The following is a 115,343-nucleotide window of genomic DNA, read 5'->3' on the forward strand; positions in this document are numbered from 1 at the left end:
AACAGCGCCTTTACCCTGCCCTCCGGCTTGCTCAAGGCAAAATACACCTTTGGCGAAAACCGCGATCAATCGCTGACGTTCAGCTTGACCAACACCACATCCAGCGAACGCGATGTGCCTTACGACACGTTCGCCACGACAACGGATATGTTTGGCAATGTCGATCGCGACATCACATCACGCGCCGCCACGCTGACCTATAACTTTAACCCAGAAGGCAATAACCTCGTCGATCTGGATGTGCAGCTCAGCTATGCCGACCAGCAGATTGACCAGACCTATATTGCGGGCAGCTCATCGCTAGAAGGTACACCGCAGGAAGGGCAAGTGCTGGCACTGACAAACGCCGATCACCGGTACGAGACCACAAAACTGTCCTTCAAGAACACCAGCCTGTTTGACACCGGTAACGTAAGCCACGAATTGCGCACCGGGCTAGAGTTGATCCGCAAAAAGCGGCTTGATGCGAACTCGGCCACCGGTGGTGTGGATAACAGAATTGCCGTTTACGCCGTGGATGACATGCGCATTGGCAATGCTTGGACAATCACGCCAGCGCTGCGCTATGAAACCTCCGAAATCACGGGTTCCACAGCCCCCAATGACGGCGTCTATGACAATGACGCGCTAATGGGTGGCTTGTCCGTGCGCTATGCCTTTGACAACGGTTTCGCTGTGTTCGGTAGCGGGGCATACACTGAATCGCTTCCCATCCTTGATGACCTCAACAACGCGACCTTCATGGCCATGGCCGAGAAGTCCAAGACCTACGAACTGGGGGCATCCTATGATGGCGTAGATATGTTCCGCAGCGGCGACAGCTTTGCGATCAAGGCGAACCTATACAAGACCGAACTTTATGACGTGACTTCCTACACCACCGGTGTGGGACGCCCTGCGCCTAATCTGGCCAGCGTCGACACCGAAGGGCTCGAGCTTGAGGCATCCTATGCCATGGAAAGCGGTCTGTACCTTGATATGAACGCCAACATCACCGATGGCACACAAACGGCACCCGATGACACGGTATCAGACTGGAAGAACACAGCCGCGGATTCACTGCGCTTTACCGTGGGCAAAAAGTTCGGCGAAGAACTGGATGTAAGCTGGGAAGTGGTCGCCAACGCATCGACTGATGTAAGCGGCACCGAAACGCCCGGCTTTGGCATACACAACCTGCGCGCCACCTATATCCCTCAGCAAGGGGTGTTGAAGGATACGCAAATCCGCGTCGGTTTGGAAAACGTGTTTGATCGCGACTACACACCACATCTGTCGACCCGCTCTGCACCGGGCCGCAATCTCAAGCTGACGTTGTCGCGGACGTTCTAAGGACAAACGAGGATAAGACCGCGCTGCCTCGCGCGGTCTAACCTCTCTCGAATCTGCTGGGCTTGATTGGTGGCTTTAGCAGACGGCGGGGTGCCCATCCCCTCGGGTGGGTGCCCCGTTTTCACGTCAATCACCGCCAGACACCGCCCATCTACAACGGCGCGCCCTCTACATCCCGGGCAGCCAAAGCGCCAATTGCGGAAACAGGATCAATAACGCCACCAACAGCATCGAACAGCCCATATAGGGGAATGCCGACAGATAGATTTCGCGCATGGTCGTGTCTTTCGGTGCCACACCCTTCATCACGAACAGCAGCAATCCAAAAGGCGGCGTGGTAAAGCTGATCTCGAGCGCGAGCAGAATGATCAACCCGAACCAGATCGGATCAAACCCCAGGCTTGCGGCCAAAGGAAAGAAGATCGGCACGGTCAGCAGCATCATCGAAATCTGCTCCATGAACATACCCAGCAATAGCAGTACACCAAACATCACCAACAGCATCGCAACAGGTGCCAGATCAAACGACGTTGCCCAACGGATCAACCCCGACGACGCACCTGAAAAGGCCAGCAACTGGCTGAACGTCGCAGAGCCGAATACGATCAAATAGGCCATCAAAGTGACGCGCAATGCGCCGACGACGGATTTCTTCATCGCCTCCCACGTCAGACAGCGAAACAAAACGGCAAGGATCAACACGCCAAGCGCGCCAAATGCTGCTGCCTCGGACGGGGTGATCAGACCGCCGACCATGCCAATCACGATCAGCACCATGACCGACAGCATGGGCATCACATCCCCGAACAGCAGCCCCATCTTTTGGCCCCACGTCAGCGTTTCGACGTCATAGGCAGGTGCCGCCGAGGGGTCGATCTTGGTCTGGATGTAAATCGTCGCGATATAGAAGCTGGCCAAGATCAAACCGGGGATGATCCCCGCAATCAACAATGCACCCACGTCGATCCGCGCCAGTGTCGCCAGCAGCACCGCCAAAGCCGACGGCGGGATAATGATCGCCAGACCGCCCGTGCCAAGGATCGGCCCGATCGACATGTGTTTCTTGTAGCCGCGGGTTGTCATCTCGGGCACCATCAAGCTGCCCAGCAACGCCGTTGACCCCATCGATGATCCCGACAATGTCGAAAACGCCGTGCCGCCCAGAACGGTGACATAGGACAAACGGCCCGGCAGTTTCCCCAGCAACCGGTCGATTGCGTTGAACATCCGCGCCCCAAGGCCGGTGTGAAAGAATATCTCGCCCATCAGCAAAAACAGCGGGATCGGCACCAGCGCGTAATTCGTCAATCCGCCAAAGCCGTTGTTCAACAGCAGGGTAATGCCCTTGGCACCGCCCATGAAAAACCACGCACCGACGATGTTGGCCGCCAAAAAGGCCAATGCCACCGGCATGCCGATTGCCATCAAAACAAGGATCGAGCCCAGCAAAAGGGCCAGCGATTCAAACCATTCCATTATTCGTGTATCCCTGCTTCACCGGAATGCATCAGGTCATCGCCAAAAACAAAACGGGAAAATTCAATTGCCATCAGGCCAAAGCTGACCGGAAAGGCGATGGTAAGTATCCATTTCGGAAAATAATACGCGCGCACATCCAGATCGTTGCGGGTGATATTCCCAAGGAACAGTTCCGCCCCTTTCCACGCAAGGATCAACGACACCACCACACAAAGCGCGGCGACCAAGCGGCTGACGACCCTGCGAACCGCGGTGGGCAATGCCGCCGTGACCAGTTCGATATGCACATGCCCCTTTTCACGCACCAGCCAAGGCGCGCCCAGCATGGTCATGTAAAGGATCGCATACTCAGACGATGTGAACAGCCACGCAAAGGGCTGTAACCCGCTGTTGCGCATTACCACCGACATGATCACGGAAATCATCAGCCAAACCAGCATGACGCCCGCAATACCTGCCATGGCATACAGGAACCCCCGATATAACTTGCCGACCGTTTCCATACGCTGCCCCTTGTTCATAAAAATACGGCGCGCCGGAAATCCAGCGCGCCGTCTTGGGTTTTACTGTTTATAAAAAAGCTCAATCAGCTTGTCATAGTTACCATCACCCTGTGGACTGTCGGCCATCAGGCCTTTCATGCGGTCCCATGTGTTTTGCGTCGCAGCCGCCAGATAGGCATCGGCAGCTTCGCCTTCCAAGGTAACCACCTTCATCCCAGCCGCTTCCAGCTTGGCAAAGTCTTCGTCGCGTACGGCACCCAATTTCGCGGTGCTTTCGGCCTCATGCGCGATGGCGACATCTTGCACGATGGTACGCGCTTCCTCGGACAGGGAATTCCACTTTTCAAGGTTCACAATCGTGCCCAAGTCGGTCGAGAAAAAGCACGGCTCGATCCGGTAGTTCAGGAACTCGTTCCATTTCAGATCGATCAGTCCGATCTGCGTCCAACCGGTCGCATCCACCACACCACGCTCAAGCGCCGAATATACTTCGGTGGTGGGCAAATCGATGACCTGCGCGCCAAGATAGTCGGTGAAGAACGCATTATAAACCGCGTTACCGCGCAGTTTCAGACCCGACACGTCGAGGTTGCCACCGTCATCCAGCTTTGGCTCGTCGCGTGTCCAAAGGTTGTAGCACACACCGGAATCGAACCAGCCCAGATATTTAACGCCCATCTTTTCCTGATGGATCTGGTCGATCAGTTCGATACCGCCATTGGCGCGGGCCTCGGGGGCGGTCATGTTCGATGTGACCAGCGCGTCTTTTTCCGGCAATGCGCCAGCGTAAAAGCTGCCCGGTGTGTACACCATATCAACCACGCCATCGCGCACCGCGTCAGGCTGCTGGAACATGCCGATGGCTTCTGGCCCGCCGCGCACTTCGATCTGGACCACACCTTCGCCAGCCGCGTTCACCTTGTCGACGAACTCAAGAAACGACTTGGTATAGATCAGCGATTCAGGGAATGCGTGAACAGCCGTAATGGTTTCTTGGGCAAAAGCTGCCGATGTCAGCGCCGTGGTGGCAAGAATACCGCCAATAATTGTATGTTTCATAGTCTCGTTACTCCCAGTTGGCGGGGTTCCTTTGTGGACCCCTTTTGGTTTTTTTGTTTCCGGCCACTTCGCGGCACAAAAACGTCTTAAGGTGCGGGCAAAGCCCACGGGTGCGCGGCAAATCGTGCTGCGCGAAACTTGGTAATCTGGTCGCTATGCTGGGCCGTGAGATCGATATCATCCCAGCCGTTCACCAGCTTTTGCTGCCAGGCCGGATCCAGATCAAAGGACATCTTATGCCCGCCGATCACCGCCGTTCCGCTGATCAAATCAACTGTGGCAGGTGCATCGTCTTGGCCCATTTCACCAATCAGCATTTCGATTTCGTCTTCCGTCAGGCGCGCGGGCAGCAACCCGTTATTGACCGCGTTGCTGGCGAAAATATCGCCAAAACTTGGGGCAAAGACCGCTTTGATCCCGAAATCCACCAACGCATAAACAGCGGCCTCGCGGCTGGAGCCACTGCCAAAGTTACGGCGCGTGACCAGCACATCGGCGCGGTCGTGCCTGTTCAACACATGATCCGCCTGATCCTGCCGCGCGTCATGCAACAGAAACCGGCCATAGCCTTCGCTGCGCGGGGCCGACATGAACCGTGCCGCGATCAGCTGATCGGTATCAATATTAGCCTGCGGCAATGCCACGGCGCGGCCCGTTATTGTGGTCCAACCGCTCACGACCGTCCCTCCAACAGGGGGCGCACATCGGCGAGGTGACCAGAAACAGCCGCCGCTGCCACCATTGCGGGGCTCATCAGATGCGTGCGTGCGCCGCGCCCTTGGCGGCCTTTGAAATTCCGGTTCGTAGACGATGCACAACGTTTGCCCGCATCGACCCGATCCCCGTTCATCCCGACGCACATCGAACAACCCGAATCGGCCCATTCTAGTCCCGCATCGGTAAATATCTGCGCCAGCCCTTCGGCCTCGGCTTGTTTCTTGATCGCTGCCGATCCGGGCGACACCAAACCCGGGACCTTGGCCTTGCGCCCGGCCAGCACCTTGGCCGCCAAGCGTAAATCCTCGATCCGGCCATTGGTGCAGGACCCGATAAACACCTCATCCACCGCGACGTCCTGCAACCGCATCCCGGCACTCAGGCCCATATATTCCAGCGCCGCGCGGGCTTGGCCCTGCTTTGCCCCGCCAAGCTGATCGGGGTCGGGTACGTGGCCGGTAATGGGCAGCGCATCCTCGGGGGAAGTGCCCCAGGTCACAGTCGGCGCAACATCAGCCGCGTCAAAAGCCACCTCTTGATCAAAGATCGCTGCGGAGTCTGTTTTCAGCTTGGTCCAATCCTCAACCGCCTGATCCCACGCCGCCCCTTTGGGCGCAAAGTTACGACCTTTCAAATATTCAAAAGTCACCTGATCCGGCGCGACCAGCCCCAAACGGGCACCGCCTTCGATACTCAGGTTGCACAATGTCAGACGCCCCTCCATGCTCAGCGCCTCGACGGCGGATCCTGCATATTCAATCGCATGACCCCGCGCGCCATCGGCCCCCAATTGGGCGATCCAATGCAGCGCCATATCTTTGGCCGACACGCCAACGCCCAAGACCCCCTCAAAGGTAATGCGCATGGTTTTGGGGCGTTTTTGCCAGATGGTCTGCGTCGCAAGGATATGCGCCACCTCGGTTGCACCGACACCAAAGGCCAGCGCACCGAACGCACCATGGGTCGAGGTATGGCTATCACCGCAATTAATCAGCAAACCGGGCAAGGTTAGACCCTGTTCCGGCCCGATCACATGCACGATCCCTTGGCCCGGGTCCCGCAGATCGAACAGCCGAACACCATGCGCCTTTGCATTGCGGCCCAACGTGTCGATCATCCGCCGGATATCCGGTGCCACATCGCCCGCGCGCGTCGGCGCATAGTGGTCAACCACGCCGAACGTCAACTCGGGTGCCGCGACTTTCTTGCTGCGGCTGTCCAGTTTGGCAAAGGCGTGGTGCGATCCTTCGTGTACGAAATGCCGATCAACCCAAAGCAATGAAGTACCGTCTTCGCGCTGCATGATCTCATGCGCAGCCCAAAGTTTGGCCAACAAGGTTTGGGGCGTGGTCATTCTGCCGCCTCTTTACGGGCCGGCTTTATAACCGGCTCCCAATGGCGGGCCTTGCCGTCGCCAACCCGTGTCAAATCCATCTCAAGCTTGAACATATCGGGCCGGTAAAGCGCCGAAAGATACTCGACTCCGCGCCCCTCGGCATCTTTGACGACGCGATCCAGCGACAACAATGGCGCACCAATACTGACACCCAGTACCTCTGCCACATCCGGAGAGGCTAGCGTCGCACTGACCGTCTGATGCGCGGCGTCAACCTTGACGCCCGACCGTTCCAACAACCGAAACAGCGGTGTCGTCGCCAGTTCAGCCTCGGTATAGTTTTGCGCAATTTCCTCTGGTACCCATGTGGTCAGATGGGAAAACGGCTCCCCCTCGACCAGACGCAGGCGCACGGCGGCTTGCACGCGCGATTGCGCCGTTAATCCCAACGCCGTCGCCACCCCGCCCGGTGCAGCACCATAGCTGAACGACAACAAACGCGCTGTCGTGTTCTGGCCCATCTCGACCAGTTGCGGCATCAGCGCGTTAAAATCCGCGGCCATCGATGGAAACGCCTTTGGCGCACGCACCGTTGTGCCGGACCCCGCGCGCCGATCAATCAGGCCATCACCTTCCAAAGCGTCCAGCGCCCGGCGCACAGTGACACGCGACACATCCAGCGTCACCGCCAGCTTTTGCTCGCCGGGCAACACCGCGCCAGCGGCATAAATACCGCGCGTGATCTCTTCGTGAAGGTGCAGATAGACACGCCGCGCCTTGCCCCCCTCAGGAAGCCCCCTGCCCTTCAATGATGTGATTCCTTGCGCCATTGCGACCCCTTCAATTCACTCCAACCCTAGCGGCGGATTTTTCAAACGCAAGAAATCTATCTTATCAAACGCAAAATATTTGACCTATGCATATCAATTAATCTGTATTACAAAAAATACAGTTTGGCGAAGGAGACCCAATGCCCGTTATCGAACTTCATGTCATGCAAGGGTATAGCGACACCGATAAATCCCGCCTCTGCGAGGCCCTGACCCATGCCGTTCGAATCGTGGTCCCCGCCCCGCCCGAGGCGGTCACCGTAATGATTCACGAGCTAGACCCCGCCGGATATATGCGCGGCGGTCAGCATCGAACGCCCGCACCTGCACTGCCAGATCCAGTCACTGTCGTACGCGACTATCTGACCGCTATGGAAGCACGCAACATCGACAAAGCCGGTGCCATGCTAGGTGCAGGGTTCACCATGACTTTCCCCGGTACCGATCCCATGACCAAACTGGAACAGCTGATCGACTGGGCCGCGCCGCGCTATAAATTCGTCACCAAAACCTACGAAGGGTTTGACGCGCTGCAAACGCCGGGTGACGCTGCCGTGGTGTATTGCCGTGGCACATTGTCGGGCGAATGGCCCGATGGGACGCCCTTTGACAGCATCCGATTTATTGACCGCTTCGAATTAACCGATGGCCACCTCACAAGGCAGGACGTCTGGAACGACATTGCAGAGACAAAGGCAAACCCATGACCCAAGATATTGACCCGATCACCCTCGCGGTTCTGGCCGGACGGATGGAACAGATTGCAGACGAAATGGATGCAACCCTGTTTCGCGCGGCCTTTAACCCCATTATTGCCGAAGCACATGATGCTTCGCACGGCCTGTATCACGCAGTTTCCGGCGATACGTTGGTACAGGGCAAGTCAGGGCTGCCGATCTTTGTCGGGGTCATGTCCTTTGCCGTAAAGGCCGTGATCGACAAAGCCGCTGAAAACGGTGATCTGGAAGACGGCGATATCTATATCTTTAACGACGCCCATCTTGGCGGTACGCATCTCAGCGATATGCGCCTTGTTAGACCCTATTTTCACGACGGAAAGCTGTTTTGCTACCTCGCCTCTGTCGGCCATTGGCATGACGTGGGCGGCGCTGTGCCGGGCAACTATAACCCCGCCGCGACCGATGCATTTCAGGAGGCGTTTGTTCTGCCCCCTGTCCGTTTGGCCAAGGCGGGAACGATCCAAACCGACATCATCGATATCCTGATGCGCAACACCCGTCTGCCGCAGTCTGCGCAGGGCGACCTGAACGGCCAACTTGGCGCGCTTGATCTGGGTGTTAAACGGCTCAACGAACTGCTTTCCGAATATGGTGCCGACACCGTGCGCGCCGCGCTCGACGCGCTTGGCGACCGGGCCGAGGTTCTGATGCGATCAGAGCTGACGGACCTGCCCGATGGCCGTTGGGAGGCCGAGGATTTCCTCGATAACGACGGTATCACCGATACCCCCCTCAAGATCAAAGTCGCGCTCGAGATCAGCGGCGACACCATGACGCTGGATTTCGCAGGCACCGCCGATCGCTGCGCGGGGCCCGTGAATATCGCGCTGCCCACCGCCGTCGCGACCGCCTATGTCGCAATCAAACATATCTTTCCCAGCTTGCCGGCAAACGCCGGTGTGATGCGCCCGATTGATGTGAAGATCCCTGAGGGCTCGTTGCTCTCTGCCCCCTTCCCTGCCCCGGTTGGTGGTTATACAGAGACTATTTTGCGCATGATCGACGTGATTTTCGCTGCGGCATCAAACGCGGCACCCGACCGCGTGGTGGCCAACGCTTATGGCACGATCAACGCTCTTTCCATCTCGGGCAAGCGCGCGAACGGGCAACCTTGGGTGATGTTCAGCTTTTACGGCGGCGGCCATGGCGGATCGATTGAAACAGACGGCCTGAACCACGGCAACGCACCCATTTCCACCGCAACAATCCCCCCGATGGAGATCCTCGAGGCCGCATATCCTATCATGTTCAAACAATGGGCGCTGCGCCCCGACAGCGCGGGCGCAGGAACGCATCGCGGCGGCATGGGTGCCACCTACGAGATCGAAGTGCTTGAGGAATCCGCGACCGCCTTTCTGTTTGGCGAACGTGGCCGCTTTGCGCCCAAGGGGGCGGCGGGCGGCGGTGATGCGGCTATGAACGTGTTTGCCTATGAACAGGACGATGGCTGGCATAACCCGCCCATGGCCTCGAAAATGGTAGGAATCAAACTGCAACGCGGCCAATCCGTACGGCTCGATACTCCTGGCGGTGGTGGTTATGGCCCCGCTGCGGGCCGTGCCCCAGCCGATGTTGCGCGTGATGTCGCAGGCGGGTTGCTCACCGACACATACGCCACAGAAACCTACGGCCCCGCATGGAAAGAGATCTCGCTATGACCAGTACCAACCGCATGATCGGCGTCGATGTCGGCGGCACATTCACCGATATTTTCGTTCTGGACGAAGCGACCGGCATCGCCGAGGTCGCCAAAGTACCCACTTCGCGCCCCGATCAGTCTGGCGGGTTCCTCAGCGGGATCAGCCAGCGTGTTGATGATTTATCGACCGTTTCGGTCGTTGTTCACGGCACCACTGCAGGTACCAACGCCCTGCTCGAACGCAAAGGGGCTAAAATTGGGGTCATCACCACGATGGGCCTGCGCGACGTGCTGGAAATGCGCCGCCGTGACCGGCCTCGTACGTGGGGGCTGCGCGGTGATTTCACCCCCGTGGTGGACCGTGCCCTCCGCCTTGAGGTGCCAGAGCGTACTCTTGCTGATGGCACCATCAGGACGCCCGTTGATCTGGATGCCGTGCGTCAAGCTGCCCAGCAGTTGATCGACGACGGCTGCCTTGCCTGTGCGATCCTGTTTGCAAACAGCTATGCGAATGCCGAAAACGAGCGTCTCGCCGTCGAAGCCGTGCGCGAGATTTGGCCAAACGCGCATGTGTCCGCCTCCTCCGAGATTCTGCCAGAGATCCGCGAATTTGAACGGTTTTCCACCACGGCGCTAAATGCCTACCTCCAACCCGAGGTTTCAGGCTACTTGGCCCGGTTAGAGACTGCTTTAAAGGCCGGTGGCTTTGCCGGTGAATTCATGATCGTTCAGTCAAACGGTGGTGTCATGGATGTGGATACCGCAGCAAAACTTCCCGTACGCACCGCGCTATCTGGCCCTGCGGCGGGTGTGATCGCGGCGGGGTACATCGCACAAGCAGCCGGCTATCCCGATGTCATCACTGGCGACATGGGCGGCACGTCATTTGACGTCAGCCTGATCGCCAAAGGGCAGTCGATGCTGTCGCCGCAAACCTCAATCGACTTCGGTATGGTTGTCCGGTCACCGATGATCGAGATCACCACCATCGGTGCCGGTGGCGGCTCCATCGCATGGGTTGATAAGGGCGGTCTGCTGAACATTGGCCCCGAAAGCGCCGGATCAACCCCCGGTCCCGTCGCCTATGGCCAAGGCAATACGCGCCCAACCGTCACTGATGCCAACGTGGTTTTGGGCCGTATTGACCCCGACAACCCGATTGGCGGCAAGCTGGACCGTCTGGATGTCGAAGCAGCCAAGGCAGCTATTCTTGAACATGTCGGTAAACCCCTGAACCTTGATGCCCTTCAGGCCGCCGAGGCGATCCTGCGGGTTGCCAACAGCCGCATGGCCGGTGCGCTTCGATTAGTCTCTATTGAACGGGGTTTCGACCCTAAACGCTTTGCCTTTATGCCATTTGGCGGTGGCGGAGCGTTACATTCAGGTGCCATGATGAACGAGGTCGGGTTGGCCAGATCCATCGTGCCCCGCTATCCCGGCGTGACATCTGCGATGGGCTGCGTGATCGCGGATATGCGGCAGGATTTCGTGCAAACAATCAACGCGACGCTTTCGGGCATCGACTTGCCAAGCCTGACCGCCTTTATGCAAGCACATGTGGATAGCGGCCTTGCCACCCTCGATGCGTCCCGCACCCATTTTGAAGGGCGCGACACCGAGTTTACCCTTGATATGGCCTATCTCGGGCAGACGCATACTGTGTCGGTACCCCTGCCCGTCACGTTGACGAACGGAACGGTGACGCCGCCAACGGAACAAGACATCGCTGACGCGTTTGATTCCGCATACCGCGCGGCCTATGGCAGATTGCTTGAAAACGGCACAAGACGGGTCATCAATCTGCGTTCGGCTATAACAGGCCGGCGGCCCCGTTTTGATCTGGCCACCCTGGCCCCAAAAGGCGGCAGTGTTGATGCCGCGTTCAAAGGTGTGCGTCAGGTGCATTTTGGGGATAGCTGGTATGAAACAATGCTATACAATCGCTTGGAACTGCCCGTGGGGGCGGAAATCGCGGGTCCTGCCATTCTTGAACAGCCCGATACAACCGTGCTGATTGAACCCGGTCTGGTGGGCAAAGTTGACGCATACGGGAACACACTGATCGAAAGGGCCGCTGAATGACCCCCTCATCAACCGCTTTGTTGACCATTGACCTTCAAAACGACTTTTTGCACCCGGATGGTGCCTATGGCCGTGCGGGTCAGGGTGCCGATAGCATTCTTGCCCTGCCAGACCGCATCGCGCCCCTAAAACAGGCTCTAACCCACGCCGGAGGGACGTATATCTCGGCTCAGTTCACGCTGGTTCCCGGCAGGGATGACGCACCTTTGATCGCCGCACATCTGAAAAAGCTGCGTCCGTTTCTAACTAAGGGTGATTTCGCCCCGGGCAAGTTTGGCCATGCTTTGGTCGATACCCTCGCCCCCGCTGATTTTACCATCGAAAAGGTCGCCTATTCCGCCTTTTATCAAACCCGGCTTGAATACATCCTGCGGGCGATGAAGATTGATACGTTGATTATCGGCGGCATCGTCACAAATGGCGGCGTTGCCAGCACCGTGCGTGACGCCCATCTGCGCGATATTCATACGATCCTTTTATCCGACGGCTGCGCTGCATTTAACGAAGATGTACATGACGCAACGCTAAAATCGCTTGGTTCAGTGACTGAAATCATGACATGTGCCGGTGCCACCGAAATGATTGGAAATGCGACATGACCCTTCGCAAGCGGCTAACCGCCCCCGATATCCTGGTCGCTCCGGGTGTCTATGACGGGCTGACCGCAGCCCTCGCCACCGATGCGGGGTTCGAGGCGCTGTATCTGTCCGGCGCGGCCGTTGCCTATACCCGTTTGGGGCGGCCCGATATCGGGCTAAGCACCGCATCGGAAATGACCGATACGATGGCCCTGATTGCCGATCGAACAGATTTGCCGGTTATCATGGATGCAGACACCGGTTTCGGGAATGCCTTGAACGCCCGACGCACCATGCAAAGCTATGAGCGCGCCGGTGCATCTGCCCTGCAGGTCGAGGATCAAACATATCCCAAGAAATGCGGCCACCTTTCTGACAAGGCATTGATTAAAAAGGATGAAATGTGCGGAAAGATCGCAGCCATGGCAGATGCACGGCGACATGACACGCTGATCATCGCCCGCACTGACGCGATCGCCGTCGAAGGCTTTGATGCCGCGATTGACCGCGCGGGCAGCTATATTGATGCAGGTGCCGACGTGTTGTTTATCGAGGCCCCGCGCGACAGCTCAGAGCTGTCGAAGATCGCGGATACGTTCAAGGGGCGGGTGCCGCTGCTGGTCAATATGGTCGAAGGCGGCGCGACGCCCATATCGTCGGCAACGACCCTTCAAGAGATGGGTTTTGATATCGTTATCTTCCCCGGTGGCATTGTCCGCGCCTTGGCCAAAACAGCGCATGATTACTATGTCAGCCTGAGAAAAGCAGGCTCTAACAAGCCGTTTTCGGACAGAATGCATGATTTCGACAGCTTGAATGCGGCGATCGGCACACCCGAAATGCTGGCCATGGGAAAGAAATTCGATGGCAACACCTGACGTCGCAGCGCCACCGGACAGTTTTGAGCTAGAGGTTGAAACCCTTATCATCGGTGCGGGCGCATGCGGCTTGGTCGCAGCCCTCGCCGCGCACGAGGCCGGGCAAGACGTTCTGCTGATCGAGGCCGATGCAGTGCCGTCCGGGTCAACAGCGCTGAGCGCCGGCCTCATCCCGGCACCGGGGACCCGTTTTCAAAGCGACGCGCATATCCAAGACAATGCAGATCTTTTCGCGCAAGACATCCAAACCAAAGCGCATGGCGAAAATGATGCAGATCTAGTTCAGGTGATGGCCGATACCGCCGGGCCCGTGATTGAATGGCTTGCCGATACACACGCCCTGCCCTTTTCGCTGGTCACCGATTTTGATTACCCCGGTCACAGCCGCCGCCGTATGCATGGCCTGCCCTCACGCTCTGGCAGGGAATTGATTGATGCGTTGCGATCACGAGTCGAAGCACTGGATATCCCCCTGATCTGCGACAGACGCGCGACGCGGCTGTTTGCACAGGATGCACGGCTTGCCGGCGCGCAGCTAACGTTACCCGATGGCAGCACTGAAACGGTCGGCTGTGACCGTCTGATCCTTGCCTGTAACGGCTTTGGCGGCAATCGCGGGATGGTTTCGGAACATATGGCCGAGATCGACAATGCCGTTTGGTTTGGCCATGACGGCAACCGGGGCGAGGCAGTGCAGTGGGGTGACGCATTGGGGGCTAAAACGCGGCACCTAGGGGCCTATCAAGGTCACGGCAATGTTGCCCACCCGCATGGCATTTTGATCACCTGGGCCACCGTTACAGAGGGCGGCGTGCAGGTAAATGCCCACGGCAACCGTTTCTGGAACGAAGCCCAAGGGTATTCCGAGGCCGCACGGGCCGTATTGGCGCAGTCGGATGGCGTTGCGTGGGTCGTATTTGACGCGCGGATCGCCGACATTGCCCGCCAGTTCGAGGATTTCAAGAACGCCGAGAGCCAAGGTGCGGTGATCACCGGTGACACGTTCGAAACACTGGCAGCAAAGGCCGGACTGCCCGCAGATGCCGTGGTAAAAACGATGTCTGATATCCCCACGGATGGCCGTGACGCTTTTGGCCGCGTATGGGACACCCCTGCCCTCTCCCCGCCGTTCTGCGCGGTCAAGGTGACTGGCGCGCTGTTCCACACGCAGGGCGGCCTTGAGGTTGACCCTAGCACGGCAAAGGTGCGCAGGGCGGCGGGTGGTGCATTCGACAATCTATACGCCGCTGGTGGGGCCGCTTGCGGGGTCTCGGGCAAGGGCGACAGCGGCTATCTGTCTGGGAACGGCCTGCTGGCGGCCGTCACCTTGGGCTTCATCGCGGGGCGCGGTTAACCTTTTTCCAGCGTCTCGCGAATATCCTGCATGATCGCTTCGATCATGTCGGTCGACGTGCCTTTGCCGCTGATGCGGATAAGAAACCCCTTGTCGTCCAGCTCGCGCTTGAGAGTCACGCCCGTCGCTGTAACAAGCGTGTCTTTGCCCGGTTCTGTCGCAAATTTTTTTGACGATTGAAGGCGGCCGTTGTGCGGACGCAATTATGCTGCGAGCGCCCCAAACTGCTGGAATGCGGTGAGCCCGATGGCGTCGAGTTGCCCCTTTCGGATCATGTGTGCAGTCTCGATCCCAGCCAATGTTGCGTCGGCCGAGTGCAAGGCCTTGAAGCCAAGCATAGGGCGCGTGATCCGCTTTATGAAACGGTGATCCTGTTCCATGATGTTGTTAAGGTATTTGACTTGGAGGATCTTGATGGTGTTCCCTGAGTTCGTGAACTTCAGGATGACGTTGACACATTGCAGGCCTGCCAGGTTAGCGCCGCTCTTGTCGATGACGACCCGATCCGGCACACCATTGGTGCCAATTGCCCGCTTGAAATACCGCCGCGCTGCAGCCTTGTCGCGACGTTCAGAGAGCATGAAATCAAGGGTTTTTCCTGTCTTGTCGACGGCTCTGTAATAGTAGGTCCATTTTCCTTTAACCTTAATGTACGTTTCATCCATGCGCCAAGATACGGCAGTCGGCCGCTTTCGCGCTTGGGCAGTCGCGGCGATCAACGGCGCATACTTTACTACCCAACGGTGCAGGGTAGCATGGTCCACCTCGCCCCCGCGCTCGACCATGATTTCCTCCAGATCACGATAGGAAACAGCAGATCGCACATAGAAAAACACAGCGTATAGGATGACAGGTTTGGGATAGTGGCTGCCTTTGAACTTAATCGTCACGGTCTGATACCCGCCCGCCAATTCAAAAAGCGGCGTCTATCACAGCTTGGCGAGCAGGCCCATATTCCAAAAAGTTTGCGACAGAACCATCTAAAGAGTGTCGCCTAGTTTTTGGGCGCTCGGATGGCGGCAAGTCTCAACACTCGAAGAACTCCACCAAATACGGCATTTAATATTATAATTCAATTAGTTAGAGGAAATTCACGGCGATCTGCCCGCGGGTACGTCACCGCAATAGCGCTAACGGCGATATAGGCTCTAATTGGCAGGTTAGAGCCTATATCTGAGCTGGGCTGAAGTCGGCGCGGCACCCCACCCCGGTTACCCATGGGTAACCATCAAGGCGGGTTACCCATGGGTAACCGTCTGGTTACCGAATACGCGGCCCGCCCTTTAATGCTTCCTCAAAGGCGCGGACCGCTTCTTCAAGCTGCTTCTTGGGCATCGTCGCAAAGTCGACTTCGCTGACCAGCCGGACTTCTCCTTGGCGCGCGGTCACCTTGGTTTCGCCAACAAAAAACTCGAACTTCTGCTTTGGCTCTGACCGGGGTTGTGCCTTGCCGCCCGCCTTGTGCGACCCGTCAATGAATTCCTTCAGCGCCTCGTTTTGCGCCTCAGCAGACCCGCACCCTGCCAGACGTTCGCGCAGACTTTCCGCTTGATCTGGAGACTGTAAGGCACGTGCAGCATCGACGCCCAAATTGCGTGAAACGGCCTTGGGCCACTTCAGGCTGTCGCCAAGCGCGCTAAGCAAAAACACAAAGCTTTTGATGTAGGATCGTTTGGTTTTATGCAGCGCGCTATACAGCTGGCTGACCAGCTCCGCCGGATCCACCTCGGCCACGTTTTCATCTTTCGATGCGGTGATCGCGACCTGTGCCATCTCGGCAAAGGACAGGTCTTCGCGCACAACGTTTTCTTCAACCATGTCCACATAGCGCGAGATGCGATCATCGTTCCCGGATTCAATACGCGCGGTGATTGTGCTGAAACGATCATCTCTGGTCTCAGCGAAAAGCTGTGAAAGCGCAGTAAATCGGCGCCAGCCTTTTTTCAGCTGATAACGGCCGTTCGGCCCGACATAGACCTCAACCGGTTCACGCTGGCCACGTTCGCGAATCGAGGATTTCAGCTCTTCCATCTCGTCGGACTGGGCGACCTCCTCGAGGGCAAGCCTGTCGCGCGGCAGGTCATCGGTGAATATTTCGGCAAGGGGAATCTGGTACAGAACCCGCCCTTCCTCTTGGGCCTGACGGAATGTTTTTGCGTCATCGGCATTGCGGCGCCGCTGTTCAATCTTGGCCTCTGTCGCCTCTTGCAGGTTTTCGGCCACGTCACGCACAGCAGCCCCCATGGGACCTGGTTCGCGCGTCCGGCGCTTGACCGGGGCGGTTGGCTCAACAGGTGCAAATCCGAATTTGTTTTTACCACTCATTCTGCGGCCTCCTTACGCTTACCGTTCGCTTTCCAAGCTTCCAGGACAGTACCCAGAAATTCGTCATAAGCCCGATCAAAGCTTTGCCGCGCGCGCTTCCACGTTTCGCGGGTCATCTGGCGATAGTCCTGTTCATAGACCGACATCTGGAACCGCCCCGATTGTTCGACCGCGCGGGTCATTTCAATCGGGTGCGCACAGACATCCGCACCAAAGACGTTTTTGAACGCATCCATCATCGCGCTGTGCAGGGGGTTGTTGGTTTCAAATCGGGTCATCAACAAACGGATGTCCGAGAACTGTTTAGGAAGTGTGATACCAGCGTCCGCGGCAATGGCGGAAAACCCGTCAGAGATATCGGCCAACGCATCGCCCAACTGACCCAGATAGCTGGTCGTGCTGTCATATTCCCAATAGCCGGGGCCGGAGGGAATATAGAGAATGTCAGCCGCGAATGCCGCGTTCAACGATTGGTAGCCGATGGCGGGCGGGCAGTCGAAAATGATGATGTCATATTGGTCGTCCGGAAGTTCATCCAAGTAGCGTGCGACGCAGCCAAAAAAGCTCCAGGCTTTGTGGAGGGACCGGTACTGTGCGCTGGCAAATTCAACAAAGGCCGCGTTGGAGCAGGACGGGATAATGTCGATGGTTGGCCAGCAGGTTTTCTGGATGAAGTCCTGAAACCGTTGGGCACCGATAGATTGCACATCTTCGGGCAATTCGTCGGCAGAAGGGTAGGGGCAGTCGTCGGGGTCGTCATAGCCTTCCATGATGCGGTTGGCCTCGCGGCACAGATCGCGGCACATGATGCCCCAAACGGTGTTGCCTTCATTCACTTCGGTCAGACCCATGGAGTGCGTCAGGGTCGCCTGCGGGTCAAAGTCGACACACAACACGCGGTAGCCGTCTAGTGCTGCGGCATGGGCCAGATGTTGCGCCACAACGGTTTTGCCGACGCCCCCCTTGAAGTTGGATACCGCGACGCGCATCGCACGGCCACGGGGGCGATCGGGCAACAACTTGCGGCCCCTGAATTTGGCACGGCGGCGCAGCTCGTTGATTTCCTCAAGGCTGAACCAACGTTGGCGGCCGTCTTCTTCGGTCAGGCCTTGGGGCAGGGTAGGGTCCTCGGCCAGTTTCTTGCGCAGGGTGTCGGCGGGAACGTCGAACATGAACTGGCTAATTTCCCAAATCGAGAAGGGGCGCAATGTCTTGATCTCTCCGGGAGAGAAGGTCGCGCGGCGCACGGCAGCCTGTTGTTCCAAGCTGCGCTCGTTCATGTTAAGAAGATCGTTGTGGTCTCTCATTTTTTCTACTCGCGTTTTTAAGCCTCGTATTCCAGATAACGCGATTTGGGCAATTTGGCAAAACCTAATTTTGGAAATCACCGGGACTGCAAATAAGGGGATGTCGCATCAGCAGCTTATATTACAAAGGTCTGGGGGGATATGGTGACAGATATGGGCTGTCCACGTTGCTTTTGGTGACAGCGGAGCGCCGATAAGGTGACAACTAGATGTCCCCCTTAACCTATTAACCTTAATCTATTTAGATTAATTGGTAAGAGAACCTTAAATCCTGTATTTTCCAGTGGGTTGACAGAAGACGGGATTTAGCGCTTTCTAAATACAGAAATGGAATCGCCCGACAGAGGCGGCTATTGAGGCAAATATAGGTTTGGAAACGGGCGGGCAAAAGCGTGATAAACCCACAACGGCTTACGGGCCCTGAAGCGAGTGTTATCAAATACGATCTGTTGACGGCGCTAAGCGTCGCGGGATTGAACGGGACACCGACCTTGCAAATGTCATTGATGCGTTTGATCGCAGCAGTCACGGCAAGGTATAATTGGCGGATGGATGAACTGACGGTGGGCCAGCGCGATCTGGCGCGCATGTGGTCCGTCAACGAACGCACCGTCAAGCGCGAGATCAAGCGGCTGACCGATACAGAAATTCTGATTTGCAAACGACGTGGGGTGCGGGGCAGGGTGGCCGCTTATCGGTTGAACTATTCCCAGATTGCCAAGCTGTCAGAGCAATGCTGGCCGCTGGTTGGCCCCGACTTCGACGAACGCATGCGGGGCCGCTATCGCGAGGAAGCGCCGGTGAAGGTGGTGCAGTTGAGCGATTATTCCAAGCCAGCCGAGGATGAGTTGCCGCAGACCGGCCCCGGCACGTGGCAGCGCGCTATGTCGCGGCTTGCCCAGGATAATGCCGATCAGTTCAAGGCGTGGTTTTCACAACTGCAGTTTATTGACTTTACGGCGGGGGTTCTGACCCTGCAGACCCCAAGCAAGTTTGCACAGCGCTATATTGAGACCCATCTGACGCGGCCCTTGCTTGCTGCTGTCGAGGCAGAGTTGGGGCCGGTGACCCGGCTAGCGTTCGAAAGCTAGAGACGGGTTAGCGCAGCTCTCTGAAGTCGGAAAGGACGGTTTGGATGGCACAGGCAATATAAGGGTCACCGCCGATCTCTTGGCCCGGGTTCTTTTTGAGTTTCCGGATACTTAGGCTAGATCGGCGCGTGTCCTCGCACATATCGCTGTCGCTTTCATAGGCCATTTTCCAATCTTTAAAGGCGCGCTTGTCGACATCGCCTTCTGACATCAGGAATAACTTACGATGACGTTGGTCCTTTTTGATCCGGTTATAGCATGCCTCGACCTTGTCGCGGTCACCCTCCAGAATCTGGAAACACAGACGGTCATGATACACCAAAAGGCCGGTGATACCGTCGCGGGCATTATTCGCCTTTGACGCTGTCAAAAGATCTTTGATTTGCCGCGCATCCAGAGGGGTTGCTGTCGTGCTGAAGTAGATCATTTGATAAACCACTGTCTTTGATGTCCTTTTTGAAGGGGTAAAATGGGTGTGCGAATACGTGCGGATAAAATTTGAACTCAACGGCTAACGCCGCAGAAACCGAACGGGTTCCAAAAATAATATTTTCGTGAGCGGTTTATTTTGCGGGGTGCAAATTGGTGGGCAAAAAATGCCCCTTAGGGTGGGGCGGATAGCGCATAATTATATGGCGAAAAGCGCCGCCATGAAATAGGGTCGGGATATGAAACCCGCGCGCACCATTCTTGATCCTGCAATTGACAGTATACCTCGGATGCCGGCTTGGGTCACGTTGCAATCTGCACAAAGCACTGAAGATGTGGCGTTTTTGTCGGGCGCGGGGTTAAGCCATTTGCATTCTGTGTTGGCGTCTGCGGCGGTTCCCCGAGGGTTGTTGCACGCGCGTTTGGCGTTGCGTGCGGCCGAGGCAGGCATGGCGATATTCGGGCGGCCCGAACGTGCGGCAGACCTGCGCGACGCTGTGCATCTGCTAAGGTCAGGTGACCAACCCGGCCCTGCCGGAGAGGTTTATCAAATGTGGGATAAGGCTGCGGGGCAACCCGTGTCAGTCAGTGGATTGGGGGACGCGCTGCCAATGCACGAACCGGCGCAAATTGGTGCTTGGCTGGATGCGGGGCAGGGTGGGCCGGTCGTGCGGGCCGCATCGGTGATCGAGACGGTTTTGACACAAGCGCCACGTGCGGAAACCGCGGCGCTTATTTTGGCGGATGCGGCGTTGTCACAGGTATTGGGGTGGCGCGATTTGGTGCCGCTTTTGGGGTTTGGTTTAAAGCCCGGCGACCTGCGCAAAACCGGTGATGACCTGCGCGTGGCCTGCCACAAGGCGATTGTGTCGTCCTCGGGCGTAGCTGTGAAACTTGCGTCCGATTTGACCCGCCGCGCAGGGCGGCTGAATGCGGTAGCACCCAAGCTGCGGGCCAAGGGATCTGATGCTGCGGTCGAGATGTTTCTGACCCGTGATGCGGTTGCCCCTGCCCGGTTGACGTCACTTAGGTCTGATCGTGCCGCGCGGCGTTTATGTGACCGGCTGGTTGAGCTGGGCGTTGTGCGCGAATTGACCGGGCGTGATACGTTCCGGCTGTATGGGGTGTAGCATGGCCAAGGATCGATCCGCCCCTGATCTGGACCGCGAATTATCAGACGTGCCGCCCGAGCAGCGCTGGCGAGAATGGATGCGGCGGATCGAGGCGGTTTTATTTGCCACCGCATCGCCTGTCCCGCCCGAGGAATTGGCGCGGGTTGTGGGGGCGGGTGCCGCGATTGATTCGCTGATCGAAGACCTTGCTGCCGATCTTGAGGGGCGATCGTTCGAGGTGGCAAAGGTTGGCGGTGGCTGGATGCTGCGTACGCGGGCCGTCTATGCGCCAGTGATAAAGGCCGCGGCAGATGTGGGCGATCAACTGTTAGGCCTGAGCGAGTTTGACATCGCCGTGTTAGCCGCCGTTGCCTACCATCAGCCCATCACCCGCGACGGTCTCAAGGATATCTTTGGCAAAGAGATCAGTCGCGATTTGATCGGGCGGTTATATGCGGCCGATTTGATTGCCACCGGGCCTCGTAGTCCCCGCCGTGGTGCGCCCTATACCTTTGTAACGACAGAGCGGTTTTTGGTGGCATTCGGGCTGGAAACGCTGCGCGACTTGCCGGACCGCGAGCAGTTGGCGGATGCCGGATTGACGGAATAGCCTATTGTCATTTGCATCTAATATGCAAATGATGGAAGGTCTAATGATCAAGTGGTGGTGCTTCTAATAGACAAATGGTGGATGCTCTAGTACACAAATAAAAACAGGCTTGGCAGCTGGTGTTGCCAGCGATCGGAGTGTGGAGAGGGCAGGGCAATGACGCAGACAGAGGCATATTTGCCGCGGCACCTTGTGACCGAGCTGGAAGAGGCGGTCGCGTCCGCGCGTGTTGTGAACCTGATTGGCCCCAGGCAGGTTGGCAAGACGACCCTCGTTAGGGATTTGTTCGGGCATGGCCGTTTTATCACGTTGGATGATGCCGCGGTTTTGGCGGCGATTGAGGCGGATCCGGAAGGGCAGCTTGCCAGCTTGATGCAAGATTTGGGCCCCGCACCGCTGATTATTGACGAGGCGCAGCGGTCCAAGAAGCTGGCGCTGGCGATCAAGAGGGTCGTTGATGCGGATCGCCGTAAGGGGCAATTTGTTCTGACCGGATCGTCCAACGTTTTCACGACCACCGATGTGGCGGATTCGCTGGCGGGCAGGATGCGCACGCTGAAACTTTGGCCCTTGTCTGTGGCCGAGATTAAAAGCGCACCGGTCAGTCGTTTGGTGGATTGGGCGATGCAAAAGAAGCCGCAGCTTGGCCAGATATCTGACCCCGAACCCCTAGCGCGGGGGGATTATATCGACCTTGTTCTGGCGGGTGGTTTTCCGGAAACCAGAACGCTGCCGCTGCGGTCGCGCCAGCGCGGGTATCGCGATTACATCGATGCTGTGGTTGAACGGGATGTGGCTGACATTACGCCAGTCCGGAAACCGGATGCTTTGCGGATTCTGATTGATCAAATGGCCGCGCGATCAGCACAAGAGATCAACACCTCTGAGCTGGCAAAGCTGACCAAGCTGCAGCGGGTGACCGTCGATCAGTACCTTGATATTCTGATGCGTCTTTCGATGCTGACAAAGCTGGGGGCCTGGACATCGGGCGAAGGTAAGCGCGAGATCAAGCAGCCCAAATACCATTTTGTGGATTCAGGGATCGCCTGCGCCTTGCGCCGCTTTACGGACGCGACTTTTGACATCGACAATACGCCGCAGGCTTTGGGCGGGCTGTTGGAAAGTTTTGTCGTGGGAGAGTTACAACGTGCCTTGCCGCTGCAAGACGTGGATTACCGGATGTATCATTGGCGCAGTGCCGATCAGCGCGAGATTGATATCTTGATCGATGGGGGCAATCATCTGGTTAACGTCGAGGTGAAATCATCCGCCACTGTCAGCGCGGATGATTTCAAGCATCTGAAATGGTTTGCAAGCGACGGGCCGGGCCGGACCAAAACCTGCACCGGGTTGGTGTTCTATCTGGGTCGCGAAAAGCTGTCTTTCGGGAATGGGAATTATGCCCTGCCGGTCAGCGCCCTTTGGAGCGGGATCACGCTTTGACCGGTTAACGCTGGCCGGTTTTTGAAGGCGGCGGCGTCACTATTGTCTCTATTTTTAGGTTTCACAGCTTGTTAGGGGCCGCCGCCTATATCCTTGGGCCGACCGCCTGAAGGAACCTAGCATGCCGTTAACCTGGGACGCGCTTTACCTTGGCAAGACTGCCTTGGATATTGATGAGACTGAAAATGATGGGGGACAAGCCGACAATGCTGCCGTGTTGGTTGGCAACACCTACGGCACTGCCGGTGATCCGCTTTGGGATCACGTTGTTTCTGTCACGGCCATCGATAACAACGGTCAAGCGGACATACTCGATAGTGATAACAATTTTCGCTATGATCAGCTGCGGTTTGATGCCGATGATGGCAATGGTTTGCAAACCAATCTCTTTGACTCCGCACCGATTTATAACGCGACGCTGACCTATACCGACGGTACCACCGCAACGATTACGGCGGTGATCATGCAGGATACGCAGGGAAATCTATTTCTTGCGCCGGAATATTCGGCCGGCCCCGATATAGATGCGATGGAGGCCAAGGCGATTGAAAGCTTGACGCTGGATTCACTGAATTCAACGACCGGCGATGCCGCGCCATCGCGGATTCAGACCGAATTTGTTTGCTTTGCCTCGGGCACCTTGATTGCGACCTCTGATGGGGACCGCGCGGTCGAGGATTTGGTGCCCGGTGATCTGATTATGACCCATGATAACGGACCACAGCCGCTGTTGTGGCGGGGCGCGCGGACCCTCAAGTTTTCTGTCGCGGCTCAGCACCCGCAGCAGCCGATTGAATTCAAACCCGGCGCGCTTGGGGTCGGGCAACCGAAACACAGGTTGGTTGTTTCACCGCAACATCGCATGTTGTTGCACATCGGAGATCGCGAGGTGCTTGCCCCTGCTCTTGGGTTTGTTGGTGCTGCGGGCGTGCGTAAAATGCGCGGGTCGCGATCTGTCACCTACCATACATTGCTGCTGGCCAATCACGAGATCATCATTGCCAACGGTGCCTTGGTCGAGAGTTTTTATCCCGGCCGTGTGGCGATGGACGTATTGACCGCAATGCAAAAACTGATGGTGGTTGTGCTGCGGCCCGCCGTCTTGCGGGATCCAGATTGCGGTTTTGGCCCCTATGCGCGCAAGACCATCAGCCGCCGCGACGCCGAGGCGCTTGTGCGTGGCGCTGGCATCCGCAGCAGGCGCAAGGTGGGCGACGCGCAGGGGCAAAGACCCCTCGTGCATTAGGGTTCTATTCCGTCAGCCATCAGTCACGCCCATTGTCCGTATACGCGGTGTGCGTTTGGGCAATGGGCGCAGCGGGGGCCGTTTAGCGGCTTTCAAAATAGTTAAGCGGCACTTTCAGATAGGACCGTCCGTTATCTTCGGGGGCGGGCAGGCGGCCGCCACGGATGTTGACCTGAAGGGCGGCCAACATCAGTTTAGGCAAGGCCAGTGTCGCATCGCGGGCATCGCGCACGGCACGATATTCAGCTTCGGTGGGCTTGTCCTTCCAGTGAATATTGCTGGCAAGATGCTGTGCGACGGTTGCCTCGCATTCTGCGGGGCGTTTGGGGGCATAGTCATGGCCAACAAAGACGCGCGTGTATTCAGGCAGGGCAAGGATCGCAGAGATGCTGTTGTACAACTCGCCCGAATTGCCGCCCGGAAAATCGGCGCGCGAACTGCCGCTGTCGGGCATCATCAACGTGTCATGTACAAAGGCAGCATCGCCCGCGACATATGTGATCGAGGCCAGCGTGTGGCCGGGTGAAAACATTACGGTCACTGGCACGTTGCCCACCATGAATATGTCGCCATCGGCGAACAGGTGATCCCATTGTCTGCCATCGGTGGGGAAATCATCGGGCAGATTATAGATATCCTGCCACAAGTTCTGAACGCTGGTTACCTTTTCGCCGATCCCCGTTTTGGCACCTGTTTCGGCTTTCAGCCATGGCCCGGCTGAAAAATGGTCGGCATGGGGGTGCGTGTCGAGTATCCATTCCAGCTCGATCCCGGTTTGACGGACATAGAGCAAAATTTGCTCGGCGTTTTTGGTTGATGTGGCACCGGCCAGTGGATCGAAATCCAGCACAGGATCGACGATCGCCCCTTTCATGGTGACGGGGTCGTGAAAGACATATTGCCAGCTTCCGGTTGGTTCATCCCAGAAACTTTTGACGACTGGATTGCTCATATTTACTGTCCTTATGCTCGGCTTTTGATCGATTACAGATTGCGTTTGGAAACATATTTAATATCGTGAATGTATATTTCCAGTGATAGGCTGCATTGACCGTAATCTTTGTGGCAGCGTGGGAATCTGATCTGGGTCAATTTCTGCCGAAATCCGCAAGATGTCTTGACCCGTCACTTAAGATAGTATCTGAGTATTTAAGTAAGAATAATGCGGCGCGGCCAAAAACCGTCGCCTGGTAACGAGTGGTGCTGTCAAATGGGCCGCACTCTCTTTTCCCCGCGTGCTGCGCCTCACTTGGCCCAGCACGCACGCCAATAACTCCGGAGGCACAGATGGTTGATATCGCCCCGACACATACGCCGCGCACCCGTTTCGGTGATGAACCGACGTTGAAAGCCGCTGGTCTGGAGGCACGGCAAACATGTCGCCGGCGCGAAGTCATGTATGATGCGCTGTGCGAGGGCGCGTCGGATACGGCCTGCTTGGAGGCTTTGTGCGACTGGCTAGAGGAGCGCAAGCGATGAGCGGAAGACGATGCCCCGTGCGATTTGACCTGTGGTGCCTTGGCAAGCGTTGCCTGTCCCCCTAGAAGTCCGCCGGAATCCTCCGCTTGTACATTTCCCCCCAGCTTGATTACGGATCAGCAAGGTGTTTCATGGCTAAAACCCCAAGTCCCTGCATCGACGTTTGCAAATTCAAACGTGAAGGGCACTGTATCGGATGTTCGATGACAAAGGCGCAAAAGTCGCTTTTCAAGTCGCTGAAAAAGGACGGGCACCGTGCGGGTTTCGTTCAGATGTTAACGGCGCAGCAGGAGCGGCTGGGGAAGTATACGCATTGGGACGCGGCGTATCGCAAAAAGCTGGCAAAACGAAAAATCGCGGCCGAGAAGGTTCTCTAGCCGCGACTTTTACATTCTAGTTGGTGTAGATCAGCCTGCGAGATGCGCGCGCAGGAACCAAGCGAATTTTTCATGGGTTGTACCGCGCGAGATGCACAAATCTTCGGTCAATGTGTCGCCATGTTCGGCGGCCAATTCGCCCGCGCCCGCAAGTGTAGAGGCCAGCGTTTGCTGTGCTTCCATCATGATGCGGATCATTTCTTTGTCCGTGGCGTGGCCGTCGTGTTCGTTCACTTTTGACCGCTTCAACATACCGGCAAGCGTGCCTTCTGCATGCACGTCCAATGCGCGTACACGTTCGGCCAGATCGTCCTGACCGATAAAATGGTCTTCGTAAATTTTTTGGAAAAGATCATGCAACGGGCCAAAACCCATGCCTTTGACGTTCCAGTGAAAATTTTGTGCAAGCATTGTCGTCACGGCGGTTTCGGCCACGGACTGGTTCAATGCGTCAGCAATTGCTGTTTTAGCGTCGGTGGTCAACGCTGCTGCGGTCTGAGTCATCTGCTCACCCCAATTATGTGTTAAAATTTGTGGCTGGCTGGCGGGCAGCTGGCTTGCCTAGCCCTTAACATAGAGGTCAAAATCGGTTTGCCAAGTCTTTTTAGAATTATTCTAAATCTTAGAAAATTGCTCGGAAATGCGTCCAAGCAAAAACCCGATATATCTGCGGTCTGCGGCAGTAATCCGCGACTTCAAAAGAAAGCTCAGGTTGCTAGTATCGCCACCCCAAATGCAGAACAGGCAGCGCATCACCCAGGATTCGTCAAATGACAGCTCGGTCGCGCCGGGCGCAAACCAGGTGATCTGTTTCTGCGTGGCGGTCGGAAGGCATTTGATAAATGTTTGTATAAAGGTGCGTTTCGCGTCTTCGCCGTCGAGGGTCAAAAGGGCGCATGCTTCATAAAGGTCTGTGCGTGCAGCCACGCGACACCCCATTGCGGCCAGCCGCAAATTATTAAGAACTGCGCGTTGCCCCGTTGTCATCTGGAAGGTTGGTGCAGGGCGTTCAAACCCGTCGTGTTCCATCAAGGGCAGAGTAGAAACTTGCGCCATATTTTGCGGTATCCGTTGTTCCGGGCAGGGGGGGTGAATCGCCGTTTATTATTTCCGACTATACTTATAAGGTATTAGCGAAAATTCAAGCGGGGATATTTTTGCCCCAAAACCTGATGCTGCACGGGAACCGGAAAATCGGTTTCTAACAGGCCGGTGTGGTGGTGTCCGACATCCGGGCAATCGAGTACAAATCAAACGCCTCGGATACGGTTCCTTTTCCCCATATCAGCCTTGGGTCCGACGTACCGATCGAAACAGCGCGAAACGGCAAATCGGCCACCGGTTGACCGATCTCTAACGCGTGTTCCCAGTCGACCGGAGTGATTGTTGAACCGTTCACAATCAGATTGGCGGGCTTGAGGTCGCCGTGGATCAGCCCCTTGGCGTGAACAGCTGTGAGGGTGTCCGCGAGCTGCTTGAGCAACCCCGGCCAAAGATCGAGCGACACCTGCGACAGGGGTGATCCCAGTATCAGCTCGCGGCGCACGATCAGCACGTCCTCAAGCAATTCAACATTTACAATACGGGGGACGTTCAATCCAGACAGTCGCTGCATGGATTGAAGCTCGTTCTCTAAAAGCTGGCGAGACAGACCAGACTTTGCACGCTTTTCAACGACCCTCTGCCCGTTCCAGTAGGCCATTTGACACTCGGTTTTGTCAGGTAGCACGTTCACGGTTGAACACCCGCCTGGCGAGGGCGACAGATCACATCAGCAAAAGTTTGTCGCGCAAGGCGTACCAACCACCAGTCTCTGAAATGATTGCCGGAACGTTGTACTGACCAAATATCCGCGTAGCACCGCGCCTAGTCCCACGTACGCGTTCTGCGATCCAAAGACGGCTGCAGATTGCGGGCCACTACGGCGGGCAGATTGATGGTATTTTCGGACGGCAGACGCGCACCGGCCTCGTTTCTTGGCGCAATGCACTGCAATAGTGCCAATGTGATTTGTTTTGCGACTGGCGGACTGTGAAATGCTGGGCTCAGATAAATCGTAAGCGCGGCTGAGGTTCCACCGTCCCATAACAGGTCCGTCACACGACTGAAGTCGTCGCCGCTCCTCTTCCCTCGTTGAACGAGTTTCCATTAACGTGCCCGATCCCTCGCACTGCACTGCGCAGGATTGAAAAGATTTACGCCGAACGTGCGAACGCGTTGATATGTGTCAAATTACTGTCTTCCAGTTCGGGATAATTCTTTGTTGGGGCGTTCGAGAGTCTTCGTACTTGCTGTTTCGTCAAGCTAACTAAGGATATCTGAAAATGAACACGCGTCTTTGGATTGCCGCGCTGGTTGTCGTCGTCTTGGGGGCTGGCGCGTATTATTTGAATCTGGATACGGGGCCGGAATTACCCGAAGATTTCGCCCTTGGTAATGGCCGGGTTGAGGGCGTGCAGATCGACATCGTGTCGCGGATTGCGGGCCGGGTCGAAAGCGTCGACGTGCTTGAGGGCGAATTGGTCGAGGTAGGCCAGCAGGTCGCCAGCATCGACACAAGGCTTCTTCGGACTCAGTTAGCCAGTGCCAAGGCCCAAGTGGCCAGTGCCGAAGCGCAGACGGCTTCGGCCGCGGCCAATGTTGTGCAGGCCGAGGCGACGCTTGCGCTTGCCGCGATCAGTCTGGATCGCACCCGGGAATTGAATGAACGCGGCACGGCGACGGACGCCCAGCTTGATGCAAGCGAAAGCGAACATGCGGTGGCAGAGGCAAACCTGCAGGCCGCAAAGGCGTCATTTCACGCGCAGCAGGCGTTGGCCGAAGTGTCACGCGCCGCTGTGGAAGAGGCGCAGACGAATATCGAGGATGCCACGCTCGTGGCACCGCGTCCGGGTCGGGTGCTCTATCGTCTGGTCGAACCGGGAGAGATGGTCGCTTCGGGCGGTCAGGTGGTGTCGATGGTCGACCTCGGCAATATCTACCTCGAATTCTATCTCTCCGAACTTGACGCGCACCGCATCGCTATCGGCAATGAGGCACGCATCAAGCTTGATATCGCCCCCGATTTTGTTGTGCCGGCTCAGGTGTCGTTTGTCTCGCCGGTTTCCCAATTCACGCCCAGTCAGGTCGAGACCGAGGACACCCGTGCCGAGTTGGTCTTTCGCGTCCGTGTCCGGATCGCCGAGGAACTGGTGAAAGAGCGTATTCAGATGATCAAAACCGGTATGCGCGCGGTGGTCTATGTCCGCTTGACCAGCCCCGAGCCGTCGGAGTGGCCGGATTATCTGACTGTCAATATTCCGCCGGTCGCGGAGTAGGCCTGCCATGAACACGGGCGTCTCATCCGGCGGGCAAGATGCAGTTGTTCGCATCTCAGGGCTGAGCCAACGCTACAAATCAGTTGTCGCGCTCGACGCGGTTACGCTTGACTTGCCACCCGGCCAGATCGTCGGGTTGCTCGGGCCGGATGGGGTTGGCAAATCGACGCTGCTCGACCTGATCGCCGGGGCAAGGGTCATGCAAGACGGTACCCTTAACGTGTTGGGCGGCTCGATGAGCGATGCCGCGCACCGGCGCCGGATTGGTCCGCGCATCGCCTATATGCCGCAGGGTCTGGGCAAGAACTTGTATCAAACCCTGTCGGTGCACGAGAACCTGACGTTTTTCGGTCAACTGTTCGGGCAGGGCAAGGCCGAACGCGAAGCCCGGATCAAGCGGCTGACTCGCGCGACGGGGCTTGACCCCTTTGTTGATCGCCCGGCGGGAAAACTCTCGGGTGGTATGAAACAAAAGCTTGGCTTGTGTTGTTCGCTTTTGCACGATCCGGATCTTTTGATCCTTGATGAACCGACCACCGGCGTTGACCCCCTTTCACGGCGCCAGTTCTGGGAACTGATCGACGCGATCCGCGCCGAGAGGACGGGCATGTCGGTTTTGGTTTCGACAGCATATATGGACGAAGCAGACGGTTTCGACTGGTTGGTGGCGATGGATGCGGGCCGCGTCATCGGCACCGGCACAGCAGCCGAATTGCAGGCCCGAACCGGTGCCGCGACATTGGAAGAGGCGTTTGTTCGCCTGTTGCCTGACAGCAGTGGTGACGTTTCAGGGCCGCTCGAAATTCCACCGCTGACCGACGATGGCGGCGCACCGGCGATCACAGCGCGCGGCCTGACCAAACGGTTCGGGGATTTCACCGCCGTTAGCGATGTCAGTTTTGACATCCGACCGGGCGAGATTTTCGGTTTCCTCGGGTCCAACGGCTGCGGCAAAACCACGACAATGAAGATGTTGACGGGGCTATTGCCCGCCTCGGAGGGCGAGGCACTGCTGTTCGGCAAGCCGGTCGATGCGCATGATATGGCGACGCGCCACAGGGTCGGTTTCATGAGCCAGGCGTTTTCGCTTTATGGCGAGCTGACGGTGAGCGAGAACCTCAGCCTGCATGCGCGGCTGTTCAAGCTGGAAAAGCGCAAAGCCCACAGCCGGATTGACCTTATGCGGGATCGGTTCGGGCTTGGTCCTTATATGGACAAGCGGGCAGGTGCCCTGCCGCTTGGGATGCGTCAGCGCCTGTCGTTGGCAGTGGCAGTGTTGCACGAACCCGAAGTGCTGATCTTGGACGAGCCTACGTCGGGGGTTGATCCTGTGGCGCGGGACCAGTTTTGGGAATTGCTGATCGAATTGTCGCGGGGCGACAGGGTGACGATCTTTATTTCCACCCATTTCATGAACGAAGCCATACGCTGTGACCGGATATCGTTGATGCACGCGGGTCGGGTGTTGATTAGCGATGCCCCCGAACAGATCATACAGCAGTCGGGCCATGATAATTTGGAAGCGGCGTTCATCCACTACATCGAAGCGGCTTCGGGCAACGGCGCGGCGGGCGACCCCGAAGCCCTTGCGCTCGGGGCGGTCGCATCCGACGCGGGGTCCAGCGACAGGCTTGGTCGCTTCAGCCTGAAACGGCTGCTTGCGCTCAGCCACCGCGAGACGCTCGAGGTCCTCCGCGATCCGATCCGGCTTGCCTTTGCCGTCTTTGGCAGTGCCATCCTGTTGGTGGTGCTCTCGTTCGGCATGGGCAGTGAAGATGCCGCCGCAGAATTCACCGTGCTCGACTCAGATCAGACACCTGCCAGCCGCGCCTATGTCGCCGCGCTCGATGCCTCGCCCGATCTGACCGAAGTCGCATCGGTGCTGACGTTGGACGCATTGCGGGATCAGCTGGTGGCCGGAAAGGTGGATGCCGGCGTGGAAATCCCTGCCGGGTTCGGCTTGGACATGGCGCTAGGGCGCGACACGGATATCTTTACCCTCATCGATGGCAGCAACGTCAACCGCGGTGAAACCGTGCTGGCCAGCCTTGAAGAGGCCCATACCGCCTGGCTGGCTGATCAACAGCGCCAGACATATCACGTGCGCGAACATACCGTGGTGGGCGTCGATGTGTCGGCGCGGTTTCTCTACAATCCGAATGTCGAGATTATGATGGCCATGGGTCCCTCAGTTCCCGCAATCCTGTTGATGCTGTTCCCTGCGATCCTCATGGCCGTGTCGGTTGCGCGCGAAAAGGAGGTGGGGACCATCATCAACTTCTACGTTACGCCGACCAACAAGGTGGAATTCCTGCTGGGCAAGCAAATCCCCTATGTTGCGCTTGCCGTGTTCAACTTCCTGTTGCTGACGCTGATCGTGACGATCGGCTTGGATGTCCCCCTAAAGGGGAGCTTTCTGACGCTGATGGCCGGGTCGGCATTGTTCGGCTTTGCCTCCACCGGATTCGGGCTTATCGTTTCGTCGATGGTCAAAAATCAGGTGGCGGCGGTGACCGTTGCCTCGCTTTTGTCGGTGCTCCCTACGGTGACCTATTCGGGATTGACGCAACCCCTGTCCACGATGTCGCCGACGGGCCAAACAATCGGCGCGCTTTGGCCAGCCTCGTATTACCTGAGCCTGAGCGTTGGCAGCTATACCAAGGGTCTGGGCTTGGAATACTTGTGGACGGATCTGGTGGGGCTGGCCGTGTTCGGCCCGGTGTTCTTGGCGATCGCCACCGTGTTTCTAAAAAAGCAGGAGCGCTGAACATGGACAGGCTGCAACGCATCTTCTGGTTGGGCACGAAAGAGCTGCGGGCCGTGACATCGGATGTCGCCATGGTGGTGATGATCATCATTGCCTTCACGCTGATGGTTGTGGTCGGCGGGGGAGAGCACAATGGCCCGGGCGGCGGCAGCTCCACCAATATGACCATCGCGATCGTAGACGAAGACAACTCGGCGCTAAGCCGCGGCATTGCCGACGGATTTCTGGAGCCGGATTTTTTGCCTCCGACTTACATCAGCGCCAACGAGATCGGGCCGGGTCTGGATGATGGGGCCTTTATGTTCGCGCTATCGCTGCCAGCAGGGTTTGAGTCTGATCTGCGCCACGGCCGGTTGGCCGAGCTTTTGCTGACCATCGACGCCACCCGCGCCACTATCGTCGCCGACGGGGCAACGATGATTTCGCTGGTGCTACAAACCGAAGTGGCGCGGTTCCTCACCCGCACTGATTCAAGCGATGACGGCGGTGCCACCCTCGTCACCCGGGTCGCATTCAACCCGACCGGCGACGCGTCCTGGACCGGGCCGATCTCGTCGCTGCTGGACAACCTCTCGATGTTGACGATCCTGTTGACAGGGGCCGCGCTGATCCGCGAGCGGGAACGCGGCACGATTGAACATCTTATGGTTATGCCGGTCTCCTCGTTTGACATCGCGATGGCCAAGATCTGGGCCAACGGGCTGATCCTCATCATTGCCTTCGTCATCTCGCTTACCTTTGTCGTCCAGGGTGCCATGGCAGTGCCGCTTGCCGGATCAGTGCCACTGTTGCTGGTCGGCACTGCGCTGTTCATTTTCGCCACTGCCGCCATCGGTATCATGCTGGCCACGTTGGCCCGTTCAATGGCGCAATTCGCGATGCTGTTCATGCTGACCTACCTGCCGATCATGCAGCTTTCCGGCGGCGTCAGCCCGGTCGAAAACCAGCCGGAAATCCTGCAATACATCACGTGGTTTCTGCCCTCACGTCATTACCTCGATTTCGCCAACTCTGTGCTGTTCCGGGCCGCTGGATTTGATGTGGTCTGGCCTCAGATCGTGACAATCGCGGGGCTCGGCACCATTTTCTTCTCAATCAGCCTCAGCCTTTTCCGCCGTTCCATCGAAGCCAGCGGGTAAGCGGTGGTTACTGCGTCTAACTATATATAGCGCCGGACAGTCATGTGACCCAGCTTAACGACTGGTCCGAAACTCTGCGACCAACTCTCTGGGGCGGTCCCGCAAAATCGTTGCGTGAACCGCAGTTAGCGTCGTGCGTCAGGCAAAGTATCGACCTGCACTATTGGACTTGTTCGCGGTCAATCCGGCGCAAGATTTGGCCATAGGGCCTGCGCGGGATGCGGGAGTTTGGTTCGGTATGGGCTCAGAGCAAAATTAGTAAAGCAACTGGAGCCGCCCAAGCGCCAAAACTTCAGTTGCTGGTATACCCACTCTGGATGCCACCCATTTTCATAAAGCTTTCACAAAACTGTCGATGGAGTGAAATCCTGATTTGGAATGACGCTGCATATCAGCAACATTCAGGAGGCGCAGTTTATGCCACGTATATCCTTCACCCGCCGTCAGGCGCTCTTGGGCTCCGCGGCCCTTGGTACCTCATTGGCGATGCCATCCCTTTCGCGTGCGCAATCGCGCCCCTTAATTACCCATGGGGTGATGTCCGGCGATGTCGCCCATGACGGCGCAATGATCTGGAGCCGCGCGGACCGCGAGGCGAAGATGCTCGTGGAATGGGCAACGACCGAGAGCATGGAAAATGCGCAGGCTGTCCCCGCTTTGGCTGTTGGTACGCCAACGGATTACACAGGCAAGATGGCGTTGACTGGCCTGCCCAGCGATCAGGATATCTTTTACCGGGTGACGATGACCGATCTGGCAGATGGCACCATGTCCGAGCCCACATTGGGCAAATTCCGCACCGCCCCGATGGGCAACCGCGACGTCAGTTTTGTCTGGTCGGGCGACACCGCCGGTCAGGGCTGGGGCATCGACGAGGATCGCGGCGGCATGACCACATATGCCACGATGCTGGGCCACACCCCTGACTTTTTCCTGCATTCGGGCGATACCGTCTATGCCGACGGCCCGCTGAAGGAAGAGGTGGAACTGGACGACGGGACCATCTGGAAAAACATCGTCACGCCCGCCAAAAGCAAGGTTGCCGAAACCCTTGATGAATTCCGCGGCCAACATCTGTACAACTACATGGACCGCAATGTTCAGGCGTTCAACGCGGCGGTGCCGATCATCGCGCAGTGGGACGACCACGAGGTCACGAACAACTGGTACCCCAACGAAGTGCTTGCGAGCGACGACCGCTATGCCGTCAAATCCATGCAAACGCTTTCGGCGCGCGCGTCCCATGCCTTTCACGAGATGATGCCAACGCGGCAAAATCTGGCAGAACCGATGCGGGTCTATCGCAAGGTTTCTTATGGTCCGCTGCTGGATATCTTTGTGATCGACATGCGCACCTACCGTGGTGACAACACTGCCAACACCGAAACAGAAGCGACGCCGTTTCTGGGTGCAGAGCAAATGGCTTGGCTCAAGCGCGAAATGGTGAATTCCACTGCCACGTGGAAGGTGATCGCGTCTGATATGCCCATCGGGATGATGGTGCGTGACGGCGACACAAACATGGAAAACGGCGCGAATGGTGACGGTCCGGTGCTGGGTCGCGAGCAGGATATCGCGGCGGTGCTTTCCTTCATCAAGGCTGCAGAAATCGCGAACACGGTCTGGCTGACGGCAGATGTCCATTACACCGCGGCGCATCACTATTCACCAGATCGGGCGGTCTTTCAGGAATTCGAACCGTTCTGGGAATTCGTGTCAGGCCCGCTGCATGCCGGTACCTTCGGCCCGTCCAGCTATGACAACACATTTGGCCCCGAAGTCCGGTTCGCCAAGCACCCCGAAGAGGGCAAGGCAAACCTGCCCCCCAGCGACGGCCTGCAGTTCTTTGGCAAGGTCGACATTGCAGCCGACACTGCCGTGATGACTGTGCGGTTGATGGATAGCGCAGATGTCGAACTGTGGTCGGTCGAGCTTGAACCGAAAGTAGTCTGAACGATCAAACAACGGGGGCGGCTATCATAGGCCGCCCCCATTTTGATCCCGGAACCCGGATCAATTTCGATCAAATAAACACACCCGAAAATACAACGGCTAGCCCGGCACCGACCATAAGCACAGTTGGCACAATGGTGCGTGCGCCGATCAACCCATATGAGACAAGCGTTAACCCAAATGCGACCCGCAGCGTTGCGACAATCGCCGCAATCGGCGTTTCGGCCAGTCGCAGCATGTCGGGGTTCGCGATCATTCCCAAGGGGATGATGTACAGACCGACGCCAAGCGCCATTGCTGTCATCGCCACCTTGAGCCAGTTTTCACCAATCATGCCCGCCGCGATAAAGACAGCACCGCAGACGGGGGGCGTGATTGTGGATAGCAGGGCAAACCAGAACACAAACAGATGGGCCTGCAACGGCTCCAGCCCCAACTGCGTCAGCGCCGGACCTGCGACTGAGACACAGATGACATAGGCGGCTGTCGTGGGAACCTCCATCCCGAGGATCAGGCAGGCGAGGGCGGTCAGGAGCAGCGATGGCCAGAGCAACCCGCCCGACCCTTCAAGGATCAGTGAGGTAATTTTGACCCCCAGGCCGGTGATCGACAGGACCCCGATAATGATAGACGCACACAGGATAATGGCCGCGATCATCGACACCTGTTTGGCCGCATTCAGCACTGCGCCCGTGAAACGGTCAATGATCTGGGCGCGGTCGCTTTTCAGGTCGGCGTTGATGAAGAGCAGCAAGGCACCCGCAAGAATGGCCAGCGCGGCAGAATATTCAGGCGTGAATTTCGCGATGAACATTGACCATAGCAACACCGAAAAGGGCACAAGAAAGAACAGCGAGGTGATGATCACATCGCGCCGGGCCGGACGGTCGGCAACATCCACACCTTTCAGGTCAAACCGCCGCGCGTAGGCGTTGATGCCAACCCAAACGGCAAGGAAATACAGAAAGGCAGGCAAGATAGCCGCAGCCATGATTGACGTGTAAGGCACGCCTGTGAGTTCAACCATGACAAAGGCACCGGCACCCATCAGGGGCGGCATGATCTGCCCGCCCGAAGATGCAACGGCCTCGACCGCGGCGGCCAGCCGTTTCGGGTAGCCGAGTTTCGTCATCGCGGGCAAAGTGATCGCGCCCGTTGAGGCGACGTTGGCCGACGCAGACCCAGAGATAGAGCCGAAAAGCGCCGAGGAAATCACCGAAACCTTGGCCGCACCGCCCTTGAGCCGACCAGCGGCGGCAGCGGCGACGTTCATAAAGCCCTGACCGGCCTCGCCCGCGTTCAGCACGGCGCCAAAGATCACAAAGATTGACACCACCCCGACGGAAACCCCCGTAAGCGACCCCCAAATGCCGCCTTCGGCAATGGTCAGCGTGCCCAGAAAGCTGTTCAGCGGCGTACCTGAATGCCCAAACTGGCCGGGGATATATTCGCCGTAAAGCCCGTAAAGCAGGGCCGTTCCCGCCACCAAAGGCAAGGGCCAGCCGATCGCGCGGCGCGCCGTTTCAAGCGTGACGGCCAGCAAAGTGATTGCAATCGCGCGTTGGAAATTCCCCTCGAGAAATCCGTATTGATCCCCCAACATGTCATTGTTCAACGCAATCCAAAGCGCTGCACTAATGCCAAGCACAGCCAGCACGATACCACTGATCAGGCCCACACGGCTGGTGGCACCCAGCACCAATACGAATGGTAGGATAAACGCCATATGCAACGGTCGACTGACCAGATTTGGCACCAAGCCAGAGAAGATCAGGGCAAGGTGATAGCCCACCAAACCAGCGGCGAACAGCAGCCAGAAAGCCGCGACAATGCGACTGTTGAAAAGTGTATTCATGGGGAAGTCTCTTTGGATAGCGAAAGCAGGCCGGATGCATGATCCAGCCTGCTTAAAGGTGCGCTGCTTTACTTCTGCGCGTCGGTCAGGTCGATGCCTGCCTCGGCGTAATAGCGCGCGGCACCGGGGTGGATTTTACCCGCGATATTGCTCAACAGGGCTTGGTCAACGCCGTTCCACCAAGGGGAGGTATCACTAAGCTTGGCCTTGCTGTCCCAAAATGTCTTGGTCAGTTGGTATGCCGTGTCATCATCCATTGCGGTGGTTGTATAGGCCACAACCGGAAGTGACGTTGTCGTGATGTCGGCGTCTTGCCCAGCATAGGTGCCCGCAGGGATGGTCAGCATCGTGCGCTTTGTCTGGGCAATCTGGTCATCGTTCAACGACAAGACCGTGACCGGGGTGGATGCCGCCGCTTCGATCACGTTGGGCGCGGGCCATGAACCTGCGGTGACAAAGCCGTCAATCTGACCGTTCTTGAGGGCAGCAACCGCATTTGAAAGCTCCGCATCCGCGATTTTTACCTTGTCGGCCAGTCCGAACATCTCGATATATTTTGCGCCTTCAGTCGCCCCGAACGAGCCTTTGCCCAGCAGGATTGTCTTGCCCTCCATCCCCATCAGATCGGTGACACCGCTGTCGGTAGACATCACAAAATGCATGGTCAAAGACGGGATCGGGAACAATGCGCGGATTTCGTCAAATGCCGGATCCCCTTTGCCCTCGAACATGGCTTTGCCTTTTTGCGCAAGACCGACCAGTGCGGGGGGTGTGGTGAACACATAATCGCCACCGCGTGCCTTGGCTTCCATCACGTTCTGGACGGAACCCTGGCTTTCCTCGACCGTGACGATCACATCGCCATCGGTACCAGCCTTCATGGCCTCTGCCAGCTCAACCCCCATTTGGTAATAAGACGACCCTGTTTTGGCCGATTTGTAAGTGATGCGCGTTTCAGCTGACGCAGCGGTTACAGCCATTGTAGTCACAGCGACTGCCGCCATTGCTGATTTCAATAAGAAGTTCATCCTAAACCCTCCCTTAAGATGTTGTGGTTCTATGTAAATCGTGACGTGTCTGGTCGACTTCCACAAGGAACAATGCGGCGCTTGTTGTTGCAAATGACGTCACAGTAGTTCTGCCTGATTCACGCTTTTTGAAGACTTCGCCTTATGTAGAGCTGTCAATCGTCATGGTAGGAGCTTCTGAAGCTGTTGTTATTTACTGATTTGGTAGTGCTCTTTATCCAAAGATCTAACGCGATTAAGGAGATCGGCAAAACGCGCTTGCGGTGTGTTTCCAGCGCGTCCACGTCTAGTTGCTGAGAGCTGATCCATCGTTGGCGATTGGAGCGGATAAGATATGGGCTGTGGACTTTGTACATGACCCAGAAGCCACTTGTCGGATAATGTGAGTTCTGATTACCGTCCGATAGACGCCCCCGCTTCTCCACTGCAAAATTTCAGTTCCATTATAGTCAGGAATATGGGTTCTTCCCAAAAGGGGCCTTCAATAACGCGTGCAGATCTGTGGAGCGCTTCTCAGAATATTGGGTTAGGCCATATCGAAATTTGTTCTTGGGTCGTTTTGGGTCCTTTAAGTACGTCTTGAAAAGACGATCCCAAATGGCGAGGTCGTGGCCGTAATTCGTGTCGGTTTCTGCGACATGATCGGAATGATGGATGTGATGAAGTGCTGGGGTCATAATATAGGGCGCAAGCATGGCATCGATACGGGGGGGAAGTCGCAGCGTGGTATGATGGCTGAGGTCGAGCAGTAAGACGATTGCCGCATGCCACACGATAGCGAATGGATCCAACCCCAGTATGGCCACAATCCCAAAATTCACTCCCGACAGGATCAGATAAATGATCGGGTGCGCTCTGAAGGTCGTTGTTACATCGAGCTCCGTGTCGGAATGATGAATTTTGTGGAACCGCCAGAGAAACGGGATCTTATGTGAGGCCAGATGCACTAGGTAGTCCCAAAGGCTGATGGCCATAAAACTAATCACAAACAAGATTACGCCTGTTACTCCAAGCCAATTTAAGACGCCAAAGCCAGTGTCCTGAGCCCACTGCCCAGATGCATAACTACTCAGAGGGATGATAGCCGCCAGACCAGACGATAAGCCGATCAATGTCAGATTAGCAGGCCAACGCTGGCGTGCGATCGGTCGATGGCGGGCTTCTAAAAGCTCTGCTGCCGCGATCAACCCGAAAAACAGCAACCACCATGATAGGAGTACTTCAACTATCATGATGTCTCCCACGCACGGACCCAATCAATTTCTGGAAGGTTACAGTTTTTTGGCCACAGCAAAGCCAGCTGGTACTTCGAGCGGCGGAATCGCAGTGTACTGGACGACAGCCTGACCGCATAGCCAAGCTCGTTTTTCATCCAATGCCATGTCAAGAGAACCCGAGAGCCGCTCTCATATTGGTAATTTAGGTAACGGAAGAGAAACCTCTCTCCTTTACGCGCATGGTCTTCGGCTACACTTTCAGCCAGTACGCTGATTTTCATTGTAATTACCTGTAAAGGTGCCTCACACTCCTGAGCATAATAACTGTAACCAATTACACCTTCTTCTTCTACAATTGGTGTGACGTCACCCATTCCGGCTTCTCTTAAGAGGCCTTCGACACTCGCGACCAAGTTGTTTGTTTTAGCAGCTATCGACCCGGCATAACGCGCATGTTGGCGTGTTATGCCGGATAGCACCGCGAGGCACAGCACAAGCGCCCACCACAAGACAACGGTGCGCCGTGTCATCCTATCTGATTCCGCTGCCAAAAGTAGATCGGTACGATGCTCAGCAGAGCGATGAGGACTATCTGGGCTAGACCAAAAATATCTGCGCCGCTCCCATGATGCCAGAATTCATATGACTGCAAACCCGGTGTCATCAAACCCAAGCGAATTGTATTTCCAAGTGTAAGTGCAACGATCAGGGCTCCCACGACCAGCCCGTCTTTTGCCACCAATCGCGATCGAAACATGCCTTTGAAAGCCGCATATCCCAATAGGGCTAGGCTTAAGTTTGAGAATACAGAACATGCGCCGATCATTTCGAGACGCATGCCGCTTTGCGAAACAATCCGAACTCCAACAGCGTCGAGCTGGAAACCCATCAGATTATTTACCAGAACGGCTATCTGTACTTCACCAACCAGAAACCAATCCTTGAAAACTTGGAAAATCAACGGTGCAATAAAGCCATTCACGCCAATAGCGATATAGACTAAGCCTAAAAAATAATCATCTTCTCGATGCGGCCCTCGTTGGGTGATGTAGAACACTCCAACGACACCCATCGCAATTGCGATGTCAAAACGGTACCCCATCAATCCCGTCAGGGTCGACACGACCACTGCAGTGCCAAAAAGTAAAAAATCCTCACGCGTGGCAAAGTTGGTTTTCGAACTGGTAGTCAGAATATGGAACAATGCGACAAAGCTAAGCAGTACAACGAGGTTGGTAGCCAATAGCAATGAAAGCCAGTCTTCGAAAGGAACCAAAGCAGCCTTGCCGACAGCAGTCTGAACAAGAAAGTATAGCCAAAGCCCGATGTGGACCTGCTGGCGCGGAATCATGGACTACACATGCACGACAGTACCACATCGGAATTCATTAGCGAGAGCGGTTCCAAAACCGATATCCGGCATAGGCGACAACTGCGATGCCGAACCCAATTGGGCCTGTCGCTCCTGCAACCGGCAAAGGAACAGGTATCCCTGCTGACGCGGTTCCAGCAATTAGAGACAAAAAGGTTACGTAAATAGTTGTTTTCTTCATCATCATACCTGATTTCATTGTTCTCTCCAGGAAGTAGGTCGAAGTTTAATCCAATAAATATTATACATATTTGAGATGCAACACGCCGTTTTCGATCGGCATGCCGTTAGTATCACCCAAGGGTGGGTCTCAAGCAAGGACATTTGCGTTTCGTCGCTCCCAGCTAAACATTCCGCCGCGATCTGACCCACTGGCCTTAGTCTCGACACTCTTGCCGCTTGAAACTTGGATCCGCATTCGGATCTGTTGATTGGTTGAGCGGCCAGATAACGGATGGAGCGAGACCAGGCGTTACCCTACAAGGGATAGAAGTGAGCAGCCTACTGTTAGATAATGCCACAGCGAAAATGCGTGGATTTTAAGCTGTCCATGCCCCCGCAATGCCGACTGCAGGATTTATCCTTCGGCGCGCGGAATTTTCACAGGATTGCATTGACTTCTGCACCGCAGAAAATATGTAGCGGATATAGTAAGTGTAACTTAGTATATTGCATCCTCTTCAATATTTTTTGCCGCATTGCCGTAAGGCGCTATACTAAACCTTAGTTTGTTACCGATAACGTCTGACGGGACCACCAAACCATGAATTCAATCCACCCCATCCGGCACCTGCCGCTGCTTTGCCTTACGCTTGTTTCTTTGGCCTTTCCGGCTGCGGCACAACAGCAAGGGCGTCCGCCGCCAGCCGTTACTGTCGCGACGGTCCAGCCGCAGGACGTGACGCTGACAACAACCCTGCCAGGCCGCGTCGTGGCATCTGCCACGGCCGAGGTTCGGCCGCAGGTTGCGGGGATTGTTACTGAACGCCTGTTCCAAGAAGGTGGGTCGGTCGAGGCGGGCGATGTGCTGTATAAGATCGATCCTGCCAGCTACGAGGCTGCCGTCGCTCAGGCAGATGCAGCGGTGGCGCAAGCGGAAGCACAATTGAATGCCGCGCAAAAAGAGGAAGTTCGGCAACAGGAGCTGGCCTCGCGCAATGTCGCCAGTACCGCCTCGCTTGATACTGCCATTGCCGCGCTTGATGTAGCGAAGGCAGGGCTTCAGGCCGCGCAGGCACAGCGCAACGCAGCACAGATCGAGCTTGACCGGACCGAGATAACAGCGCGTTTGTCGGGCGAAATTGGCCGGTCGTTGGCCAGTCAGGGCGCATTGGTAACTGCAAGTCAGGCCAGCCCGATGGCGGTGATCCGCAACATCGACACCGTGTACGTGGACGTCACACAATCCGCCGCCGAGATGCTCGAATGGCGGCGTGGCAATATGGGCGAACGGATGGGCGACAGCATGCAGCGGGTCAGTTTGACGCTCGCCGATGGCAGTCTGTACGATCAGACCGGTACGCTTACGGCTGCGGAGCCTGACGTGAATGAACAGACTGGCGTTGTCGTGCTGCGGATGTCGTTCGACAATCCCGGCAAGCTGCTGCTGCCCGGCATGTATGTGCAGGTCGAGATGCCTACCCGCACCGCAACGGGCGTGTTTGTCGTTCCCCAAGAGGCCGTCAGCCGGGATCGCCGTGGGCGGCCCATCGCGATGGTTGTGGGTGCTGAAAATGTAGTCGAGGCACGTTCGCTGACCGTCTTGCAGGACATGGGCGGTAGTTGGGTGGTCAGTGAGGGGCTTAACCCCGGCGACCGGATCGTGACCGTTGGCCTGCAAAAGGCCAGCCCCGGCGCGACAGTGACCCCCGAGGACCAAGCGGCGACAGCGCCGTCCGATACAAAAACCGAATAATTCAGAACCGGAATTTCCATGGCCCGCTTTTTCATCGACCGCCCGATTTTTGCTTGGGTCATTGCGATCTTCATCATGGGCATCGGGGTGCTTTCAATCCTGTCGCTTCCCGTGGCGCAATATCCGCAGATAGCGCCACCGACAGTTTCGGTTAATGCCGTCTATCCGGGTGCATCGGCTGATACCGTGGCCAATACGGTGACACAGGTCATCGAACAGCAGATGACGGGGCTGGACGGTCTGCGCTATATCTCGTCCAGTTCGACGTCGTCGGGCAGCGCCAGCGTGACCCTGACGTTCGAGACGGGTACTGATCCCGACATTGCCCAAGTCCAAGTGCAAAACAAACTGGCGCAGGCCACTGCGCTGCTGCCCGAAACGGTGCAACGGCAGGGTGTGACGGTTCAAAAATCGTCAGCCGGATTCTTGATGGTGATCTCGCTGATCTCCGAAGATGGTAAGCTGGATGCCACTGACCTTGGCGATTATCTGACCACCAACCTTGTTAACGAACTTAGCCGGGTCGACGGCGTTGGCAGCGTGCGGGTCTTTGGTGCGCAATACGCCATGCGCATCTGGCTTGATCCGGCCAAGCTGGCCGCGTTCGAACTAACACCATCTGACGTCGTCGCCGCCGTATCTGCCGAGAACGCGCAAATCTCTGCCGGGGCCTTTGGGTCGCGCCCTTCGATCGAGGGGCAACAGCTTTCGGCGACGATCACAGCGCAATCCTTGCTGCGCACGCCCGAGGATTTCCGCCAGATCGTGTTGCGCGCCGAAACCGACGGTGGTCTGGTTCTGGTCAATGACGTGGCCCGTGTCGAGATCGGCGCCGAAAGCTATGCCACGGTATCACGCTTTAACCGCAACCCGTCGACAGGCATGGCGATCAGTCTGGCACCGGGTGCTAACGCGCTGGACACGGCAAATGCGGTCGAGAGCCGGATGGATGAGCTGGCGCAGTTCTTCCCCGAAGGCGTGACCTATGTTGTGCCTTTTGACACGACGCCTTTCGTCACAATCTCGATCGAAGAGGTGATCAAGACACTGATCGAAGCGATCATTCTTGTGTTCCTTGTGATGTACCTGTTCTTGCAGAATTTCCGTGCAACTTTGATCCCGACACTGGCGGTACCTGTGGTTCTGTTAGGCACATTCGGCGTGATGGCCGTGCTCGGATTTTCGATCAACACGCTGACAATGCTTGCCATGGTGCTGGCAATCGGTCTGCTTGTGGATGACGCGATTGTAGTCGTCGAAAACGTCGAACGGATCATGGAGCAAGAAGGCCTTGGCCCGGTCGAGGCGACGCGCAAATCGATGGACCAGATCACCGGCGCGCTGGTGGGCATTGCCGTTGTGCTGTCCGCCGTGTTCGTACCGGTCGCGTTTTTCCCCGGCTCTACGGGGGTGATTTACAAGCAGTTTGCGGTTACGATCATCTCGGCAATGACGCTGTCGGTCGTGGTGGCGCTGACGCTGACACCCGCGCTGTGTGCGACGTTGCTTAAGGCGAAAAAGCACGATCAAAAGCGGGGGCCGTTCAAGTGGTTCAACACCGGATTTGACAAGCTGCGCGGCGGCTATGCCGGGCTTGTTGGCGGCATCGTGCGTCATCCGTTCATCAGCGGCATCTTCTATCTGGCGATCATCGCCGCCATGGGCGCGCTGTTCCTGCGCACACCGCAAGGTTTCCTCCCGGACGAGGATCAGGGCATTCTATTTACCCTCATACAAACCCCGACAGGTGCCACCGCCGACCGCACCCTCGACGTGGTCAAACAGGTCGAGAATTACTATCTCGACCAAGAAGGCGATATGGTTCAATCCGTCTTTGGCGTTGTCGGGTTCAGCTTTGCGGGGCAAGGGCAGAACCTTGGCCTTGTCTTTGTGCGCCTCAAAGATTGGGAAGAACGCACCACGCCAAACCTCAGCGCCAAGGCGCTGGCGGGCCGTGCATTTGGTGCCTTCAGTCAGATCAAAGACGCGCAGGTGTTCCCTGTTGTGCCGCCTTCGGTGATCGAGCTTGGCAACGTGTCCGGTTTTGATTTCTACCTTCAGGCGCGTGGCGGGCAGACCCATGAACAGCTTTTGGATGCGCGCAACCAACTGCTCGGTGCCGCAGCGCAAAGCCCGTTGATCGCCTCGCTTCGCCCCAGCGGGCTAGAGGACGCAGCGCAGTTCAACCTTGATATCGACTGGCGTCGTGCCGGCGCGATGGGCGTGACCGCCAGCGACGTGGGCAATCTGCTGACCATCGCCTGGGCCGGCCGTTATGTGAACGATTTCATCGACGAGGGCCGGATCAAGCGCGTCTATGTCCAAGGCGAGGCTGACGCCCGCGCGTTGCCCTCCGACCTGCAAAAATGGCGCGTGCGGAATGCCAGCGGCGGGCTGGTTCCGTTCTCAAACTTCACCGAGGCCAACTGGACCTTCGGCCCTCAAGGTGTGAACCGCTATAACGGTGTGCCAGCAATGCAACTGCAAGGCTCCTCAGCCCCCGGTACCAGCACCGGCGAGGGTCTTGCCGAACTGGTCCGGCTTGCCCAAGATTTGCCGCCCGGTTTTGTCATCGCCCCAACAGGTTTGTCGCTTGAAGAACAGGAATCCGGCAATCAGGCGCCGTTGCTTTATGCCCTGTCGCTGGCTGCGATCTTCCTGTCACTGGCCGCGCTCTACGAAAGCTGGTCAATCCCCTTTGCGGTCATGCTTGCCATGCCGATTGGTGTTCTCGGTGCCTTGTCCGGAGCCTATCTCGGCGGGTTTGAAAACGGTGTCTTCTTTCAGGTCGGCCTGCTGACAGTGATCGGCCTGACCGGCAAAAACGCGATCCTGATCGTGGAATTCGCCCGCGACCGTCGAGAAGAGGGTGAAAGCATCATCAACGCCGCCCTCGACGCCGCAAAACAACGGTTCCGTCCTATCATTATGACTTCAATGGCGTTCTCTCTGGGGGTACTGCCACTGGTCCTGAGCAGTGGCGCGGGTTCCGGCGGTCGCACAGCCATCGGCAGCGGCGTGCTGTCCGGCACCATCGCGGCGACCGTGCTGGGCGTTTTGTTCGTGCCGTTCTTCTTTGTGATGATCGCACGGATTACGCGGAATAGGGATGATAAGAAGATTGACGCCACGGGGTAGCTCTAAACGCGTCGGAGGGGTGCTGACACTTAAGCCGGAGCTTGTGCGCGAGCTTTGCTGCCCGCAGCGACGCGACAGATTTGGGATAAATTAGACGAAAGCTACGGGGTTTTGATTTTTAAGGTTGGGATTTATCCTCAAGTCGATGAAGTTTAGCCCGCTACCCCATCATCTGAGCGCGCAAGGTTTCTAATCCTTGCTTCAGCAAGGCTTCTGCGGCTGCAGCGCTATCCGCTTCCGTATAGAACCGTAGTTCTGGCGCGTTGCCAGAGGGACGCAGGTGCACGATGCGGTCACCTGCGCAGATCATCCGCAAGCCGTCCGTCCGGTCAATTGCGACCTCGGTCAGGTTAAACTTCTTCAGGAAATCAGCGCGGGTACCGTCTTGCGTGCTCAGGTCGGCGATAAAGGCTTGCGCCTCCTCAGTGGCGACACCCTGCAAGCGGTCCGAAGCCGTGAAACGTGGGGGCTGGTTGGCAACGGCGGCGGCCAGACTGCCCGCCGATTTGGCTGCCATCAAGCTGGCTAGGATCGGCAGCACGGCATCGCGGGTCATCAGGGCTGGCAACTGCCCTGCCGGTCCGCTTGCATCATAGCCCAACAGGAATCCGCCGTTTGCCTCGTACCCCACGACGCGCCCCGTGACCGTTTCCATACCCGCGATCACAAAGGGCGATCCGATCTTGGTGCGGATAACGCGGTCAAAAACCTGCTCAGCCCCTGAGTTTGACGATACAGGCGTGACGGCGACCTGCGCACCAAGAGCGGCACCCGTGATTTGCCCCAACACATCACCCGGCACTATGTTGCCCGTAGCATCCGCGACCAAGGGCCGGTCGCCATCGCCATCGGTAGACACAACCGCATCCAGCGGATGGCTGCTGGCCCAATCGCGCAGCTGCGCGCGCACGTCTTCAGGCACGGCCTCGGTATCCACGGGCACGAAATGCGCGGCACGACCGAGTTCAGTGATTTGCGCACCCAGCTGGGCCAGCAGATTAATCATCAAATCGCGCCCCACAGCGGAATGGCTGTAAACCCCGATACGCATGCCCGCCAGCGCTGTGCCATAGGCGCTGGTATAGCGCGCGATATAAGCAGCCTCTGCCGTCGTATTGGTAATCGGCTCAGGGCCTTTGTGGGGGGCGCGCGCATCAAGGTTGGCCAGAATAGCGGCCTCATGAGCTTTGGTGATCTCGCCCTCGGGGGTATAGAATTTCATGCCATTCCGATCATCCGGAATATGACTACCCGTCACCATCACGGCTGCACACCCAGCGTTCATCGAGGCCAACGCCAAAGCAGGCGTCGGCACAGCCCCCGCATCCGTGACCTGCACCCCCATTGCGCGAGCAGCATCCGCCACCATCTTCGAGATTGCAGGCGATGACCCCCGCAAATCCCGCCCGATCCAGATGCCATTTCCGATAGGGCAAGACGCGATAAAGGCCTTGACGTGAAAACCGATAAGGTCGGGCGTAAGTTCAGTAACAAGCCCACGCAGGCCGCTGGTTCCGAATTTGGGGGGCATAGCAGAGTCCTTTGCTTTATTGTCTGGCCTGCTGCAGCAAGCAAGGGGCCAGCGTCATCTGGGTAGGTGGCGTGTGCTTAGTTCGCTACATCGGGCAATGCCAGTGAAAGGATGGAATAATGGTGGGATGACTGCAACTGCGTAGGCTACATTAAGCCTTCACGACCATTCCATCCAGATATAAACCTCACCGAGGCGGAGCTGCAGACGCCGCAGTTTAAGCACCATCCGAGGCCAGAGAAACTGGCAGCCCCGGCGAGATTGCTTTCAATCAAGGCTTGTTCAATGCTTCCTCTTTAGAAAAGCGCGAGAAGCTCTTCGGACAGAAGGATTATGGGATGTGTTTAGAAGCACTATTGATTTAATTATGTCACTCGATCTGCCATGTTTCCCTAATAGCATCGGGGGGTATTGCCACGCAGTTGGTTGGGTTTGATCAAGATATTTTCGCTCCATAATTATTCCAACCGATATGTGTGAGCGGTATCTGAACCGCGACGGGACTGTTGCATTAACCGGCGAAATTTTGCGATTATTGTTGTGAAACGGGGCCATTATGCCAAGTAAACAGCTATTCAAGCGTCATCGGTTTCCGGCAGTAATCATTTTGTGCGCCGTCCGAATGTATTTGCGATACCCGCTTTCATACCAAGATGTGGCTGATCTTCTCGCTGAGCGTGGTCTCAACGTTGATCGTTCGACAGTTTTTCGTTGGGTTCAGAAGTTTGGTCCCGAACTGTCCAAACGGACAGAACAGCATTTGGGTCGTTCAAGCCAGGACTGGCATGTTGACGAGACCTATATCCGGGTAGGTGGCAAGTGGCGTTACTTATGGCGTGCGATTGATGCGAAGGGGCAGCTGGTGGATTTTAGGTTGACTGCCCGACGCGATGCCAAAGCGGCCAAAGCCTTTCTAAACAAGGCCATCGAGCGGGTACGCCTGCATCGTCCTGTATCAATCTGCACCGACAAAGCCCCCACTTACCCTAAGGTGATCCGCGAAATTAACCACCGGTATGACCCCCATTTCGATTACATCACCCACGTTGATCGCAAATACCTCAACAATCGGGTTGAGAGCGATCATGCCGCGCTAAAATGGTTGTTGGGATATCGGCAAAGCTTTCGATCTCTGCGATCTGCGAAAGCGACTTTGCAAAGCATGGAGACGATCAGAACAATCAAAAACGGACACATCCACAATCGACTACCAGGCGTTCAAGGTCAGATTACCTTCGTTCAAAACTTGTTTGGGCTCGCAGCATAGGTGACTACCAGATCAGAATTCGTCAGCATTGATCGGTTAACGCAACAGTCCCAGGCCGGCTAGGTCCGCAAAGCGGACAGCCCCAAAATTTAACCGGTGCCAGAAACAACTGACACCGGCTGACTGCAGCGCTTACCCGTATTGCCTAACGGTTCAGTTGGCGCATACGAAATTTGCGGCATCATTGATGTCGCCGGTACCCACATAACGTGGCCAAGCAGGGTAGTCACACATCGGCCGCGTCCGGCCCGGCACACCGACTGTATCTGTTACGATCTGATTTTCCGGTGCTTCGTCTTTTTCAACCCAATTTTCCAGGGCTGAAAGAGAATCCCATGTTGCGTTGAAATCGGAACTGATGGCGTGCCCATAGCCCGGAACCTCGTAATACCGGGCGAACGCATCTACCTTTTCCGGCATCATTTCATATTGTAGCCGCAGGTAATATTGCTGTGTCGCCCGTGTGCTGACCAAAACGTCAGACAGCCCGTGCGCAAGCAATAGCTTACCGCCGTTTTCCGCAAAGGGGGCGAGGTCAACCCGCGTATCCAGCAGAGTGCTCAGCTCGCTAATCCGCATCGCCCAAGCGCCGGGGTTTTCGGGATCTAGGGTTAGGGAATCGAACTCGGGGTCGCGGGTCACCGAATATTTGATCCACTGATCTAGCAGCAAACTGATGTAGGGCGTTGATCGGGCGATCGGCTGCTTGGGCTGCGTGGTGCCTAAAGCGAGGAATGTGATGATCGGCTGCACTGCCGCTTCTCTCGATGTGATGCCCAGATCAGAGCCCCAGACGTTGTAGCCAGGATACTGGGTCTCTCCGCTGGCGAGCGGGAAATTGAACCGTGCCGATGTGTTCATGGTTTCCAGCGCGGTTACTTGAGCATCCGTCAGACACACCATGTTCGATGCCGCACCATCCGCACACAACACCGGTTTCCCCTCAAATTCAGCAGTGCGGGGATCAAACGTCGCGTTGCATAGGGTTTGATTACTAACCAGTCCGTCCTCTACCCCGTCAAGCCCGTCACAGGCGGCAAGCGCTGCGTCAAAGATCAGCTGACGTTCAGGTGTATCAAGATATGCGCCGGGTTCAGCGAGCGCACGACTGACCCGCTGACCAAAGAGCAGTGCAGCCACGTCGTTCCAGGCCGGGTACCAGGCCACAGCGCCATCCCAATCATCGGGCCAGCGGGTAATTGCCGCAAGAGCCTCGCGACCGCCCGTCGATCCGCCAGCAAAATAGGTTTTGTCGATTTTCTCGACGCCGTAGTGCCGCTGAATGAGAAAAACAGCTGCATCGCGGGTCTTTTTCAATGCGTCGCCGCCGAAGTTCCGTGCAGCTTCTTCGTTAAGCGCAAAGGAGCCGTCTTGCGAGCCAAGATCATTAGCCTGATGTCCCGAGTCGCTGCCAAAAACTGCATAGCCGCGTGCCAGTGGCAGCGGCTGATCAGCGGGTCCAGCAGGCAGGTTACCGGTTATATTGGGGGTCGTACCATTGAACCCGCCGCCACCAAGCATCAATGCCTTGGTATTCCAGCTGGCTGGCAGGGCAAGATTGAACCGGATGTCCGGCGCGTCGGGATCGTGCGGATGAATGTTGCCTCCAACAAGGCAGTGCATAGGAACCGATGCAAAGCCCTCTCCGCTTGCCGCGACCAGTTCGGCTGTTGACACCTCGCCACCCGAAGTCGCCAAGCCGATCGTCTCGGCGGGTATTGCAACACCCACCAGCCCTGCGCAGTTTTCTGCCAGCTCGGTTTCCACGGGCTGTTCCGTTTCAGCCGCATGCGCCAGACCGGCTCCAAATGCCAGAACCGTTGCAGCTGCCATTCCTCGTGTAAAAGTCATCATGTTCTCCCCCCATACTCATTCGCATCTTTTCAGATCGGTTCAGTCTAGGTTCGGGCAAACGTGACTCAATGTGCAAAAGGCACACAAGAATTGCCAAATTCAGTGTTCAGATCGCAGACCTAACCGGTTCCCCCGGTAGAAGCCGCGCAAGTTACGGCTTCGGTAAAGGACAGTGCCTTTGGCCCGCGCGTGCATTCATAACAAAGACTCGTCGCTGATCCTTTTCAGAAACGGGTCTTCGACACTTATGTGCGACTGCAATATAAAGTTGTTATGAATATGTAATACACCGATATATGCGGTTTCCCCGCTTTCGCTTAGCGTTGAGTTAACTCGCTGGAATAGCGGGATGGGGGGAATAATTTTGCATTACGTTAACGCGCTTGGGCGCTACTTCAAACATGCCGCAGGCGCAGTTTCGTGACCCTTATCACGGACGCTATTGGCAAAATGCTTGGCCAGCGCAACATTCTCGAAGTTGTGGTGCTGGGGGTTAATGTCGCGCTTATTATTGCCTTTGCTATTCTAGTCGACGGGTTTGCGACGCTTGGCAACCTGTCGGTGATCCTGTCCAACTCCACACCCTTGGCAATTCTCAGTTGCGGGATGGCGGTTGTCATCATCTCTCGGGGGCTCGACCTGTCGATCATCGCGGTCATGGTCGCGGGGGCGACGACCTATGCGTCAGGGATCGAAGCAGGGCTGCCCGGCGGTTTGGCGCTGCTGATAACGGCGGCGGCTATGATCACGGTCGGAATGGTCAACGCGTGGCTTATCGCCTTTGCGGAATTGCCAGCGATGCTGGCAACGCTGGCTTCGGCCATGGTGATCATGGGGCTGTTTCGCTTTGCGATCCTTCAGGGTGAATTCATGCTGTTGCTTCCCAAAAGCAATTCGGCCGTGCAAATCCTAACCACCGATATTCTTCCGGGCATATCGGTGCCGATCGTCGTCACGGCGGTGGTTCTGGTTGCGACCTGGGTACTGCTAAGCCGCACCATCGTCGGAGAGATCATTTACGCAATGGGCGACAATTTTGCCGCTGCACGCTTGTCCGGCCTGCCGGTGCGCCCGGTAACGGTGGTGATCTACGTCTGGGCCGCGCTTATGGCGATGTTGGCGGGTTTGCTCATTTCATCAGCCAGCGGGGCTGTCGATTTCCGGATGGTGACCAATGGGTCACTGCTGTTCGATGTGATCCTTGTGGTCGTGCTGGGAGGCATCCCGCTGCGCGGGGGGCGTGGTGGTCTACGCAATATCATCCTTGGTGTCGCGCTGATTGCCGTTCTGCGCAACGGCATGACCTTGATGAATGTCACGACGCAGACCCAGGACGTGATCAAGGGCATCGTGCTGCTGGTTGCCATTGCGACCGAGAATTTTCTGAACCCGCGTGACATCGAGACTGACACAGTGGGCGATCTATAAAAATTACCATCAGAGGAGGAGAAACAGATGAAGACGAGTATGAGAAAAATTGCCACGGGTCTGGCCACAGTGGCAGCGTTGATGACGGGTCAAACCGCAACGGCAGACAATAATATCGAAGGCAAGCGGGTGATCTTTGTGCCCATTACCATGGGTATTTCCCTGACCGAAGGATGGGCGCGACGGATGCGCGAGCATGCACAGGTTCATGGCTATACGATCGACGTGCGCGATGCTGCGTTCAACACGTCTATCATGTCCGAACTGCTGGCCAAGGCGATTGCCGACAAGCCGGACATGCTGGTTGTTCATAACCCAACTGTGCAGTTGCTCGCGCGCCAGATCCGGCAGGCGGAACAGCAGGGTATTCCGGTACTACAAATCAATCTGCAATCAAACCAATCCTCGACCGCGTTTGTCGGTGCCAATTGGGAACGCATCGGGCGTGAGATTGCAGAAGACATCGTCAAGGAATGTGGCGCAGGCAGTGGGAAGTCCGGCAAGGTTGCCGTGATCCCGGGCCAGTTAACCGCTGCGGATAGTGTCATCATGAACGAAGCCGCCTTTGCCGTCTTTGAAGCAGGCGGGATCGAGGTGGTATCAAACCAAGCATCCGACTGGGAACCCGAAAAAGCGCGTCAGATCACGTCGACTGTCTTGCAACAAAATCCCGATCTATGCGCGATCTTTGGGCATTGGGATGTTCACACAATGGGTGCAGGCAACGCTGTCAATGACGCGGGCAAGGCCGATGACGTTCTGGTTTATGCCACAGGCGGCGGCGATGCCGTGACCTGCAAAGCTATCGAAGACGGTATTCTGGATCGGGTATGGAGCTATGACGCGGACGGGCAAGGCCGTGATGCGGGAACGCTGATCGATCTGGTCTTGCAAGGTGCGCGCAATGAAAGCGGCATGATGATTGCTGAATCACCGCTCAAGGTCATTAAAGGCGGCGCCGATTATGACGCAGGCCTTTGCTGGAAGATGTGAGCCAAAGGTGACCCAACTCGTAAAACCTCAGCCGGACGGGGCAGTGCACCGTCCGGCCATCGTCGAGCACCTTGATTTCGCGGCATTGCCGCGTCAGCATGTGCCGCGCTTCGTGCTGTCGCCTCGGCGCATTTTTTCGGATGTTCTGTCACGTGGATGGATCGAAAGCGCGATTCCGTTTCTCGCTTTCCTTGTGGTGGTCATAACCATCCTTTCGACAACGGACGGTTTCTTTTCATCCGGGAACCTGCGGACCATGGCCCAATATGCACCCGATGCCGGGATCGTGGTTCTTGCATTGCTCATCGTCGTTGCGGCGGGCGGGATCGATCTGTCTATCGGTTCCAATTTCGCGATGACCGCCTTTGTCGCGCTGTTTGGATTTCACATTCTAGAGCTTTCTGTCTGGGCCGTGCTGCCAATGTCGGTAATGACAGGCGCGGTGATCGGTACAGTGAACGGGACGCTGGCCGGGCTGTTGGGTTGTGGTGCGCTGCTGACCACGCTGGGCACCATGATTACGATCCGCGGGCTTTATACATTGGCGTCGCAGTCGCAGCTGGTCGAAATTTCGGCAAGTGCCAGGATCGATGCGGCATGGGATTACATCGGGTTTGAACGGTTTGCGGGAATGCCCGTAGGGTTCTGGGCGCTTGTTGTCGTCAGTATCGCGGTCTTTTTCATGTACCGTCAAAGCCGCTTTGGCTGGCACCTGCTGGCCGTTGGTGGAAACCGAAAGGCCGCGCGCAATGGCGGCATTCAGGTCAAGCGGACGGTGTTTCTTGCTTATATTATGGCAGGTGCGCTGGTGGGGCTAGCCGGGTTTCTTTATGCTGCGCGGCAAAATAGCGTCGGCTCCGACACCGGTATCGGCATGGAGTTTTTTCTACTGACGGCGCTGGTCCTAGGCCTTGGGGGGTTTACGCCAGGGCGCGGTGCGGTGGTGTCGGTACTGATCGGCTTTGCCACCATCTATTTCCTTAACAATGCCATGATCAACGCAGGGTTTCGCGGTGACTTGGTTCAGTTCACCCAAGGGTTCATCATCTTGTCGATCCTCGCCATTGATGTGCGTTTCAAGAAAAACCTGCACCGTCTGGTCGCCTCGTCCTATCTGGATCCTGTCAAGCGCGTACCAGAGCCGGTACAGGGTGCCGAAGGCCTGATGCCGGACCAGATTGCGCCTAAACTTGCCGATGCTACGATCCTTGGCGCGGGCGAGATCGACGGCCCCGAAGACGTGATACTCGATGTGCAAGGCAATCTGTATTGCGGGACACGCGACGGACGGATCGTGCGGTTCGACGCCCCCGACCATCTGCATGCCCGAACATTGGCGAAAATCGGCGGTCGCCCGCTAGGGCTGGCGTTTGATCAAGAGGGTCGGATCGTGACCTGCGTTGCCGGCATGGGCCTTGTCCGAGTTTCCATGGACGGAACCCACGAATTGCTAAGCGATCAAACCGGACGCAGCCTGATTTCGGTGCAGGATGACACGACAATCCGTATGGCTGACGATCTGGATATTGCCCCCGACGGGATGATTTATTTTACCGACGCGACCAAACGTTACGATATGGAAAACTGGGCTATGGATTTGCTCGAAGGTCGCCCGAACGGGCGCCTGCTGTCATACGATCCGCGCAGTGGTCGGACCCGGACTGTCTGTGACAATCTTGTGTTCCCCAACGGCGTATGCCTTGCCCATGACCGGCGCCATTTGCTTGTGGCCTCGACATGGGAATGTTCCATCCTAGCCTTTGATCTGCAAGACCTTGCCGCTGGTCCGCGTGTATTGGTCAGCGGGTTGCCGGGTTATCCCGATAACATCAACCGCGCATCAGACGGCGGGTATTGGCTGGCGCTGGCAGGGATGCGCAATCCGGTCATTGATCTGGCAATGAAGCACCCAAACGTTCGGCGCCGGATGACCCGCCGGGTGCCACCAACAAACTGGCTGTTCGGAAACCTCAATATCGGTGGGGTACTGAAACTGGACAGCGCAGGCAGTATCGTGGACGCGTTTTGGGATCGTCCTGACGGGCCGCTGTACATGATCACGTCGATGCGCGAGCACAAAGGCGCGCTGTATCTGGGCGGGGTGACAAACAACAAGATCGGTCGTCTGGATCTACCCGATGTGGACAATGGTTGGACTGGGCCTGACAGCTATTGGGGGCAAAAGTGATGAACTTGTTTCGCCGCGCCGCAAAGAACCCTCCGACCATGACACTGGAAGGGGTGTTGGGCCCAAATACCCTGCTCGAAGACGCCGAAGGTAGGCCAGCACCCGGCGCATGTGCCATTGCTATTGCGTCGGATGGGGCGCTTTTGGTTGCACAGGGGCGTGATCTTAGGCGTATTGCAGACTGGCAGGCCGAAGGCGAAGTGATCCACCGTGCCGCTGCCCCAATCCGAACGCTTTGCACGTCGCCTGACGGAAAGATAGCAATCGTGTGCAGTGGCGGCGCGCTTGTTGTCCTCGCGCCAAACTTTGATGTCGTAGCAAGCTGGCCCGATGAAACCGGTGTTGCGGCGGCGACGGACGCGATGTTCAAATCCGAGAGCGAGCTTTTGATACTCGACGGCGGGGGCCATCCAGATGACGACAGTTTGGCCCGGGCCGCGTGGGACGATACGATGCAAGGTTCACTTGTAAGCCTGACCAGCAACGGGTCACGCGACGTGCTGGTCGACGGCTTGCACGCACCTGCGGGGTTATGTGCAGGTAAGGGTGGCTTGTTGATCACCCAGATGGAGCGTGCGTGCATCACGGATGCGACTGGCCACATACTTCGTTTGGGCCTGCCCGGCTACTTGGGGCGTCTGCGGCCCACCCCGAGGGGATATCTGTTGTCCTGCCTTGCGCGGCGTGATCCGCTGATCGAATTTCTCAAGACAGAGCGCGCCTTTGTGGACGAGATGAAGTCCACCATCGCGCCTGCGCACTGGATCGCCCCGCGTTCTGACCCCGGCTTCAGCCATGATTTCCCAATCGAAATGGGGGCTACCCGCTTGTTTGGCGAAGTTAAGGCCTGGGCACCTTCGTTTTCATACGGGCTGGTAATCGAACTGGATGAACAACTACGCCCTATCGGTTCTGCCCATTCCCGTGCCAATGGCGCGCGGCATGCAATTGCCGAGGCAATAATGTGGCAAGGGGCGATGATCGCAGTGTGCCTTGGCACGGGCGAATTGCTGCGGATGGAGGTACAGGAATGAGTGGACAGGCAATCGTCAAAGTCAAAGGGGCTGCCAAGATTTATGGCGGGATTGCTGCTTTGGAAGGTGCAGACTTTGACCTGTACGCGGGGGAAATTCACGCCCTTGCTGGGGAAAACGGAGCTGGAAAATCGACCCTGTGCAAGTTGATTGCGGGTGTGACTCGGCCAACAAGCGGCACTATCCAGATTGACGGAGAGGACGTAAAATTCGCCAACCCAAAAGATGCCACCGCACGAGGGATCGCTATGGTCTATCAAGAGACCAGCCTCGTGCCGCAGCTGACCGTCGCCCAGAATATGGTCTTGGGGCGTGAGCGGCCGTTCAATTCGGTGCGGCAGGTTCGAAACGCAGCACGGCAGGTGTTGCAGAGCTTGAATTTCAAGGTCGACCCGTCCCAACTGGCTGGAACTTTGTCTACTGCCAAGCGGCAGATGGTTGAAATCGCACGTGCTGTCCTGAACGAGGCGCGGGTGGTCATATTGGACGAACCAACTGCCGCCCTTACGCCAGAAGAGACGGATCATCTCTTTGATCTGATGCGGTCCCTGCAGAAACGTGGCGTGGCAATGATCTTTATCAGTCACGCGCTTGAAGAGGCGTTGAACCACGCCGATCGCATTACGGTGCTACGCAATGGCAGGCTGGTTACGACGGGCGACGCGGCCGATTTTGACCGTGCGAAATTGATCCGGCACATGATCGGTGATGATCTAGAGGAAACCGGAAATACAACAATCCACAGACCTTCGGGCCCTACCCCCCCGGTGTTGCAGGTCGAAAACCTGAGCATGGGAAGCATGCTGAACAATATGTCGTTTTCCGTTTTTCCGGGTCAGATTACGGGCATCGCGGGACTAATCGGATCAGGCCGCACCGAAGCCGCCAAAGTGATCGTAGGCCATACCAAACGCAATATCGGTGGTGGGCGCATCTGGCTGGACGGTCAGGAAATTCGCTATTCCGTACCATCCCAAGCCATCGCGGATGGCATCGCTTACATAAGCGAGGATCGTAAACAGGAAGGTTTCTTTGACACGATGAGCACCGCGCGAAACATCGGGTTAGGATGGCTGGCCAAGTTCCGAGGCCGCCGGATCCTGCTCCCGCGCAGTCAATTGCGCAAGGCAGCAGATGAATGGCGCTCCCGGCTGGATATTCAGGGCGACGACGGCGACAAATCGGTCATATATTTGTCTGGTGGTAATCAGCAAAAAGTTGTGATCGCCAAGTCGCTTGTGCAAAATCCGCGGCTGGTCATCTTTGACGAACCGACCCGTGGTGTGGATATCGGTGCAATTGCCGAAATTCGCCGCATTGTCCGAAGTTTTGCTGATAGTGGCGCTGGCGTGATATTGATCTCATCCTATTTGCCGGAAATTCTAGATTTGTCAGACCGAATTCTTGTGGCCAAGAGTGGCACAATCGTTGCTGATTTCCCGCGCGAGGAGGCGACAGCAACCCGCATCCTTCACGCTGCGATTCACTAGGCGCTCCCGCGCTTGCACGCGCGCCATATCCCTGTGATCTTGCCAGCGGACCTTGGGGAGGGGTCCGCGATGACAAACGATATGATTTCTTCTTTGACAGAAGTGTTCGAAACGCTCGCTGCCGGTGCCAACCGGGCCGAGTTCGAAGAGGCGCTCGATAGTTTGCGGGTGGTATCGGCTGAATCTGGCAGCCACGAAAGTTTCGACCGTATCACCCTTGCGATGACCAAGATACGAACCGAGTTGCGGGACCGGGCCGTGGTCGAACATGGTCTGAACATGTTGATCGAAACCAGCCACGACCTAAGCGGCACGCTAAGCGCGGACGACCTGATGCGCCTGATCGTACGTCGGACCCGCGCGCTTGTTGGCGCGGATCTTGCTTGGGTTACCGTGCAGGAACCGGAAACCAGTGAATTTCGCAACGTCCACATCGAAGGGCACGTATCGCCGGGCTCGCGGGTCATGCGGTGTGACGTCGAACACGGACTTGTCGGCGCTATTTTGCGATCAAAAAGCTATTTTCACACCACCGATTATCTGAATGACGACAGTTTTTGCCATTTGGCGGAACTCGACATGATGTTTAAGAAAGAAGGGATTGTTTCCCTCACTGGGTTTCCATTGCTTGTCGGGGACGAAGTTGTCGGGTTCCTTTTTGCCGCCTACCGCTATCGACACGACGTTGGGGGGCGAGAGTTGTCGATTCTTGGTTCACTCGCACTGCATGCGGCTGTTGCGTTGCGCAACGCCGCCGCTTTCAAGGTGCAAGCCGAAGCGTTGAGCGAAGCCGAAGCAAGCCGTACCGCCTTGCTGGATTATATCGGACGGGTAGAAGCATCAGCCGAAACCCATGACGAAATGGCATCGCTGTTGGCCTCGGGCGCTGACCTGCGGCAATACCTTCAGCGTATGGCAACCCAGGTGGACGGTGCGATTTTTCTATATGACCACACCCTACGGGTTCAGGAGGAATTCGTCTCGACCCAATATGTGGGGGAACTGGCGGACCGCATCCGGGCAGACCGTCGCCGGATTGCAGGACTTGCGCCGGTCAGCACACGATCGGTCCAGACGGGGCGCGCGCAAATGCTGACCGACACCGGTACAGAAGAATGCCGCGCTATCGTCCTGCATGGGGGTGCCCGACAATGGGAAATGCTGGTCATTTGCAGTCCGGGCAAGTTGGATGAAATCGAGGTGCGAAATCTGGAACGCTCTGCGGTGGCACTGGCAATTGCCAAACTCTGGGCGGAAAAGAGAGAAGCCGAGCAGATTATTGCAACGTCCACTTTGATCCGGCACCTTACCCACGTGTCCCCACCTGACGAGGCGAGCCTCAAGGCGCTGCGTGATCGGCTGGGCATTGGATCAGGCGATACGGTCAGGCTGGCATTGATCCGTTTCTGGGGGCTGGATCAAACAGAACAGCAACGGGTTGTGCGCGACTGCGCGGCGCGGCACGAAGTATTGGTAGATCAATTGGGCGGCGAATTTTTGGCGATTGCCAAAGCGGAAACGCTTGGTGCCTTTCTGTCGGCGCTAAACCGGCAGCGCGAAGAATGGCACGTCGGCGGCGTGCAATCCGCCCCGCTGAGCAACCTTGCCGGTGTGCCCAGCCTTTACGCCAGCCTGCGCGAGTGTACAGCCATTCTGCACGCCATGCGACCGTTGCATCGGTTCCTTGACCATGACGAAGTCAGCCTGTTTGCCCGCATTTTCGAAGGCAGGAACGCAGAAGACCTGTCGCGCCATGTCGTCGCGCTTTTACAGCCCATTCAGGACCACGGCCCCAAGCAAGGCAACCAACTGAAACAGACCATGCGCAGCTACTTTGAAAATCAGTTCAACGCGCGCCGAACAGCTGATTCCTTGGGAATTCATATCAACACGGTGCGACAACGTTTGCAGACCCTGCGCGACTTGACTGGCGGTTGGGATGACCCGTTTCGTGCATTGGAATTTCAGGTTGCTTTGCGGTTGGACGACATTTTGGCCAACAAAGAGTAGTACCCGCGGCTTTTCTTGCATGTCGGCTCCAACGGGTGGGCACCGCGATCAGAGGCTTTTAGACAGGTACGGAATTTCGGGGCACTTCATGTAAATTCCCTGATTCAGGATGGGGCATCTATTCATGACGAACCAAGTAGCGATTTCATTCGGTACGCAAGTTTGGTTGGTTCTAAAATGTCGCGCGGCAACAGAAATGGCACATTCAGTCGAGAGATCACGAACGTCGAAGTATTACTGCGCGTAACGGCAATATCGACGCGCAACCGTGGGGTTATGTCATGCCATCGAAAACCCAGTATATGATCCGGCCGCAGCTAATCACCTGAACCTGCTCAGATCTGATTGACGGGCAGGGGCTTACGCACCCCCGCCCGCCTAATTCAGCCTCAGGCGTTTTCTGGCGCTTTTGCGGCGGCATTCACGGTTATATCAGCGAGCTTGGTCAGATCTTCGTCAGTCTTCCACTCTTGCTGCAACGTTTCATTCAACAGCTTGGCCGCGTCCTTCATGCCCAACTCTTTTGCCCAGCGGTGCAGCGTTCCATAGCGGGTGATTTCATAGTGCTCGACAGCTTGAGCAGAGGAGATCAAGCCAGCATCAAGAGCGGGAGAGCCCTTGAATTCGTCCATGATTTCTTCTGCTTCGGCGATGATGCCTTCAATGGCATCGCAGGTCTTACCCCGGGCCGACTTGCCCAAAGTTTCAAACACTTTTTGCAGCCGTTCGATCTGCTCTTCTGTTTCGCTGTGGTGCTTCTCAAAGGCTTGCGCCAGTTTTTCATCCGTTGCGGCACGTTTCATCTTAGGCAATGCCTTAAGAATCTTGCGCTCGGCGTAATAGATATCTTTCAGGGTATCTAGAAAAAGGTCTTCAAGCGTTTTCGTTTTGGCCATCGTTACGTCCTCTTTACTGATAAGAATAATTAGGGTCACGATACTGCTGTATCTCTATGGTTGAACGTTGGATTTCAAAAACCGTTCCCGCTTATTCTTGTGTTTTTCACAAGCTAGGCGGCTTTCCGCATGATCCTGTCTTACCTAGGCTTCACAAGTTAACTATAATAACTTGGCAATACCTATCAGATGGATCGTGCTGGCAAATGTTTGGTGCCCGCAACCCTATTGCAGAATATGCCGCCGTATCAGTTTAGCCAGTTCGGCGCTGTCTTTGACACGCAGGGCATCAACCATTTTGATGTGCTCAGCTGCTGAACGCTCAATTCTTGCACGGTTCAGCCATTGCGAGGCAGGGGCAGGGGAAGTGCGCAGGCGTAGATCGTCCACCAGATTCACCATCGGTTCATTGCCCGAACAGCGCAACAGGGTCCGGTGGAACGCCAAGTTGGTTTCATACAATTGATCGAATGGGCCGCTTTGAACAATCTGGGAAAATTGTTCCGCCAGCCTTTGTAGTTCAGTGATCTGCTCGGCGCTGGCCCCAAGACACAGCGCCTCGGAAAATCCCGTTTCGATGGCTACGCGGATCGCCAGCACCTGTTTGGTGTCATCATCGTCCGTCGGGTGGACCGAATAACCGCGGTTCTTTTCGTAGCGGATCAATCTGCGCCCCGCGAGCGTTTCAAGCGCCTTGCGCACGGGGGCGCGGCCAACGCCATAGCGCGCTTGCAGATCGACTTGTTTCAACCACGATCCCGCTGTGAACTGACCCGATCGCAAATCTTGAGCGAGTCTGTCTGCTATGATTTCTGCGTCATCTGACATGGCGGGCCTTTGTGGTTTTCTTCTATTTACCCTAATTCGGCGGTTAAAGGAATCCACAGTTAGGTCCAAGGGGCTGCGTATTTTTTGCGCAAATCCATACGGCTCAGCCATGTTTTTGCAATCTCAGGTAAGAAAGGTGTTGCATTAAGTTTATAATTGGTACCAATTTTGTATCCAATATGTAAATGCACCGAGAGACCCAAACTCCATGAGAGACAACAACTCTGACCCGATCTGGAAACACGTTGATGACCGCCGTGCTAATTTTATGGCATTAGCCGACAGAATTTGGGGGATGCCAGAGACAAATTTTGCCGAACACAAGTCCAACGCCGAACATGTCGCTGCGCTTGAGGCCGAGGGTTTTCGCGTTACCCGCAATGTCGCTAATCTGCCAACAGCGGTGATGGGCGAGGCGGGCGAGGGCGGACCCGTTATCGCCATTCTGGGCGAATATGATGCCTTGCCTGGGTTAAGTCAAAAGGCGGGAGTCGCTGAGAAACAGCCAGAAACCGAAGGCGGTGCAGGGCATGGATGTGGTCATAACGTGCTTGGTGCCGGTTCGATGCTGGCCGCGGCGGCGTTGAAATCGTGGCTCGAAGAAACTGGCCAACATGGCCGTGTGCGGTATTATGGATGCCCTGCAGAAGAGGGCGGATCGGCCAAAGGCTTCATGGTTCGTGAGGGATTGTTTGACGATGTGGACATCGCCATCTGCTGGCACCCGGCCCCATTGGCGGCGGTGAACACGCCGATCTCATTGGCCTGCAACGAAATCCTGTTTGAATTCGAGGGCAAGTCTGCCCACGCGGCAGCGGCCCCTGAACTCGGCAGATCGGCGTTGGATGCTGTTGAATTGATGAATGTCGGGGTGAATTACCTGCGCGAACATATGCCCGACTCTGCGCGCATTCATTATGCGGTCATCAACACGGGCGGTTCTGCGCCAAACGTCGTGCAGGCCTATGCGTCGGTCCGGTATTTGGTCCGTGCACGCGAGTTGGACGAATTGATCCCTTTGGTGGAACGGGTGCGCAAGGTTGCCCAAGGATCCGCACTGATGACAGGAACCAAGGTGCGGGATCGGGTGTTGTCAGGCGATGCCAATCTGATCGGCAACGCGCCGTTAGAAGAATTAATGCATACCCAATTGGAGCGCCTTGGCCCGCCGGAATTTGACGCCGAAGACCACAGGTTTGCCCGAGACATTCGCAGCACCCTGTCAGCGGAGGAAATTCGCGCGGCGTTCACCCGTTTTGGGGTCACGCCGCAGATGGATTTGGCATTGTGCGATTTTGTGGTGCCGCTGACCCAAGGGCGCGGCAGTGGAGTTGGATCAACCGATGTCGGCACCGTCAGCTGGGTCGTGCCAACGGTGCAGGTGCGCGGCGCGACCTATGCGATTGGCACGCCGGGACACAGTTGGCAGCTAGTGGCGCAGGGCAAATCCGGCATTGCCCACAAGGGCATGACCCATGCCGCCAAGGTGATGGCCGCGACGGCCAAAGCGTTGTTTGAAGATCCCGCGCAATTGGCTGCCGCAAAGGCCGATTTTCTAAAGCGCCGCGAGGGTCGGCCATTTGTGAACCCGCTGCCAGATGATGTGAGCCCTGATTTTCCGGTGACGGAATGACGGATTTTCCAGGTCAGGACAGACCACAGGCGTGCGGAAGATAATCATGGATACTCCTGGATTTTTTGAACTAATGAGCTTTGGCCCTGAGGGCTGGGCCCCGGCGCTATTACGTGCGGCGATGATGACGCTGGCAATTGCAGCGACGGGTTATGTGATTGGCAGCACGCTGGGGGCATTTCTCGCGTGGGGCAAGGTATCTGGCGGGCGGGTGATCCGTGGCTTTGCCGAAACCTACACCACAGTGTTACGCGGTATTCCCGACCTTTTGGTGATCTATCTGTTCTATTTTGGCGGGTCTTTGTTGTTGACCAAAATCATGCGTGGATTGGGCGGTGAGGGATTTTTTGACTTACCCGGATTTGCTGCAGGATCGATTGCCATTGGTGTCGTTTCCGCGGCCCAGCACACCGAAGTGTTTCGCGGGGCCTATCGTGCAGTCACACCCGGTGAAATCGAAGCGGCCGTGGCGATGGGCATGGCCCGCCCGACATTATTTCGCCGGATCATCTTGCCACTGACGGCGCGTCATGCGCTGCCCGGCATGGGGAATGTCTGGCAGATCACCCTAAAGGAAAGCGCGCTGGTGTCGGTGACAGGCGTGGTCGAATTGGTTCGGCAGGCGCAAATCGGGGCGGGATCAACCCGCCAGCCTTTCTATTTCTTCTTTGCCTCGGCGGTGCTTTTCCTTGTGATTACATGGATTTCCGGTCTGGTCCTGAACCGTGCCGAGCGGCATTTCAGCCGCGGACTGGAAAGGTAGCCCCATGGATTTCCAATTTTTCGGTGAAACGATACTGATTTTGTCGGCCGGAATTCCGCTTACACTGACGCTCGCCTCTTTGTCTGTGTTTATCGGGATATTCATTGCCATCGGCATCGCCTCTGCGCGGTTGTGGGGGCCGGTTTGGATGCAGAAAATCGCACGCTTTTACTTGTTTGTGTTTCGCGGCACGCCGTTGCTGGTGCAGATTTTCATCATCTATTACGGGCTGGGCCAGTTTGAAGCCATTAGGGACAGCGCCGCGTGGATTGTTCTGCGCGAACCGTTCTGGTGTGCGGTTCTGGCGCTAGCCCTGAATACAGGTGCCTATGGATCAGAAATTGTTCGCGGCGGATTGTTGTCTGTGCCGCAAGGTCAGATCGAAGCGGCGCGGGCCTGCGGTATGTCACCGCGCCTTGGGTTTATGCGGATCATTTTGCCCCAAGCGGTGCGCCAAGCCCTGCCTGCTTATGGCAATGAATTAATCCTCTTGTGCAAGGCAACATCGCTGGCTTCGATCATCACTTTGATGGAAATTACTGGCCTCGCGGCCAAGCTGATTTCTGAAACCTATCGTGTGATCGAAGTGTTTGCCGCCGCGGGCCTTATCTATCTCGCCATCAATTTCATACTGACCCGTATCGTCTCTTTTACAGACTACCGCCTGACCGCCCACTTACGGCCAGCCAGTGAAGTATTACTCGAAATCGACGAAAACCTGACCGGAGCCAACCCATGACCAAACCTGCAATCCGCCTGCGCGGCCTGCGCAAATCCTTTGGGTTAAACGAAGTTCTGAGCGGTATTGATCTTGATGCAAACGAGGGGGAGGTCGTGTCGATTCTCGGGTCGTCGGGATCAGGCAAATCCACGATGTTGCGCTGTATTAATCTGCTGGAAACGCCGTCAGCGGGCGAGGTCTGGATCGGTGACGAGATGATCGAACTGACTACAGATAAGGCAGGGCGGTCGAAACCTACCGATGCAGGCAAGGTCCAGAAGATCCGCGAACGGGTAGGGATGGTATTTCAATCCTTTAACTTGTGGTCCCATAAAACTGTGCTGGAAAACGTGATGGAAGCGCCGATTCATGTCCTTGGCCGACCCAAGGCCGAGGTCCGTGAAGAAGCCTTGGCATTGCTGGACAAAGTCGGCATCGCCGCAAAGCGCGACGCCTATCCTGCGCATCTGTCGGGCGGGCAACAACAACGTGCTGCCATCGCCCGTTCATTGGCCATGCATCCCGATGTATTGCTGTTTGATGAACCGACATCCGCACTTGATCCTGAACTGGTCGGCGAGGTGCTGCGCGTAATGCGCAGTCTGGCCGACGAAGGCCGCACGATGTTGGTGGTGACACATGAAATGGGCTTTGCACGGGATGTGTCGACCCGCGTCGTGTTTCTTCATCAAGGCCAGATTGATTGCCAAGGAGCGCCAGACGATTTGTTTACGGGCGGCGGATCAGAGCGGTTTCAACGCTTTGCCGCGCCCTCATAACCTATTCCATATCCAACCAAAAACTGACCAACAAGGAGACTAACATGAAAATTCTTGCCACCGCTGCCGCTCTTGGCCTGTCCATTCTGTCAATCAGCCCTGCCGCCGCCAAGGACTTGAGCAAAATAACCATAGCCACAGAAGGGGCCTTTGCACCGTGGAATTTCACCAAGGCTGACGGCACCCTGACCGGTTATGAGGTCGATCTTTATAAGATCCTGTGTGAGCGCATGCAGGTTGAATGCACGTTGATCGCCCAGAACTGGGACGGCATGATTCCTGGTTTGCTGGCGGGTAAATATGATGCGATAATGGCGGGCATGTCTGCCACCGAAAAACGCGAAAAGGTAATTTCATTCTCGCAACCCTACGGGTCAACAGGACAAACCTTTGGGGTGCTCAAAGATGGACCATTGGCCGCGCTGCCTTTGAAGGGTGATTTGTTCAACCTTGCCAGCAATCCGGATGGTGCCAAAATCGCGATTGAGGAAATCCGCCCATTGCTCAAAGGTAAAACCATCGGCGTGCAAAGCTCAGCGATTTCTGCGCGTTTCATGCAGGAAACCTTTGGCGACGACATCACCATTCGCGAATATAAATCGACAGAACAGCACGATCTGGACCTTCTTGCAGGGCGCATTGATGCGGTCATGGCATCACCCGCCTATTTAATGACAGCAGCTAGTGATCCGGCGAACACCGAAATGATGATGTCCGGCCCACGGTTTCAGGGCGGCATCCTTGGCCGTGGATCCTCTGTTGGACTTCGTCAAGAAGATGATGAACTGCGCGCCATGTTCGACGCTGCTTTGGCATCCGTTAAGGCGGACGGAACCACGAAGGCGCTGTCTGAAAAGTGGTTTGGATTTGACGTTACTGTCTACTAACCCACGCCACGATCAACGCTGATCCATTTCCCGTCCTGTAAGATTGCAGGGCGGGTTTTCCATTTTCGGTTGCTGATTGTCCTGCTTCAGCATCTCGCGCAACTCGGGTTTCAACAAGTTGCCATAGTTGTTATTCGGCAATTTCGCGACAAACCGTATCGCTAAGTTATTTGAATGTGCAATGGCCCGAAGATGCAATTTAAGAATGTTTCGGCGGACTTGCCGTGCCTGAAAAGCTCTCGCTAACCTTGAAAGGTCATCGCTTACGCGGTCTGGATGGGACTGTTGCATTAATTTTCTTGGCCCGATGCGAGGCATGATGGCCTTTCGTTCACACGTTTGTTCCAAATAGGTGATTGATGAACGCGATCTCGCCTGTGACTCCCGCCTGTTTGTTAGGGATGTGGCCACACTTGATCGTCCGGACCGTCTCAATGCCGCTGAGTGTTTCTTTCGCCGATCGCAGGGATCTGAAGCTTTGTCGGTAGCCAAGTAGCCGTTTCATGGCAGCATGATCGCTCTCGATCAGGTTGTTGCGCCACTTTTGATCAACATGTCGGATACTTTCTAAATGCGGATCTTATCGATGATTAATCTCACGAATAACACGCCGATAGGTTGGCGCTTTATCGGTGCAGATCGCGACTCGCCGATGCAGCCCTTCACGCTCAATCGCTTTGCTAAGAAATGGCTTTGCCGCCTTTGCATCACGATGCGCGGTCAAACGGAAGTCGACCATCTGGCCGTTTGCGTCGATAGCCCGCCACAGATAGCGCCGCTTACCAACGACGCGTATGTATGTCTCACCCACATGCCAATCTACGCTTGCGCGCCGCAGGTGCTTCTCCGTTCGTTTGGTTAGCTCCGGCCCAAACTTGAGCACCATCGATAAACAGTGGCCCGATCGACTGAGATGTCGCACTCGGTCAGCAGGTCGACCACGTCCTGATACGAAAGCGGATAGCGCAGATACCAACGCACAGCGCAAAGGATATTCTCGCGCGGAAAATGGTGGTGTTTGAACGCTGACTTACACGCCATGTGCAACCTCAAGAACGCAACCGTCGCTAAATCCTTCAATTAACGCAACAGTCCCCTATGAAGAACACGCCCGCGAGGCAGTCAAACTCTTTTGGGGCAACCGTGAAGCCGCGTTCGCACGGCAAGTCGAAGCTCGTAATGTGATGCTGGCACACGCGGTGCCGGCACCGCCAGCATGAATATGGACGGCTTTCTTGTCATTGCCCAACGACTTATTGAGGCCAATGGCCTTCATGAATTGCAAATTTGCGTACAGCAACGTGCTCTTACCTTGCCGGGATTTTACCGTCCGACGAAGCTATGGGACATGCTTGTGATGCATCGCGGGCAACTCGTGGCCGCGCTCGAATTCAAGTCACAAGTGGGCCCATCATTCGGCAACAATTTTAATAATCGCTGTGAAGAAGCCACCGGCACAGCCCACGATCTTTGGACAGCCTACCGGGAAGGAGCTTTTGGAGAGGATGCGCCGCGCCCTTTTTTGGCTTGGATGATGTTGCTTGAGGATTGCCCAAAGTCGAACTCTGAATAGCGCCTAGTATTGTAGACGCTTTCTTCCCTAATTTTGAGGCAAGGAGGCCGTTATGGGGAAGCCAAATTTCAGTGAAGATTTCAAGCGTGATGCTGTGCATCAGATCACAGTACGGGGATATCCGGTTCGCGAGGTTTCAGAGCGATTGGGCGTCAGCACCTACTCGCTTTACAAATGGATGAAGCTTTATGCAAAAGCAGCGTCAAAGGTGCCATCTTTGGATCATGAAGCCGAGAACCGTAGGCTCAAGCGTGAGCTGGCACGGATGACCGAGGAACACGGCATCCTAACAAAAGCGGCCGCGTACTTCGCAAAGGATGCAAGGTGAAGTACGCGTTTGTCGCCGCGCACCGCCCCGTATTCTCAGTCCGCAGGATGTGCCGCTGCCTCAGCATCCATCCTAGCGGTTTCTACACATGGGTTAAGAATCCATTAAGCCATCGCGCGCGTGAGGACGTCCGCCAGACGAAGTTGCTCAAAGAGGCGTGGAAAGATAACGGTAAGGTTTATGGCTATCGTAAGCTGCATGATGATCTGGTGGAACAGGGCGAGACAAGCTGCCCAAACCGCATTGCAAGGTTAGCGCGTTTGGCAGGCATTCGCGCCCAGATCGGCTACAAACGCGAACCGGGCAGCTATGGCGGCAGGCCATCCGTTGTGGTCGACAATACGCTGGACCGGCAATTTGATGTGACAACACCAGATACGGCGTGGGTCTCAGACATTACCTACATCAAGACCTACGAAGGGTTCCTTTATCTGGCTGTCGACATCGAGCTCTACTCACGTCGTGTGGTCGGCTGGGCAACGCAATCACGGCAACCAACGGAACTTGTCCTACAAGCGCTGCTGATGGCTGTCTGGCGGCGCAAACCAAAGCAATCCGTCTTGATCCACAACGATCAAGGTTCGCAATTTACCAGTCGAGATTGGGCCGCCTTTCTGCGGGCTCACAACCTTGAACATTCGATGAGCAGGCGCGGGAATTGTCACGACAATGAGGTCGCCGAGAGCTTCTTCAATCTGCTCAAACGTGAACGCGTCCGTCGTCGGCTTTACAAAATCCGCGAGCAGGCAAGACAGGACATTTTTGACTACATCGAAATGTTATATAACCCGTAACGCAAACAAGTCAGAAACGGTATGCTGTCGCCCGTCGACTTCGAAAACGGACAGCGCAATATCAACCAAGAAGGTGTCTAGGAAACTAGGGGCTATTCATAATGTCGCTGCACCAAACATGGTTTGGGCGTGTGATAGTCAACTTTCGCAGCAGGTATGGGTAAATCCGGTATTGGGGATGCTTTTTACTGGTGTTTGGCCCTTTATAAATAGCCTGCAAACCCATGATCCCTATTAAACGCGGCACACGGTGGCGACCTGCTTGGAATCCACTTCTCGGCAAATAGGCTGCAATCTGGCGACTGCCAAAGAACGGGTCTTTCGTAAACAGGCGGTCGATTTCATTCATGAACTTCAGCTTTTCGGCATCAATGCCAACTTGCGTGTAATACAACGATGATCGACTGATCTTCAGCAGCTTGCACTGCTTTGTCAGGCTGAGATTGAGGTGATCTTTGCGGATCATCGCCTTGCGTTCGCTCATGCTCATCGCTTCAGCCCTTGTGATAAAAATCGTTCTCAACCGCCAACTTCCCGATCTTGGCATGCAGTTCTTTGACTTCGGCCTCGTTATCCTCCGTTCTCCTGGCTTTGTCAGAGCACTCCCTAGTCAGTCCGTCAATCGCCTGCCGTTTCCATGTCGTCACCTGCGTTGGATGGATCTTATGCTTGGCCGCAATCTCTTGCGCCGTCTTGTCACCGCGCAACGCCTCAAGCGCCACAGTAGCTTTGAACTTGTCTGAAAAACTGCGTCTCTTCGTCATTTGTGTATCCCGTTTTCAAGGTTGGATACATCTTAGCACGCTGTCCAGTTTTGCCGGACCACTTCAATCACCGTCGCGGCCACACTCGTTTTGGCGTGCATATCGTACATCATAAACGCGGATTGAGTGCACGAAGTTGAACTCGGGGTCGCTGATATCGATATCAGCACGATCTTAGGCCAACTGGAGCGTAAAACCTTCAGGGAACAACATTGGGTCTGGTTCAGTGAGATTCAAAACGGCTTTTTCCGAGAGCAAGGGTTTGGTGGCAGGCGTTAACAGTGGCCGCGGGCGATCTAGGTAGGTGAACAAGATATCGTAGAGGTGGCCTAAATCATTCGGCGGGGAAATTGGATGGAAAAATGCGCTCATCGGACACTACCAAATCTGTAGTGGCGGTTTAACGGGCCAAGGCGTGATCCGGCGAATGAATTCGGCAGGAGCACGTGAGCGCGGAACAGATGCGGGCCAACCGCCAGACAAGCAAAGCAGAATGGCGCAGTCGATCTGGTAAGATTGAGCCTGAACGCGATTGGCGGTGCCAATGAACGAGCCGAGCAGTGCAAACGCGATCAAAGGTGTGCATATTCGGATCGAGTGAAGCATGTGGAACATCCCAGCAGGTAGGGTGGGACCAGCATGACTCCGGTAGTATATTATTGAAACACTAGATATTGAAGTCTCAAGGGTCGTTGCGACGGTTTCCGCTATCTCAGTTTCATCAGTTCTTCTCTAAATGCTTAAGTGGGGGGTCTCCATCCCAGGCACTTTCTGGGTGTGTTGTTTAAGCGGTCACAAATCGACTTCATATCTCGATTTGAGAGCGCGGCCACGGGCGCATCACGTGGCAGATATCTGCGTGCTCGCTTGTTCAGATTTTCCACTGATCCTTTCGGCCAAGGAGCCTGTGGATCACAAAACCAAGCCTCTGTTCCGATCTCTGGTTTGAGCTTGCGCCACTCACGGAACTCTAAGCCGCGATCAAAGGTGATCGAACGCCGCGCAGGCTGAGGGAGGGGTTCCATCACACCCATCAGCTTGTTGATGAACTGCGTCGAACTACGGTCGTTGTTACGGAACAAGACGGCAAAGCGGGTCTTGCGCTCGACCAGTGAAGCCACGTTCATCTCGCCTTGAGGGCGTTCAAAGATCATGAGATCACCCTCTCATTCACCAAATGTCTCGCGGGTCTTCACGTGTTCAGGGCGTTGATGAATGGAGCGTTCTGGCGGAAATACCTGACCTCTGGGTCTTCTGGCATATCGTGGCCTGCGGTTTTTCTGGCTACTGGGAAGATGCCGCGCCAGTTCCTTGGAACGGCCATGTGGGCCGTAGACATAGGCGTAGATGGTCTCATGGCTCACACGGATCGGTTGGCCTTCGAAATGCAACCGACCGGCGATCTGTTCGGGCGACCAACCTTCCTTGAGCTGCTTGATCACGGCCTTACGAAGACTGACAAGGCGCACCAGTTTCCGACGACGGGCGCGTCTTTGTGTGGCTGTTCGTTGCGCAACAACACCGTAGTACCCGTTCAGGTCCGGCAATTTCTCATCGGTGTAGCCATTGCGTTTGATGTCTCGGTAAACCGTTGAAACATGCCTGCCGATCTCCGCGGCTATCTCACGCACGGATATCTTCGCTTTCAACATATCTTCAATCGCGCGGCGTTCGCGCAGGCTTAGCTCTGTATGCGCCATCTTTCATTCTCGTTGCTTTCCAGCAAGATAGAGAAAATTTCGCAACCCAGTATAGAATGTGCCCCACGCCGAAGTTTAATCCGGATAATCTATATTATGTTATATTTAGCTATAGAAAACCGGCTGCCGCAGGCAGCACCTTCAGATTGCGTCCAACTCGGCAAATGAAATGATAGCGCCCTTTTGCCGGATCACCTTCCCTGCGCATTGCTGGGCCGATTGGATGGCTTTATACGTCGGTAATCCGCGCAGGAGAGATGCGATATATGCCCCGTTAAAGGAATCTCCGGCGGCTGTCGTATCGATGATCTTGTCGACCGGGGTGACTGGAAAGGCTGTCATGCAGCCTGACTCCAGATGGATGGTATCTGAGGGGCCATTTTTGACCACGACATGATTTGCCCCCAGATCAGCATAGCGTTTTGCGCTGTCTTCCGGTGTGGCATCGCCGAATGCAGATGTTTCATCATCAAAGCTTGGCAACACCAGATCACACAGGCTGGCGGCCCGCGAAATGACCCTTAGCATTCGGTCTCGGTCGCTCCATAAGTGGGGCCGAATATTAGGGTCGAAAGCCAGAATGCCGCCCAGTTTTTTGTGCTGCACAAGCCCATCCAGCAAGATTTCAAGATCCTCGGGGGGTAAGATTGCCAGCGATATTCCAGAGAAATAGACGACATCTGCACCGGCCACATTGGCCCAAAGCGGCCCCGGCTGGCGCACCATCATTTGCGCCGCAGATGTGTCGCGCCAATAGGTAAAGCTGCGCTCGGCACCGTTGAGGTGGATCGTGTAGAGCCCCGGACGCCTGTTCGCGATGCGTGGCGTGTCATCGCACCTGATGCCGCCCGACTGAATAAACGTTAGCATCTGATCCGACATCTGGTCGGTGCCGACGGCGGTGTGAAAGGCAATATCGGTATCGTCGCGCGAATAGGCCCGCGCATACCAAAGCGCGTTAAACACATCGCCGGAAAACCGCTGCCGCCACAGATCGTCGCCCGCCGAGGACAGTTCGATCATGCATTCCCCGATGCCAAGGATTGATGTCATTGCAAATGTTCCCCGATTTTAGTCGTATTACTATGGTGCAACAGCGCGGCCATTGCACCTCTGAGTTCGGCCAACCCCTTGAGGCGGCCGATATAGGAATAGCCCGGATTGGTTTTCTGGTTCTGCTCGAAGGCGAGCAGATGACCATGATCGGGGCGCATGGGTATGCTGCGATCGGGATCGGCGGCTTCGGCCTGTAACAGGCCGGATAGGACGGCAATCATATCCGTGCTGCCGCCAAGGGCCGCGGCCTCGTAAAAGCTGCCGTCGTGTTCCCGTTGGACATTGCGCAAATGGGCGAAATGGACATCTGCGCCAAATCTGCGCGTCATTGCAGGCAGGTCATTGTCCGCGCGTGCCCCCAGCGAGCCAGTGCAGAAGGTCAGACCATTTGCAGGGCTTGGCTGTGCCGCCAGCAGGAATTCCAGATCATCCGCCGTAGAGACGCAGCGCGGCAAACCAAAAAGCGGGAACGGCGGGTCATCGGGATGGATCGCCAGACGTACACCCAGTGTCTCGGCTTCGGGCACAACAATCTTGAGGAACGCGGCGAGGTTTGCTTGGAGGTCAGCATGCGACAGGGCAGAGAAACTCTCGATTCCCGCCATCAGATCGGCGCGGGAAAAGCCTTTCGCACTGCCCGGCAGACCTGCGATAATGTTGCTCTCCAACGCGTCAATTTGCGTCGCTGTCATATCACGCCACCTCATCTGCGCCGCAGTCAGCAGGTCGGGCGCGTGATCGGCCTTGGCATTGGGGCGTTCCAGAATATGGACGTCGAACACGACAAAATCGACCATATCGAAGCGCAGGGCCTGCCCCTGCCCTTGTAATTCATACGCAAGGTCAGTGCGGGTCCAGTCCAGCAAGGGCATAAAATTATAGCAGATGGTCTTTACCCCCGCCCGTGCCAGATTGCGCAGGGTCTCGACCCATGCTGCGATCTCGGCCTGTGCGCCGCTGCCCTTCAGCTTGATCGCGTCTGCCATCCAGATCGACTCGCAGACCTCCCATGTCAAATCTGCGGCTTCGATCAGGGACTTATGCGCCTCGATGTCCCTAAGCGGCCAGACTTCGCCGGGCGCGAAATCATGCAAAGCTGTGACAATGCCCGTGGCCCCTGCTTCGCGGATATGAGTAAGGGTGACCGGGTCCGCCGGGCCAAACCAACGCCAGGTTTCTCTCATGGCTTGTTCCTATTCAAACGGCTGATGGCGCATTGCCAAATCATTGAAATGTCATTGGCATAAGTTTGCGCGGCAACCACAGTGCGATTTCCGGAAACAGAATGACCAGCATCAAAATTACCAGCATCGGAGCAAGGATAATGCACACGTCTTTGAGAACTTTGACGACATTCATTCCTCCGATTGAGGCCGATATTAACAGACACAAACCATAAGGGGGTGTGACCAACCCAAAGGCAAGCGAGATGATCCCGATTATCGCAAAGGCCACCGGATCAATGCCCGCTGCTTTTGCCACGGGCAACAAGACGGTGCCAAGGATGATAATCGTGGGGATGGCATCAATGAACAGGCCGAAAAACAGGAACAGCGCCGCAATGATGAGCGAGGTGCCAATGACGCCTAATTCCTGTGCGGTCAGCACATCGACGATCAGGCGGGGGACATTGTAAAAGGCCAACATCCAGCCGAAAGCCGATGCAGTGCCGATTGCAAACAGCGAGATCGACGCAAATCGGCCCGTGTCATAGAAGATGCTGCCCAGATCGCGAACCGACACCGTGCGATAGACGAAAACACCGAGGATCAGTGCGTAACCGGCTGCAATAATCGCGCTTTCGGTCGGGGTGACGATGCCGCCAACGATACCGCCAATCACAAGGACAGGCGTCAGCATCGCCAGTGCCGCCCCTTTAAATGCGGCCCAGAATTGCGCAAATGTCGGGCGCATGGTGACGGGGTAGTCGTATACTTTTGCATAGCCATAGACCGTTGCCATCAGCGCAAAACCGATCAGCAGGCCGGGAATAGCACCCGCAAGGAATAGCGCGCCCACCGACACTTGCATCACGCCGCCCCAGACCACCATCAGAATGCTGGGCGGGATAATGACGCCCATAACGGACGAACACGCCGTTATCGCGATGGCGAACCGGGTATCATACCCTTCTTTGACCATCGCGGGGATCAGGATTTTACCGCAGCCTGCAGCGTCCGCTGTGGACGACCCGGAAATGCCGGCAAACAGCATGGACACAGCGACGTTCACATGACCAAGCCCGCCCGGCAACCAGCCCGTCAGAACCCGCGCGAAATCAATCAGCTTTTGCGTGATCAGCCCCGAGTTCATCAGATTTGCAGCCAGCAAAAAGAACGGCACGGCAAGCAGGATAAACGAATTATAGGACTGGAACATCCGGTCGATAATGATGAACGGCGTCAGCCGTAGATCGAGCATTACAATCGGGATCGTCGCGATACCAAGGGCGAAAGCAACCGGCACCCGCAGCGCCACAAGCAGGATGAACCCGCCCACAAGGATAAGACAGGCAAGGCCCGTTGATACGATCATGACATGGCCTGCCCATTTGTGCGGTAAACCGCAAATGCTTCGAACAACCGATAAAGCGCGAACACGGCCCAGAGCGTGCCAGCAATCGGAACAGAAATATGCGTGATCATCAGATTTGCGCGCATCATGACCGAATTCTGCTTTCCGCCAAACTCGGCATAGTCGATGCCGTACCATGCAAAAAGGATCGCAAAGAGCGCGACAAGCGTCAGCACCAGCGCCTTTTGCAAGAATAGCAACAGGGGGCTTTTTGCATCGGCAATGACTTGAACGTCGAAATGGGTCCCCTCCCAGACGGCCAGCGTCGAGCCGAGCATAACCACCCAGACAAAGATGAACGTCGCCAGTTCCTCGGTCCACAGATAGACAGGGATAATGCCGGTATAGCGGGCGACAACCTGCATTCCGACAGGAATGGCCAGCGAGATCATCAGCGCCCCGATGATAAATCGTATCGCAGAGGCGAGAAGTTCCAGACCACGCAGGATCATGTGCTTACCGATCAACTAAGGGTGAAAAGAGGGAAAGCCCCCACAAGTATGAAACCTGTGGGGGCAGCTTTGGTCTTACTTGGTGCGGATCGCTGCCAGCAGATCGGTTGCACCAATCTCGGCGGCATAGGCGTCCTGAACCGGTACAACCATTTCCAGCATCTTGTCGCGGCCCTCGAACTCGGACACTTTCAACTGACCGGCATCCACCATTTCTTGAAGCTTCACACCGTCTTCACGCGATTCCAACTCACGCCCGAATGCGCCCGCCTCTGCACCCGCCTTAAGGACCGCAGCCTGAAGATCGGACGGCAGACCGTTGAAGGTTTTGCCGCTCATCACGATGGGGCGTACCGTGATCGTGTGACGGGTCAACGACAGGTTCGGCGCGACTTCATAGAACTTGAGGTTCTGGATGCTTGCCGCTTCATTCTCAAAACCTGCGATGACGCCGGTCTGGATCGCATTATAGACTTCGTTGTATGCAATCGCAGAAGGTGCCGCAGTCAACGCCGAGAAAATCTGCGCTTGAATGGGCGCGCCCATGACCCGCATCTTGTGGCCCGCAAGGTCATCAAAATTCACAAGAGGGTTTTTGGACAACAGGTTGCGTGTGCCGCCACCCGTGTAGCCGATGATCTTGATGCTGGCTTTCTCAAGCAGTTCATCCTCAAGCGGCTTTAGGACATCGCTGGACAGAACCGCGTTCCAATGATCCAGATCGCGGAACAGGAACGGCATGTCCATCAGCGGAATTGAGGGCGCGAATTTGGCCATGTTGGAAGGCGCAAGGATCGTATAGTCAATCGCAACACCTTGGTTAAGGAAGGTGACGTAATCGCTTTCAACGCCCAGTTCGCCGTTCAGGCGAAGGTCGAACGTGACGTCGCCGTCATAGTTCGCGGCGACCAGTTCCTCGAATTTGCGCATGGTTTTTGTAAAGGCGTGTTCCTCGTCGAACATGCTTGCGCCGCGTAGGGTCGTCTCTGCCTGCGCCGCAGTCATCGTGAGCGTCGCGGCGATGGCCGCACCAGATACAATTGCAGCGGTCTTGGTGAAAAATGACATGGTAGTCCTCCCTTATGTGTGGCCTGAGCAGATACTTGGTCTGCCCAGATTCTCCCTAGGAAGGAATATGTCGTTTATATTTGTAATACGTCAAGCGTATTTGTAATAATTTGTAATACAGTCTGTTAACAATAGCTTACCCGCGGCTTATTCACCTCAAACGGTCGGCAGCAATGCTGCGGGCAAGTCCTGATAGCAAACCGGACGCAGAAAACGGCGGATCGCCATCGTTCCGACGGACGTCGCACCAAAGTTTGTGGACGCCGGATAGGGGCCGCCATGGACCATCGCGCTGCTCACCTCGACCCCTGTCGGGTATCCATTGGCAAGGATGCGGCCCGCTTTGCGCTCTAGGATCGGCATGAGGGATTTCGCGGCATCGGTATCGTCGGCGTCCAGTTGCAACGTGCAGGTCAGCTGCCCCTCAAGGCCCCGCGCAACCGTTCGCATTTCGTCCATGTCAGCGACACGCACGATAATACCAAGCGGGCCGAAAACCTCGTGTGCCAAGGCATCACTGGAAAGCCATTGCGAGCCAGTTGTCTCGAAAACGCTCGGGGTGACACTGCGTTTGTCTGTCCGCTTGGTTGTGACAAGTGTTGTGGTGCCCTTGGTTGCAGAAACACGGTCGCGCCCGTCAAAATAGGCGTCCGCAATGCCTGTCGTCAGGGTCGTTTGTGCCGGCCCTTGTTGCAATGCCTCAACCGCCGCGTCGCGGAATGTATCAGCGGACGGGCCGTCAAGCACCACGACCACACCGGGGTTCGTGCAAAACTGCCCTGCCCCCATCATCAAGGATGCGGCCCAGCCTTTGCCGATGCCCGCGCCACGTGCAGCAACCGCCGCCGGCAGCAAAAATACCGGATTGATCGAACCAAGCTCGCCGAAAAAGGGAATAGGCTCTGGCCGTTGGGCACACAGATCGAACAGCGCACGACCGCCGCGCAACGAGCCCGTAAAGCCAACCGCCTTGATCAACGGATGTTGGACCAGCGCCTGCCCAACCTCTAACCCGCCGCCCTGAATAAGGGAAAAGACACCGGCATCAATTCCGCAAGACGTAATGGCCGCATTGATAGCAACGGCAACAATTTCAGCCGTGCCGGGATGGGCGTGGTGGCCCCTGACAACAACCGGACATCCCGCCGCCAGAGCAGAGGCCGTGTCACCGCCAGCAGTTGAAAAGGCGAGCGGAAAGTTTGACGCGCCGAACACGGCGACAGGCCCGATAGGTCGCTGGATCATCCGCAAATCGGAACGCGGAAGCGGCGCCCGATCGGGGAGCGCTGCGTCATGACGCGCATCAAGATACGCGCCGTCGAGGATATGCGCCGCAAACATACGCAACTGGCCGGATGTGCGGCCCGTCTCGCCGCGCAGGCGTGCATCTGGCAGGCCGGTTTCGTGACTGCCAATCTCGGCCAGCGCATCGATACGGGCGTCGATTTCATCTGCAATGGCATTCAGGAACGCGGCGCGTTCTTTTGATGTCGTAGCACTATAAGACAGGAACGCATCTTCGGCGGCGCGCGCTGCGCGGTTCACCAAATCGACGGTGCCCGCTGCAAAATCATGCGCTGGCCCTTGCGCCGGATCAGACGAAAATTGATCGGCAGAGCCAACCCACTCACCCGCGATGAGATGTTTTCCGATAAGTTCCATAGTGCGTTTCCTCAGGGTCAGGTCAAGGTAACGGGCGCCGGCGGATCGTCCGCAAGCGCCCGAAGACTGTGTTTACGAGAACAGCATGCCGCCGTTGATGTCGACATTTGCACCCGTGATGAACGCAGCATCATCAGAGGCAAGGAACACTGCCAGTTTGGCCACTTCCTCGGATGTACCTTCACGCTTGAGCGGCGAGACATTCGCCACATGTGTGCGCACTTCGGGCTTGGTAAAGATGTTGTGGAAATCCGTGTCGATCATGCCGGGGCAAAGGGAGTTGACGCGAATTTTCGGGCCCAGCTCTTTTGCCAGACCGCGGGTGAGCGTCATCAATGCGCCTTTGGATGCGCCGTAAGCAGACGCGCCTGGACCGCCGCCATCACGGCCCGCTTGCGATGCCAGACCTACAATCGATGAGCCGTCGTTCATGTGCGGAAGGCATTCGCGGACCATCAAAACAAAAGAGGTGAGGTTAACGTCCATAACCGCCTGCCAGTGATCCAGCGTCATATCCGCCATCGTGACACGCGCCAGCAAACCACCGGTCACGTGGATCAAGCTGTCGACCTGCCCGAATTCTTCAACGGTTTTGCTGACCAGCGCGGCGACGTCCGCCTCTTTGGTCATGTCCCCTTGCAGTGCAAATGCGTTGCCGCCCGCCGCCTTGATCTCGGCTACGGCGCTATCAGCGCCCTCGGAGCTCGCCATATAGTTAATAGCTACATTTGCGCCCCGCGCAGCGAGTTCTAGCACACACGCGCGCCCGATATCGCGGCCACCGCCTGTTACGATTGCGGTTTTTCCTTTAAGGTCCATGATCGTCTCCTGAAAATATATGTCTTTGACGAAGCCTGACAAAGAGGCCGGTCCACCAGTTTCTTCAACGCAGAAAAACGTATGGGAGCTGTCGTTCGCGCCCAAACTCCTGCGTTACCCTTCTACCTCCTTATGATAAACGCCACGCCGGAACAATACAAATTATTACAAATTAAAATACGGCCAAAACGTAGATTTAGTCCGCTCATGCGAGTCAAACTGATTGACACATCAAAGGAATGGTTACAAATTGTTACATCTTGATCAACGTCAAAAGGGTTTCTCAAATGGGCACGACTACCGATACAGCACAAGGCTGGATGGTTTCCGGACCGGGCGCAAAGCGCCGTATTCTGTGTCAGGACAAAGCCCTGATGATGGTGGAGTTCATGTTTGAAGAACAAGGCGTCGGCGCGCCACACTCCCACCCGCATGTTCAGACCACATTTGTCTCTGCCGGCCAGTTCGAATTTACGGTTGGCGGCGAAACTCAAATCCTGAACACTGGCGACGCGCTGATCATTCCATCAAATGTAGAACATTCATGTGTCTGCCTGAAAGAAGGTAGCCTGCTTGATAGCTTTGCACCGCGGCGCGATGATTTTATGGAAGCGCACGGACTGCCGCTGGACTGATCCCGGCTATCCTTCGAACACCCTGTTTTTGGCATTCTCGACATGTGCGCGCATCGCGGCGCGGGCCTCTGCCTGATCACGCGCATCGATCGCTTCAAGGATGCGGCGGTGCTCTTGCTGAACCAGCTCCATGCGCTCGCGCGGTTTGCTTAACGACAGGTTCCGCGTCAGATTTAAACCCGTCAGGATATTCGACTTCATCGAGGTACGGGCCGTTGTGAAATACTGGTTCCCTGATGCGACGCAAATTGCCTGATGAAAGGCCTCGTCAGCTTCAACACCCAGTTCGCCCTCACGAATACAGCGGTCCAGCTCTTTGAAGTGCGCCCGCAACTTCGCAAGGTCGGATTCGGTGCGCCGTTCTGCTGCCAGATAAGCCGCCTCGCCCTCGATAGCGGCGCGAAATTCGAATGTCCGTTGGATATCGGCGATGGATCCCACCGGCGCAAAGGCAAGCACGGCAGTGTCGGGACGGCGTTGTACAAACGATCCGGACCCCTGGCGGGATACGACAACACCGTCTTCGCGCAACTGTTTAAGCGCTTGGCGCAGGACTGGACGCGACACTTCCAACATCTCGCTCATCGCGTGTTCGGTCGGAAGCTTGGCACCAACAGGCGTTTCCCCGCTTGAAATCATAGCGAGGATTTTCTCATAGGCATGGTCAGACAGCGTCCGATCTTTCCCCGGCTTCAGGGAGATCGAACCTGTGCCGTCCAGACCCTCTACCTGTTTTTCTGTTCCCGCCATGTTTTAAACTTGTCCTTTGTTGCCGGATCGGTTGGCGGATAAAGGCCAAAGATCGAGGCACCATTCTGCACCATTTCTAGAACGAAATCTTCGAAAACGGTCATCTCTTCGGTTTCTGCCGCCACTTCTGCCACCAGATGCACGGGGATGCAAACAACGCCTTCGTTGTCACCCACCATAATATCACCCGGAAACACCGAAACACCGCCACATGCAATAGGATCGTTGTTTGCAACGGCATGATGTTTGGTCAAATTCGTCGGGGCACTGGGGCGGGTATGATAGGCAGGCATCGCCAGCGCCGAGATTTCGGGCGTGTCGCGGAATCCGCCGTCGGTCACGATCCCTTTGCAGCCGCGCATCATCAGGCGGGTGGCCAGAATACACCCTGCCGAAGCCGCCGTAGAATCCTGCCGTGAGTCGATCACAAACACAGCCCCTTCGGGGCATTCCTCGACGCCTTTGCGCTGCGGATTGGCGCGGTCCGCGAAAGACTCCAGACCATCAAGATCCTCGCGCGCCGGAATATAGCGCAGTGTATACGCGGGCCCGACCATGTTCGGCCCCGGGTTCATCCGGTGGGGCCCTTGAATAAACACGTTACGAAAGCCGCGCTTGAACAATGCTGTCGTCAGCGTTGCTGTGCTGACATGCATCAGCTTTTCAAGAATTTCAGGCGTCGGTGCGGTCATGGCGAGAACTTTCTGTTTTAATATTTTCGGCGCATTGGTGAAATTGGTGAACTTGTGTGTCAGGACATGCTGCGCGCCATTGTGGGGGAGGAGACGCGCAGCATGTCAGGGTCACTCAAGCAAAGACGGTAGGAACAGGGACACAGCAGGCACGTAAGTGACCAGAATGAGAGCCGCCAGAATGGCGAGATAAAATGGCCATATCGTGCGAAGCGTTTCCTCGATCTTGATCCTGCCGACGGCACAGCCAACAAAAAGGCAGGTTCCCACTGGGGGCGTACACAGCCCAAGACCAAGATTAACCAGAAGCATGATGCCAAATTGGGTCGGGTCCATACCAAGGTCTTTCACAATCGGCAGGAAGATCGGCGTGCAAATCAGGATCAGCGCGGCCATGTCCATGATCATGCCCAACACCAGCAACATGATGTTGATCATCAGCAGAACGGCAATCTTTTCCTCAGATATACCCAGCATGAAGCTGCTCAATTTTTCCGGCACCTGATAGAGCGCCAGAAGATATGCAAACGAGCTGGCAAAGCCGATCAACACCATCACCATGGCCGTCGTGCGCACTGCGGATACAACGGCAGTTTTGAACCCGTACCAGTCAAGACTGCGGTAGACGAAATAGGTGAGCAAGAGCGCATAGATAGCACCGAACGCACCGGATTCAGTGACGGTAAACACACCGGACAGAACACCACCGACGATGATAACCGCAGTGACCAAACCGGGCAGCGCCTGCACGGAAGCGACCCAGACCGCATGCCAGCCCGGGAACGGCTCTGCCGGATAGTTGCGTTTGACTGCAATCACATAGGCGGCGATGGCCAGGCACAAGCACATCAAAATACCGGGGATAACGCCCGCTAGAAATAGCTTAGAGATCGAAATGCCGCCACCCGCCGCCACTGCGAAAATGATCATGTTGTGGCTGGGCGGGATCACGATGCCCGCAATGGAGGACGTCACAGTGACGTTCACCGCATAGTCTGCATGATAGCCGCGTTCTTTCATCACAGGGATCAGGATGGACCCGAGCGCCGAGATGTCAGCCACAGCGGAGCCGGAAATACCGCCAAACAGCATGCTCGAAAAGATATTGACCGAGGCCAGACCGCCACGCACATGCCCGACAAGGGCAGAGGCAAACTTGACCAGTCGCATGGCAATGCCGCCGTGCAACATCAGCTCGCCGGCAAAAACGAAGAACGGGATCGCCAGAAGCGAAAAGACGGATATGCCGGAAACCGACCGCTGGAAGGTGATCAGTAGCGGAAAACCCTCATACCAGAAGGCCGTCGCAGCAGCGATGCCCATGGCAAATGCGACGGGTATGCCCAGCACAACCGCAAAGCCGAAGATGCCAAGAAGAATAGCGAGGCCCATAATTAAAACATACCTTTTTCAATATACACCCTGCCCTGCATCAAGCAGGCGATGCGGAATACGGCGCGTAATCCAGCGAAAACAAACACAAGCCCACCACACAGTGCGGCAGACAGGGACCGGAAACTTTCGGGAATGTTCAGCATCGGCAGCATCGTGCTCCAACCGAATTTGACCAGTTCGACACTGGCCACCAGCATGATCAATCCGAACAGTGACAGCACGATATCAATGACCAGCTTAAGGATGCTGCTGACCCGTGGGCCCGTCATATCGCGAAAGATGGTGACGCCAAGATGGGTATTCTCGTGGATCCCGACCGCCGCGCCCAGATAGGTAATGTAGCAGATCAACAAGAGCGCGAGCTGTTCAACCCATGTCGGTGTTGCGTTCAACACGTAGCGGCCAAAGACCAGCCAACCGAATGTCGCGATAAGGATGACGAGGGCGATGGACGCTGCGAGCATACACACAAAGCTCAGACCATCGAGAGCACGCTCGGTCAGCTTCATCCAGCGGGGCGCATATTCCACGAGCGAATTCCTTTGAAAGAGAAGTGGTGCGCCCCGTTTTTCACAGGGCGCACATTATTCCAGCGGAGCTGATTAGTCAGCGTTACGGAACAGATTGACGAGTTCAGTCATGTCTGGATTGGCTGCCAGATACTTCTCGTAGACTGGTGCCATCGCAGCTTGGAATGCGGCCTTGTCGGCGATCTCGTTCACTTCTACGCCGCCGTCCGTGATGATCTTCATGGATGCTGCTTCACGCTCGCCCCACAGCTTGCGCTGCAAATCGGTTGAGTGTTTGCCGGCAGCTTTCACGATTTCCTGCTGCTCTGCTGTCAGACCGTCAAAGGTCTTTTTGCTCATGCACAGACATTCAGGAATGATCAGGTGCTGAGTCAGAGAGTAGTATTTCGCAACTTCAAAGTGGCTTGTGGATTCGTAGGATGGCGGGTTGTTCTCGGCACCGTCAACCACACCGGTTTTGATGGATTGGTACACTTCGGCAAATGCCATCGGCGTGGCGTTGCCGCCCATGGATTCGATCATCCCAACGAACAGATCGTTGTTCATCACGCGCACTTTCATGCCTTCGACATCCGCAGGCGTGTTGATCGGCTTGATCGAGTTGTAGAACGAACGTGCGCCGGCATCATAATAGCCAAGAGCAACAATGCCCTTATCTTCCAGTGCGGCCCCAAGTGCTGCACCAGGTGCGCCGTCCATCAATTTGTACATCTGCGGCACGCTTTTGAAGACGAAAGGCAAAGAGACAACGTTTGTCGCTGGAACGGCCTGACCCATTGGCCCAAGACTAAAGACACCAAAGTCCATAATACCAAGGCGAAGCTGCTCGATCGCGTCAGGCTGCGAGCCCAGAACGCCTGCGTGGAAAACCTTGCCTTTGATCTCGCCGCCCGTTTTATCGGTGACTTCGGCCATGAATGCTTCCATGCCGTGCGACACTGGATAGTCCTCGACGTGGATGTTCCAGCCGCGCCAGTCTTTGGCTTCGGCGGTCAGTGGCATAGCCGCGAAAGACGCAGCTACGGCGATGGCAAACGCACCACGGGTGATAATTTTGTTAATTTTCATAATTGTTTCCTCCCAAGGACAAATTATTGCAAAATTGTTCCCATACGTTACAAATATTTACAAGTTCTTTTTTTGGAGGTTCAATAATGCCGTTCCGGCCTTCACCCGTTTATGCCGCGTATTTGACCGTGCCCTTTGTGCGGACCGTCAGATTATTTTACAATATTATATGGGCTTAGACCAGTTTTGATGGGCCGCGCTCTTCACTATATCTCTTGGGGATGGGCCTGCCAAATCTATTCAACGCGCCGCGGAAAGCATTAATCGATATTCGCAGAATCACACCCGCAATTAACAACTCGGACACAAAACCACGCTTTGCCTGCTTCAAGAGTTCAGATTATCTGTGCAAAGTAGTGACCACACCTGAAAGGTACCGGACATGACAAACGCCACTTCCCACCAAACCACCAAGCTACAGGCTGGCGCAGACTTCCCCATATTTGAGGTCCCGAAAATCGGAGGCGGCACCGTAAAAATTGGCGGAGACACTGACGGCTGGACACTGCTTATCGTCTACCGCGGGAAGCATTGCGGGCGCTGCAAAAACTACCTTAACAAGCTAGAGCAGACCTACTCAAACTGGGAAAAGGCAGGCTTTGCCGTCAAGTGTATCTCGGCTGACCCTTTAGAAAAGGTCGAGGACGACATCGCCAAATTCGGTTGGACCTTTGATATCGGCTATGATCTGCAAGAACCGCAGATGCGCGCCATGGGGCTATATGTCAGTGATCCCCTGTCCAGTCAGGAAACCGATCGCCGCTTTGCCGAGCCGGGCATTTTCTGTCTCCGTCCCGATGGCACAGCCCAGATCATTGCGATTTCCAACGGTCCGGCCGCCCGCCCCGATCTGGATGAACTGCTGGACGGGATGATTTTCACGATTGAAAATGACCGTCCGGTCCGTGGTGAGGTCTAACGACCAAGACGAAATTCCGACGCGATCAAACCGCGCAATTACCAAGTTGGAGCTGAAATTGACAAAGATAACCCCCAAAGATCTTCGCTCTCGCCAGTGGTTTGCGAACCCCGACAATCCGGAAATGACCGCGCTCTATCTTGAGCGTTATTTGAACTACGGGCTGACGCGCGAAGAACTGCAATCGGGCAAGCCCATCATCGCAATCGCACAGACGGGAAGCGATTTAAGCCCGTGCAACCGCCATCATCTGGAGCTGACCAAACGCGTGCGTGACGGCATCATTGCGGCGGGCGGAACACCGATCATCGTACCTGTCCATCCTATTCAGGAAACGGGCAAGCGGCCTACGGCAATGCTGGACCGTAATCTGGCCTATCTGTCCTTGGTAGAGACGCTGTTTGGCTACCCGCTGGACGGGGTCGTGCTGAACATCGGCTGTGACAAGACAACGCCTGCGCTACTGATGGCAGCCGCTACCGTGGGCATTCCCGCGATTGCGCTTTCTGTCGGGCCTATGTTGAACGGATGGTACGAGGGGAAACGCGCAGGATCAGGCACAGTGATTTGGAAAGCCCGCGAGCGGTTGGCAGCGGGCGAAATCACCAACGAAGAGTTCATGGAAATCGCCGCCGCCTCTGCCCCTTCGGTGGGCTACTGCAATACGATGGGCACCGCCACAACGATGAATTCGCTGGCAGAAGGATTGGGCATGCAACTGTCAGGTGCGGCCGCGATCCCTGCCCCCTACCGTGAACGCGGCCAGATCAGTTACGAAACAGGCAAACGTATCGTTGATATGGTCTGGGAAGACTTGCGCCCCGCGCAGATCATGACGCGCGAAGCGTTCGAGAATGCCATTGTAATCAACTCAGCCATTGGCGGTTCGACTAACGCGCCGATCCATCTGAACGCCATCGCCCGTCACCTTGGCGTGCCGTTGGACAATGATGACTGGCAAGCCATCGGCCACCACATTCCCCTCATCGTAAACCTGCAACCCGCAGGCGAATATTTGGGCGAGGACTATCATATGGCAGGCGGCGTCCCCGCCGTCGTGGGAGAGTTGCTTGCCGCTGGTTTGTTACCGCACCCCAACGCGATTTGCGCGAACGGACGCAGTATGGTTGAAAATTATGGCGCACAGCGGTCCAAGAATACGGACGTGATACGGACCATCGATGCGCCCTTGATGGGGAAAGCCGGGTTTATCAATCTCAAGGGTAACCTCTTTGACAGTGCCTTGATGAAGACCAGCGTTATCAGCGCGGATTTTCGCGCGCGCTACCTGTCCAACCCCGACGACCCCGACGCATTCGAAGGGCGCGCCGTCGTGTTTGACGGGCCCGAGGATTACCACAACCGCATCGACAACCCGGCCGAGGGGATTGACGGCAATACCATCCTTGTGATGCGGGGTGTCGGCCCCAAAGGGTATCCGGGCGGTGCCGAAGTGGTGAACATGCGCCCGCCTGCCTATCTGCTGAAACAGGGGATACAGGCCCTGCCCTGCATCGGGGACGGTCGGCAATCGGGAACATCCGGCTCCCCCTCTATCCTTAACGCATCCCCCGAGGCGGCAGACGGCGGGGGCCTGGCCTTGTTGGCAACAGGGGATCGCATTCGCGTTGATCTGAACGACTGCTCGGTAAATCTTGTGCTCGACGCTGATGCGGTGGCCCTGCGCCGTGCTGCATTCGAGGCAAGCGGTGGCTATCCGTCACCGGACAGCCAATCGCCATGGCAGCAATATTTCCGCGAGATGGTACAGCCATTCGATCAGGGTATGACCCTGCGTGATGCGGACAAGTACCGTAACATTGCCGCGAAAAGCCTGCCGCGCGACAACCATTAGTGTGGCAGACTGCTAGTCTTGCTGATGAACGAACCAGTCGTGTTTCTGGGCTTTGACGGTTTCGATATGAACGAAAATGCGGGCCAGATGGTGTTCGATCGCCTTAACGGCCTGCTCGGGCTGGCGCGACCGTAGTGCCTCGTAAATCGCGATGTGCTCTTCAAGGGCCATCTTCTGCGACACGGTATCGAGCGAGATCATCCGGACGCGGTCCATGTGCCCCTTGTTCTCAAGGATCAGATCCCAGACATAGCCGATACCGGACTGGACACAAATCCCGCGGTGGAACGCATCATCGAGTGCGTGAAACTTCTCTTTGTCATGGGCGGCAACCGCTGCGCGCTGCTGATCGATCAACGCTAACAGCGCGGCATCGCCGTCTGCGGTCAACGTAACGCAGGCCGTCTTGCAGTTCTGTATCTCCAGCGCGGCGCGAATATAATGCGCGCGCACAACGGCTTCCTCGGATATCAGGCTGACGGTGGTGCTGCTTTGTGGGCGGATCACCAGAAACCCCAGCTTTGCCAGCCTTTTGAACGCCTCGCGCACAGGCTGCCGCGACACGCCCATCAGCGCCGCCACCTCTGCCTCTGAAAGCTTGGTCAATGGCGGCAGGTCCAGACACAGGATGCGCCTGTGCAGCATGTCAAAAACCTGATCCGCAACTGTTGTCTGCACGACATGCCCAAGGCGTGGCAGGTGAAGCGCGGTAACTTTGTGACCTGTACCTGTCAAATTCGATCCCCTTTTGTTGTGCGGTCATACTGCATTTCTCATACACGTCATTGACAGGTTTTCAACTGGGATATTAGTTGACAATAGTACGGAGCTCACTAAGCTTATTGCAGAAATTGTCAGGCGCCTGTCCCGTCTGGTGGGGGATTTATGGCATTACTCGACGAAGACCGGATTTTTCCGACTGACCCCGCCGTCCGTGATATCGCGCGCGCGCTCTATAATGACGTCCGTGATCTCCCCATTATCAGCCCTCATGGCCACACGGACCCGCGCTGGTTTGCTGAAAATGCGGCCTTTCCTGATCCCGCACAGCTGTTTGTCACGCCCGACCATTACATTTTTCGAATGTTGCATTCGCAGGGTGTCTCGCTTGACGCGTTGGGGGTGCCGCGGGCTGACGGCACGGCGACCGAGCAGGACCCGCGCAAAATCTGGCAGCTGTTTGCACAGAACTATTACCTGTTTCGCGGCACGCCTTCCCGCCTTTGGGTGGACCACGCCCTGCAAGAGGTGTTTGGCGTGACACAGCCACTGTCGGCAGATACCGCCGATGATATCTATGACCAGATCGACGGGCAGCTGAAACAAGACGCATTCCGCCCCCGCGCGCTGTTCGAGAAGTTCAATATAGAAGCCATTTCAACAACCGAGAGCGCGCTGGATGATCTGCGCTGGCACAAGATGCTTAACGACAGCGGCTGGGGCGGCAAGGTTGTGACCGCCTACAGGCCTGATGCGGTCATTGACCCCGAATTTGACGGCTTTGCCACGAATATCGAAAAACTGGGCGACATCACCGGTGAGGATGCAACAAGCTGGAGCGGATATCTGGCCGCACACCATAACAGGCGCGCCTTCTTTAAAAACTATGGTGCCACATCCACCGACCACGGCCATCCCACCGCCCGCACCGAGGATCTGACCCCCGATGTTGCCGCCGCCCTGTTTGACAAAGCGCTCAGGGGGAAATGCACGCCGGATGAGGCTGATGCCTTTCGCGGTCATATGCTGACCGAGATGGCAAGGATGAGCGTCGAAGACGGGCTGGTGATGCAAATCCACCCCGGGTCCTTTCGTAATCATTCGGCAGGGGTTTTTGCGCAATTCGGCCGTGACAAGGGGTTCGATATCCCCACCCGAACCGATTATGTGCATGCGCTCAAACCGCTGCTGGATGCGGTCGGGGGCGCGCGCGATCTGACCATTATTCTTTTTACGCTCGACGAAACGTCATACGCACGCGAACTTGCCCCGCTGGCGGGTGCCTATCCCGCGCTCAGACTGGGGCCGCCGTGGTGGTTCCACGACAGCGTCGAAGGCATGCACCGCTTTCGCGAAGCAACAACCGAAACGGCGGGTTTTTACAACACGGTCGGGTTCAACGACGACACACGCGCCTTCTGTTCCATTCCCGCACGGCACGATGTGGCGCGGCGGGTGGATTGTTCGTATCTGGCCACATTGGTCGCGACAGGACGATTGACCAAACGCGAAGCGCCTGAAGTCGCCTATGACCTCTCCTACAGGCTCGCCAAAGACGCTTACCGCCTATAACCGCCAATCCCCTTTGACAGGAGCATTCTATGCTACGCACCCAAACCCGCTATGCGATTGATCCCGCGTCCGCCAAAGCGTTGGACACGGACGGTTTGCGCCAGAATTTCCATGTGGGCCATCTATTTGCCGAAGACGAAATTGTTCTGGTCTACAGCCATTATGACCGGCTGATCCTGGGCAGTGCGGTGCCCGCAGGTGGGCCGCTAACCCTAAGCGAAGTGCCCGAGACTGGCACCGAAACTTTTCTTGAGCGGCGCGAGATGGCTGTGCTGAATATCGGCGAGACAGGGACCGTCAGCGTGGATGGCAGGGATTACGTATTAGGAAAGGGCGAGGTGCTGTATATTGGGATGGGCGGCGGTGCCGTCACATTCTCTGGCCAGGGGCGCTTTTACATCCTGTCCGCGCCCGCGCACCAGACCTATCCCACAACCCACATTCAAGAGAAGGACGCCCGGCGGGTAAAGCTGGGATCACGCGAGCAGGCCAACGAGCGGGTGATCCATCAGCTTTTGCATCCCGATGTCTGCAAAAGTTGCCAGTTGTTGATGGGGTATACCAAATTCGCCGCAGGGTCCGTGTGGAACACCATGCCAGCCCATGTCCATGACCGAAGAATGGAAGCATATCTGTACTTTGACGTTGATGCGGGACAACGCGTTTTCCATTTCATGGGACAGCCCACCGAGACCCGCCATCTGGTGATGGCAAATGAAGAGGCTGTTATTTCCCCGCCTTGGTCGATCCATTCAGGTGCCGGGACGGGTTCCTACACTTTCTGCTGGGCGATGGCGGGTGATAACGTCGATTTCACCGATATGGATATGGTCCCGATGGAGGATTTGCGATGACCAATCCCTTCTCGCTGGCAGGGCGCAAGGCATTGGTCACAGGTGCCAATACGGGCATTGGGCAAGCCATCGCAATAGGGTTGGCGCAGGCTGGTGCGCAGGTCGTTTGCGCGGGAAGACGCAGCTGTAACGAGACCGTTGCGCAAATCGAAGCTGTCGGCGGGGTGGCGTCCGAGGTGTTGGTAGACTTTGCCGATCCGATGGCAGGTCAGACGCTGTTTACTGGCCAAGACATTGATATTCTGGTCAATAACGCGGGCATCATTCGCCGCAATGACATCACCGAATTCACCGAGGCGGAGTGGGATGATGTCATGGACGTCAATCTCAAGGCGCTGTTTTTCACGACCCAAGCCTTTGCTGCGGCGGTTTTCGCCCGCAAAGCGCAGGGCGCAGTGGTCAACATCGCCTCGTTGCTGTCGTTTCAGGGTGGTATCCGCGTGCCGTCCTATACGGCCTCCAAACATGGGGTGGCGGGGCTGACGAAGATCCTTGCCAATGAATGGGCGGCGCGCGGCATCAACGTCAACGCCGTGGCCCCCGGATATATCGACACAAACAACACCGAAGCCTTGCGGAGCGACCCTGCACGCAACAAGGCCATATTGGAACGTATACCCGCAGGTCGGTGGGGCGATGCCTCCGATATCGCCGGGGCCGCCGTCTATCTTAGCAGTCCGGCGGCGCGTTATGTTCACGGCACGATCTTGAATGTGGACGGAGGCTGGCTTGCCCGTTGATCTGCTCACCCGTGGCGACCTGCCGCGCCCGCGCAGTGGCATTGTCCACCTCGGGCTGGGTGCGTTTTTCAGGGCCTTTGGATGTGTTTATATCGCAGACGCCATAGCAGCTTCCGGTGGGGACTGGGGCGTTGTCGGAATCTCCTTGCGCAATCCCGCGACGCGCGATGCGCTCAGGCCGCAGAATTGGGCCTATACGTCAGTCACGCTTTACCCCGAGCAGTCTGAAGCGCGGGTAATTGATGTGTTGAACGATGTGCTGGTTGCCCCCGAAGACCCGGAGGCCGTGCTGGCTGCGATGACGGCACCAGAGATCAAGATTGTGTCCCTGACCGTTACGGAAAAAGGGTATTGCCACATACCGTCGACTGGGGCGTTGGATACCGATCATGCAGACATTGCGCATGATCTGTCCAATCCGTTGCCCGTGTCCGCCATCGGTTTTATCGTGCGCGCCTTGCAGCGTCGCCGCGATGCGGGCAGCGCGCCCTTCACGGTGCTTAGTTGTGACAACCTTCCTGATAATGGGCGCGTGGTGCGCGGTGTGGTTCTGGAATTTGCACGCCTGATTGACCCTGCGCTGGCGGATTGGATCGCAGACCACGGTCGTTTTCCCGCGACGATGGTGGACCGGATTACACCTGCCACAACTCAGGACGATATCGCCCGCGTGGCCACGCTGACAGGCCATTATGATGCGGCGCCCGTCCTGCACGAACCATTTGCACAATGGGTAATCGAGGATGATTTTATCGATAATGCGCGACCTGATTTGGCCGCCGCAGGTGCCGAGATGGTCACAAGCGTGACGAGACATGAAAACATGAAGCTCAAAATGCTCAACGGCACGCATTCGGCACTGGCCTACACGGGATATCTGGCGGGGAAAGAAACGATTGCAGATACCATCGCCGATCCTGCCTTTGCGACCTATGCCCGCGTATTGTGGACCGAGATCATACCGGCCGTCACCCCACCCGAAGGCGTAAACCTTGAAGAGTATGCAGGCGCTTTGCTGGATCGCTATGCCAACCCGTCCATTCGTCATCTGACGTGGCAGATTGCGATGGATGGCAGTCAGAAATTACCGCAACGTCTGCTAGCGACGCTGCGCTGCAACCTGGACAACGGGCGCGCCTCGCCTGCCCTATGTACCGCTGTTGTGGCCTGGATGCGTTATGTCTGCGGCACGGATGAAGCGGGCAACAAAATCGACGTGCGCGATCCACATGCGGCAAAGCTTCTTGATCTGACCTCTGGACTGGACGACCCCGCACACATTGTCAGATCGCTACTGACCTTCGACGCTGTTTTCCCAGCCGATCTGGCTGCGCGCCTTGAACAGCCCTTGATCGCGGCTGCGCGGGAATTTTGGGCCAAGGGCGCGCAGGCAACCGTCGAGGCGTTCAGCAAATAACTGCAATCCTTAGCGGTAGATCAAGGTGGGCAGCCACATGGTGATCGCCGGAATAAACGTGACCATCATCAAAACAATAACCAGCGGGATCAGGAAGGGCGCCGTACCTACGACACATTGTTCAAAGGGGATTTTTGCCACCCGCGACAGCACATACAGCACCATGCCAACAGGAGGCGTTAACAAGCCCAACATCAGGTTCAACACCATGATGACGCCAAAATGAACCGGATCAATGCCAAGCAACACAGCGATGGGCAGCATCACCGGTACAAGGATTGTAATGGCGGCCACCGTCTCCATGAAGCACCCGACCGCGAGAAGGATCAGGTTCATCAGGATGAGGATCACCCAAGGCTTGTCCGATACCGCCAGCAAACCGGCAGCGAACTGTTCCGGCACGCGGTTGCTGGTCAAAATCCATGCGAAAACGGCGGCGGCACCGACGACCAGTAGAACAACGGCTGTCGTTTCGATGGTATCGAAACTGACGCGCAGAAACCGCGGGATGGTCAGTGTACGGTAGACAACCATGCCCAGAAAAAGCGCCCATGCACAGGCCGCAACCGCTGCCTCGGTCGGGGTAAACGCGCCTGACAAGATACCGCCCACAATGATGATCGGCGTCAGCAGCGACAGGAACGCACGCTTGAATGTGGCGAACAGCACTGACCAGTAAAACGCCTGATCCCGCTCAAAGCCGCGGGTACGGGCCATGATCGCAATCATGATCATCAGCGATACCGCCATCAACAATCCGGGAATGAAGCCCGCAACAAACAACTGCCCGATGCTGGTGCCTGCAACAACGCCGTAGATGACCATGGGCAACGACGGCGGAATGATCGGCCCGATGGTCGAGGAAGCTGCGGTAATGCCAACGGCAAACTTGGGGTCATATCCGGCATCGCGCATCGCCTTGATCTCGATCGCGCCAAGACCACCCGCATCGGCAACCGCCGCGCCTGACATGCCGGCAAAAATAACACTGGCACCGACGTTCACATGCCCCAAACCGCCGCGCATCCACCCGACCAAAGCGAGGGCAAAGTTGAATATCCGTTCGGTAATCCCGGCGGTGTTCATCAGGTTCCCGGCCAGAATAAAGAACGGTACCGCAAGCAGCGGAAAGCTGTCCACGCCGTTGATCATCCGGTGGGCGACCAGCATCGTTGGCGTTGTTCCGTTCGCAAACAAGAATACCGCAGACGACCCCGCAAGCGCCACCGCAACCGGAACGCCGCAAATCAACATGCCAAGCAGCATCACAAAAAGCCAGATGATGTCCACTGTCTGCTCCTAATCGATTGCGCGGATCTGGTCCGCATATTTTTCGGGGTCGATCAGTTTCGACGTCCCGTCGCGTAAATGCACCCACATGTTCCATGCGGAATAGAGCGCCATGCAGACAAAGGCCGCAGCGACGATCCAGTAGACAGTGGATTTCGGCAGTTCGATGGACACCATAAGCTGTCGCGTGCGCCCAGCGATCTGACCGCTCAACACAGCTAGAATAATGAAAAAACCGGTGGTGACGGCATCAATAACAAACTGTGCAATCCTGCGGCCAGTGCGCGGTACCCATCGGTAAATGAACTCAACTGCGATATGGCTTTGTTTACGGGTGGCCATGATGGCCCCTAAAAACGTCACGCCGATCAACAGGAAGCGCGCGATTTCCTCGGTCCACGCGATGGAGTCGTTCAGGACATACCGTGTGAAAAACTGAAGAAACACAACGCCCGCCAGAAGCCAGAACAGCACCAGCACAACGCTGTCGTCCCATTGCTGGTCGGACAGGTCTATCGTTTCCTCCTCTAGGGCGATTGGCGCTATGGGAGGGGTGTCATCAGGGGGCGGTGTCATCGTAAATTCCTTTGACGGATGGACAGGGCGCTCTGTGCGCCCTGTCGCAATTCTCAAGGATCGGACGTGTTACTTGATCGCCTGGAGGCGGTCATAGGTCGCCTGATCCCACGTCGCAGAAGGGCCGTTGTGCAACGCTTTTACCGCTTCGATAAAGGGGCCACGGTCAACTTCGTTGACCTGAACGCCTTCGCCACGGAACCACTCGGCCAGCTCGTTTTCGGCCTTGATGATAGCGTCTGTCGCGCAAACTGCCGTCTCTGTGAGAACACCGCTTAGCGCACCGCGATCTGCCTCGTCCATTTTATCCCACGCAGGGCCGCCAACGATGGTCAGCAGCGCATCTGTGATATGGCCCGTCAGGTTGATGTTCGTCTGAACTTCATAGAACTTTTTCGCCTGAATGGTGGGCAGCGGATTTTCCTGCGCGTCCACGGTACCCTGCTGCAACGCCAGATAGACTTCGGCAAAGGCGATCGGTGCGGGGTTCGCGCCGACGGCTTCCGGGAACATCATATAAAGTGGCGCGTTCGGCACCCGGATCTTCATGCCCTTCATGTCGGCAGGGGTCAGAACCGGCTTGTTCGAGGTCACATGGCGGCCGCCATAATACGTCAATGCCGCGATGTGGTTGCTTGTCGCATCGGTATACCCCTGCGCCAGCTCTTTGAACAAATCCGAGTTGCGGTATTTGTCCCAGTGGTCATAGTCGCGGAACATAAACGGCGCGCCGCCGATCGAGATGGGGCCGAATGAGCGGCCCGCAAACAGTTGTCCGGTATAGATAATATCAACCGTACCAAAGCCCAGACCCTCGTTGATGTCTACTTCCTTGCCCAGCGATGATGCCGGAAACACCTCGATGCCATAGCGGCTATCGGTTGCTGTCATCAGCAGGTCGTTCGCGGCGACTGCACAGGTGTGGTAGGGCTCGCTTGTCTCGTAGACGTGGGCCCATTTCAGTTTGGTTTCCGCAGCAGCCATCGCAGGCACAAGGCCCAATACCGCTACAGTCGAAGTTGCAAACGCAATCGTTTTAGTGGATTTCATGTCGTTCCTCCCATGGGTGACACGGCTGCATCAAAACGATTGCCGCGTTCAATTGGTAGCTATGACGCTTACGCTGGGTAAATCATGCTATCGGAAGTAGAGTGGCATCATTTGTAAAAATTTGTCAACGGTATTGTGGGTGAGCGGTCGCTCACATCACTGCACCGATTTGCCACGGCACAAACTCGTAATCCCCAAGGCCCTGTGCCTCTGATTTGCTAGCCTCCCCCGAGGCGACTGCCAGAAACAATTCGTAAATCTCGCGGCCTTTTTCGGCCACGCTAACGCCCTCGCCCAGAATTGTGCCTGCGTCAATATCCATATCCTCGGACATGCGCCGCGCCATTTCGGTGTTGGTGGCGACCTTGATCGTCGGGCTTGGCTTGGACCCGAAGGCAGAGCCGCGGCCCGTGGTAAAGCAGACCAGATTGCACCCGCCAGCAATCTGTCCTGTGACGGATGCCGGATCATAGCCAGGGCTATCCATGAAGGTGAAACCGCGTGCGGTCACAGGCTCGGCATACTTATAGACACCGGTCAGGGGTGTTGTGCCGCCTTTGGCCGCCGCCCCCAGCGATTTTTCAAGGATCGTGGTCAGGCCGCCTTTTTTGTTGCCGGGGCTGGGGTTGTTATCCATCGATCCGTTGTTGCGGCCAGTGTAATTTTCCCACCATTTGATTAACCCGACCAGCTTTTCACCCACGGGCCGCTCGGCCGCCCTGCGGGTCAACAGATGTTCTGCGCCGTAAATCTCGGGGGTTTCGGCCAACACACCCGTGCCGCCCTGCGCCACCAGCAGATCACAGGCGTAGCCCAACGCGGGATTGGCGGTAATTCCGGACCACGCATCAGAGCCGCCACATTGCAGCGCCACCTTCAGCTCGGATGCGGGACATGGCGTGCGCTGCGCCTGGTTCGCTAAGGGCAGCATTGCCGTGACTTTCTCGATGCCCAATTCGATAGTGCGGCGCAGGCCGGCCACGTTCTGGATGTTCATCGTGTGAAACAGCGGCCCCTGCTTGAGGCCGTAGGCTTCTAGCAACCAATCAATCTGGTTCATCTCACAGCCCAGCCCCACCATCAGGACCCCGCCGTGGTTGGGATGGCGGGCATATCCCCACATCACCCTCTGTAACGCCTCGAACCCGTCACCATCCCCAGCCATACCGCAACCAGTACCGTGAACAAAGGCGGCCACCCCGTCTACGTTAGGGTACTCGGCCAACCTTTCTGGCGTGAAGTGGTCTGCAATCATGCGCGCCGCGGTCGCAGAGCAGTTCACCGATGTCACTATAGCGATATAGTTGCGCGTCCCCACACTGCCGTTCTCGCGGCGGTAGCCCATAAAGGTATCGCGCTGATCTTCGGGCACCGGTGTCACGGGCCGTAAATCAGTGGCGTATTCATAGGTGGCATCTGTTGCCCGAAACGCGAGGTTGTGGGTGTGTACATGCGCGCCAGCGGCAATATCCTGCGACGCATAACCGATCACTTGGGCATATTTGTAGACAGGCGCGCCTTGCGCGATGTCCGCCGTGGCAACCTTGTGACCAGAGGGGATCAGCTGGGTGGTCAACACCGTTTCAACGGGTGTGCCGGCTTCAAGTGGCCGGATCGCCGTCACTACGTTGTCGGATGGATCAAGTCTTACACATTGCATGCTATAGCCCTTTAACCTTCACGCGCAGCAGTGGCGCATAGTGTGAGGCTACGCCGCCGCCGCCCCTTGGACAAGATTTCTGTGCGGACAAAATCCATGCGATATAGCCAAGCCCTTTTCCCTCGCGTAGCGTGCAGACACCTGCAGGGCAAACCTGCGGCACATCGGGAGGGTCATGGCATGGCAAAGAACAGATTGGATGGCAAACGCGTATTGGTTACCGCAGCCGGGCAAGGCATCGGTCGCGCAAGCGCGTTGGCGATGGCCGCCGAGGGAGCGCAGGTTTTTGCGACGGATGTGAACGCCGATGCATTGGCGAGTCTAAAAGGGGTCGAGACCTTTGTGCTGGATGCCCGGGACACCGACAGCGTTGCGACCGGTGTCGCGCGTGCGAATCCCGATGTCTTGTTCAACTGCGCGGGGTTTGTGCATCACGGGTCCGTTCTGGACGCGACAGATGACGACTGGGAATTCGCGTTTGACCTCAATGTGCGCTCGATGGTGCGCACGATACGCGCTGCCCTGCCGGGGATGCTGGAGCGTGGCGCAGGCTCTATCATCAATATGTCGTCGGCGTGTTCGTCGGTGATCGGTGCCCCCAATCGCTTTATCTATGGCACGACCAAGGCCGCCGTGATCGGGCTGACAAAATCGGTCGCCGTGGATTATGTATCGCAAGGCATCAGGTGCAATTGCATCTGTCCGGGCACGGTAGAGAGCCCCAGTTGGCATGACCGCGTTGACGCACTGGCCAAGACATTGGGCAGTAAGGAAGCAGCGCTAGAGCAGTTTGTATCCCGCCAGCCGATGGGCCGCGTCGCATCCGCCGAAGAAATCGCGGCGCTGGTGGTGTATCTGGCCAGCGACGAGTCCGCCTTTACCACGGGACACCCACATATCATTGACGGGGGATGGTCGGGACAGTGACCCCCGCCCCTACGCTACCGGCAACGGAGCGTTTCACCTGTGACTGACAAAGGTCATAGTGGGTCAGAAACAACAAGGGTCAGGGCTGCGCTGAACCCGCGCGCCTTTCCTTTTTGAGGAGACGACAGCTCTAGGGTGCTGCCAGACTGTTTGCATAGTTCCTGCACGATCGAGAGGCCGAGCCCGAACCCCTCTGAACGCGTTGCGTTTCGGGAAAACCGCTGTTTGATATTCTCAAGGTCGGCGGCTGCCAGAGGCGCGCAATCGTTGGATATGACAATGCGACCACGCGTGCTGGCGTCTACGGTCATGGGGGCGTCGCCTGACGCGTGTTTCAGCGCATTATCGAACAGGTTATTGAGGATGATCCCGATGGCGTCGGGATCGACATCGCTGATCCAGATGCCCTCCGGTTCTTTCACGACTAGCTGGTCGGGTGACGGGACGCGCTCGCGAAGTTCGCGAAGCAACAGTTTGATAACGGGCGTGATGTCTGCCTTTACGGCGGCGACTCCCAAACCCGACTGGGCCCGCGACATTTGCAGCAACCGCTCGATGAGCCGCGTCAATCGCTTGAGGCCTTCCTCGATCTCGACAGCGCTTTGCGAGGTATCCAGATTGGTCAGCTTGGTCTTTAGCCGTTGAACATGCGCCAGGCAGATGGCGACAGGCGTGCGCAGTTCATGTGCCGCGTTGGTGGCAAATGCGCGCTCGGCGGTAAGGGTGGCATCAAGGCGCGCCATGAGCATATCGACCGTGTCGATCGCCGGTTCGATTTCGGCAAAGGTGTTTTTGCGGTCGATGGGCGACAGGTCATACGCGTCTTTGGTTTTGATCTCGGTGCTGAGATCGGCAATCACCGCGGCGGATCGCCTGACAGCAAGATAGGCGGCAATGGCCACGAAAATCCCAAGCAGGATGAAGCCTATCGTAACACTGATCAGCACCTCGCGTAGTGCTTCGTCGCGTTCTGCCATAGGGGTGGCCGTCACGACCGTTAAACTGGCGTCTGGGTTGATTGCGTCAGCGATGCGGTATCCATGCGCTGTGACGATAGCGCCCTTGACCCGCGCCGATAACAGCGCCTGATCCGCATCGGGAGAGCGTAAAATAACGTCCTCGGCAGCGTCGAGCACCCAGAACACCGTTAGTTCATCCCCATCGATCAGGTCGAGTTCAAAGGAAAGTGGGTTCAACCCGTCCTGCATCACCGAAATATCGGCGATTTCGTTCTGTGCCTCCAACAGTTGCAGCATAAGATGCGCCTTGCTGGCCAAAGCGATGTCCTGCAGCTCGTCGTATTCCTCTTTCACGATGGAATAGACGATGAAGACTCCGAGGAAGGCGGCGATGATCCCCGGCAGCAGCAGGGATTTGAATAGGGTATTCAATAGGCTGGTGGGGCGTTTTCTCATGCCTGCAGCATATAGCCGATCCCGCGGTGGGTGACGATAAGGTCTTTGCCCAGCTTCGCCCGCAAGCGGCTGATATGGGCCTCCAACGCGTTGCTCTCGACCTCGTCACCATAGGCGTAGACGGCGGCCTCCAGACTTTCTTTCGGCACGATCTTCGATTTGCGACGCAGCAGTACTTCGAGCACGCTCCATTCCTTGGCTGTCAGACGAATGTCAGCCCCCGCGCGGCTGACGCTGTGGTTGGTAAAACAAATGCTCAGGTCACGCACCACGGTTGTTTGTGTCATCTGGTCGGCGCTGCGGCGGCAGACGGTGTGAATACGCGCTTTCACTTCGTCCAGATCGAATGGTTTGATCACGTAATCATCGGCACCACGGTTCAGCCCGTCGATCCGGTCCGAGATTTTGTCGCGGGCGGTCAGGATGATGATCGGCGTCCGGATATGCTGGTCGCGGATTTTGCTCAGAAACGACAGGCCGTCGCCGTCGGGCAGTTGCAGGTCCAGCAGAACAACATCGTATTCCAATGTGCGAATGGCGCTATGTGCTTCGTCCAGCGTGGTGAACCACTCAACAATATGGCGATCCGCCTCTAGGTGCTCGCGCAAGGGGCGGGCCAGTGCGGCCTCGTCTTCGATCAGTAAGATGCGCATGGCGGTGGGGGCCTTTTGGTGTGCTTGGGTTGCAATATATAAGAAAGGGGAAAAGACGCCAGATAAACGCAGTTTGCGATGGCCCGTGTCGGTCAAATCTGGCTTATCCGTTGGTTAGCGCGCGAAGGATCACGCTACCGATAAACACCCCATTCGCGCCCAACAGGCACATCGTGGCCAGCGATCCGAGGTCTTTTGCGTCGCGGGCGAATTCCTGCCAATCCAGCGCGAGATGGTCGACGATACACTCGACAGCCGTGTTCAACGCTTCGGTCGCGACCAGCGCAAAGAACAAGACCAGCATGATGCAATAATCGTTCAGGCTGGCGTTAGCCAAGGCAAGAACCACACCGCAGATCGGCAGGGCAAGGGTGATGTGGCGAAACGCCGTTTCCTGCCACAGGCGACGGATGCCCCCGATGGAATACCCCGCCGCAGCAAAAACATGGGCGATGCCGGTGATCCGTTCGGGCTTGGCGCGGGGCGTGTAGGACGGGTTGTTCAATTGTGTACTACCTTTTGCAGATTACGGCACGACGCGAACAGATCAAGGTCGCTATTGCGGACATCCGTCTGGATATCCAGCATGCCGAGCAGGGAATGGAATAGGTTATCATGGGACAACGGGCTGTCGGTCTTTGCCGACAAGCACCCCCTGTCCACGTCAAACTGGGTTTTAAAGTTTTGCGACATCCACAGGATCATTGGGACTTTGGTCTGATATTCGGGGGCCATGAAATATGGCGATCCGTGCAGGTAAAGCCCCCCTTCGCCCAAGGATTCACCATGGTCCGAGACGTAGAGCAGCGCCGTGGAAAGCTGATCCTGCCCCTCTAGGAATTCGATCGTCTGGGCCAGAATTTCATCTGTATAGGCGATGGTATTGTCATAGGCGTTTGTAATTTCTGCGGGCGTGCAGAGCTTGAACTCTGCCGTGCGGCACGCTGGTTTGAATTGCTCGAATTCTTCGGGATAGCGCAGATAATACGTCGGGCCATGGCTGCCGATCTGGTGCAGGACCAGCACGGTGTCTTGGGTGACTGTGGCCGCATATTCCTTCAACGCCTCGATAAAGATACCGTCCATACATTCACCTGCCGCGCAGAACTCTGCGTTTTCGGTATGGGTCAGCGACCGGCTGGTCACGCGATCCGCGATCCCCTTGTTGCCGGTGTTATTGTCCCACCATTCGACATGCAGGCCCGCGTGATCCAACACATCCAGAACGCTTTGATTTGATATACCTTTTTGAAACGAATATTCGTCGCGATTGAATTGCGAGAACATGCACGGCAGCGAAGTCGCCGTTGCAGTCCCACAAGAGGTCACGTTGGTAAAGCTGACCACCGGAAGCTTGGCCAGCCTTGGGTTCGTCTCAACGCCGTAGCCGTTCAAGCTAAAGTTCTGCGCCCGCGCCGTCTCTCCTGCTACGACAATGGTCAGTACCGGTTTGCGGTCAGGGCCATAGGCTGGCCCTTTGGTGGCATCGTCGCCAACGGCAGCAACGGTGACGTTTGCAGAACGGCGCATCATCTTGGCGTATCGGATCGCCGAGACGACAGGCATGCCGGGTTGAAAGCTGCTCATGTAATCTTTGCGTTCGCGCAGGATGGAAGAATAGGATTTGTAATCCGTCATAAGCAGCCCTGCCGCCAACGCGAGACTTAGACTCATGGTCGCAACCGGCATTGCCAGAGTTTTAACGATGCTGGGCCGCCCGACCTTTACGCATGCGATAAACGCAGCGGGAAACACGCCGAACAGAACGACATGCGTGACGAAACCGGCAGTCAAAAGATGCTTTGATTCAGTCACAGTGGTAACCATGACGTTCTGGATCATGTCACGGTCGATGATCACGCCAAGTGTGTCCATGTAATACGACGTAACGGCGCTGAGAATGACCATGAAAATCAGGAATGGCTTGATCATCCACGGAAACCCAAAGGCGGAAAAGAACGCCAGCGTTAGAAAGAATACGGCGGATACAAATCCGGCAAAAGACAGCGGATGACCGGCAAATACCTCGGTGCCAATCGTCCAGAACGACGCATTAGCCGCGCAGAATATATATATAATGCTAAGGACGGTCAGGCCGATCGGCGAGATGGGATAAGCATTCCGCAGGTCGCGAAAGCGTGTTTTTAAGGCGTCAAAAGGGATCATTACTGGAATCTTCGCTGCTGTTTCAGCGCCATTCACCAGAGCAACCTTACGCGAACCTTACGTGCAGAATAATGTGTAGGGGCAGCGCGTGAACCGCACGCAAAATGCAGTTACACCATATCGGGACGTTCAATTTCTGACGTTCTTTCAAGCTTTGCCGAAAAGCCTTGCTAACCCATATGTGACCCAGCATACGGCACAGCCGCAGCCCCAGATAACTTTTTGTCGTATGATAATATGAGAATATTAAAAATTTCCCTTTAGGCAACCGTAACGAGAGGCTATGAGGTTTCGGGGCAACTATAGCGAGCAGGCAAAGACTGAACGGGAATTCGGTCTTTAAGCGCGCGTTTTTAACTAACGTAGCTATCGGGTAATAAAGTGAATTTGAATTTCTCTAAACAGACAAGAATCGGTGGTATATGGGCCATAGTTGCCCTCGCCGCCGCGACTCTATTGATCCTGGTCACGGCATATCGCTTGGACCGGCTGTTGTATTCATCCTACATCCAACAAGTGCGTTCAGACACATACTTTGAATTACTCGAAGTTCGGGAGAGCTTTGAGGAAATCATTCATTCTCAATCACTTGTCTTGCGTGAACTGGCCACCTTTATTGGTGAGAACCCGAATATTTCCCAAGATGAATTCGCCACAAGGGTACAGGAAATTCGCGGTTTAGATGATTCAATGATCAGTATCGCCGCAGCCCCAGATATGGTCATCTCATTAATCTACCCAGCCGAGGAAAATCAGGGCGCTTTGGGATTAAATTACCGTGAGAATACTGAGCAGTTTCCGACTGTATTGAGGATGATGCAAACGGGAAATGATATGATTACGGGGCCGGTCAACTTGGTTCAGGGGGGATTGGGGCTTATCCTGCGCGCACCAGTCTATCATCCTGACGCTGATAGCCCCACCGAAGGAGATATCGTTGCTTCGGAGCGCGCGATTTGGGGGATCGTTTCACTGGTTCTGGATTACGATCAATTTTTAGTTGAATCCGGTATCGCAGATGCCGAAGAGGATTACGACTTACTTGTTGATATTGCTGATAGTTCAGGCGGTGGCAGAGGTTCTTTCGTTTATGGTGACCTGTCGTTGGTGGGCAAGGACACCGTAAACCTACGGTTTGACTTCGATTTCGAGGATTGGGTTCTACACGCTATGACAAAAGGCGGGTGGCCGAAAACGTCACCTGATCAATGGCTTCAGAGAATTGTCATGGTGTTGGCCGGCTTGGTATTGCTGGGTACGTTGATTTACATCCTATGGCTGTCTCATACGCGCAAGCGTGCCGAACTCTTGCTGAATAGGGGAATTGAGGCGTTGGATGACGGCTTCGTAATGTTTGACGAAAATGGCCTCCTGCTCCTTAGCAACTCAAAATACCGCGCGATCTACGACCTTCCCGAAGAGGTGCTCAGGCCGGGTACGCCTTACCGGAAAATATTGTTGGCCGGTCTTGAGAGCCGCAAGTTTAATACGGATAACCTTGATCAGTCTGCATGGATCGAACACAGACTTAAGTTGCATCGCTCGGGTAAGCACGTTGATATAGAACAGCGCCTTGTTGACGGGCGCGTTATCAAAGTGTCGAACCATCCTTTGGAGGATGGCGGCTATGTCGGTCTGCGCGTTGATGTGACTGAACTAAGCCGCGCAAAAGAGGCTGCCGAAGCCGCAAGCGAAGCCAAGACTAATTTCATGGGTGTACTCAGCCACGAGCTCAGAACCCCATTGACGGTTATAATGGGTGTTGCGCAGCTCTTACAAAACGTTCGGCTCCTTAGTAAGTCGAAGGCATTGCTGGCGGCCTACGAGAATGGCACCGTTACGCCGGATGAGGCCAAAACTTTACTCGACGAGCTGTACGAACAACTTAACGGCTTAATGGGGCGGATGACCCAATCAGGTGACCATCTTCTACATCTAATCAACGAGATACTGGATATTACCAAGATTGAATCCGGAAGCCTGATCATCGAGCCGACACTCTGCCAGGTCGAAGACATCGTGGATCCTGTCGTCCAGCAGCTCAACACGCTCACAAGCAAAAAGGGTCTCGATTTCGAGGTTATACAAGAGGCCGAAACGGTATTCGCGGATAAGGTGAGAGCACGCCAGATTCTATTCAACCTGATTGGAAATGCGATCAAGTTTACCGATGCTGGTTTTGTCCGCCTCATTGTCAAAGTGGACGCTGATATGGTGAGATTTGAAGTGCATGATAGTGGGATGGGTATATCCGAGGACCAGTTCGCCAGTATTTTTGACGTCTTCTATCAGGTTGATTCAACTGCGACGCGGCGTGCAGGCGGCACCGGAATGGGTCTGGCCATCTCAAAAAGCCTGGCTGAGCTGCAACACGGCGGCCTTGCTGTTACCAGTGTGATGGGATCGGGTAGCTGTTTTGTGCTATCCCTGCCCGTCAACGCCATCTAGGATTTTGTTGCGTTAATGTGGGTCAGGTAACCGCGCAAAGGGCCGAGCATGGCGACCGCCGCGCCAGCGCATACAAAGCCTGATTTGAGATCGGATATGCCACCAGTTCGGAGAGAATCCCCTGCTGTTCGCGTGGTATAAGACGAGGTCCCGTTGAGGCGGCGTTATAGAACAACATCGCGTAATGGACGGTATCAAATCGAACCCTCGTTCTGATCGTTCTCCTCAATCCGCTACTAGAAGAATTAAGTTCCGATCTGGACACTAATCCGATCACAGCGGACTTGTCGTAATTACGTCTATTGAAGGCGGCTGTGGGTACACTATTTGCTCTGTGAACAAACGGAGCAGATTATGAAAAACGTACTTGCAGCGGCCACAGTCGCCCTGACGGCCTCATTCGGTTCGGCGCAGGCCGAAACGTTGAATGTCGGGATGTCTGGTGGCTATTTCCCCTTCACCTTCGTCAAGCTGGACCAGTTGCAGGGCTTTGAGGTTGATTTCATCAATGCCATTGCCGCCGAGACGGGCGATGAGGTGAATTTTGTCACCATGTCATTCTCGGGTCTCGTTGGGGCGCTCGAAGCTGGACGCATTGATACGATTGCCAATCAGATCACGATTACGCCCGAGCGCGAGGCCAAATTTGCGTTCACGCAGCCCTATGTATTTGATGGCGCGCAGATCGTGGTGAAAGCGGGCAACGAAACAACAATCGGCAGCGTTGAAGACTTGAGCGGCAAAACCGTTGCCGTGAACCTTGGATCGAACTTCGAAGAACTGCTTGGTGAATTGCCAAACGCGGACGAGATCGACATTCGCACCTATGAAAGCAACATCGCACAGGACACGGCATTGGGGCGCGTCGATGCGTTTGTGATGGACCGTGTGTCATCCGCGCAATTGATCGCGGAAAGCCCGCTGCCTTTGGCATTGGCAGGCAAGCCGTTCAGCGAAATTCGCAATGCGTTGCCGTTTCGCAATAACGCAGAAGGCGAGGCGCTGCGGGACAAGTTTGATACCGCCATTGTGACACTACGCGAGAACGGCACGCTGGCCGACATCTCGGAAAAGTGGTTTGGAACTGACATTACAGTAGCGGAGTAACGCTGATGCGGGCACTGGATTTTGAATACATGCTGGATCTGGTGCCCGTGCTCTTGGGCTATGTGCCACTGACATTGTTCATGGCCATCATCGGCATGTTCTTTGCACTTATTCTGGCATCCATCCTTGCCGTCGAACGGGTATTCAAGATCCCGGTGCTGGACGGCTTTGTACGGCTCTTCATTAGCTTTTTCCGCGGCACGCCTCTCTTGGTGCAATTGTTTCTATTCTACTATGGTGTGCCGCAAGTATTGTCATTTTTGACGAACATTGACGGTGTGACCGCCACGATCATGGGGCTGACACTGCATTTTTCCGCCTATATGGCCGAAAGCATCCGCGCCGCGATCCTTGGTGTGGACCGCAGCCAATGGGAAGCCGCACAAGCGGTCGGCATGACGCAGGGCCAGATGATGTATCACATCATTCTGCCCCAAGCGGCCCGCGTTGCCGCGCCGACGCTCGTTAACTATTTCATCGATATGATCAAAGGCACGTCGTTGGCCTTTACCCTCGGCGTGACCGAATTGATGGGGGCCACCCAAAAAGAAGCCGCAGGCAGCTTTCTGTATTTCGAAGCATTCCTAGTGGTCGCGGCAATCTACTGGATCATGGTCGAGGCACTGGCATTTTTGCAGCGCCACCTAGAGGTCTATTTGAACAAGGCGCACGCAAGATGACCAAACCAGCCGCTATTTCTATCAAAGGTCTCAGCAAATCTTTTGTTGCGACCCGTGTTCTTGAGGATATCAACCTGGACATCGCACCGGGTGAACGGGTCGTTGTGATCGGCCCGTCTGGTACCGGCAAATCGACCTTGCTGCGGTGCTTGAACTATCTTGATCATCCTGACAGCGGGAGCATTCGCATCGGGGATTTAAGCGTTGACGCTGACACGGCGTCGCGCGCGGATATTCTAGCGCTTCGGCGGAAAACGTCGTTCGTTTTTCAAAACTACGCGCTGTTTGCCAATAAAACAGCACGTGAAAACATCACCCAAGCCCTGATCACAGTCAAAGGCCAGTCCAAGGCCGATGCAATCGCGCGTGCCGACGCAACCCTGCGCGAGACCGGATTGGCGGACAAGGCGGATGCCTATCCGGCGGCGCTGTCTGGGGGGCAGCAGCAACGTGTGGGGATCGGGCGCGCGATGGCGTTGGATGCCGATCTGATGTTGTTTGACGAACCGACCTCGGCCCTTGATCCGGAATGGGTGGGCGAGGTTCTTGATCTGATGCGGCGGGTGGCCGAGAAACGGCAAACCATGTTGATCGTGACCCATGAAATCCAATTCGCGCGCGAGATCGCGGACCGGATTATCTTTATGGATGGTGGCAAAATCGTCGAACAAGGGCCGCCAAAACAACTGCTTGAAGCCCCGCAAGACGCCCGCACCAAAGCATTCTTGCGCCGCGTTTCCTAGGGTTTGGCGGATTAGACTGACAGGTATTGATCGCGGATCTCGGGATGGGCCTGAAGCTCTGGCAGGGTGCCCACAAATTTCTGCGTGCCATGTTCGATGATGACCACCCCATCTGCCACGGCTTGGGCAAAATGCAGGTTTTGTTCGGACAGCAGCACAGTCAGGCCTTCGCTTTTCAACTGAAGAATAACGCGGGCCATCTGTTCGACGATCACGGGCGCAATGCCTTCTGACGGTTCATCAAGCAGAATAAACGCCGGATTCCCCATCAAGGTGCGCGCAATCGTCAGCATTTGCTGTTCGCCGCCCGACAGTGCCTTGCCGCGGTTATTGCGCCGCTCGGCAAGGTTGGGGAACAGATCAAACACCATGTCGTCAGTCCATGTGGTGCAGCCGTCGCGCGGGGGTTGGCGACCCACCTCGAGGTTTTCCAGCACGGTCAGCTGCGTAAAGATGCGCCGTTCTTCGGGGACATAGCCCAACCCATTGCGCGCGACCTTGTGGCTGGGCCAGCTGGTAATGTTTTGACCCTTGTAGGTGACTGTCCCGCTGCGGGGCCGCACCAGCTGCATGATCGATTTCATGGTGGTGGTTTTACCCGCCCCGTTGCGCCCCAACAGCGCGACAACAGTGCCGGCATCCACGCTAAAGTTCAGATCATTCAGAACATGCGCCTTGCCGTAGAATGAATTGACGTCTTTTACCTCAAGCATGGGCGTCCTCCTGCGCTTTGAACAGGGTGCCGCCGCCAAGGTATACTTCTTGGACCTGCGGGTTATTGCGGATTTCATCCACTGTGCCGTTGGCGATCAACTGGCCGCGGTTCAACACCATAATCCGGTGCGCGTGGGCGAAAACCACATCCATATCATGTTCGGTAAACAAAACGCTGATGCCTTTGGCGTCCAGAATATCTGCCGTCAGCTGCATCAATGCAATCCGTTCGCGCGGGGCCATGCCAGCCGTGGGTTCATCCATGAGCAGCAGGATCGGATCGTGGGCCAACGCCACAGCCAATTCCAGCCGTTTAAGGTCACCATAGGCCAGCACGGCGCAGTGTCGTTCCGCCTGATCGACCATGCCCACGGTATCAAGCAGGGCCAGCGCCTCTTCTCGGTACAGTTTATGGGCAAAGGTTGTCAGGGAATACAGCCGCCTGTGGTGCGAGATCAGCGCCATTTGCACGTTCTCGACCACGGTCATCGACGCATAGGTCGCGGTGATCTGGAACGTGCGCCCCACGCCCATTCGCCAGATTTTGCGCGGCTGCATGCCAGCGATGTTCTTGCCCAACAGCTGAACCGTGCCGGAGGATGGTTTCAATTGCCCCATCAGCATGTTGAAACAGGTGCTTTTACCCGCGCCATTTGGGCCAATCAGCGCCAGTAATTCACCCTTGGCCAGATCAAAGCTGACATTCTCAACGGCTTTGATAGCGCCGAAATTGCGGGACAGATTGCGAACAGACAGGATCGGGCTCATTTCGCGTCCTCCGGTACCTTGAGAATGCCAAAGCGTTCACCCGCCTTGCGCAACGATCCGACGATGCCTTCGGGGCCAAGGATTACGACGATGATGATCGACAGGCCTAAGGCGAGGCGCCAGTATTCAAACCGCGTCAGGTAATCCTTGATGCCCTCAAAGAACGCGGCACCGACCCAGCCACCGGACAGGGTTTTCACACCACCAAGGAACACCACGATCAGGGCGTCGAAACTGCGTGCAGTTTCCAATTCGTTCGGGAAAATGCTGCCCTTGGAAAAGACGAACAGCCCGCCCGCAAGACCTGCCATGATACCGGCAAAGGTAAAGGCAACCCATTGAATACGCTTGGTGTTGATGCCCATTGCCTCGGCTTGGCGGGCGCTGTCGCGTGCGGCGCGCATGGCATAGCCAAACGGGGCGTGGGCCGCCTGACGCAACAACAAGATGCCCCCGATACACAGCACGAACGCGAGGTAATAATAGATGTCGTTGTCGGATGCCCAGTCGGACGGCCAGATATTAACCAAACCATCATCGCCGCCGGTCACATCTCCCCATTGGAATGCAAGGCTCCACAGGAGTTGACCAAAGGCCAAGGTAAGCATGGCAAAATAGACGCCGGTCGAACGCAGACAGACCCAGCCGATTACAATGGCGGCCAGCCCTGCGCAAATGGGTGCCAGCACCAGCGCCAGTTCCATCGGGGTGTTGGCGTAGGTCACGAATAACGCCGCTGCATAGGCCCCGCCGCCGAAAAACGCCGCGTGGCCAAAGCTGACCAGCCCACCTTGACCCAACATAAAATGCAGAGATGCGGCGAAGAGGCAGAAGATCATGATGTCTGTCACCAGAACGACGGCAAAGTTCCCGCTGTAAAACGGCAAAAGCCCAAGGATCAGCAGCCCGGCCGCGACCAGCCATCGCACACGGTTGCCCGCAGGTTTGATGGGGCGTTCAGGTTCGCCAACTTGGCCATGCTCGCCCGCGATTTCCTCTTTGCCCAGCAGACCAAAGGGGCGGAACATCAACACGATGACCATCACCACGAACATCAGAACCAGCGTCGATTGCGGGGCATAGGTGACGCCAAAGACGTTCAGGACTGAAATGATCACCGCCGCCAGATAGGCCCCGGGCAGTGACCCCATGCCGCCAATAACCACGACCACAAAGACCGATCCCAGAATGGTGAAATCCATCAACAGGTCGGCGCCGCCCTTTGGCAGTTGCAGCGCACCGCCAAGACCCGCCAAGGCGCAGCCCAGAAAGAAAACGCCGGTGAACAGCCACGCTTGGTTCACGCCAAGGGCGCTGACCATCTCGCGGTCTTGGGTGGCGGCGCGCACCAATGTGCCGACGCGGGTTTTCGTGATCAGATACCACAGACCAAAGGCGACAAAGGGGGTGATCACGATCAGCGCGATGTCATATTGGGGTACCGGTTCGCCCATGATGCGTATCACACCTTTTAGGCCCGGCGCGCGTGGTCCCAGCAAATCCTGCGGCCCCCAGATCATCAGTGCGAGGTCCTGAATGACCAAGATAACGCCAAAGGTCGCAACCAGTTGAAACAGTTCAGGCGCGCTGTAGACAGGGCGCAGCACACAGATTTCGACGATGACACCAATCAGGCCAACGATAATTCCCGCCAGCAAAATAGCGCCCCAAAATCCGACCATTCCGGGCAGCACCTGCATCAGCGAATAGCCAACATAGGCACCGAGCATATAAAATGACCCGTGGGCAAAGTTCACAACACGGGTCACACCGAAAATCAGCGATAGACCCGAAGCAACCATGAAAAGCGCGCCAGCGTTTGCAAGCCCAGTCAAAATCTGTGCGATAAAAAGGCCCATCAGCCACCTCGATCAATTTGGGGAATAGGTTTGGCCGCTCCGGAAAGGGGTTCCCATCCGGAGCGGCACCAGCCGTTATTCTGCAGGGCGCAGTTTTGCGACTTCTTCGTCAGATGGCAGGTAATCCGCACCATCCAGATAGGTCCAGTCGGTCATGACCCCTGCCCCGTCTTTCAAAGCGGTGGTACCGACAAAAGCACCCATGGTCGCCTGATTGTCGATCTCGCGGAACGTGATGTCGCCTACTGGCGTGGCAACGCCAAGCCCTTCAAACGCCTGACGGATCGCATCGCCATCTGTTGAACCGGCTTTCTGGATCGCCGCCGCAACGGTTGCTGCGGTCATATACCCGACAAGCGAACCCAGCTTGGGTGTCTCGTTGAAACGCGCCTGATAGGCATCCACAAAGGTTTTATTCGCGCCGTCTTCCTCGGTGAAATCATACCAAGGGTACCCGGTGACAACCCACCCTTCGGGCGCTTCGTCGGCCAGCGGTTCCATATACTCGGGCTCGCCCGACAGCAGGCCATAGACGGTGCGGCCGTCAAACAACCCGCGGGTTGTGCCTTCGCGTACGAATTTGGCCAGATCGGGGCCAAAGGTCACGTTATAGATTGCATCGGGTTTGGACCGTTCCAGCGCTTGCACCTCGGCGCCTGCGTCGATTTTGAACAAGGCGGGCCATTGTTCACCGACGAATTCAACACCGGGCTTCAGTTCGGTCAGTACCTCCTTGAACGCGGCAACCGCATCTTTGCCATAGGCATAGTTTGGCGCGATGGTTGCATATTTCATCGCATCGGTTTTGGCGGCTTGTTCGGCCAGCATCGCGGCCTGCATATAGGTCGAGGTGCGCAAACGGAACGTCCACGGGTTGCCTTGCGACCATGTCAGCGCGTCGGCAAGCGGTTCAGCGGCCAGATACACCCACTGTTTTTCAGCGGCGACAGATGAAATGGCGAGGCCAACGTTGGACAAGATCGTGCCGGTTAGCATCACGGCACCTTCGCTGGTCATCAACTCTTCAGCAATTTTGATCGCCTCGCCGGGATCACCTTGGTCATCGCGAAAGATAAACTCGAGCGGGCGATCCAGCACACCGCCAGCAGCATTGATTTCTTCCAGCCGCAGTTCGATGCCTTGTTTGTAGGGCTCTGCAAAAGCGGCCATGCGCTTGTAGTGGTTGATTTCGCCAACCTTGATCGGTTCGCCCGATTGGGCCAAAGCGGCAAGGCCCGTCACGCTAAGGGCCGCAGCCCCAACAAGGGTTTTCAGGAAAGTATTTCTATTCATTTGGTGTCCTCTCTGGTGGGTGGGTGCCGTCTTTTGCGGCTTTTTTTGTGGTTTAGTCGTGTTGGACAAAGACCGGCGAGATTGGCTCGCCCAGATCGTCAGTGGCTTCGGCCTCGACCCGGTCGCGAATGCGCTTGCGATAGACATTGGGCGCTTTATCGATCGCGATACGGATGGGTTTACGCTTTTGCGGGCGCTGCTCCTCTTCGTGCACGGCCTCAAGGATCGCTTTGTCCTCCGCAAAGGCAATCCGGAACATCGCATCCATCTTGTCAGATGCGGCATCATCACCAAGGGCGGTATTCCGCAGGTGCATCCAGTGGTCGATCGTATAATCCTCGGTCACAGGGGTGACGAAATGCAGCGCAAAAATGCGCACGCCTTTGTTGCGTTGTTCTTCGGGAAGTTCAAGCGCAGCATCAGCCGACCCAAAATCAATCACTGCGGTCGACGGCATGTGCAGATAGTAATAGTGCCAGCGATCCACGTTCCCGTCAAAACCGCCGAATTCCTTAAAAAAGCCAATGGGTTCAGCATCCCTGATCCAACGCCACGCGACGATGACCTCGTCCGCGGTTTTCACATGAACCGGCACGTTTTCCGACGCGGCATTCCCCAACGTTGTCGGGTGAACAAAGCTGACATGCGCAGGATCCACCAGATTTTCCGCGACGTTCAGGTAATTCGCATTGATATGCAGTTTGTCACCATGGTGAAGGTGCCACCCGTCTTGCGACAATTCAGGCATGTCAAAAGCCAGCGCAGGGTCGGCCTTGTCGGCGTCGCCCATCCACACGAACACGATGCCATGACGCTCAAGCACGGGAAAACTGTCAACATAGGCGGAGGCGGGTAAATTCGACTGTCCCGGCACGCGCACGCATTTGCCATCCGCCCCGAACGTCATCCCGTGATAGCCGCATTGAATGGTGTCGCCGATCCGTTTACCCTTGGACAGTGGCAACAAGCGGTGCGGGCAGCGGTCTTCCAATGCGGCGAGGTTTCCGTCGCTGCAGCGAAACATCACAAGGTTCTGCGCAAGCAGTGTCAGCGGCACCAGATCCTGGTCAAAATCAGTGGACCATCCGGCGACATACCAGGCGTTTCTGACAAAGGACACATGCGACTCCTTGTGTTAACTGTCTTCATGAAGGACCAAAAACTTGTTAGCTGTCAAACAATATTTATGATCGGTTCTCTTGTGGACCCCAGATAAAAACCATGGGATGATAATGCACAACAAATATGCGATTGCAGTAAAATACTGGACGATACATTGACCGATCTGGCGGAACCACAAACCCAAACGGCCCCTTATCAGCTTGAGGATCAGGTCGGTTTCAAGCTGCGGTTGGCCAATCAGCGCCATCTTGAGATTTTCAATCGCCGGATGCCGGACATCACGCCGACCCAATTCGCCGTGCTGGCCAAGCTACGTGACGAGGCCAAGATCAGCCAGAACCAGCTGGGCCGCCTTGTCGGTATGGACGCCGCCACGACCAAGGGTGTGGTGGACCGTCTGCGCAAAAAGGGACTGGTGCAAAGCAGCCCCTCTGTGACTGACATGCGCCGGCTCGAGATTTCGTTGACCGATGCGGGTGTCGCCTTTACGGCGGATGCGGTTGAAACCGCTCTTGATATCTCGGCCGAAACCGTCGGCAACCTGACCCCGCGCGAGGTTGAACGGTTGCTGACGTTGTTGGACAAACTTTAGACCCTAACGCAGGCCGTCTTTGCCCTCTGCTTCGGCGTGGGTCAGCCCGCCGACCCGCGGCAAAGGGCGCCCGCTGTCGGTCACGGCTACGGCGACCATGATCTCATCCGCGCGTGGCGCATCGTTCAAACGCACCTCGATCCCGTCGAAATGACTGCGCACATACGCCGCATCTTTGTGACCTAATGGGACATCCAGCGCTTGCCCCGGCCCGCCCATCTTTTTCGATGACGGCACAAGGGCGGCCCCCTTTTCAACGGCGACACGCAAGGGTGCGCCCAGTTTGGGGTGCAAAATTGCGGCGGCATGTTCCAGCTCCCCGCCCTCGCCGACCATTGCGGCCTTGCCATAGCTTTCGGCCTCTGCCGGTTCGATCCCAAGGGCAGCCACACATTTATCGCCCAGCAATCCGCCCAGTTCGGCACCAATATCCATCAATGGGGTCAAATCGTCGGTGTAAGAGCCTGCAAAAGGGTTTTTGATCACCGCGACGGCCACGGCCTTGCGTGTTGCGGGCGATATAAGCTGCCCGATCTCGCGGTGTGTTTCTTCGACCCAAACGGCGATTTTGCGAATTTCAGCGCTCATCTTAATCCATCCTCCCCTTTGATGTCTTGGGCATCCAATCCCCCTGCCCGATTGTGCACCCGTGCCCCTGTGGTCATGACCAAGATCACGGCCATTTCATTCGCGCGGGGGCTGTCGTTCAGGCCCACTTCGATTGAATCGAAATGGCTGCGAACATAGGACGCGTCGACATGGGTGACGGGCACATCCAGCCGCACACCAGCCGCGCCGACCTTTTTCGTGGACGGTACAATTGCCTTGGCCCCGCCCAATACATCGCGCATCGCATAGCCGCCCGGCGCATGCCAAAGCGCACCATGCTCCAACTCTCCGCCGGTGCCGACGATGGACCCTTTGCCATAGCCTTCGACCTGTTTCGCCTCAACCCCAAGGGCCGCCAGCAGTTTTTGCGCCATCTCCAGACCCAGCGGTTTAAGGTCCTCCATAAAGGGCTGGATCTCCTCGACATAAGACCCTGCATAGGGGTTTTGGATCACAGCCATCACATATCCACGCTTTAGCGGTGTGTTGGTGCGCGGGCCGCCTTCGTGAAAAATTTCCTCGATACTGGTGACCATCTTGCGGATTATGACGTCAGGCATTTTTGCGGGTCTTTCTGTATTTGTTTCATTCTTTCGGGCAATCCAAGCGTCCGGCTTTGCCCCTGGAGGAACAGCGCGGCACCGTGGATCAGATGCGCAGTACTCATCCGGCTGGCCGCAGCTTTGCCCTGTTCAAGGGCCTGCGCCACATCTGTTTGCGATAATCTGCCAACATGGGTGACGACGGGCGCGCTGCCCAAATCGGTATCGTCGCGCAGGCTGTTCGCCGGAACGCGTTTGATGGCCGGGTGATCCGGCAGATCGACGGCATTGCCCAGTCGGGTCGCCGCCGCATCCGCCATGCTGGCGGACCGTGCGAGAAGGGTTACCGCGTCAGCAATCCCAAGACTTTGGCTGCGACCACGTTGCCCACTTGTGGCGATCCCCCGAATGGGGTCGGCGCTGTTGATCGCGACGGTGCCAAGGCTTTGGCCGTCGGGCGACGCAACTGCGATTTTGAACGTGGCACCGTGGGTCAGGTGCAGGGCAATATCGCCGCCGTTGTTGACATAGGCGCGGGTCAGGTCTGTTGCATCGACCATAGCTGCCAGTATTTCCTCGGCGACTGCGCCAGCGACGCAGATCATCGGCGTGGTCAGCCCATCCGCATGGGGTAGCGCTGCGCGGTACATGCGGCGCGCTATTTTGCCGACTGGTTTGGTACTGACGGGCCTGCGCAACAGGGGAAGCTCCGCCATCAGTTCTGTCAAAACAGTCTCGAACCGCGCATATGCCGCACGATAAGCAACGTCACGTGCACCATCGCAGCCGATGATCAGATCAATCGGGCCATGCGACAAATGCAACCTGTCGCCGGGCAAAAGGGCGGCTTGGGCGTTCATGTATCGCCCTTTGCCCAGCCATAGTTTTCGCGGGCATTCGGATCGGATTGAAGCGATTGTTGCGCAACGCGGCGCACGTCGCGGGTGACAACATCGCCTACGGGTTGGATATGTTCCATATGCCCGCCAAGGGTGCCGTAATCCTCGCGACGCAGGGTAAATTCGATGGGCGCGACCAGCGCGGGCGTGGGGACATAACCAAATGAATTCGTGGGCATATCCATCACGTCAACCATGACGGTGATCCCCCCGCCGGGCCAAACATAGGCTGCCGCGCCACCGCAGGACACATGGGTCAGCGATTCCTTGACCGAGCGGGTCAATCGCACGGGGTTTTCGGTAACACCGGCACGCAAAGACCCGCCAGCACCGCCCATGAACAG

The 115,343-nt window shown here is 56.4% G+C and carries 104 protein-coding genes and 3 pseudogenes (1 of these 107 running past the window's edge); 48 read left to right on the forward strand and 59 right to left on the reverse strand.

What is annotated here, in order from left to right; genetic code table 11:
- A partial coding sequence (locus tag KZZ06_RS15135) for a TonB-dependent receptor (protein ID WP_219580967.1) occupies positions 1-1,332 on the forward strand: 1,332 nt, incomplete at its 5' end.
- A gap of 168 nt (positions 1,333-1,500) precedes the next feature.
- On the opposite strand, the gene KZZ06_RS15140 is transcribed toward KZZ06_RS15135, so the two are convergent.
- The 6 genes from KZZ06_RS15140 to KZZ06_RS15165 all read right to left on the reverse strand — a co-directional run bounded on the left by KZZ06_RS15140 (position 1,501) and on the right by KZZ06_RS15165 (position 7,256).
- Positions 1,501-2,808: a TRAP transporter large permease gene (locus KZZ06_RS15140; protein WP_219580968.1), complete on the reverse strand. Its 1,308-nt coding sequence runs from the start codon at positions 2,806-2,808 to the stop codon at positions 1,501-1,503.
- Positions 2,808-3,314: a TRAP transporter small permease gene (locus KZZ06_RS15145; RefSeq protein ID WP_219580969.1), complete on the reverse strand. Its 507-nt coding sequence runs from the start codon at positions 3,312-3,314 to the stop codon at positions 2,808-2,810. The genes KZZ06_RS15140 and KZZ06_RS15145 overlap by 1 nt, the downstream gene beginning before the upstream one ends.
- Before the next feature lie 60 nt (positions 3,315-3,374).
- Complete coding sequence (gene dctP / locus KZZ06_RS15150) at positions 3,375-4,373, reverse strand: TRAP transporter substrate-binding protein DctP (protein WP_219580970.1); 999 nt, start codon at positions 4,371-4,373, stop codon at positions 3,375-3,377.
- Positions 4,374-4,459: 86 nt separating this feature from the next.
- Positions 4,460-5,050: a 3-isopropylmalate dehydratase small subunit gene (gene leuD, locus KZZ06_RS15155; RefSeq protein WP_219580971.1), complete on the reverse strand. Its 591-nt coding sequence runs from the start codon at positions 5,048-5,050 to the stop codon at positions 4,460-4,462.
- Positions 5,047-6,444 (reverse strand): 3-isopropylmalate dehydratase large subunit, encoded by a 1,398-nt coding sequence (gene leuC, locus KZZ06_RS15160; protein WP_219580972.1) that lies wholly within the window; start codon positions 6,442-6,444, stop codon positions 5,047-5,049. Before leuC ends, leuD begins: the two co-directional genes overlap by 4 nt.
- Entirely contained in the window at positions 6,441-7,256 is an 816-nt protein-coding gene (locus KZZ06_RS15165; RefSeq protein ID WP_219580973.1) for a GntR family transcriptional regulator, read from the reverse strand. Before KZZ06_RS15165 ends, leuC begins: the two co-directional genes overlap by 4 nt.
- Before the next feature lie 140 nt (positions 7,257-7,396).
- On the opposite strand from KZZ06_RS15165, the gene KZZ06_RS15170 reads away from it, so the two are divergent.
- Genes KZZ06_RS15170 through KZZ06_RS15195 form a run of 6 tightly spaced genes read left to right on the forward strand, consistent with a single transcriptional unit; the run spans position 7,397 to position 14,527 of the window.
- The gene (locus KZZ06_RS15170; protein WP_219580974.1) at positions 7,397-7,963 is read left to right on the forward strand and encodes a DUF4440 domain-containing protein; all 567 of its coding nucleotides are present in this window, start codon (positions 7,397-7,399) and stop codon (positions 7,961-7,963) included.
- Positions 7,960-9,654, forward strand: coding sequence for a hydantoinase B/oxoprolinase family protein (locus KZZ06_RS15175; RefSeq protein WP_219580975.1), 1,695 nt, complete (start codon positions 7,960-7,962; stop codon positions 9,652-9,654). Before KZZ06_RS15170 ends, KZZ06_RS15175 begins: the two co-directional genes overlap by 4 nt.
- A complete protein-coding gene (locus tag KZZ06_RS15180; RefSeq protein ID WP_219580976.1) occupies positions 9,651-11,717 on the forward strand; it encodes a hydantoinase/oxoprolinase family protein in 2,067 nt (688 codons plus the stop codon). The genes KZZ06_RS15175 and KZZ06_RS15180 overlap by 4 nt, the downstream gene beginning before the upstream one ends.
- The gene (locus KZZ06_RS15185) at positions 11,714-12,316 is read left to right on the forward strand and encodes a cysteine hydrolase family protein (RefSeq protein ID WP_219580977.1); all 603 of its coding nucleotides are present in this window, start codon (positions 11,714-11,716) and stop codon (positions 12,314-12,316) included. Before KZZ06_RS15180 ends, KZZ06_RS15185 begins: the two co-directional genes overlap by 4 nt.
- Positions 12,313-13,173, forward strand: a complete 861-nt coding sequence (locus KZZ06_RS15190; protein ID WP_219580978.1) for an oxaloacetate decarboxylase — start codon at positions 12,313-12,315, stop codon at positions 13,171-13,173. Before KZZ06_RS15185 ends, KZZ06_RS15190 begins: the two co-directional genes overlap by 4 nt.
- Complete coding sequence (locus KZZ06_RS15195) at positions 13,160-14,527, forward strand: FAD-dependent oxidoreductase (protein WP_219580979.1); 1,368 nt, start codon at positions 13,160-13,162, stop codon at positions 14,525-14,527. Before KZZ06_RS15190 ends, KZZ06_RS15195 begins: the two co-directional genes overlap by 14 nt.
- Here the strand turns inward: KZZ06_RS15195 and KZZ06_RS22540 are convergent.
- The 4 genes from KZZ06_RS22540 to KZZ06_RS15210 form a co-directional block, all read right to left on the reverse strand.
- Positions 14,524-14,646, reverse strand: a complete 123-nt coding sequence (locus KZZ06_RS22540; RefSeq protein ID WP_257884394.1) for a hypothetical protein — start codon at positions 14,644-14,646, stop codon at positions 14,524-14,526. The two genes, KZZ06_RS15195 and KZZ06_RS22540, sit on opposite strands and share 4 nt — an antisense overlap.
- Before the next feature lie 84 nt (positions 14,647-14,730).
- A complete protein-coding gene (locus KZZ06_RS15200; protein WP_219580980.1) occupies positions 14,731-15,417 on the reverse strand; it encodes an IS6 family transposase in 687 nt (228 codons plus the stop codon).
- A 370-nt stretch (positions 15,418-15,787) separates the two neighbouring features.
- On the reverse strand, positions 15,788-16,852 hold the full coding sequence (locus tag KZZ06_RS15205; protein ID WP_219580981.1) for a ParB N-terminal domain-containing protein: 1,065 nt from the start codon (positions 16,850-16,852) through the stop codon (positions 15,788-15,790).
- On the reverse strand, positions 16,849-18,159 hold the full coding sequence (locus tag KZZ06_RS15210; RefSeq protein WP_219580982.1) for an AAA family ATPase: 1,311 nt from the start codon (positions 18,157-18,159) through the stop codon (positions 16,849-16,851). The genes KZZ06_RS15205 and KZZ06_RS15210 overlap by 4 nt, the downstream gene beginning before the upstream one ends.
- 392 nt (positions 18,160-18,551) lie before the next feature.
- Here KZZ06_RS15210 and KZZ06_RS15215 point away from each other — a divergent pair, with 392 nt between their 5' ends.
- The gene (locus KZZ06_RS15215) at positions 18,552-19,250 is read left to right on the forward strand and encodes a DnaA N-terminal domain-containing protein (protein WP_308340026.1); all 699 of its coding nucleotides are present in this window, start codon (positions 18,552-18,554) and stop codon (positions 19,248-19,250) included.
- A 7-nt stretch (positions 19,251-19,257) separates the two neighbouring features.
- On the opposite strand, the gene KZZ06_RS15220 is transcribed toward KZZ06_RS15215, so the two are convergent.
- The gene (locus KZZ06_RS15220) at positions 19,258-19,677 is read right to left on the reverse strand and encodes a BLUF domain-containing protein (RefSeq protein WP_219580983.1); all 420 of its coding nucleotides are present in this window, start codon (positions 19,675-19,677) and stop codon (positions 19,258-19,260) included.
- Positions 19,678-19,918: 241 nt separating this feature from the next.
- Between KZZ06_RS15220 and KZZ06_RS15225 the strand changes: the two genes are divergently transcribed.
- From KZZ06_RS15225 to KZZ06_RS15240, 4 genes are all read left to right on the forward strand, one after another.
- Positions 19,919-20,809, forward strand: coding sequence for a DUF1403 family protein (locus KZZ06_RS15225; RefSeq protein WP_257884395.1), 891 nt, complete (start codon positions 19,919-19,921; stop codon positions 20,807-20,809).
- Between the two features lies 1 nt (position 20,810).
- Positions 20,811-21,401 carry an SMC-Scp complex subunit ScpB gene (locus KZZ06_RS15230; protein WP_219580984.1) on the forward strand — a complete coding sequence of 197 codons (591 nt, stop codon included), beginning with the start codon at positions 20,811-20,813 and terminating at the stop codon, positions 21,399-21,401.
- Between the two features lie 156 nt (positions 21,402-21,557).
- Entirely contained in the window at positions 21,558-22,844 is a 1,287-nt protein-coding gene (locus KZZ06_RS15235) for an ATP-binding protein (RefSeq protein WP_219580985.1), read from the forward strand.
- Between the two features lie 121 nt (positions 22,845-22,965).
- On the forward strand, positions 22,966-24,090 hold the full coding sequence (locus KZZ06_RS15240; RefSeq protein WP_219580986.1) for a Hint domain-containing protein: 1,125 nt from the start codon (positions 22,966-22,968) through the stop codon (positions 24,088-24,090).
- An 82-nt stretch (positions 24,091-24,172) separates the two neighbouring features.
- On the opposite strand, the gene KZZ06_RS15245 is transcribed toward KZZ06_RS15240, so the two are convergent.
- Positions 24,173-25,042, reverse strand: coding sequence for an MBL fold metallo-hydrolase (locus tag KZZ06_RS15245; protein WP_219580987.1), 870 nt, complete (start codon positions 25,040-25,042; stop codon positions 24,173-24,175).
- A gap of 335 nt (positions 25,043-25,377) precedes the next feature.
- Between KZZ06_RS15245 and KZZ06_RS15250 the strand changes: the two genes are divergently transcribed.
- Together KZZ06_RS15250 and KZZ06_RS15255 are read left to right on the forward strand one after the other, a co-directional pair.
- Positions 25,378-25,569: a hypothetical protein gene (locus KZZ06_RS15250; RefSeq protein WP_219580988.1), complete on the forward strand. Its 192-nt coding sequence runs from the start codon at positions 25,378-25,380 to the stop codon at positions 25,567-25,569.
- 131 nt (positions 25,570-25,700) lie between these two features.
- Positions 25,701-25,946, forward strand: coding sequence for a DUF1289 domain-containing protein (locus KZZ06_RS15255; RefSeq protein ID WP_219580989.1), 246 nt, complete (start codon positions 25,701-25,703; stop codon positions 25,944-25,946).
- Between the two features lie 30 nt (positions 25,947-25,976).
- Here the strand turns inward: KZZ06_RS15255 and KZZ06_RS15260 are convergent, their stop codons facing one another.
- From KZZ06_RS15260 to KZZ06_RS15270, 3 genes are all read right to left on the reverse strand, one after another.
- Positions 25,977-26,450, reverse strand: a complete 474-nt coding sequence (locus tag KZZ06_RS15260; RefSeq protein WP_219580990.1) for a Dps family protein — start codon at positions 26,448-26,450, stop codon at positions 25,977-25,979.
- Between the two features lie 111 nt (positions 26,451-26,561).
- Positions 26,562-27,002 carry a hypothetical protein gene (locus tag KZZ06_RS15265; RefSeq protein WP_219580991.1) on the reverse strand — a complete coding sequence of 147 codons (441 nt, stop codon included), beginning with the start codon at positions 27,000-27,002 and terminating at the stop codon, positions 26,562-26,564.
- Between the two features lie 145 nt (positions 27,003-27,147).
- A complete protein-coding gene (locus tag KZZ06_RS15270) occupies positions 27,148-27,648 on the reverse strand; it encodes an RIO1 family regulatory kinase/ATPase (RefSeq protein WP_219580992.1) in 501 nt (166 codons plus the stop codon).
- Between the two features lie 188 nt (positions 27,649-27,836).
- On the opposite strand from KZZ06_RS15270, the gene KZZ06_RS22735 reads away from it, so the two are divergent.
- From KZZ06_RS22735 to KZZ06_RS15290, 5 genes are all read left to right on the forward strand, one after another.
- Positions 27,837-27,944, forward strand: coding sequence for a peptidoglycan-binding protein (locus tag KZZ06_RS22735; protein ID WP_368858722.1), 108 nt, complete (start codon positions 27,837-27,839; stop codon positions 27,942-27,944).
- Between the two features lie 326 nt (positions 27,945-28,270).
- On the forward strand, positions 28,271-29,263 hold the full coding sequence (locus tag KZZ06_RS15275; RefSeq protein WP_219580993.1) for an HlyD family secretion protein: 993 nt from the start codon (positions 28,271-28,273) through the stop codon (positions 29,261-29,263).
- Between the two features lie 7 nt (positions 29,264-29,270).
- Positions 29,271-32,030, forward strand: coding sequence for a ribosome-associated ATPase/putative transporter RbbA (gene rbbA, locus KZZ06_RS15280; protein WP_219580994.1), 2,760 nt, complete (start codon positions 29,271-29,273; stop codon positions 32,028-32,030).
- Between the two features lie 2 nt (positions 32,031-32,032).
- On the forward strand, positions 32,033-33,169 hold the full coding sequence (locus tag KZZ06_RS15285; protein ID WP_219580995.1) for an ABC transporter permease: 1,137 nt from the start codon (positions 32,033-32,035) through the stop codon (positions 33,167-33,169).
- A gap of 417 nt (positions 33,170-33,586) precedes the next feature.
- Entirely contained in the window at positions 33,587-35,122 is a 1,536-nt protein-coding gene (locus KZZ06_RS15290; protein ID WP_257884396.1) for an alkaline phosphatase, read from the forward strand.
- 70 nt (positions 35,123-35,192) lie between these two features.
- On the opposite strand, the gene KZZ06_RS15295 is transcribed toward KZZ06_RS15290, so the two are convergent.
- From KZZ06_RS15295 to KZZ06_RS15320, 6 genes are all read right to left on the reverse strand, one after another.
- Positions 35,193-36,977, reverse strand: coding sequence for a TRAP transporter fused permease subunit (locus KZZ06_RS15295; RefSeq protein WP_219580996.1), 1,785 nt, complete (start codon positions 36,975-36,977; stop codon positions 35,193-35,195).
- 68 nt (positions 36,978-37,045) lie between these two features.
- Positions 37,046-38,005, reverse strand: coding sequence for a TAXI family TRAP transporter solute-binding subunit (locus KZZ06_RS15300; protein ID WP_219580997.1), 960 nt, complete (start codon positions 38,003-38,005; stop codon positions 37,046-37,048).
- Between the two features lie 449 nt (positions 38,006-38,454).
- Positions 38,455-39,237 (reverse strand): sterol desaturase family protein, encoded by a 783-nt coding sequence (locus KZZ06_RS15305; protein WP_219580998.1) that lies wholly within the window; start codon positions 39,235-39,237, stop codon positions 38,455-38,457.
- Positions 39,234-39,752: a hypothetical protein gene (locus KZZ06_RS15310; RefSeq protein ID WP_219580999.1), complete on the reverse strand. Its 519-nt coding sequence runs from the start codon at positions 39,750-39,752 to the stop codon at positions 39,234-39,236. The genes KZZ06_RS15305 and KZZ06_RS15310 overlap by 4 nt, the downstream gene beginning before the upstream one ends.
- Positions 39,749-40,573 (reverse strand): hypothetical protein, encoded by an 825-nt coding sequence (locus tag KZZ06_RS15315; protein ID WP_219581000.1) that lies wholly within the window; start codon positions 40,571-40,573, stop codon positions 39,749-39,751. Before KZZ06_RS15315 ends, KZZ06_RS15310 begins: the two co-directional genes overlap by 4 nt.
- Positions 40,574-40,610: 37 nt before the next feature.
- The gene (locus tag KZZ06_RS15320) at positions 40,611-40,793 is read right to left on the reverse strand and encodes a hypothetical protein (protein WP_219581001.1); all 183 of its coding nucleotides are present in this window, start codon (positions 40,791-40,793) and stop codon (positions 40,611-40,613) included.
- Positions 40,794-41,357: 564 nt separating this feature from the next.
- Between KZZ06_RS15320 and KZZ06_RS15325 the strand changes: the two genes are divergently transcribed.
- Both KZZ06_RS15325 and KZZ06_RS15330 read left to right on the forward strand, forming a co-directional pair.
- Complete coding sequence (locus KZZ06_RS15325; protein WP_219581002.1) at positions 41,358-42,509, forward strand: efflux RND transporter periplasmic adaptor subunit; 1,152 nt, start codon at positions 41,358-41,360, stop codon at positions 42,507-42,509.
- Between the two features lie 18 nt (positions 42,510-42,527).
- Complete coding sequence (locus KZZ06_RS15330) at positions 42,528-45,647, forward strand: efflux RND transporter permease subunit (RefSeq protein ID WP_219581003.1); 3,120 nt, start codon at positions 42,528-42,530, stop codon at positions 45,645-45,647.
- Between the two features lie 160 nt (positions 45,648-45,807).
- Here KZZ06_RS15330 and KZZ06_RS15335 read toward each other — a convergent pair whose 3' ends face one another.
- Entirely contained in the window at positions 45,808-47,178 is a 1,371-nt protein-coding gene (locus KZZ06_RS15335) for a phosphomannomutase (protein ID WP_219581004.1), read from the reverse strand.
- 556 nt (positions 47,179-47,734) lie between these two features.
- On the opposite strand from KZZ06_RS15335, the gene KZZ06_RS15340 reads away from it, so the two are divergent.
- The gene (locus KZZ06_RS15340; RefSeq protein WP_219581005.1) at positions 47,735-48,445 is read left to right on the forward strand and encodes an IS6 family transposase; all 711 of its coding nucleotides are present in this window, start codon (positions 47,735-47,737) and stop codon (positions 48,443-48,445) included.
- A gap of 153 nt (positions 48,446-48,598) precedes the next feature.
- Here the strand turns inward: KZZ06_RS15340 and KZZ06_RS15345 are convergent, their stop codons facing one another.
- Positions 48,599-50,299, reverse strand: a complete 1,701-nt coding sequence (locus KZZ06_RS15345; protein WP_219581006.1) for a tannase/feruloyl esterase family alpha/beta hydrolase — start codon at positions 50,297-50,299, stop codon at positions 48,599-48,601.
- A gap of 420 nt (positions 50,300-50,719) precedes the next feature.
- Between KZZ06_RS15345 and KZZ06_RS15350 the strand changes: the two genes are divergently transcribed.
- From KZZ06_RS15350 to KZZ06_RS15375, 6 genes are all read left to right on the forward strand, one after another.
- Positions 50,720-51,727 (forward strand): ABC transporter permease, encoded by a 1,008-nt coding sequence (locus tag KZZ06_RS15350; protein ID WP_219581007.1) that lies wholly within the window; start codon positions 50,720-50,722, stop codon positions 51,725-51,727.
- 27 nt (positions 51,728-51,754) lie between these two features.
- The gene (locus KZZ06_RS15355) at positions 51,755-52,720 is read left to right on the forward strand and encodes a sugar ABC transporter substrate-binding protein (RefSeq protein WP_219581008.1); all 966 of its coding nucleotides are present in this window, start codon (positions 51,755-51,757) and stop codon (positions 52,718-52,720) included.
- A 7-nt stretch (positions 52,721-52,727) separates the two neighbouring features.
- The gene (locus tag KZZ06_RS15360; RefSeq protein ID WP_219581009.1) at positions 52,728-54,908 is read left to right on the forward strand and encodes an SMP-30/gluconolactonase/LRE family protein; all 2,181 of its coding nucleotides are present in this window, start codon (positions 52,728-52,730) and stop codon (positions 54,906-54,908) included.
- 38 nt (positions 54,909-54,946) lie between these two features.
- Positions 54,947-55,942, forward strand: a complete 996-nt coding sequence (locus KZZ06_RS15365; RefSeq protein ID WP_219581010.1) for a hypothetical protein — start codon at positions 54,947-54,949, stop codon at positions 55,940-55,942.
- On the forward strand, positions 55,939-57,432 hold the full coding sequence (locus KZZ06_RS15370) for a sugar ABC transporter ATP-binding protein (protein WP_219581011.1): 1,494 nt from the start codon (positions 55,939-55,941) through the stop codon (positions 57,430-57,432). Before KZZ06_RS15365 ends, KZZ06_RS15370 begins: the two co-directional genes overlap by 4 nt.
- Positions 57,433-57,501: 69 nt before the next feature.
- On the forward strand, positions 57,502-59,442 hold the full coding sequence (locus KZZ06_RS15375) for a helix-turn-helix domain-containing protein (RefSeq protein WP_219581012.1): 1,941 nt from the start codon (positions 57,502-57,504) through the stop codon (positions 59,440-59,442).
- A 389-nt stretch (positions 59,443-59,831) separates the two neighbouring features.
- Here KZZ06_RS15375 and KZZ06_RS15380 read toward each other — a convergent pair whose 3' ends face one another.
- Together KZZ06_RS15380 and KZZ06_RS15385 are read right to left on the reverse strand one after the other, a co-directional pair.
- Positions 59,832-60,338 (reverse strand): ferritin-like domain-containing protein, encoded by a 507-nt coding sequence (locus KZZ06_RS15380; RefSeq protein ID WP_219581140.1) that lies wholly within the window; start codon positions 60,336-60,338, stop codon positions 59,832-59,834.
- Positions 60,339-60,563: 225 nt separating this feature from the next.
- The gene (locus tag KZZ06_RS15385; RefSeq protein ID WP_219581013.1) at positions 60,564-61,166 is read right to left on the reverse strand and encodes a GntR family transcriptional regulator; all 603 of its coding nucleotides are present in this window, start codon (positions 61,164-61,166) and stop codon (positions 60,564-60,566) included.
- A 208-nt stretch (positions 61,167-61,374) separates the two neighbouring features.
- Between KZZ06_RS15385 and KZZ06_RS15390 the strand changes: the two genes are divergently transcribed.
- The 5 genes from KZZ06_RS15390 to KZZ06_RS15410 are packed head-to-tail and all read left to right on the forward strand — an operon-like array spanning position 61,375 to position 65,949.
- Entirely contained in the window at positions 61,375-62,799 is a 1,425-nt protein-coding gene (locus KZZ06_RS15390) for a M20 family metallopeptidase (RefSeq protein WP_219581014.1), read from the forward strand.
- A 46-nt stretch (positions 62,800-62,845) separates the two neighbouring features.
- The gene (locus KZZ06_RS15395; RefSeq protein WP_219581015.1) at positions 62,846-63,562 is read left to right on the forward strand and encodes an ABC transporter permease; all 717 of its coding nucleotides are present in this window, start codon (positions 62,846-62,848) and stop codon (positions 63,560-63,562) included.
- A 4-nt stretch (positions 63,563-63,566) separates the two neighbouring features.
- Positions 63,567-64,301 carry an ABC transporter permease gene (locus KZZ06_RS15400; RefSeq protein WP_219581016.1) on the forward strand — a complete coding sequence of 245 codons (735 nt, stop codon included), beginning with the start codon at positions 63,567-63,569 and terminating at the stop codon, positions 64,299-64,301.
- Positions 64,298-65,062: an ABC transporter ATP-binding protein gene (locus KZZ06_RS15405; protein ID WP_219581017.1), complete on the forward strand. Its 765-nt coding sequence runs from the start codon at positions 64,298-64,300 to the stop codon at positions 65,060-65,062. The genes KZZ06_RS15400 and KZZ06_RS15405 overlap by 4 nt, the downstream gene beginning before the upstream one ends.
- Positions 65,063-65,106: 44 nt before the next feature.
- On the forward strand, positions 65,107-65,949 hold the full coding sequence (locus tag KZZ06_RS15410; RefSeq protein WP_219581018.1) for a transporter substrate-binding domain-containing protein: 843 nt from the start codon (positions 65,107-65,109) through the stop codon (positions 65,947-65,949).
- Positions 65,950-66,280: 331 nt separating this feature from the next.
- Here KZZ06_RS15410 and KZZ06_RS15415 read toward each other — a convergent pair.
- Positions 66,281-66,835, reverse strand: a pseudogene (locus tag KZZ06_RS15415) (IS6 family transposase).
- Between the two features lie 330 nt (positions 66,836-67,165).
- Here KZZ06_RS15415 and KZZ06_RS15420 point away from each other — a divergent pair.
- Complete coding sequence (locus KZZ06_RS15420) at positions 67,166-67,522, forward strand: PaeR7I family type II restriction endonuclease (RefSeq protein WP_306664456.1); 357 nt, start codon at positions 67,166-67,168, stop codon at positions 67,520-67,522.
- Positions 67,523-67,574: 52 nt separating this feature from the next.
- Positions 67,575-68,641, forward strand: a pseudogene (locus KZZ06_RS15425) (IS3 family transposase); the annotation flags it as partial.
- An 88-nt stretch (positions 68,642-68,729) separates the two neighbouring features.
- Here the strand turns inward: KZZ06_RS15425 and KZZ06_RS15430 are convergent.
- The 10 genes and pseudogenes from KZZ06_RS15430 to KZZ06_RS15475 form a co-directional block, all read right to left on the reverse strand.
- A complete protein-coding gene (locus KZZ06_RS15430; protein ID WP_219581020.1) occupies positions 68,730-69,134 on the reverse strand; it encodes an IS3 family transposase in 405 nt (134 codons plus the stop codon).
- 4 nt (positions 69,135-69,138) lie between these two features.
- On the reverse strand, positions 69,139-69,408 hold the full coding sequence (locus KZZ06_RS15435; RefSeq protein ID WP_219581021.1) for a transposase: 270 nt from the start codon (positions 69,406-69,408) through the stop codon (positions 69,139-69,141).
- Between the two features lie 740 nt (positions 69,409-70,148).
- Positions 70,149-71,108, reverse strand: a pseudogene (locus KZZ06_RS15440) (IS30 family transposase).
- A gap of 141 nt (positions 71,109-71,249) precedes the next feature.
- Positions 71,250-72,161, reverse strand: coding sequence for a sugar kinase (locus KZZ06_RS15445; RefSeq protein ID WP_219581022.1), 912 nt, complete (start codon positions 72,159-72,161; stop codon positions 71,250-71,252).
- Positions 72,158-73,348 carry a mannonate dehydratase gene (gene uxuA, locus KZZ06_RS15450; protein WP_219581023.1) on the reverse strand — a complete coding sequence of 397 codons (1,191 nt, stop codon included), beginning with the start codon at positions 73,346-73,348 and terminating at the stop codon, positions 72,158-72,160. The genes KZZ06_RS15445 and uxuA overlap by 4 nt, the downstream gene beginning before the upstream one ends.
- Before the next feature lie 40 nt (positions 73,349-73,388).
- Positions 73,389-74,699, reverse strand: coding sequence for a TRAP transporter large permease (locus KZZ06_RS15455; protein ID WP_219581024.1), 1,311 nt, complete (start codon positions 74,697-74,699; stop codon positions 73,389-73,391).
- Entirely contained in the window at positions 74,696-75,190 is a 495-nt protein-coding gene (locus KZZ06_RS15460) for a TRAP transporter small permease (protein ID WP_219581025.1), read from the reverse strand. Before KZZ06_RS15460 ends, KZZ06_RS15455 begins: the two co-directional genes overlap by 4 nt.
- Positions 75,191-75,265: 75 nt before the next feature.
- Positions 75,266-76,258, reverse strand: coding sequence for a TRAP transporter substrate-binding protein (locus KZZ06_RS15465; protein WP_219581026.1), 993 nt, complete (start codon positions 76,256-76,258; stop codon positions 75,266-75,268).
- A 156-nt stretch (positions 76,259-76,414) separates the two neighbouring features.
- Positions 76,415-77,920, reverse strand: a complete 1,506-nt coding sequence (locus KZZ06_RS15470; RefSeq protein ID WP_219581027.1) for an aldehyde dehydrogenase (NADP(+)) — start codon at positions 77,918-77,920, stop codon at positions 76,415-76,417.
- Between the two features lie 72 nt (positions 77,921-77,992).
- A complete protein-coding gene (locus tag KZZ06_RS15475) occupies positions 77,993-78,739 on the reverse strand; it encodes an SDR family NAD(P)-dependent oxidoreductase (RefSeq protein ID WP_219581028.1) in 747 nt (248 codons plus the stop codon).
- A gap of 287 nt (positions 78,740-79,026) precedes the next feature.
- Here KZZ06_RS15475 and KZZ06_RS15480 point away from each other — a divergent pair, with 287 nt between their 5' ends.
- Entirely contained in the window at positions 79,027-79,374 is a 348-nt protein-coding gene (locus tag KZZ06_RS15480; protein ID WP_219581141.1) for a cupin domain-containing protein, read from the forward strand.
- 6 nt (positions 79,375-79,380) lie between these two features.
- On the opposite strand, the gene KZZ06_RS15485 is transcribed toward KZZ06_RS15480, so the two are convergent.
- The 5 genes from KZZ06_RS15485 to KZZ06_RS15505 all read right to left on the reverse strand — a co-directional run bounded on the left by KZZ06_RS15485 (position 79,381) and on the right by KZZ06_RS15505 (position 83,809).
- Positions 79,381-80,124, reverse strand: a complete 744-nt coding sequence (locus KZZ06_RS15485) for a FadR/GntR family transcriptional regulator (protein WP_219581029.1) — start codon at positions 80,122-80,124, stop codon at positions 79,381-79,383.
- Positions 80,100-80,816, reverse strand: coding sequence for a ribonuclease activity regulator RraA (locus KZZ06_RS15490; protein ID WP_219581030.1), 717 nt, complete (start codon positions 80,814-80,816; stop codon positions 80,100-80,102). Before KZZ06_RS15490 ends, KZZ06_RS15485 begins: the two co-directional genes overlap by 25 nt.
- A 111-nt stretch (positions 80,817-80,927) precedes the next feature.
- Positions 80,928-82,208, reverse strand: a complete 1,281-nt coding sequence (locus KZZ06_RS15495) for a TRAP transporter large permease (RefSeq protein ID WP_219581031.1) — start codon at positions 82,206-82,208, stop codon at positions 80,928-80,930.
- 2 nt (positions 82,209-82,210) lie between these two features.
- Entirely contained in the window at positions 82,211-82,741 is a 531-nt protein-coding gene (locus KZZ06_RS15500; RefSeq protein ID WP_308340027.1) for a TRAP transporter small permease, read from the reverse strand.
- 72 nt (positions 82,742-82,813) lie between these two features.
- The gene (locus tag KZZ06_RS15505; RefSeq protein ID WP_219581032.1) at positions 82,814-83,809 is read right to left on the reverse strand and encodes a TRAP transporter substrate-binding protein; all 996 of its coding nucleotides are present in this window, start codon (positions 83,807-83,809) and stop codon (positions 82,814-82,816) included.
- A 382-nt stretch (positions 83,810-84,191) separates the two neighbouring features.
- Here KZZ06_RS15505 and KZZ06_RS15510 point away from each other — a divergent pair, with 382 nt between their 5' ends.
- Complete coding sequence (locus KZZ06_RS15510) at positions 84,192-84,728, forward strand: redoxin domain-containing protein (RefSeq protein ID WP_219581033.1); 537 nt, start codon at positions 84,192-84,194, stop codon at positions 84,726-84,728.
- A 58-nt stretch (positions 84,729-84,786) separates the two neighbouring features.
- Positions 84,787-86,583 carry an IlvD/Edd family dehydratase gene (locus KZZ06_RS15515; protein WP_257884398.1) on the forward strand — a complete coding sequence of 599 codons (1,797 nt, stop codon included), beginning with the start codon at positions 84,787-84,789 and terminating at the stop codon, positions 86,581-86,583.
- A gap of 12 nt (positions 86,584-86,595) precedes the next feature.
- On the opposite strand, the gene KZZ06_RS15520 is transcribed toward KZZ06_RS15515, so the two are convergent.
- The gene (locus tag KZZ06_RS15520) at positions 86,596-87,318 is read right to left on the reverse strand and encodes a GntR family transcriptional regulator (RefSeq protein ID WP_257884399.1); all 723 of its coding nucleotides are present in this window, start codon (positions 87,316-87,318) and stop codon (positions 86,596-86,598) included.
- Between the two features lie 150 nt (positions 87,319-87,468).
- On the opposite strand from KZZ06_RS15520, the gene uxaC reads away from it, so the two are divergent.
- From uxaC to KZZ06_RS15540, 4 genes are read left to right on the forward strand one after another with little or no spacing between them, the layout of a single operon-like run.
- The gene (gene uxaC, locus KZZ06_RS15525) at positions 87,469-88,875 is read left to right on the forward strand and encodes a glucuronate isomerase (protein WP_219581035.1); all 1,407 of its coding nucleotides are present in this window, start codon (positions 87,469-87,471) and stop codon (positions 88,873-88,875) included.
- Between the two features lie 29 nt (positions 88,876-88,904).
- Positions 88,905-89,729, forward strand: coding sequence for a 5-dehydro-4-deoxy-D-glucuronate isomerase (gene kduI / locus KZZ06_RS15530; protein ID WP_219581036.1), 825 nt, complete (start codon positions 88,905-88,907; stop codon positions 89,727-89,729).
- On the forward strand, positions 89,726-90,469 hold the full coding sequence (kduD, locus tag KZZ06_RS15535; protein WP_219581037.1) for a 2-dehydro-3-deoxy-D-gluconate 5-dehydrogenase KduD: 744 nt from the start codon (positions 89,726-89,728) through the stop codon (positions 90,467-90,469). The genes kduI and kduD overlap by 4 nt, the downstream gene beginning before the upstream one ends.
- A complete protein-coding gene (locus tag KZZ06_RS15540) occupies positions 90,459-91,886 on the forward strand; it encodes a mannitol dehydrogenase family protein (RefSeq protein WP_257884400.1) in 1,428 nt (475 codons plus the stop codon). Before kduD ends, KZZ06_RS15540 begins: the two co-directional genes overlap by 11 nt.
- A gap of 9 nt (positions 91,887-91,895) precedes the next feature.
- On the opposite strand, the gene KZZ06_RS15545 is transcribed toward KZZ06_RS15540, so the two are convergent.
- The 4 genes from KZZ06_RS15545 to KZZ06_RS15560 form a co-directional block, all read right to left on the reverse strand.
- The gene (locus tag KZZ06_RS15545; RefSeq protein WP_308340028.1) at positions 91,896-93,176 is read right to left on the reverse strand and encodes a TRAP transporter large permease; all 1,281 of its coding nucleotides are present in this window, start codon (positions 93,174-93,176) and stop codon (positions 91,896-91,898) included.
- A 9-nt stretch (positions 93,177-93,185) separates the two neighbouring features.
- Entirely contained in the window at positions 93,186-93,752 is a 567-nt protein-coding gene (locus KZZ06_RS15550) for a TRAP transporter small permease (protein WP_219581039.1), read from the reverse strand.
- Positions 93,753-93,821: 69 nt separating this feature from the next.
- Positions 93,822-94,802 carry a sialic acid TRAP transporter substrate-binding protein SiaP gene (locus KZZ06_RS15555; protein WP_219581040.1) on the reverse strand — a complete coding sequence of 327 codons (981 nt, stop codon included), beginning with the start codon at positions 94,800-94,802 and terminating at the stop codon, positions 93,822-93,824.
- Positions 94,803-94,953: 151 nt separating this feature from the next.
- Positions 94,954-96,462 (reverse strand): UxaA family hydrolase, encoded by a 1,509-nt coding sequence (locus KZZ06_RS15560; protein ID WP_219581041.1) that lies wholly within the window; start codon positions 96,460-96,462, stop codon positions 94,954-94,956.
- 180 nt (positions 96,463-96,642) lie between these two features.
- Here KZZ06_RS15560 and KZZ06_RS15565 point away from each other — a divergent pair, with 180 nt between their 5' ends.
- Positions 96,643-97,389, forward strand: coding sequence for an SDR family oxidoreductase (locus tag KZZ06_RS15565; protein ID WP_219581042.1), 747 nt, complete (start codon positions 96,643-96,645; stop codon positions 97,387-97,389).
- A gap of 53 nt (positions 97,390-97,442) precedes the next feature.
- Here KZZ06_RS15565 and KZZ06_RS15570 read toward each other — a convergent pair whose 3' ends face one another.
- The 4 genes from KZZ06_RS15570 to KZZ06_RS15585 form a co-directional block, all read right to left on the reverse strand.
- Positions 97,443-98,804: a HAMP domain-containing sensor histidine kinase gene (locus KZZ06_RS15570; RefSeq protein ID WP_219581043.1), complete on the reverse strand. Its 1,362-nt coding sequence runs from the start codon at positions 98,802-98,804 to the stop codon at positions 97,443-97,445.
- Positions 98,801-99,457 carry a response regulator transcription factor gene (locus tag KZZ06_RS15575; protein ID WP_219581044.1) on the reverse strand — a complete coding sequence of 219 codons (657 nt, stop codon included), beginning with the start codon at positions 99,455-99,457 and terminating at the stop codon, positions 98,801-98,803. Before KZZ06_RS15575 ends, KZZ06_RS15570 begins: the two co-directional genes overlap by 4 nt.
- A 103-nt stretch (positions 99,458-99,560) precedes the next feature.
- Positions 99,561-99,962, reverse strand: a complete 402-nt coding sequence (locus KZZ06_RS15580) for a diacylglycerol kinase (protein WP_219581045.1) — start codon at positions 99,960-99,962, stop codon at positions 99,561-99,563.
- Positions 99,959-101,623 (reverse strand): phosphoethanolamine transferase, encoded by a 1,665-nt coding sequence (locus KZZ06_RS15585; RefSeq protein ID WP_257884401.1) that lies wholly within the window; start codon positions 101,621-101,623, stop codon positions 99,959-99,961. Before KZZ06_RS15585 ends, KZZ06_RS15580 begins: the two co-directional genes overlap by 4 nt.
- A 381-nt stretch (positions 101,624-102,004) precedes the next feature.
- On the opposite strand from KZZ06_RS15585, the gene KZZ06_RS15590 reads away from it, so the two are divergent.
- From KZZ06_RS15590 to KZZ06_RS15605, 4 genes are all read left to right on the forward strand, one after another.
- On the forward strand, positions 102,005-104,071 hold the full coding sequence (locus tag KZZ06_RS15590) for an ATP-binding protein (protein ID WP_219581046.1): 2,067 nt from the start codon (positions 102,005-102,007) through the stop codon (positions 104,069-104,071).
- 354 nt (positions 104,072-104,425) lie between these two features.
- Positions 104,426-105,178 (forward strand): amino acid ABC transporter substrate-binding protein, encoded by a 753-nt coding sequence (locus KZZ06_RS15595; RefSeq protein ID WP_219581047.1) that lies wholly within the window; start codon positions 104,426-104,428, stop codon positions 105,176-105,178.
- 5 nt (positions 105,179-105,183) lie between these two features.
- Entirely contained in the window at positions 105,184-105,858 is a 675-nt protein-coding gene (locus KZZ06_RS15600) for an amino acid ABC transporter permease (RefSeq protein WP_219581048.1), read from the forward strand.
- A complete protein-coding gene (locus tag KZZ06_RS15605) occupies positions 105,855-106,601 on the forward strand; it encodes an amino acid ABC transporter ATP-binding protein (RefSeq protein WP_219581049.1) in 747 nt (248 codons plus the stop codon). Before KZZ06_RS15600 ends, KZZ06_RS15605 begins: the two co-directional genes overlap by 4 nt.
- A gap of 11 nt (positions 106,602-106,612) precedes the next feature.
- Here the strand turns inward: KZZ06_RS15605 and KZZ06_RS15610 are convergent, their stop codons facing one another.
- The 5 genes from KZZ06_RS15610 to KZZ06_RS15630 form a co-directional block, all read right to left on the reverse strand.
- Positions 106,613-107,314, reverse strand: a complete 702-nt coding sequence (locus KZZ06_RS15610) for an ABC transporter ATP-binding protein (RefSeq protein ID WP_219581050.1) — start codon at positions 107,312-107,314, stop codon at positions 106,613-106,615.
- Positions 107,307-108,083, reverse strand: coding sequence for an ABC transporter ATP-binding protein (locus KZZ06_RS15615; RefSeq protein ID WP_219581051.1), 777 nt, complete (start codon positions 108,081-108,083; stop codon positions 107,307-107,309). Before KZZ06_RS15615 ends, KZZ06_RS15610 begins: the two co-directional genes overlap by 8 nt.
- On the reverse strand, positions 108,080-109,942 hold the full coding sequence (locus KZZ06_RS15620; protein WP_219581052.1) for an ABC transporter permease: 1,863 nt from the start codon (positions 109,940-109,942) through the stop codon (positions 108,080-108,082). Before KZZ06_RS15620 ends, KZZ06_RS15615 begins: the two co-directional genes overlap by 4 nt.
- Positions 109,943-110,017: 75 nt before the next feature.
- Positions 110,018-111,235, reverse strand: coding sequence for an ABC transporter substrate-binding protein (locus KZZ06_RS15625; protein WP_219581053.1), 1,218 nt, complete (start codon positions 111,233-111,235; stop codon positions 110,018-110,020).
- A gap of 52 nt (positions 111,236-111,287) precedes the next feature.
- Positions 111,288-112,355, reverse strand: a complete 1,068-nt coding sequence (locus KZZ06_RS15630; RefSeq protein ID WP_219581054.1) for an aromatic ring-hydroxylating dioxygenase subunit alpha — start codon at positions 112,353-112,355, stop codon at positions 111,288-111,290.
- A 156-nt stretch (positions 112,356-112,511) separates the two neighbouring features.
- Here KZZ06_RS15630 and KZZ06_RS15635 point away from each other — a divergent pair, with 156 nt between their 5' ends.
- Positions 112,512-112,949: a MarR family winged helix-turn-helix transcriptional regulator gene (locus tag KZZ06_RS15635; protein WP_219581055.1), complete on the forward strand. Its 438-nt coding sequence runs from the start codon at positions 112,512-112,514 to the stop codon at positions 112,947-112,949.
- A 3-nt stretch (positions 112,950-112,952) separates the two neighbouring features.
- Here the strand turns inward: KZZ06_RS15635 and KZZ06_RS15640 are convergent, their stop codons facing one another.
- The 4 genes in view from KZZ06_RS15640 to KZZ06_RS15655 are tightly spaced (each overlapping or abutting the next) and all read right to left on the reverse strand, a layout consistent with a single transcriptional unit that may run on beyond the window.
- Positions 112,953-113,537, reverse strand: a complete 585-nt coding sequence (locus KZZ06_RS15640; RefSeq protein WP_219581056.1) for an amino acid synthesis family protein — start codon at positions 113,535-113,537, stop codon at positions 112,953-112,955.
- Entirely contained in the window at positions 113,534-114,118 is a 585-nt protein-coding gene (locus KZZ06_RS15645) for an amino acid synthesis family protein (RefSeq protein WP_219581057.1), read from the reverse strand. Before KZZ06_RS15645 ends, KZZ06_RS15640 begins: the two co-directional genes overlap by 4 nt.
- The gene (locus tag KZZ06_RS15650) at positions 114,103-114,960 is read right to left on the reverse strand and encodes a UPF0280 family protein (protein WP_219581058.1); all 858 of its coding nucleotides are present in this window, start codon (positions 114,958-114,960) and stop codon (positions 114,103-114,105) included. The genes KZZ06_RS15645 and KZZ06_RS15650 overlap by 16 nt, the downstream gene beginning before the upstream one ends.
- Positions 114,957-115,343, reverse strand: partial view of a 6-hydroxynicotinate reductase gene (locus KZZ06_RS15655; RefSeq protein WP_219581059.1) — the final stretch only. Its footprint extends 1,101 nt past the window's final position; 387 of the gene's 1,488 nt are visible here — the last part of the coding sequence; its start codon lies beyond the right edge, outside the window — the gene reads right to left on this strand; the stop codon is at positions 114,957-114,959. Before KZZ06_RS15655 ends, KZZ06_RS15650 begins: the two co-directional genes overlap by 4 nt.

Origin of the sequence: Sulfitobacter sp. CW3, assembly GCF_019392245.1 — a bacterium.
Classification (GTDB): domain Bacteria; phylum Pseudomonadota; class Alphaproteobacteria; order Rhodobacterales; family Rhodobacteraceae; genus Sulfitobacter.

Excerpts from the sequence above, each read along its gene's own strand:
- KZZ06_RS15140 (WP_219580968.1), bottom strand. The coding sequence starts at position 2,808 with ATGGAATGGTTTGAATCGCTGGCCCTTTTGCTGGGCTCGATCCTTGTT.
- KZZ06_RS15145 (WP_219580969.1), bottom strand. The coding sequence starts at position 3,314 with ATGGAAACGGTCGGCAAGTTATATCGGGGGTTCCTGTATGCCATGGCA.
- dctP (WP_219580970.1), bottom strand. The coding sequence starts at position 4,373 with ATGAAACATACAATTATTGGCGGTATTCTTGCCACCACGGCGCTGACA.
- leuC (WP_219580972.1), bottom strand. The coding sequence starts at position 6,444 with ATGACCACGCCCCAAACCTTGTTGGCCAAACTTTGGGCTGCGCATGAG.
- KZZ06_RS15165 (WP_219580973.1), bottom strand. The coding sequence starts at position 7,256 with ATGGCGCAAGGAATCACATCATTGAAGGGCAGGGGGCTTCCTGAGGGG.
- KZZ06_RS15170 (WP_219580974.1), top strand. The coding sequence starts at position 7,397 with ATGCCCGTTATCGAACTTCATGTCATGCAAGGGTATAGCGACACCGAT.
- KZZ06_RS15175 (WP_219580975.1), top strand. The coding sequence starts at position 7,960 with ATGACCCAAGATATTGACCCGATCACCCTCGCGGTTCTGGCCGGACGG.
- KZZ06_RS15180 (WP_219580976.1), top strand. The coding sequence starts at position 9,651 with ATGACCAGTACCAACCGCATGATCGGCGTCGATGTCGGCGGCACATTC.
- KZZ06_RS15185 (WP_219580977.1), top strand. The coding sequence starts at position 11,714 with ATGACCCCCTCATCAACCGCTTTGTTGACCATTGACCTTCAAAACGAC.
- KZZ06_RS15190 (WP_219580978.1), top strand. The coding sequence starts at position 12,313 with ATGACCCTTCGCAAGCGGCTAACCGCCCCCGATATCCTGGTCGCTCCG.
- KZZ06_RS15195 (WP_219580979.1), top strand. The coding sequence starts at position 13,160 with ATGGCAACACCTGACGTCGCAGCGCCACCGGACAGTTTTGAGCTAGAG.
- KZZ06_RS15205 (WP_219580981.1), bottom strand. The coding sequence starts at position 16,852 with ATGAGTGGTAAAAACAAATTCGGATTTGCACCTGTTGAGCCAACCGCC.
- KZZ06_RS15210 (WP_219580982.1), bottom strand. The coding sequence starts at position 18,159 with ATGAGAGACCACAACGATCTTCTTAACATGAACGAGCGCAGCTTGGAA.
- KZZ06_RS15220 (WP_219580983.1), bottom strand. The coding sequence starts at position 19,677 with ATGATCTACTTCAGCACGACAGCAACCCCTCTGGATGCGCGGCAAATC.
- KZZ06_RS15225 (WP_257884395.1), top strand. The coding sequence starts at position 19,919 with ATGAAACCCGCGCGCACCATTCTTGATCCTGCAATTGACAGTATACCT.
- KZZ06_RS15230 (WP_219580984.1), top strand. The coding sequence starts at position 20,811 with ATGGCCAAGGATCGATCCGCCCCTGATCTGGACCGCGAATTATCAGAC.
- KZZ06_RS15235 (WP_219580985.1), top strand. The coding sequence starts at position 21,558 with ATGACGCAGACAGAGGCATATTTGCCGCGGCACCTTGTGACCGAGCTG.
- KZZ06_RS15240 (WP_219580986.1), top strand. The coding sequence starts at position 22,966 with ATGCCGTTAACCTGGGACGCGCTTTACCTTGGCAAGACTGCCTTGGAT.
- KZZ06_RS15245 (WP_219580987.1), bottom strand. The coding sequence starts at position 25,042 with ATGAGCAATCCAGTCGTCAAAAGTTTCTGGGATGAACCAACCGGAAGC.
- KZZ06_RS15250 (WP_219580988.1), top strand. The coding sequence starts at position 25,378 with ATGGTTGATATCGCCCCGACACATACGCCGCGCACCCGTTTCGGTGAT.
- KZZ06_RS15255 (WP_219580989.1), top strand. The coding sequence starts at position 25,701 with ATGGCTAAAACCCCAAGTCCCTGCATCGACGTTTGCAAATTCAAACGT.
- KZZ06_RS15260 (WP_219580990.1), bottom strand. The coding sequence starts at position 26,450 with ATGACTCAGACCGCAGCAGCGTTGACCACCGACGCTAAAACAGCAATT.
- KZZ06_RS15265 (WP_219580991.1), bottom strand. The coding sequence starts at position 27,002 with ATGGCGCAAGTTTCTACTCTGCCCTTGATGGAACACGACGGGTTTGAA.
- KZZ06_RS15270 (WP_219580992.1), bottom strand. The coding sequence starts at position 27,648 with ATGGCCTACTGGAACGGGCAGAGGGTCGTTGAAAAGCGTGCAAAGTCT.
- KZZ06_RS15275 (WP_219580993.1), top strand. The coding sequence starts at position 28,271 with ATGAACACGCGTCTTTGGATTGCCGCGCTGGTTGTCGTCGTCTTGGGG.
- rbbA (WP_219580994.1), top strand. The coding sequence starts at position 29,271 with ATGAACACGGGCGTCTCATCCGGCGGGCAAGATGCAGTTGTTCGCATC.
- KZZ06_RS15285 (WP_219580995.1), top strand. The coding sequence starts at position 32,033 with ATGGACAGGCTGCAACGCATCTTCTGGTTGGGCACGAAAGAGCTGCGG.
- KZZ06_RS15290 (WP_257884396.1), top strand. The coding sequence starts at position 33,587 with ATGCCACGTATATCCTTCACCCGCCGTCAGGCGCTCTTGGGCTCCGCG.
- KZZ06_RS15295 (WP_219580996.1), bottom strand. The coding sequence starts at position 36,977 with ATGAATACACTTTTCAACAGTCGCATTGTCGCGGCTTTCTGGCTGCTG.
- KZZ06_RS15300 (WP_219580997.1), bottom strand. The coding sequence starts at position 38,005 with ATGAACTTCTTATTGAAATCAGCAATGGCGGCAGTCGCTGTGACTACA.
- KZZ06_RS15305 (WP_219580998.1), bottom strand. The coding sequence starts at position 39,237 with ATGATAGTTGAAGTACTCCTATCATGGTGGTTGCTGTTTTTCGGGTTG.
- KZZ06_RS15310 (WP_219580999.1), bottom strand. The coding sequence starts at position 39,752 with ATGACACGGCGCACCGTTGTCTTGTGGTGGGCGCTTGTGCTGTGCCTC.
- KZZ06_RS15315 (WP_219581000.1), bottom strand. The coding sequence starts at position 40,573 with ATGATTCCGCGCCAGCAGGTCCACATCGGGCTTTGGCTATACTTTCTT.
- KZZ06_RS15320 (WP_219581001.1), bottom strand. The coding sequence starts at position 40,793 with ATGAAATCAGGTATGATGATGAAGAAAACAACTATTTACGTAACCTTT.
- KZZ06_RS15325 (WP_219581002.1), top strand. The coding sequence starts at position 41,358 with ATGAATTCAATCCACCCCATCCGGCACCTGCCGCTGCTTTGCCTTACG.
- KZZ06_RS15330 (WP_219581003.1), top strand. The coding sequence starts at position 42,528 with ATGGCCCGCTTTTTCATCGACCGCCCGATTTTTGCTTGGGTCATTGCG.
- KZZ06_RS15335 (WP_219581004.1), bottom strand. The coding sequence starts at position 47,178 with ATGCCCCCCAAATTCGGAACCAGCGGCCTGCGTGGGCTTGTTACTGAA.
- KZZ06_RS15340 (WP_219581005.1), top strand. The coding sequence starts at position 47,735 with ATGCCAAGTAAACAGCTATTCAAGCGTCATCGGTTTCCGGCAGTAATC.
- KZZ06_RS15345 (WP_219581006.1), bottom strand. The coding sequence starts at position 50,299 with ATGATGACTTTTACACGAGGAATGGCAGCTGCAACGGTTCTGGCATTT.
- KZZ06_RS15355 (WP_219581008.1), top strand. The coding sequence starts at position 51,755 with ATGAAGACGAGTATGAGAAAAATTGCCACGGGTCTGGCCACAGTGGCA.
- KZZ06_RS15365 (WP_219581010.1), top strand. The coding sequence starts at position 54,947 with ATGACACTGGAAGGGGTGTTGGGCCCAAATACCCTGCTCGAAGACGCC.
- KZZ06_RS15370 (WP_219581011.1), top strand. The coding sequence starts at position 55,939 with ATGAGTGGACAGGCAATCGTCAAAGTCAAAGGGGCTGCCAAGATTTAT.
- KZZ06_RS15375 (WP_219581012.1), top strand. The coding sequence starts at position 57,502 with ATGACAAACGATATGATTTCTTCTTTGACAGAAGTGTTCGAAACGCTC.
- KZZ06_RS15380 (WP_219581140.1), bottom strand. The coding sequence starts at position 60,338 with ATGGCCAAAACGAAAACGCTTGAAGACCTTTTTCTAGATACCCTGAAA.
- KZZ06_RS15385 (WP_219581013.1), bottom strand. The coding sequence starts at position 61,166 with ATGTCAGATGACGCAGAAATCATAGCAGACAGACTCGCTCAAGATTTG.
- KZZ06_RS15390 (WP_219581014.1), top strand. The coding sequence starts at position 61,375 with ATGAGAGACAACAACTCTGACCCGATCTGGAAACACGTTGATGACCGC.
- KZZ06_RS15395 (WP_219581015.1), top strand. The coding sequence starts at position 62,846 with ATGGATACTCCTGGATTTTTTGAACTAATGAGCTTTGGCCCTGAGGGC.
- KZZ06_RS15400 (WP_219581016.1), top strand. The coding sequence starts at position 63,567 with ATGGATTTCCAATTTTTCGGTGAAACGATACTGATTTTGTCGGCCGGA.
- KZZ06_RS15405 (WP_219581017.1), top strand. The coding sequence starts at position 64,298 with ATGACCAAACCTGCAATCCGCCTGCGCGGCCTGCGCAAATCCTTTGGG.
- KZZ06_RS15410 (WP_219581018.1), top strand. The coding sequence starts at position 65,107 with ATGAAAATTCTTGCCACCGCTGCCGCTCTTGGCCTGTCCATTCTGTCA.
- KZZ06_RS15420 (WP_306664456.1), top strand. The coding sequence starts at position 67,166 with ATGAATATGGACGGCTTTCTTGTCATTGCCCAACGACTTATTGAGGCC.
- KZZ06_RS15430 (WP_219581020.1), bottom strand. The coding sequence starts at position 69,134 with ATGAGCATGAGCGAACGCAAGGCGATGATCCGCAAAGATCACCTCAAT.
- KZZ06_RS15435 (WP_219581021.1), bottom strand. The coding sequence starts at position 69,408 with ATGACGAAGAGACGCAGTTTTTCAGACAAGTTCAAAGCTACTGTGGCG.
- KZZ06_RS15445 (WP_219581022.1), bottom strand. The coding sequence starts at position 72,161 with ATGACATCAATCCTTGGCATCGGGGAATGCATGATCGAACTGTCCTCG.
- uxuA (WP_219581023.1), bottom strand. The coding sequence starts at position 73,348 with ATGAGAGAAACCTGGCGTTGGTTTGGCCCGGCGGACCCGGTCACCCTT.
- KZZ06_RS15455 (WP_219581024.1), bottom strand. The coding sequence starts at position 74,699 with ATGATCGTATCAACGGGCCTTGCCTGTCTTATCCTTGTGGGCGGGTTC.
- KZZ06_RS15460 (WP_219581025.1), bottom strand. The coding sequence starts at position 75,190 with ATGATCCTGCGTGGTCTGGAACTTCTCGCCTCTGCGATACGATTTATC.
- KZZ06_RS15465 (WP_219581026.1), bottom strand. The coding sequence starts at position 76,258 with ATGTCATTTTTCACCAAGACCGCTGCAATTGTATCTGGTGCGGCCATC.
- KZZ06_RS15470 (WP_219581027.1), bottom strand. The coding sequence starts at position 77,920 with ATGGAACTTATCGGAAAACATCTCATCGCGGGTGAGTGGGTTGGCTCT.
- KZZ06_RS15475 (WP_219581028.1), bottom strand. The coding sequence starts at position 78,739 with ATGGACCTTAAAGGAAAAACCGCAATCGTAACAGGCGGTGGCCGCGAT.
- KZZ06_RS15480 (WP_219581141.1), top strand. The coding sequence starts at position 79,027 with ATGGGCACGACTACCGATACAGCACAAGGCTGGATGGTTTCCGGACCG.
- KZZ06_RS15485 (WP_219581029.1), bottom strand. The coding sequence starts at position 80,124 with ATGGCGGGAACAGAAAAACAGGTAGAGGGTCTGGACGGCACAGGTTCG.
- KZZ06_RS15490 (WP_219581030.1), bottom strand. The coding sequence starts at position 80,816 with ATGACCGCACCGACGCCTGAAATTCTTGAAAAGCTGATGCATGTCAGC.
- KZZ06_RS15495 (WP_219581031.1), bottom strand. The coding sequence starts at position 82,208 with ATGGGCCTCGCTATTCTTCTTGGCATCTTCGGCTTTGCGGTTGTGCTG.
- KZZ06_RS15505 (WP_219581032.1), bottom strand. The coding sequence starts at position 83,809 with ATGAAAATTAACAAAATTATCACCCGTGGTGCGTTTGCCATCGCCGTA.
- KZZ06_RS15510 (WP_219581033.1), top strand. The coding sequence starts at position 84,192 with ATGACAAACGCCACTTCCCACCAAACCACCAAGCTACAGGCTGGCGCA.
- uxaC (WP_219581035.1), top strand. The coding sequence starts at position 87,469 with ATGGCATTACTCGACGAAGACCGGATTTTTCCGACTGACCCCGCCGTC.
- kduI (WP_219581036.1), top strand. The coding sequence starts at position 88,905 with ATGCTACGCACCCAAACCCGCTATGCGATTGATCCCGCGTCCGCCAAA.
- kduD (WP_219581037.1), top strand. The coding sequence starts at position 89,726 with ATGACCAATCCCTTCTCGCTGGCAGGGCGCAAGGCATTGGTCACAGGT.
- KZZ06_RS15550 (WP_219581039.1), bottom strand. The coding sequence starts at position 93,752 with ATGACACCGCCCCCTGATGACACCCCTCCCATAGCGCCAATCGCCCTA.
- KZZ06_RS15555 (WP_219581040.1), bottom strand. The coding sequence starts at position 94,802 with ATGAAATCCACTAAAACGATTGCGTTTGCAACTTCGACTGTAGCGGTA.
- KZZ06_RS15560 (WP_219581041.1), bottom strand. The coding sequence starts at position 96,462 with ATGCAATGTGTAAGACTTGATCCATCCGACAACGTAGTGACGGCGATC.
- KZZ06_RS15565 (WP_219581042.1), top strand. The coding sequence starts at position 96,643 with ATGGCAAAGAACAGATTGGATGGCAAACGCGTATTGGTTACCGCAGCC.
- KZZ06_RS15570 (WP_219581043.1), bottom strand. The coding sequence starts at position 98,804 with ATGAGAAAACGCCCCACCAGCCTATTGAATACCCTATTCAAATCCCTG.
- KZZ06_RS15575 (WP_219581044.1), bottom strand. The coding sequence starts at position 99,457 with ATGCGCATCTTACTGATCGAAGACGAGGCCGCACTGGCCCGCCCCTTG.
- KZZ06_RS15585 (WP_257884401.1), bottom strand. The coding sequence starts at position 101,623 with ATGATCCCTTTTGACGCCTTAAAAACACGCTTTCGCGACCTGCGGAAT.
- KZZ06_RS15595 (WP_219581047.1), top strand. The coding sequence starts at position 104,426 with ATGAAAAACGTACTTGCAGCGGCCACAGTCGCCCTGACGGCCTCATTC.
- KZZ06_RS15600 (WP_219581048.1), top strand. The coding sequence starts at position 105,184 with ATGCGGGCACTGGATTTTGAATACATGCTGGATCTGGTGCCCGTGCTC.
- KZZ06_RS15605 (WP_219581049.1), top strand. The coding sequence starts at position 105,855 with ATGACCAAACCAGCCGCTATTTCTATCAAAGGTCTCAGCAAATCTTTT.
- KZZ06_RS15610 (WP_219581050.1), bottom strand. The coding sequence starts at position 107,314 with ATGCTTGAGGTAAAAGACGTCAATTCATTCTACGGCAAGGCGCATGTT.
- KZZ06_RS15615 (WP_219581051.1), bottom strand. The coding sequence starts at position 108,083 with ATGAGCCCGATCCTGTCTGTTCGCAATCTGTCCCGCAATTTCGGCGCT.
- KZZ06_RS15620 (WP_219581052.1), bottom strand. The coding sequence starts at position 109,942 with ATGGGCCTTTTTATCGCACAGATTTTGACTGGGCTTGCAAACGCTGGC.
- KZZ06_RS15625 (WP_219581053.1), bottom strand. The coding sequence starts at position 111,235 with ATGAATAGAAATACTTTCCTGAAAACCCTTGTTGGGGCTGCGGCCCTT.
- KZZ06_RS15640 (WP_219581056.1), bottom strand. The coding sequence starts at position 113,537 with ATGAGCGCTGAAATTCGCAAAATCGCCGTTTGGGTCGAAGAAACACAC.
- KZZ06_RS15645 (WP_219581057.1), bottom strand. The coding sequence starts at position 114,118 with ATGCCTGACGTCATAATCCGCAAGATGGTCACCAGTATCGAGGAAATT.
- KZZ06_RS15650 (WP_219581058.1), bottom strand. The coding sequence starts at position 114,960 with ATGAACGCCCAAGCCGCCCTTTTGCCCGGCGACAGGTTGCATTTGTCG.